Origin of the sequence: Aminobacter sp. P9b, assembly GCF_045345995.1 — a bacterium.
GTDB lineage: Bacteria > Pseudomonadota > Alphaproteobacteria > Rhizobiales > Rhizobiaceae > Aminobacter > Aminobacter niigataensis.
Window position 1 is genome coordinate 860648 of sequence record NZ_CP150082.1, and the last position, 111987, is coordinate 972634.

Below are 111987 nucleotides of genomic sequence, written 5' to 3' on the forward strand. Positions count from 1 at the left end.
GTAGAGCGCGACCGCCTGCCCGGCGATCATCAGCGCTGCGACCAGCAGCCACCAGCCGAGTTTTTCGCGTTGCGCGGCGGCTTCACGGTCCTGCGATATGCTCATGCGTCGAAATCCCCCTCCTCCGCGTCGCGCGCCATCATTTGCGCGGGACCGTAAATCGACGTGCGTGTGTCGAAAGCCACGAACCCTGCCTTTTCGTAGGCCCGGATGGCCCGCTTGTTGGACGGATCCGGATCGATGATCACGCGTGGAACGCCTTCCTCGAACAACTCCTCGACGAACTGTCGCAGGATCGCCGAGCCGTGGCCTTTTCCGACCAGCTCAGACACGCCGATGGTCAGATCGACGCCGAGCGTGCCGAAAGGCTGGTCCTGGTAGGGATGGTCGTCCTCCAGATGCGGGTCGTAGCTCTGGAGGTAGCCGATCGGCTTGCCGTCGAGCTCGACGATCAGCGGCTCGACCGAGATGCTGTCGATATGTTCTTCGATCGAGGCCAGTTCTTCGGCTGCATCGCCCCACCATTCCGCGACATGCGGCGCTGCCAGCCATCTGGCCAGCAGCGGCAGGTCCTTCTTTTCGACGGGCCGGAAGTCGTAGCGCAAGGCTGGCTCAGCCGGCATCGAGCGTTTCGATGACGAAGCTGTGGTTGGTGTAGACGCAGATGTCGGCGGCGATCTGCATCGCCTTGCGGGCGATCTCCTCGGCGTCCTTGTCGGTGTCCATCAGCGCACGGGCCGCGGCCAGCGCGTAATTGCCGCCCGAGCCGATGGCCATCACGCCGAATTCGGGCTCCAGCACGTCGCCGGTGCCGGTCAGCGCCAGCGACACGTTCTTGTCGGCCACCAGCATCATCGCTTCGAGGCGGCGCAGGTAGCGGTCTGTGCGCCAATCCTTGGCGAGTTCGACGCAGGCGCGCGTCAGCTGGTCGGGATATTGCTCGAGCTTCGCCTCGAGCCTTTCGAGCAGGGTGAAGGCGTCGGCCGTGGCGCCGGCAAACCCGGCGATCACATTGCCCTTGCCGAGGCGGCGAACCTTGCGGGCATTACCCTTCATGATGGTCTGGCCGAGGCTGACCTGGCCGTCGCCGGCGATCACTACCTTGTTGCCCTTGCGCACCGTCACGATGGTCGTGGCGTGCATGCTCTGTTCGTTGGACATATGTTGCTCCGATGGCGCACGGCCCCTTCGAGGCGGCTCGGGCGTTACGAGTGGAAGTTCGATCTTATGTATGACGCGGCGCAAGGAATGCAAATCCGCATGCCGCATCACGAAATGCCCTTTCGCGGCGATTGGCAAGCGGTCGCTCATGCTGCTATTAGGCACTCGTTTTTGAGGACAAGGATCCGCCATGGCCCCCCGTTCCGCCGAAGTCAGCCGCAAGACCAAGGAAACCGAGATTTCCATCTCGGTCCATGTCGACGGCACCGGCCGTTCGGAGATGGCGACCGGCGTCGGCTTCTTCGACCACATGCTCGACCAGCTGTCGCGGCATTCGCTGATCGACATGAAGGTCTCCGCCAAGGGCGACCTGCACATCGACGACCACCACACCGTCGAGGATTGTGGCATCGCGCTCGGCCAGGCCTTGTCCAAGGCGCTGGGCGACCGCCGCGGCATCATGCGCTATGCCTCGATCGACCTCGCCATGGACGAGACGCTGACGCGCGCCGCCATCGACGTGTCGGGCCGCCCGTTCCTGGTCTGGAACGTCGCTTTCTCGGCGCCCAAGATCGGCACCTTCGATACCGAGCTGGTGCGCGAGTTCTTCCAGGCGCTGGCCCAGAACGCTGGCATCACCCTGCATGTCACCAACCATTATGGCGCCAACAACCACCATATCGCCGAAACCTGCTTCAAGGCTGTGGCGCGCGCGCTGCGCATGGCACTTGAAAGCGACCCGCGCCAGCCTGACGCAGTACCCTCGACCAAGGGCAGCCTGAAGGGATAGCCATGGCCATCCATGTCGTCATGGAGCCGCCCGCCAAGGCGGGAACTAGCGCTTCGGAAAGCGCCGTCTTCGTTCGCGACGGCTTCCATTTCTTCGGCTTCATTGCGCCGCTGCTGTGGTTGCTGTGGCACCGGCTCTGGCTCGAGGCGGCGATGACCTTTGCCGCCACCCTGGCGCTTGCCGCGGCCAGCGAATGGGCGGGGCTGACCTTTGCCGCTCCGCTGCTGCCGCTGCTCATTTCGCTCTATGTCGGGCTCGAAGGCGGCGCGCTGCGCATCGCAGCCCTTCGCCGTGCCGGCTGGCGCCAGTGGGGCGTGGTCGAGGCGGATTCCATCGAAGACGCCGAAATGCGCTACCTCTTCGCCGCTGAAGCCGACGACGAGCCGACATCGGCTGCCGTCGCCATCTCCCCTGCGACGCCCCGGCCTCAACCTGCTGGCGGAGCGCTTGGCCTCCTGCACTATCCCGGAAGAAACTGACATGCGCGTTGCCATCATCGACTACGGCTCGGGCAATCTGCGCTCGGCGACCAAGGCCTTCGAACGTGCCGCCCGCGAGGCCGGCATAGCGGCCAAGATCGAGCTGACGGCCGATGCCGAGCGCGTGCTTTCCGCCGACCGCGTCGTGCTGCCCGGCGTCGGCGCTTATGCCGATTGTGCCCGTGGCCTGCGCGCCGTCGACGGCATGTGGGACGCAGTCGAGGAGGTGGCCATCCGCAAGGCGCATCCCTTCCTCGGTATCTGCGTCGGCATGCAGCTGATGTCCGAACGCGGGCTGGAGAAGTCGGTCACCAACGGCTTTGGCTGGATATCGGGCGACGTCAAGGAGATCAAGCCTTCCGACCCGTCGCTGAAGATTCCGCAGATCGGCTGGAACACGATTCACGTGAAACATCCGCACCCCGTTTTCGACGGCATTCCGACGGGACCAGGCGGCCTGCACGCCTATTTCGTGCATTCCTACCATCTCGACGCAACCGACGAGAAACAGGTGCTGGCCAGCGCCGACTATGGCGGCCGGGTCACTGCCGCGGTGGCGCGCGACAACCTGGTCGGCACGCAGTTTCATCCTGAAAAGAGCCAGGCGCTTGGCCTTGCCCTCATCGCCAATTTCCTGAGGTGGAAGCCATGATCCTCTTTCCGGCCATCGACCTCAAGGACGGCCAGTGCGTGCGCCTCAAGCTTGGTGATATGGACCAGGCGACCGTCTACAACAACGATCCCGCCGCCCAGGCGAAAGCCTTCGAGGACCAGGGCTTCGAATGGCTGCATGTCGTCGATCTCAACGGCGCCTTTGCCGGCGAGAGCGTCAACGGTGCGGCCGTCGAGGCAATCCTCAAGGCGACGAAGAACCCGGTCCAGCTCGGCGGCGGCATCCGCACGCTCGATCATATCGAAAGCTGGCTTTCCAAGGGTCTCGCCCGCGTCATCCTCGGCACGGTTGCCGTGCGCGATCCTGGGCTGGTCAAGGAAGCCTGCAGGAAGTTCCCCGGCAAGGTTGCCGTCGGCGTCGACGCCAAGGGCGGCAAGGTTGCCGTCGAGGGCTGGGCCGAAGCGTCGAGCCTCGGCGTCGTCGAGTTGGCGAAGAAGTTCGAGGGTGCCGGCGTCGCCGCCATCATCTACACCGATATCGACCGCGACGGGGTGCTTGCCGGCATCAACTGGGATTCGACCATCGACCTCGCCGAGGCCGTGTCGATCCCGGTCATTGCCTCGGGCGGTCTCGCATCGCTCGCCGACATCGTCCGCATGACCATGCCGGATGCGAAAAAGCTCGAAGGTGCGATTTCCGGCCGCGCGCTTTATGACGGTCGCATCGACCCGGCTGAGGCGCTGGCCATCCTGCGCGGCACTCTGAAGCCTGAACCCGGACTGTTCGAGGAACGGAAATGACCCTCAAGGCCCGTGTCATCCCCTGCCTCGACGTTAAGGACGGCCGCGTCGTCAAGGGCGTGCAGTTCGTCGATCTGGTAGACGCCGGCGATCCGGTCGAGGCCGCAAAGGCCTATGATGCCGCCGGTGCCGACGAACTCTGCTTCCTCGACATCACCGCTTCTTCCGACAACCGCGAGACCATCTTCGACGTCATCGCCCGTACCGCCGAGCAGTGCTTCATGCCGCTGACCGTCGGCGGCGGCGTACGCCAGGTTGCCGACATCCGCAAGCTGCTGCTCGCCGGCGCCGACAAGGTGTCTATCAACACGGCTGCCGTGAAGAACCCCGACTTTGTCGCCGAAGCCGCCGACAAGTTCGGCAACCAGTGCATCGTCGTTGCCATCGACGCCAAGAAGGTGTCGGTTGCCAATGAAGCCGATCGCTGGGAGATCTTCACCCATGGCGGCCGCGAGCGCACAGGCATCGATGCGGTCGAGTTCGCCCGCAAGGTCGTCGATCTCGGCGCCGGTGAAATCCTGCTCACGTCGATGGACCGCGACGGCACCAAGATCGGCTACGACATCGCCCTCACCCGTGCGGTGGCGGACGCCGTGCGAGCGCCGGTCATCGCTTCGGGCGGCGTCGGCAACCTCGACCACATGGTCGACGGCATCCGCGAGGGACATGCGACGGCGGTTCTTGCCGCTTCGATCTTCCATTTCGGCACCTACACCATTGCCGAGGCCAAGGCGCACATGGCAAAAGCGGGTTTGCCGATGCGGCTCGACCCGATTGGCTGACTTTGTTGCCGAGGCCAAGATGAGCGGATTTTCCCTTGCCGACCTGGAAAAGATCGTCACCGAGCGGGCACGTTCGGGCGATGCCAATTCATGGACCGCCAAGCTTTACCAGGGCGGCATGGAGCGGGCGGCCAAGAAGCTTGGCGAAGAGGCGGTCGAGACCGTCATCGCCGCGGTCAAGGGCGACGATCGTGCCCTCGTTTCGGAAAGCGCCGATCTCCTTTATCATTGGCTCGTCGTGCTGGCTGTCGCCGGCGTCCCGATGGCCGAGGTGATGACCGAGCTCGAGCGTCGCACCTCGCAGTCGGGTGTCGCCGAGAAGGCAGCGCGGAAGAACGAGGGCTGACCACTGGTCAGGTCCCGCAGGGGAGGTTCGATGGATCAACTCGCGCCGACGGACAAATACTCACCCTATTGGTTCTTCTCGGCCGAGCATTGGGCCGGTTTCGGCGCCGACATGTCGATGACCCTGACCCAGGACGAGGTGGCGCGGCTGAGCTCGATGTACGAGCCCATCGATCTCGTCGAGGTCCGGCGCATCTACCTGTCGCTGTCGCGTCTGCTCTCCGCCCATGTCGAGACCAGCCAGCAGCTGTTTCGCCAGCGCCAGCGCTTCTTCAACTCGGACAAGAAGGGCACCAAGACACCCTTCATCATCGGCATGGCGGGGTCGGTCGCCGTCGGCAAATCGACCACCGCGCGTATCCTCAAGGAATTGCTCACCCGCTGGCCGTCGAGCCCGAAGGTCGATCTCGTCACGACCGACGGCTTCCTCTACCCTAACGACGTACTACGCCGCGACAGCCTGATGGAGCGCAAGGGTTTCCCCGACAGCTACGATGTCGGTGCGCTTCTGCGCTTCCTCTCGGCGATCAAGTCGGGCCAGCCCAATGTGCGCGCGCCCGTCTACTCGCACCTGACCTATGACGTGATGCCTGGCGAGTTTGTCACCGTCGACCGGCCCGACATCCTGATCTTCGAGGGCATCAACGTGCTGCAGCCGCGCGAACTGCCCAAGGACGGCAACTTCGTGCCTTTCGTCTCCGACTTCTTCGACTTCTCGATCTACATCGACGCCGATGAGAGCATCATCCACGAGTGGTACATCGACCGCTTCATGCGGCTGCGCGAAACCGCATTCCGCAATCCGCAGTCCTTCTTCCATCGCTACTCGCAGCTGTCGGAGGATGCGGCCCGCGCCATCGCCGAGGGGCTGTGGGCCAACATCAACCTGAAGAACCTGCGCGAGAACATCCTGCCCACGCGCCCGCGCGCCGACCTCATCCTCAAGAAGGGTGCCGGCCATCTCGTCGAGGAAGTGGCGATCCGCAAGCTCTGAAGGTCTTTTTGTTGGGCCATGATCTTGTCCGAAAACCGGGGCCACTTTTTGGGGTCATGCTCTAGGCCGGCTGCGTCACGCGTCTTAGCGTGAGATTGATCCGCCCGCCCTGCTTCAGCAATGCCGATGTCATCGGGTAGATGCGGTCGACGCCATGGAACGCCAGCCGCCCCTCCCCGCCGAGCACGACGACGTCTCCGCTCTCCAGCCTGAACGACACGGTGCGATCGTCGCGCCTTGTGCCGCCGACGCGGAACAGGCAGGCGTCACCCAGCGACACCGACACCACGGGTGCGGCGAACTCCCGCTCGTCGCGATCCTGGTGCAGGCCCATCTTCGCAGTGTCCGTGTAGAAATTGACGAGGCAGGCTTCCGGAGGATGCGGATAGCCCGAGACCTCGCGCCAAAGCGCAAGCAGCGCCTCGGGGATCGGCGGCCACGGTTCGCCTGTGACGGGATGGGTCGGCTGGTAGCGGTAGCCGCCCTCCTTGTCGGTGACCCAGCCCAGCGAGCCGCAATTGGTCATCCTGACGCTCATTTCCTTGCCGGTCTTCGGCATGGCCGGCGTGTAGAGCGGTGCAGCTTTCACCGCCTCTCGGATGCTCTCGACCAGGCTCTCTTGCACCTCGCGCGAGAGAAAGCCGGGCATGTGGCGGACGCCTTTGGGCAATACGAGCACGGTTCAGGTCCAGTTGGGTTGTTGCAGGCGAGAGTGTCAGCCGAAAAATGCAAAACGGCGACCCGAAAGCCGCCGTCCGCGAAATGATTTGTGCGAGGCGAGGCGGTTACGCCGTCGCGATATCGGGGATGCGCAGCACCTGGCCCGGATAGATCTTGTCGGGGTGCGTCAGCATCGGCTTGTTGGCTTCGAAGATGACGGTGTATTTCGATGCCTTGCCTTTGCCGTACTGGGCTTCGGCGATCTTCGACAGGTTGTCGCCCTTCTTGACGGTGTAGAACACCGGCGCCTTGGCCGGCGTCGCCGCCTTGACCAGCTCGGTCATGTCGACCTTGCTGTCGAGCTTGAGACCGGAATCGGGCGCCACCACCTTCAACTCGTCGGCCTGCACCTTGGAGACGCCGAGCGTGTTGCCGACGGCGATCACCGCCTTTTCGAAGATCGACTGGTCCTTGACCACGCCTGTCAGCACTGCGGTATCGCCCTTGACCACCACCTGAACGTTGTCGGTGCCGAGCTTGTGCGAATCGAGCTCCTTCTTCAGCGTGTCGGCGCTCGGTGCCTCGTCGTCGCCGAAGCCAAGCTTCTTGCCGACATTCTTGACGAAATCGAACATGCCCATTCGTAGTCTCCCTTGCTGTGGCATTCGCCGGAGCTTGGCACCTGCCTTGCCAAAATGGAAGCGGGATTGATTCCCAAGGCTTAATCGCCGTCGACGCGCCCGCGCAGCTTCTTGACCGTCGAGCGGCCGGCCTTGCTTTTCAGCCTTCGCTCGATCGAGCCCTTTGTCGGCCTGGTCTTCTTGCGCGGCGGCGGTGGCGGCTCGGCAGCCTTGGCGACAAGTGCCACCAGCCGCGCCCTGGCGTCGGCCCGGTTCTGCTCCTGGGTGCGGTAGCGCCCCGCCTCGATGACGATCACGCCCTCCTTGGTCGCCTTCTGGCCCGCGAACTTTATGGTGCGCTCGCGCACGCGCTCGGGCAGGCCCGGCGCATTGGCCGCATCGAAGCGCAGCTGCACGGCTGTGGCGACCTTGTTGACGTTCTGGCCGCCCGGCCCCGACGAGCGGATGAAGTTCTCCTCGAGGTCGTCGGGATGGATGACCACGTCATTGGCAATGATGATCTTGTCGTCGGCGCTCATGCGCCAAGTCATGCCGTGGTGCGGCCGAAAAGAAAAGGCCCAGCACTTGGCCGGGCCTTTTCGAGATCGTTACGCCAGGTGCCGTGGTTATTCGGCGGCTTCCTGCGTGCGCGGTGCCGCGCCGCGCACCGAGGCGTCGACATGGCTTTCGAACTTGCCGAAATTGTCGATGAACATCGACACCAGCTTGCTGGCCTGGCGGTCATAGGCAGCGCCGTCGGCCCAGGTCGAACGCGGGTCGAGGATCTTGCCGTCGACGCCGGGAACCGAAACCGGCACGGCGAAGCCGAAATGGGCATCGGTGCGGAATTCGACCTCATTGAGCGAGCCGTCGAGGGCGGCAGTGAGCAGCGCGCGCGTCGCCTTGATCGGCATGCGCGAACCCGTGCCATAGGCGCCGCCGGTCCAGCCTGTGTTGACCAGCCAGCAATTGACGCCGTGGTCGGAAATCAGCTGGCGCAGCAGGTTGCCGTATTCGCTGGGGTGCCTGGGCATGAACGGTGCGCCGAAGCAGGTCGAGAACGTCGCTTCCGGCTCGGTCACGCCGCGCTCGGTGCCGGCGACCTTGGCGGTATAGCCGGACAGGAAGTGGTACATCGCCTGCGCCGGCGTCAGCTTTGCGATGGGCGGCATCACGCCGAAGGCGTCGGCCGTCAGCATGATGATGTTCTTCGGGTGGCTGGCGCGCCCGGTGGCGCTGGCATTCGGGATGAAGTCGAGCGGATAGGCGCAACGGGTGTTTTCGGTACGCGAGCCGTCGTTGAAGTCAGGCACGCGGTTCTCGTCGAGCACGACGTTCTCGAGCACCGTGCCGAAACGCTGGGTCGTCGCAAAGATTTCCGGCTCGGCTTCGGCCGACAGGCGAATGGTCTTGGCGTAGCAGCCGCCTTCGAAGTTGAAGATGCCGTCCGGGCCCCAGCCATGCTCGTCGTCGCCGATCAGCGTGCGCTTGGGATCGGCCGACAGCGTCGTCTTGCCGGTTCCCGACAGGCCGAAGAACACGGCGGCGTCGCCATCGGGCCCTTCATTGGCCGAGCAGTGCATGGGCATCACGCCGCCCGCCGGCAGGATGTAGTTGAGCGCGGTGAAGACCGACTTCTTCATCTCGCCGGCATATTTGGTGCCGCCGATGAGCACGATCATGCGCGTCAGATCGACCGCGATCAGCGTCTCGCTGCGGCCGCCATGGCGCGCCGTGTCGGCCCGGAACGACGGCAGGTCGATGATCGTCATCTTCGGCGCGAAGCCGGCCAGTTCAGCCGTTTCCGGGCGGATCAGCAGGTTGCGGATGAACATCGAGTGCCAGGCGTATTCGGTGATGACGCGCGTCGGCAGGCTGAGCGAGCGGTCGGCGCCGCCGATCAGGTCCTGGACGAACAGGTCCTTGTCGGCCGCATGGGCCAGGAAATCTGCATGCAGCGCGTCGAACTGCGCTCGCGTCATCGCATTGTTGTTTTCCCACCAGACCTGGGGCTCGGTGTTTTCGTCGCGCACGACGAACTTGTCCTTGGGCGAGCGGCCGGTGTACTGCCCCGTGTCGGCAACGAGCGCGCCATGGGCGGTCAGCACGGCCTCGCCGCGGCGGACCGCCTCTTCGACCAGCAGGGCAGCGCCAAGGTTGTAATGCACGGTGCCCGACGTTTTGAGCCCTGCCGTTTCGATCCCGTTGGCGGGATTACGCTTACCGACTTCCGACATTCGGTGAACCCTCGTTCGATTTGACGCCAATGTCCGGTCTTCGGGCCGGACGCCGCTGTCCCCGAGGGACCGAGGCAGCCAGAAACAGAAAAGCCAAGCGATTTCAAATCATTAATCGATTTAAATATTTTAGAATTTATCTAAATCGTTTAAATGACGGGGATTAGTCCTACCTTGCCGGGTAGGCAGGCAGGTTTTTTGTTCGAGCTTTTCTTGAGGCGCCCCATATAGAAAGCGGACTGGTTGTGGTGGTTGCGCTCCCCTTCATCGGGGGGTATGCCACATTTTGTACCTAATTTGTCCTGCACAAGCCCTGCTCTGAAGCAGGAAGGGACACCCGCTCATGAGGGAGCCGCTGGAAATGGCAACGATCGCGCTTGTCGACGACGACCGCAACATTTTGACATCGGTTTCGATTGCGCTCGAGTCCGAAGGATACCGTGTCGAGACCTACACCGACGGTGCCTCGGCACTTGAAGGGCTGGCCGCGCGGCCGCCGAACCTCGCCATCCTCGACATCAAGATGCCGCGCATGGACGGCATGGAACTGCTCCGCCGGCTGCGCCAGAAGACTGACCTGCCGGTGATTTTCCTGACGTCGAAGGACGACGAGATCGATGAGCTCTTCGGCCTCAAGATGGGCGCCGACGATTTCATCCGCAAGCCGTTCTCCCAGCGTCTGCTGGTCGAGCGCGTGCGCGCCGTGCTGCGCCGGGCAAGTGCCCGCGAGGCAGCGGCCAAGACGCCGAGCCCGCAGTCGCGCTCGCTGGAGCGCGGCCAGCTGGTGATGGACCAGGAGCGCCATACCTGCACCTGGAAGGGCGAGCCGGTTATCCTGACCGTCACCGAATTCCTGATCCTGCACTCGCTGGCCCAGCGCCCGGGTGTCGTCAAAAGCCGAGACGCTTTGATGGATTCGGCCTATGATGAGCAGGTCTATGTCGATGACCGCACCATCGACAGCCACATCAAGCGCCTGCGCAAGAAGTTCAAGGCCGTCGACGACGACTTCGAGATGATCGAAACGCTCTATGGTGTCGGCTACAGATTCCGCGAAGCGTGAGATCGGCGGGGGCTGAGATCACATGGCGATGGAAGCAGAGATCAGGAAACCCGCGGCCGCCACGAAGCGGTCGCGCGGTCGCCTGTCGCTGTTCTTCGACCGCTCGAGGATCCGGCTGAGCCGGTTCCTCGGCCACTATTTCTTCTCCAGCCTGACGCGCCGCATTCTGTTCCTCAACCTTGCCGGGTTGGCCGTGCTGGTCGCCGGCATCCTGTATCTCAACACCTTCCGTGATGGCCTGATCGGCGCCCGTGTCGAAAGCCTGATGACGCAGGGCGAGATCATTGCCGGCGCCATTGCCGCCTCGGCAACCGTCGAAACGGATTCGATCAGCATCGACCCCGAGAAGCTGCTCGAGCTGCAGGCCGGCGAGACGCTTGGCCCCGGCTCCGACCAGCTCGACAGCCTTGATTTTCCGATCAATCCGGAGCGCGTGGCGCCAGTGCTGCGCCGGCTGATCTCGCCGACAAGGACGCGCGCCCGTATCTACGACCGCGACGCCAATCTCCTGCTCGATTCGCGGCATCTCTATTCGCGCGGCCAGATCCTGCGCTACGACCTTCCGCCGGTCGAGGAAGACGAGCCGACCGTCTTCGAGCGGGCGCAGAAGTTCGTCTTCGACTTTTTCCGCGACAGCGCGCTTCCGGTCTACAAGGAACAGCCCGGCGGCAATGGCGCGGCCTTCCCCGAGGTCGTGCAGGCATTGACCGGCCGCCCGGCGCCGATTGTCCGGGTCAGCGAACAGGGCGAGCAGATCGTGTCGGTCGCCGTCCCCATCCAGCGCTTCCGTGCCGTGCTCGGCGTGCTGATGCTGTCGACCGAAGGCGGCGACATCGACAAGATTGTCGCTGCCGAGCAGAAGGCCATCCTGCGCGTGTTCGGTGTCGCTGCATTGGTCACGGCCATCCTGTCGATGCTGTTGGCGTCGACCATCGCCAACCCGCTGCGTCGGCTGTCGGCTGCCGCCAACCGCGTCCGTCGTGGCGGCAAGAGCCGCGAGGAAATTCCCGATTTCTCCGACCGCCAGGACGAGATCGGCAACCTGTCGGTTGCCGTGCGTGACATGACCAAGGCGCTTTACGCGCGTATCGAGGCGATCGAGAGTTTCGCCGCCGACGTCAGCCACGAACTCAAGAATCCGCTGACCTCGCTGCGCAGCGCAGTCGAGACTTTGCCGCTTGCCAGGAACGAGAGCTCGCGCGAACGGCTGATGGAGGTCATCCAGCATGACGTGAAGCGCCTCGACCGGCTGATCACCGATATTTCGGACGCATCCCGTCTCGATGCCGAGCTCGCGCGCGAGGACGCCGGCAAGGTGGATCTCAAGAAGTTCATCGGCGATCTGGTTTCGGTGTCGCGCGAGGCCAGCCGCCACAAGAAGGCGGTCGAAATCGCATTCACCGTTGCCAAGCTGCCGGCTGGGGCGAAGAACTACAACGTGGTCGGCCACGACCTGCGCATCGGCCAGGTCATCACCAACCTGATAGAGAACGCCCGCTCCTTCGTGCCCGACGACCATGGCCACATTGCCATTTCGCTGGCGCGCGTCGGCAAGTTCAATGTCATCACGGTCGAGGACAACGGCCCCGGCATCCGCGCCGAAAACATCGACCGCATCTTCGAGCGTTTCTATACCGACCGTCCGGCGGGCGAAGCCTTCGGCCAGAATTCCGGCCTCGGCCTGTCGATCAGCCGCCAGATCGTCGAGGCCCATGGCGGCACGCTGAGCGCCGAAAACATCGCCGGCACCAAGCCTGGCGAACTCAAGGGCGCGCGCTTCGTCGTTGCCCTGCCGGCCGAAAGCTGATCCGTGGCGCCAGCCAACATGCATGCCACGGCGATTGTTCTTGGCGATCGCTGTGTACTGGTTGCAGGGCTGTCCGGGTCGGGCAAGACGGCTCTTGCCCTGGCCCTCGTCGAGAAATTTCGCGCCGCAGGCCGGTTCGCCCGGCTGGTTTCCGACGACCAGGTCTTCCTGTCGGTGCACCACGGCAGGCTTTTGTGCCATGCGCCGGCAGTCATTGCCGGCCTGGCAGAGGTCCGCGGCGTCGGGCCGGTTCCGGTCGAACATGAGGCGGCGGCTGCAGTCGACCTGCTGGCCAGGCTTGTTCCGGCAAGCGAGGTGGAACGGCTGCCCGGACAGGACAGTGAACTGATTCTTGGTTGCATGACGCAGCGATTGTTGCTCGCAGAACGTGAAATTGCCGCAGCCATCCCCACAATTCTGGTCCGACTCGGCATCACCCTCTTCGCCTGAAGCTGCACATTATTTTTGCTGCATTGCGTCAAAATGGCGTGGCGAGCAGCAGATTGGGGCTTGTAAACGCCTTCGCCGTCGACAAGATAGCGCTCCCGCCCTCCGCGAAGGCGGCAAGAGTACTGCGCGGCTGTGAAGAGGCCATGACGGGAGCCAAATCAGAATGATCGGACTCGTGCTTGTGACGCACGGTCAGCTGGCCGAAGAGTTCCGCCATGCCGTGGAACATGTCGTCGGACCGCAGGACAATTTCGAGACTGTTTCGATCGGAGCAGACGATGACATGGCGCAGCGTCGCAGCGACATCATCGACGCCGTCGCCAGCGCCGACACCGGCAATGGTGTGGTCGTGCTCACCGATATGTTCGGCGGCACGCCGTCGAACCTCGCCATCTCGGTGATGGAAGCCGGCCGGGTCGAAGTCATCGCCGGCATGAACCTGCCGATGCTCATCAAGCTGACGAGCGTACGCAAGGCCGACAACATGGCCGCCGCGCTCGACGAGGCACAGGCTGCTGGCCGCAAATATATCAACGTTGCTAGTCAGGTGTTGAGCGGCAAATGAGCGGCATGCCCTACTCGCCCGAGAAGGGCCACATCGTCCGCGATCTCACCATAGTCAATCAGCGTGGCCTGCATGCCCGCGCCTCGGCCAAGTTTGTCCAGATTGCCGGCGAGTTCCAGGCCAATGTCAGCGTAGAGAGGGACGGCATTTCCGTAGGCGGCACGTCGATCATGGGCCTGATGATGCTCGCCGCCAGCCCCGGTTGCACCATCCGCGTTACCGCGAGCGGCCCCGAGGCCGTCGAAGCGATGGATGCGCTTGCGACACTGGTCGCGGCGCGCTTCGGCGAGGAGTCCTGATCGCCGGACTGAGTCTTGTGCGACATGCACGAATAAAGATTTCTTTATGTCCCATTGTCGATAACGGCCTGATCTGGTAGTCAGGCCGATCTTTCGCGCGCCCTCGCAGCCCTCCCGCGGCGGCGCGAAGCAAACAGGAATCGGAGCAAGCCATGACGGGTAGCAAGGATTATCTGGTCGCCGACATTTCGCTCGCCGGCTGGGGTCGCAAGGAAATCGAGATCGCCGAAACCGAAATGCCGGGCCTGATGGCCTGCCGCGAGGAGTTCGGTGAAGCAAAGCCGCTCAAGGGCGCGCGCATTTCCGGCTCGCTGCACATGACCATCCAGACCGCGGTGCTGATCGAGACGCTGAAGGAACTCGGCGCCGACATCCGCTGGGCGTCGTGCAACATCTTCTCGACCCAGGATCATGCCGCGGCCGCCATCGCCGAAGCCGGCATCCCGGTCTTCGCCGTCAAGGGCGAGACGCTCGAGGAATACTGGCAGTACACCGACCAGATCTTCCAGTGGACCGATGGCGGCGCCACCAACATGATCCTCGATGATGGCGGCGACGCCACCATGTACATCCTGATCGGCGCCCGTGCCGAGGCCGGCGAGGACGTACTGTCCAACCCGGGCAGCGAAGAGGAAGAGATCCTGTTCGCCCAGATCAAGAAGCGCATGGCTGAAACGCCGGGCTTCTTCGCCAAGCACAAGGCTGCCATCCGCGGCGTCACCGAAGAGACCACGACCGGTGTCAACCGCCTCTACCAGTTGCAGAAGAAGGGCCTGCTGCCCTTCCCGGCGATCAACGTCAACGACAGTGTCACCAAGTCGAAGTTCGACAACAAGTACGGCTGCAAGGAATCGCTGGTCGACGGCATCCGCCGCGGCACCGACGTCATGATGGCCGGCAAGGTCGCCGTCGTCTGCGGTTACGGCGACGTCGGCAAGGGTTCTGCTGCCTCGCTCCAGGGCGCCGGCGCCCGCGTCAAGGTTACCGAGGTCGACCCGATCTGCGCGCTCCAGGCTGCTATGGACGGCTTCGAGGTCGTCACGCTGGAAGACGCTGCTCCCACCGCCGACATCGTCATCACCACGACCGGCAACAAGGACGTCATCACCCTCGACCACATGCGCCTGATGAAGGACATGGTCATCGTCGGCAACATCGGCCACTTCGACAACGAGATCCAGGTCGCGGCCCTGCGCAACCTCAAGTGGACCAACGTCAAGCCGCAGGTCGACATGATCAGCTTCCCGGATGGCAAGCGCATGCTGCTGCTGTCGGAAGGCCGCCTGCTCAACCTCGGCAATGCGACCGGCCACCCGAGCTTCGTCATGTCGGCGTCTTTCACCAACCAGACGCTGGCCCAGATCGAGCTTTTCACCAAGCCCGGCCAGTACAAGAACGAAGTCTACGTGCTGCCCAAGCACCTCGACGAGAAGGTCGCCCGCCTGCACCTCGACAAGCTCGGCGCCAAGCTGACCACCCTGTCCGATGAACAGGCCAGCTATATCGGCGTGACGCCGAAGGGGCCGTTCAAGCCGGAACACTACCGCTATTAACCATAGCGCAAATACATACAACATATTGAAACCGGGCGATTGACTTTCGCCCGGTTTCTTTTTTGCGCGAACGCCTTCTTCACGGCGATTCGCCTAACGGCTATTGTGGCGTGATTCGCCACGCGCCCGTTCTCGGCGGAACTTTTTGGGGCGCTTCAGGGCGGTCTTGCAGTCAGGCGGCGGAGAGGAACAAGACATGCCGGGGGAATACCCGCTTTCAGCGGGACAGGCCGTTTCCGGCGGCCGACAGGATTCGCAGATGCCCCTTCCAGGCGGTATGTGGCAGGCCGTGCGCCGGCTCGGCAGCCGTTCGGCCGCAGTCATGCTTGGCGCCACTGCGCTCTGCACGCCTGTCGGATATGCCCATGCCCAGCAGGCCGCCGCCGTCGGCCTGCCCGTCAGCACGGCCGAAGTCATCCAGCTCGCCGTGCTCGTCGGCGTCATGGGAGCGGCGCTCATTTCCGCCATTGCGCTGATCCGCGAGAAGGTACGCATCGCCGCCGAGAACGTCGAGCTGCGCGGCCGCGTCGCCGACCTCAATGCATCGCTGCAGCGTTCGGAGGCCCTGCTCAACCTGCGCGACCAGCGCGTCATCATCTGGGCCAACGAGAACAAGAAGCCGGAGCTGATCGGTTCGCTGCCGATCGAAACAGGCGCGCCGGACGAGCGCGCCGCCTTCCTCGGTTTCGGTCGCTGGCTGATGCCGCGTTCGGCCGCAGCGCTCGAAAATGCCATTGCCGCGTTGCGTGACAAAGGCACTGCCTTCGAACTGGTGGCGGAGACCCATGCCGGTGCGGTCCTCGAAGTCCACGGCCGCAAGAGCGGCGCCCACGTCATCGTCCGCTTTGTCTCGATCTCCGAGGCCCAGCGCGGCCAGGCGCGGCTGACGCTCGACAACCAGCGCCTCAGCGCCGAATACGAAACGCTTGTCGGCCTGATGGACGCCGTCGACATGCCGTTCTGGATGCGCGATTCCGATGGCCGGCTGAAATGGGTCAACAAGGCCTTCGCCAGGGCCGTCGAAGCAGCCGATTCCGCCGCAGCCATCCGCGACGGCAAGGAGTTCCTGGGCACGCAATCGCGCGAAGCGATCGTCCAGCAGCACCTGTCGCGTCCCGTATTCCAGCAGACACTGTCGACCGTCATCGACGGCGACCGTCGCATGTTCGCCGTGACCGACGTTGTCGGCAGGGAAGGTTCGGCCGGCATCGCCACCGACATGAGCGCGGCCGATGCCATCCGCGAAGAGTACAGCCGGGTCGTGCGCAGCCACGCCGACACGCTCGACCAGGTGGCGACCGCCGTTGCCACTTTCGACGCCAGCCAGAAGCTGCGTTTCCACAACAATGCTTTCCAGAAGCTCTGGGAACTCGACGCCGGCTATCTCTCCAGCGCACCCGACAATGCGCTTTTGCTCGACCGCCTGCGCAGCGAACGCAAGCTGCCGGAGCAGCCGGAATGGCGGCGCTGGAAGGAGAGCCTGCTCGGCGCATATCGCGCCGTCGAGCCGCAGGAGCATCTTTGGCATCTGCCCGACGGCCGCACCATCCGCGTCGTCGCCAATCCCCAGCCCAAGGGCGGCGTCACCTGGGTGTTCGAAAACCTGACCGAGAAGATCGACCTCGAAAGCCGCTACACCACGGCGGTGCGTGTCCAGGGTGAAACCCTCGACAATCTCGCCGAAGGCGTCGTCGTTTTCGGCCCCGACGGCCGCATCCGCCTGTTCAATCCGGCCTTCGGCCAGCTCTGGGGTGTGTCGCCCGAGGCCCTCCGGCAGAGCACGCATATTTCGGCGATCCGCGCTGAATGCGACATGCGTGCCGAAGAGAGCCCATGGGCCGATTTCGTCGCCGCCGTCACCGGCTTCGACGAGCGTAGCGACCGCCATGGCCAGACCGAACTCAAGAACGGTTCGGTGCTCCAGCACGCCGTAATCCACCTGCCCAACGGCCAGGTGATGCTGACCTTTGTCGACGTCACCGACGGCGTCAACATGGAGCGCGCGCTCAAGGACAAGAACGAGGCGCTTCAGCGTGCCGACCAGATCAAGAACGAGTTCGTCCAGCACGTTTCGTATGAGCTGCGCTCGCCGCTGACCAACATCATCGGCTTCACCGAGCTTTTGTCGCTGCCCGGTACCGGCCCGCTGTCACAGCGCCAGCGCGAATATGTCGAGCACATCGGTTCGTCCTCGGGCGTGCTTTTGACCATCGTCAATGACATCCTCGATCTCGCAACCGTCGATGCCGGCATCATGCAGCTCGAAATCGCCGAGGTGCGTATCGACCGCGCCATCGAGGCTGCCGCCGAACTTATCGCCGACCGCCTGGAAGAGCACTCGATCAGCCTCGCCATAGATACCGCCAGCGCGCCGAAGAGCTTCAATGGCGACGAGACGCGCGTGCGCCAGATCCTCTACAATCTGCTCAGCAACGCCGTGAACTACGCGCCGTCCGCGAGCACCATCACGCTGGCCTGCCGCCAGCTGGCCGAGGGCGTGGAATTCTCCGTCCATGACGATGGTCCGGGCATGCCTTCGGAGGTGCTCGACACGATGTTCCAGCGCTTCGAATCCCGCGTCAACGGCGGCCGCAAGCGTGGTGCCGGCCTTGGCCTGTCCATCGTCAAAAGCTTCGTCGAGCTGCATGGCGGCACCGTCCGCATCGACAGCGGCAAGGACCGTGGCACCACGGTCGTCTGCCTGTTCCCCGATGCGCCAGCCGGCGTGCGGGTGGCGGCGGAGTAGGCTTCATGGCGGCCAGATCGCTGGAGCGATTCCTGCCTGACGAGGCCGCAACCACGCGGCTGGGCGAAGATCTTGCCATGGCGGTCAAGCCGGGCGACGTGTTGCTGCTCGACGGCGACCTCGGCGCCGGCAAGTCGACGCTGGCGCGCGGCCTGATCCGGGCGCTGGCGGGTGATCCCTGGCATGAAGTGCCGAGCCCGACCTTCACCCTGGTCCAGAGCTACGACACGCCTGTCCCCGTTCATCATTTCGACCTCTACCGCCTGTCTTCTTCCGAGGAGCTCCAGGAACTCGGCTTCGATGAAGCCGTCGCCTCGGGTGTGGCTCTGGTGGAGTGGCCGGAGCGCGCCGCCGGCGCGATGCCCGCTGCCAGCCTGCGGCTCGCTATCGAGCACGAGGGCGATGGCCGCCGCATCATCATCTCGGGCGATGGCCAGGCCTTCGACCGCGTCGCCCGATCGCTCGCCATGCGAGATTTCCTCATCTCAGCCGATTTTGGCGAGGCGCGCCGCGCCCGCTTCACCGGCGACGCCTCGGCGCGGGGCTACGAAACCGTCAGCCCGGAAGGCCGGGCATCACTGGTGCTGATGAACTCGCCAAGGCTGGTACTCGGTCCACCCGTCCGCGACGGCAAGCCCTATGCCGAGATCGCGCACACCGCGCAGACGGTTGCTGCCTTCGTCGCCATCGACCGGGCGCTTGCAGCGGGCGGCGTCACCGTGCCCGGCATCGTCGCACAGGATCTCGACCAGGGCTTTCTGCTGCTCGAACATCTCGGCACCGGCGCTTTCCTCGACCCCGAGGGCAAGCCCATCGCCGAGCGCTATGCCGCGGCGGCTGAACTGCTGGCGATGATTCACGGGAAACACTGGGACGCCCGGCTCGAAGCTGCGCCCGGCGTCGTTCACCAGGTTCCGCCCTTTGACCGCGATGCGATGATGATCGAGGTCGACCTGCTGGTCGACTGGTATGTGCCTGCCGTCACCGGAGCGTCCGCTTCCGAAGCGCTGCGCGACGGCTACCAGACAGCCTGGAACGCCGTCTTCGACCGCCTCGCCGACAAGCAATCTGGGCTGGTGCTGCGCGACTATCACTCGCCCAACATCATCTGGCGCGCCGACAAGAAGGGTTTCGACAGGCTCGGCATCGTCGACTTCCAGGACGCGCTGATCGGCCCGGTCGCCTATGACGTCGCCTCGCTCGGCATGGACGCGCGCGTCACCGTGTCGCCCGAGATCGAGCACGACACGGTCAACGCCTATGTCGCCGCCCGCCACGCCGCCGGCAGCTTCGATGAGGCCGCTTTCCGCGAGGCCTATGCCATCATGGCGGCACAGCGGAACTCCAAGATCCTCGGCATCTTCGTCCGCCTCGACCGGCGTGACGGCAAGCCGCAATATCTGAAGCACCTGCCGCGCATTCGCGACTACCTGCACCGGGCGCTGGCGCATCCGGCATTGGCCGAACTGCGCGACTTCTACCGCGACAACCGCCTGCTCGAGGAATTTGACACGTGAGTGGAGCGAAGATCCCGTCAGTCGCCATGGTTCTCGCAGCCGGTCTCGGCAAGCGCATGCGGCCGATCACCGAGACGATGCCGAAACCGCTGGTGGAGATATCTGGCAAGACCCTGCTCGACTGGGGCCTCGACAGCCTGGCTGTAGCAGGCGTCGAACGGGCCGTGGTCAACGTCCACTATCTGCCCGACCAGATCGTCGCGCATGTCGCGAACCGCAAGCAGCCGCATGTGCTCATCTCCGACGAACGCGACGGCCTGCTGGATTCCGCCGGCGGAATCGTCAAGGCGCTGCCCGAGCTGGGCACAGCTCCGTTCTACATCGTCAATGCCGACACCTTCTGGATTGATGAGGGCGCGCCTAACCTTGCCCGCCTCGCCCTTGCCTGGGACGATGCGCGCATGGATATTCTGATCATGCTCGCGGCTCTCCCTCAGGCGACCGGCCATTCCGGCGGCACCGATTTCCTCGTCGCGTCCGACGGCCGGCTGAGCCGTGCCAAGGGTGCGCCCGAGGGGCTGATCTATGCCGGTGCTGCCATCATCCATCCCCGCATCTTTGAAGGCGCGACCGCCACCCCAGCCTCGCTCAACCGCTATTTCGACCAGGCGATATCGGCCGGGCGCCTGTTCGGCATGCAGATGCAGGGCAGCTGGATCACGGTCGGCACCCCCGATGCCATCGCGCCCGCCGAAGCCGTGGTGAAAAGGGCATTGGCGGGAGCGCAATGAGCGGCCGCGCGTCGCCACGCGTCCTTTCCATCCCGCCCGGCGCTCCCTTCCTGCCGACGCTGGCGGCATCCCTGCTCGACGGCACCCTGATCCCCGACTTCCGCTTCGACGGCGACCCGCTGGCACTGGCCGACGTCACCATCTACGTGCCGACGCGCCGTGCCGCGCGGGCGTTGCGTGGGGTCTTCGTCGACGCCGCCGGCGGCCGCTCGGCCATCCTGCCTGTCATCAAGCCGCTTGGCGAGTTCGACGAGGACGAGGCTGCCTTCGAGGCCGAGGGCGGAGCCGCGCTCGACCTGGCACCGCCGATTTCGTCCATTGACCGCCTGCTGACGCTCGCGCCGCTGGTGCGCGCCTGGAAGCGCCGCCTGCCCGCCCATGTCGCCGCCCTGTTCGAGGAGGAGGTTGTGGTGCCGGCTTCCGCCGCCGACGCTATCTGGCTGGCGCGCGATCTCTCTGGCCTGATGGACGAGATCGAGACCGAAGGTTCCGACTGGGCCAAGCTCGCCGGCCTTGTCTCGGGCGAACTCTCCGGCTGGTGGCAGGTCACGCTCGATTTCCTGTCCATCGTCACTTCGGTCTGGCCCGACCTGCTCGCCGAGCGCGACCAGTCCAACCCCGCCGCCCACCGCAGCGCCCTGATCCGGCTCGAGGCCGAGCGCCTCAGGCGCAACCCGCCGGCAGGTCCGGTCATCGCCGCCGGTTCCACAGGCTCGATTCCGGCCACCGCCGAGCTTTTGGCGGCGATTGCGCGCCTGCCGCGCGGTGCCGTCGTGCTTCCGGGGCTCGATGCCGCGCTCGACGAGGTCGCCTACGATGCGATCACCGCGCCCGACCTCCGCGCTTCGGTGCTCGGCCACCCGCAATACGGCCTGGCCAAGCTGATCGGTAAGATCGGCATCCTGCGCCGCGACGTCGAAGAACTGGGTGTCCCGTCGCCGGCGCTGGTGCGCCGCGCTGCAATCGTCGGCGAAGCGCTGCGCCCGGCCGAAACCACCGACGCCTGGGCCGAAAAGCGCGGCAGCGTCAGCGATGCCGAAATCGCCGACGCACTCGCCGGGGTCACTCTGCTCGAAGCAGCCCACGAGCGCGACGAGGCTGCGGCGATTGCCATCGCGTTGCGCGAGGCGGTCGCACAGGAAGGCCATCGCGCCGCCCTCGTCACTTCCGACCGCAACCTCGCTCGCCGCGTTGCCGCCGAACTGCGTCGCTTCGGCATCCAAGCCGACGATTCCGGCGGCGTGCCGCTGGCCAACACCCCGCCGGCCGCCCTGTTGCGTACCATGGTCGAGGCGGCCATCCGCCCCGGCGATCCCGTCGCCGTGCTGTCGCTGCTCAAGCACCCGCTGCTGCGGCTCGGGCTAGAGCGCCACGTCGTCAGGCGGGCCGCCGAGACCATCGAACTGGTGGTGCTGCGTGGCGGCGTCGGCCGACCCGATGTCGCCCGGCTCGCCGAAGATTTCGACGCGCGCCTCACCGGCATCGGCGATGCGTCGCGCAAGCCTTTCTGGTTCGACCGCATCAACGCCCGGCGCATCGAGGAGGCGCGCGACGTTGCGGTCAGGCTGGTCGCCGCAGTTGCGCCGCTCGCCGCCCTTCGTGGCGACGAGGCCATCGAGCTCGGCATGGTCGTGCGCGCCACCGTCGAGGCGTTCGAAAATCTCGGCCGAGACGAGCTTGGCGGACTGGCAACCCTCTATGACGGCGATGCCGGCGCCAAGCTGGCAGAATCGCTGCGCGGGCTGGTCTCGGCCCAGGCGAGCTTCAGCTTCGCCGTAGCCGAATGGCCAGACGTGCTCGACGCGCTCGTCGCCCCCGACGCGGTCAAGCCGTCGCAAGGTGCCGACCGGGCCATATCGATCTGGGGTGCGCTCGAAGCGCGTCTGCAGACGGTCGACACGCTGGTCATCGGCGCGCTCAACGAGGGCAGCTGGCCGCGCAAGGCCGAGGCCGACCGCTTCATGTCACGCGTCATGAAGACGGGCATCGATCTCGAACCGCCGGAGCGCCGCATCGGCCTCGCCGCCCACGATTTCCAGATGGCGATGGGCGCCAGGAACGTGGTGCTGTCGCGCTCGGCCCGCTCGGGCGATGCACCTGCAGTGCCGTCGCGCTGGCTGCAGCGCCTGCTGACCTATGTCGGCCCCGACCACGCCGCCGTGCTGCGCAAGCGTGGTGCTACGCTGCTCGGCTGGGCGCGCCAGCTCGACGCCGGCGAGAAGACCGACTTCGCCGCCCGCCCGGACCCCAAGCCGCCCGTCGCGGTGCGGCCGCGCCGCTTCTCGGTCACCGAGATCGAGACGCTGCGCCGTGATCCCTATGCGGTCTATGCGCGCCGCATCCTGAGGCTGATGCCGGTCGACCCGCTGGTTCGCGATCCCGGTGCCGCCGAGCGCGGCACGCTGTTCCATGACATCTTGCACCTGTTTTCGGCAACGGTGGGCGATCCGCGCGCACCGCAGGCGCTCGACGTGCTCATCGCCGCCGGTCGCCACTGCTTTGCCGAGGCTGCCTTGCCCGCCGATGTCGAGGCGGTCTGGTGGCCGCGCTTCGAGCGCATGGCCGAAGGCATCCTCGAATGGGAGCGCAGCCGCGCGGCCGCCGTCGCCAGCCGCCATGCTGAAGAAAGTGCTTCCGCCACCGAGGTCGGCCGGACCGGCGTCACGCTGTCCGGCCGCGCCGACCGCATCGACCTGCTCGCCGGCGGCATGGCCGACATCATCGACTACAAGACCGGCTCGTCGCCGTCCAAGGCGCAGGCCCACACTCTGATCGCGCCGCAGCTGGCGCTCGAAGGCGCCCTGCTTCGGCGTGGCGCCTTCCGCGAACTCGGCAAGCGCGAACCGTCGCAGCTCGCCTTCGTCCGTCTGAAGCCCAATGGCGAGGTGTTCGAGGAATCGATCCTCGAACACAACCGCAAGCCCAAGTCGGCGGCGGAGCTTTCGGAAGAGGCCTGGACGCGGCTGGAGCAGCTGCTCCAGCATTACGACGATCCCGCCACCGGCTATCTTTCGCGCGCACTGCCCTTCCGCGAGGGCGAAACCGACGGCGACTACGACCATCTCGCCCGTGTCCTCGAATGGTCGGCTGGCGGCGACGGCGGCTCGGAGGGCGAGGAATGAAGAAGAAGTTCTTCGTCCCCCAGGAAACCGCCGACCGGCAGGCCCGCGCCTCCGATCCCGGCAACTCCGTCTGGGTGTCGGCCAATGCCGGCTCGGGCAAGACCCACGTGCTGTCGCAGCGCGTCATGCGGCTGCTGCTGCGCGGCACAGACCCGTCGAAGATCCTGTGTTTGACCTATACGCGCGCCGCCGCCGCCAACATGTCGAACCGCGTCTTCGCCAATCTGTCCGAGTGGACCATGCTGCCCGACGTAGAGCTGGCCGAGCGCATCACGGCCCTCGACGGCGCGCGGCCTGACCGGGCCATGCTGCGCCGGGCGCGCCGCCTCTTCGCCGAGGCGCTGGAAACGCCGGGCGGCCTCAAGATCCAGACCATCCACGCCTTCTGCGAGTCGGTGCTGCACCAGTTCCCGCTCGAGGCCAACATCGCCGCCCATTTCGAGATGCTCGATCCGCAGATGGAGGCGACGCTGTTCGCCACCGCACGGCGCGAGATGGTGACGGGCGGCGCGGCCAATCCCGAACTCGCCGAAGCCTTCGCCATGGTGCTAGAACGCGGCGGCGAGGCCGGCCTCGATGCGCTGCTTTCCGAGATCGTCGCCAAGCGCGACGGCCTGCGCGCCTTTATCGGCCAGATCATGGACTTTGCCTGGCCGTTCGGAGCGCTCTACGAAGAGTTCGGTTTCGCACAGGGCGACAGCGCCGAAGCCATAGCCAGCTCGATCTGGCCGCTGCCCGGCTTCGAGCCCGCCTTCTTCAACGCCTTTGCCGCGGCGGCCGACGCCACCGACGCGCGCAGCGTGCTCAACAACATCCTGCCCTATGCCAGGCTGGCCTATGCCGAACCCGACCCGATCCGGCGCCTTGGGCTGCTGGCCGATGCCTTCCTCAAGGCCGACGGCGATCCCTACACGCAGAGCGCTTTCAAGAAGGCGCTGCTCGACCGTCTGCCCGACCTGCCCGAGCGTTACCAGGCGACTTCGGATGCGATCATGCACGCCTCCGACCGACTCGCCCATTTCCGCATGCTGGAGGCGACGCGCGCCGCACTCACCATCGCCGACTGGCTGATCGCCCGCTACGAGCGGCTGAAGACGGGCCGTGGCTTCCTCGACTTCAACGACCTCATCACCCGCACGGTCAACCTGCTCGCCCGCCCCGATGCCGGACCCTGGGTCCAGTACAAGCTCGACAAGGGCATCGACCATATCCTGCTTGACGAGGCCCAGGACACCAGCCCCGACCAGTGGGAGGTGGTGAAGCGCCTGGCCGAGGAATTCTTCGCCGGCTCCGGCGCGCGCGACCATGTCCACCGCACTGTTTTCGCCGTCGGCGACGAGAAGCAGTCGATCTACTCGTTCCAGGGCGCGGCACCCGAATCCTTCGACGATTCGAAGCACGAATTCGCCACCCGTATCCGGGCCGCCGAGGCACGCTTCGAGGATGTCACGCTGACCTGGTCGTTCCGTTCCACCGACGACGTGCTGTCAGCCGTCGACCGCGTGTTCGAGGATCCGACTGTGCGTCGCGGCGTCACCCGCGCGCCGGCGCCGCCGAGCCACAAGGCCATCCGCGCCGGCGCCCCCGGCTATGTCGAGGTCTGGCCTTCTGTCGGCACCGATGTGGTCGACGAGCCTGACGACTGGCGCAAGCCCATCGACCATGCCCACGCGCCCGCCGTGGTGGTGGCCGAGCAGGTGGCGGCGACGATCCGCAAATGGCTCGACGACGGCGAGATCGTCGAAGGCACCGGCAAGCGGCTGCGCGCCGGCGACGTCATGGTGCTGGTGCGCAAGCGCGACCGCTTCGTCCATGCGCTCTCCCGCGCCCTCAAGCGCCGCGACATCCCCGTCGCCGGTGCCGACCGGCTCAGCCTGCCCGGCCACATCGCGGTCAAGGATCTGATTGCGCTCGGCCGTTTCCTCATCCAGCCCGAGGACGATCTGTCCCTCGCCGCCGTGCTGCGCAGCCCCATCTTTGGCTTCTCCGAGGAGGCGCTGTTTGCGCTCGCTTCGGGCCGCCCCGGCAGCCGTTCGCTGGTTGCCTCGCTGCGCACTGCGGCCGAAACGGATGCGGTGCTGAAATCGGTCGCCGAACAGCTCGATGTCTGGGCCAACGAAGCCGCGTTCCGGCCGGTCTTCGAGTTCTATTCAGGCGTTCTCTCGGGCGGCCGCGATCGCGACGGCGTGCGCAAGAAGATGATCTCGCGCCTCGGCCAGGAAGCCGGCGACATTCTCGACGAGTTCCTCAACTTCTGCCTGGCGGAAGAGCGCACCGGCCTGCCCGGGCTCGAAGCCTTCCTGTCGACGCTGGAAAACGCCGGCCCCGAGATCAAGCGCGAGATGGACCAGACCCGCGACGAGGTCCGCATCATGACGGCGCACGCCGCCAAGGGGCTGGAGGCGACTGTGGTGTTCCTCGTCGACAGCGGCTCGGCGCCGTTCAGTGACCAGCACCTGCCACGGCTCATGCCGTTCCTGCCGAAGGCCAGGCACTGGCACGGCAAGGGTTACCTCTGGCGCGCCGGCGCCGATGTCGCCAACGCCTTCTCCAAGGGTGCTGCCTTGACCGCCCGCGAACTGGCCGACGACGAGTATCGCCGCCTGCTCTATGTCGGCATGACCCGCGCCGAGGATCGCCTCATCGTCTGCGGCTATCATGGCAAGCGCGCGCCGGGCGGCAACACCTGGCATTCGATCGTCTCGCGGGCACTTTCGGCCGCACCCGAGAGCGAGCTGCGCGACCATCCCGTCGTCGCCGATCTCAAGGTCCATCGTTTCCGCGTAACGCCCTTGTCGGGTGCGCCAGAAATAGCGCCTGAGCGCGAGGCAGCCGGGTTGGCCGCCCCGGCGCCGCTGCCGGGCAGCCTGTTCGACCGGCCGCCACCCCTGGAGGACCTGCCGCGGCCGCTGTCGCCGTCAGGTGCCTCAGCGCTGATCGAGGAAATCGAGGAGCCTGTCATCTCGGGCCGTTCGCCGGTGCTGGATGCCGATGGCGAGCCCGCCTTTGCCATCGCCCGCGGCTCGGCGCTGCACCGGCTGCTGCAGATGCTGCCGCGCCTCGATCCTGCGGAGCGGCGCCAGGCCGCCGAACGCTATCTCGCCCGTGCCGGCAGGGGCTGGGATGAAGTGCAGCGAAGCTCGGCTCTCGCCTCGGTGTTCTCCGTTCTCGATGACCGTGATTTCGCGCCGCTGTTTGCGCCTTCGTCGCGTGCCGAGGTGGCGATCATGGGCAGCCTCGACGTTCGCGGCAAACCGCGCTCGGTGTCAGGCAAGATCGACCGGCTGGCGGTCACCGATGACGAGGTTTTGATCGTCGACTACAAGACCAACGCCTCGCCGCCGGCCTCGCTCGACGAGGTGCCCCATGCCTATGTCGTGCAGCTTGCGCTCTACCGGGCGCTGCTCCAGCCGCTCTATCCCGGCAAGGACGTTTCGGCCGCCTTGCTGTTCACCGAGGCGCCGCGGCTGATCCCGTTGCCCCCTGCTGCCATGGACGCCGCCCTTGTTCGACTCACCCAAGCGTGACACAACGGGTGCTTGACCAAGGGTCCGCGCACTACCACATATGGCGCGACAGCTAACCGCAAGAGGATCGGCATCATGGCCACCGTCAAGATCGACAACAGCAATTTCAAGACCGGCGTGCTCGAGGCCAAGGAGCCCGTCGTGGTCGATTTCTGGGCCGAATGGTGCGGTCCCTGCAAGATGATCGGTCCGTCACTGGAAGAGATTTCCAACGAGCTCGCCGGCAAGGTGAAGATCACCAAGGTCAACATCGACGAGAATCCCGAGATCGCCGCCCAGTTTGGCGTGCGCTCGATCCCGACGCTGATGATCTTCAAGGATGGCGAAGTGGCCGACATCAAGGTTGGCGCCGCTCCCAAGACCGCCCTTTCGCACTGGATCGCCGGCAACGTCTGAGCCGAATCAGTCTGGATACGAAAAAGCCCGGCACTGCCGGGCTTTTTTGTTGGGTCGTCTCGACAATATCAGGTCAGGTCAGGTCAGGTCGGCGGCGTGCCGTTCGCGGCCAACACCTCGCCGACGAGATAGAGCGAGCCGCCGATCAGGATGCGTGGCGCCGGCTCGTCCTCGTTCCAGGTATCGCGCAACAGCATCAGCGCGTTGGCGACCGAGCTGACCGGCTCGGCTGAAAGCCCGGCTTCCGTAGCACGCACCGCCAGTTCCTCATTGGGCACGCCGCTCTCGCTCATCGTCACCGGCACGGTGTAGACATGGCGTGCCATGCCGTGGAACGGACGGAAATAGCCGGCCTGGTCCTTGGTGTTGATCATGCCGGAGATCAGGAAAAGCGGCCGCGGGGATTTTTCTTCCTGCTCGGCAAGCGCTTCGGCGATCACGGTGCCGGCGCCGGGATTGTGGCCGCCGTCGATCCAGACTTCAGCACCTTTCGGAGCCAGCTCGGTCAGCGCGCCCTGTGGCATGCGTTGCATCCGCCCCGGCCACGCCACCGACGTCATCGCCTTGTCGATGGCACGTTCGGTGAGGGGGAAGCCTGCTGCCTTGACCGCGGCAATGGCCGCAGCGGCGTTGGCAAACTGGTGGCGCCCCGGCAGCCGTGGCGGCGAAAGGTCCATCAGCCCGCTTTCGTCCTGGTAGACCATGCGGCCGTTTTCCTCGAAGGCGACGAAATCCTGGCCGTAGACCTCGAGCGGGCAGTTCAGCCGCTCGGCGGTGTCGATCAGCACCTGCTGTGCCGCTTCGGTTTCCTGGGCGCCGATGACGACCGGGCAGCCGCGCTTGATGATGCCGGCCTTTTCGGCGGCGATCAGCTCGACCTTGTCGCCGAGATAGGCCTCGTGATCCATAGACACCGGCATGATGACCGAGCACGCCGGCCGCTTGATGACGTTGGTCGCGTCGAAGCGCCCGCCGAGCCCTACCTCGATGATGCAGACGTCGGCCGGATGTTCGGAAAACAGGACGAAGGTGACGGCGGTGAGGATCTCGAAGACGGTGATCTTCTCGCCGCGATTGGCTTCGCCGACGCGTCGGACCGCATCGGCCAGCACGTCGTCGGCGACCAGCTTGCCGCCGCCGGGTGCGGCAAGGCGATAGCGCTCGTGCCAGTTCACCAGATGCGGCGAGGTGTGGACGTGGACCAGCCGGCCGGAGGCCTCGAGCAGCGCGCGTGAAAACGCGGCGGTCGAGCCCTTGCCGTTGGTGCCGGCGATGTGGATCACCGGCGGCATGTGGTCCTGCGGATTGCCGAGGCGTTCGAGCAGCCGCGTGATGCGGTCGAGCGAAAGGTCGAAACCCTTCGGATGCAGCGCCAAAAGGCGCTCGATTTCGAGATCGGCTTCGAGCGTGGTCATGGCAAATTCCCCGGGGCCAAGGGCCGTGTCTGTGTGGTCAGGCCTGCGGGCGTCGTTCCGGAACCGGCACGACAGGCGGCAGGATCTCGGCCTCGGTGGTCTTGGCCGCAACCGGCGCCTTGGTCAGGATCTTGAGCAGGTTGGCGATCGTGGACTTGAGCTCGAGCCGCGACACCACCATGTCGACCATGCCGTGGTCCATCAGGTATTCCGAGCGCTGGAAGCCCTCGGGCAGCTTCTCGCGGATCGTCTGCTCGATGACGCGCGGGCCGGCGAAGCCGATCAGCGCACCGGGTTCTGCGATATGCACGTCGCCCAGCATCGCATAGGACGCGGTCACGCCGCCGGTCGTCGGGTTGGTCAGCACCACGATATAGGGCAGGCCGGCTTCCTTGAGGCGGTCGACCGCCACCGTCGTCCTGGGGAGCTGCATCAAGGACAAAATGCCTTCCTGCATGCGCGCGCCGCCCGAGGCGGCAAACAAGATCAGCGGGCGCTTCTTCTCGAGTGCGACCTCGAAGGCGCGGATGATCGCGTCGCCCGCCGCCATGCCGAGCGAACCGCCCATGAAGGCGAAGTCCTGCACGGTGACGACGACGGGAAGGCCCTCGATCTTGCCGGATCCCGACAGGATCGCGTCTTCCATGCCGGTCTTGGCCTTGGCATCCTTCAGGCGGTCGACATAGCGTTTCTCGTCGCGGAATTTCAGCGGGTCGGTGACGACTTTCGGATTGTCGATCTGTTCATAGCGACCGTCGTCGAAGAAGAAGCGCAGCCGTTCCTTGGCCGAGATCTTCATGTGATGGCCCGACGACGGGATCACATACTGGTTCTCTTCAAGGTCCTTGTGGAACACCATCTCGCCGCTCTCGGGATCCTTGATCCAGAGATTGTCGGGTATCTCGCGGCGGCCCAGCATCGAGTTGATCTTGGGGCGGACGTAGTTGGTAATCCAGTTCATGACAGCGGTCCTCTTCGTCCCGGGGACATGGGGTATTTATTGGGCGGTAGCAAGGCGTGCAGCACGAATGCCCTGGGACAAGCCGTTGACCAGCGTTGCGACAGCCTCGGCCGGATCGGCGGTTTTCTCGCCCTTCGGCCCGATGACATTGGCAACCGCATTGACGATCGCGGTACCGACGACCACGCCGTCGGCCGATGCGCCGATGGTCTTCGCCTGCTCGGCGGTCTTGACGCCAAAGCCGACGCAGACCGGCAGGTCGGTATGGGCCTTGATGCGCTGCACCGCTTCGGCCACCTTGCTCGTGTCGGCCAGCGCCGAACCGGTGATGCCGGTCATCGACACGTAATAGACGAAGCCTGATGTGTTCTCGAGCACCTTGGGCAGGCGCTTGTCGTCGGTCGTCGGGGTCGCCAGGCGGATGAAGTTGATGCCGGCCTTGAGTGCGGGGATGCACAGTTCGGCATCCATCTCCGGCGGCAGGTCGACGACGATCAGCCCGTCGATGCCGGAGGCGATTGCATCCTCGAGAAAGCGGTCGACACCGTAGATGTAGATCGGGTTGTAGTAGCCCATCATGACGATCGGCGTCTCGTTGTCGTCCTGGCGGAACTCGCGCGCCATCTGAAGCGTCTTGCCCAGCGTCTGGCCGGCCTTCAGCGCGCGCAGGCCGGCGGCCTGGATCGCCGGGCCGTCGGCCATCGGGTCGGAAAACGGCATGCCAAGCTCGATGATGTCGCTGCCGGCCTTGGGCAGCGACATCATGATCGACAGCGACGTCTCGTAGTCCGGGTCGCCGCCCATGAAATAGGTCACGAGTGCGGGACGGCCTTCGGCCTTGAGCTTCGCCATGCGGCGGTCGATGCGGGTCGTCATGATCAGATCTCCATGCCCAGCATTTGTGCGACCGTATGCACGTCCTTGTCGCCGCGGCCTGACAGGTTGACGATCATCACCTTGTCCTTGCCCATGGTCGGCGCGACCTTGACGGCATGCGCGATGGCATGGGCCGATTCCAGCGCCGGGATGATGCCTTCCACCTTGGTGGTGAGCTGGAACGCGTCCAGCGCCTCGTCGTCGAGGATCGGCACGTATTCGACGCGGCCGGCGTCGCGTAGCCAGCTATGTTCGGGGCCGACGCCGGGGTAGTCGAGGCCTGCCGAGATCGAATGACCGTCGAGGATCTGGCCGTCGGCGTTCTGCAACAGATAGGTGCGGTTGCCGTGCAGCACGCCCGGGCTGCCGGCGTTCATCGAGGCGCAGTGCTCGATGCCGTCGAGCCCGCGACCGCCGGCTTCGATGCCGACGATCTTGACGCTGCGGTCGTCAAGGAAGGGGTGGAACAGACCAATCGCATTCGAGCCGCCGCCGACGGCGGCCACGATCACGTCGGGCAGGCGTCCCTCTTGCTCGAGGATCTGGGCGCGCGCCTCGGTGCCGATCACCGACTGGAAGTCGCGGACCAGTTCGGGATAGGGATGCGGGCCGGCGGCCGTGCCGATCAGGTAATAGGTGTCGTGCACGTTGGTGACCCAGTCGCGCAGCGCCTCGTTCATGGCGTCCTTGAGCGTGCCGTGCCCGGCGTTGACGGGCCGAACCTCGGCGCCGAGCAATTTCATCCGGAAGACGTTGGGCTTCTGCCGCTCGACGTCGGTGGCGCCCATGTAGACGAAGCACGGGAAGCCGAAGCGGGCAGCGACCGTCGCCGATGCGACGCCATGCTGGCCGGCGCCGGTTTCGGCGATGATGCGGGTCTTGCCCATGCGCTTGGCAAGCAGGATCTGGCCGAGGCAATTGTTGATCTTGTGCGAGCCGGTGTGGTTGAGGTCTTCGCGCTTGAAGTAGATCTTCGCGCCGCCCAAATGCCGGGTCAGGCCTTCGGCATAATAGAGCTTGGAGGGCCGCCCGGCATAATGGGTCGACAGGTCGTTCAGCTCCGCCTTGAAGGCCGGATCGTTCTTGGCCTCGTCCCAGTGACGCTGCAGTTCGAGGATCAGCGGCATCAGCGTTTCGGCAACGAACCGTCCGCCGAAAATGCCGAACATGCCCTGCTCGTCGGGTCCGGTACGGAAAGAATTGGGCTCAGTCGGCTTGTTCACGGCCGATCTCCTTGCGGCTGGAGGCTCGATCAGGCGGCGCTGCGGTCGCTAGCTGCCCTGACGGCCCTGAAGAAATTCTCGATAAGCGCCGCATCCTTGACGCCCGGTGCGCTTTCCACGCCCGAGGAAATGTCGATGCCGGGCGGGTTTGCGAGCTTGATGGCGTCGCCGATGTTGACGGCGTTCAGCCCACCCGAAAGCATGTAATCGACGGAGGCGTCAAGGCCCGCGAGCAGCCGCCAGTCGAACGAGACGCCGTTGCCGCCGGGCAATTCGGAGCCGGCGGGCGGCTTGGCGTCGAAAAGCAGGCGGTCGGCGACACCGGCATAAGGTGCGATCGCCTCGAAATCGGCTGCCTCGCGAATGGAGAAAGCCTTCATCACGGGCAGGCCGTAGCGCGCCTTGACCTCGGCCACCCGCGCCGGGCTTTCCTTGCCGTGCAGCTGGATCATGTCGGGCGCCATGGCGGCGACGATCTCGTCGAGGAAGGCATCGTCGGCATCGACGGTCACGGCGACCGCCTTGGCCCTGCCGCGCGCTGCCTCGCGCAGCCGTCCGGCGTCTTCGGGCGACACGTTGCGCGGGCTCTTGGCGAAGAAGATGAAGCCGACATGGCTCGCGCCATTGTCGAGCGCAGTTGCCAGCGCCTCATCGGTCTTGAGGCCGCAGATTTTGATGTCGAAAGCCATGGCTGGGGAGTGGCACGAAAAGGCGGCGAAGTCGAGGAAAAGAGCGAATGCCTTACCCTCCCCCTAGTGGGGAGGGTCGGACCGCAGGTCCGGGGTGGGGGTAGTGAGGCGTACGGCCGGTTATAAGCAAGTCGTCCTTTGACCCCACCCCGCCGCTTCGCGTCGACCCTCCCCACTAGGGGGAGGGTAAGCCGCTCATTCGAACTGTATCGCCTGCAGCGCACCGCCATTGCGCTTGAGCCAGGCCTTGCAGCGCTCGGTGTCGGGGCAAAGCTCCTCGCACAGCTTCCAGAATTTCGGGCCGTGGTTCATTTCGCGCAGATGCGCCACCTCGTGGGCGACGAGGTAGTTGATCACCGGCGCCGGCGCCATCATGATCCGCCATGAGAACGACAGGGTTCCGTCCGAGGTGCACGAGCCCCAGCGGCTCGACGTGTCGCGGAAGCGGATCGCCTTGGCGCGGCGGCCGGCGGCCTCGCAGTGCTTTGCCACCATCGCCTCGATGTCGCGCTTGGCTTCGCGCTTGAGGAAGTCTGCGACGCGTCGCGCCAGATGCGTGCGGTCGCCATGAACGACAAGCGTCGGTCCGCTTTCGTCCTGCGACTGGCGCACCGTTCCGCGCGTTCCGCCCTCGTGGACGATCAGATGCGGGGTGCCGCGGATCGGGATCTTGATGCCCGGGCGCACCTGCGGCCTGTCAGGCACCTTGGCGAGGCGCTGTTCCAGCCAGCCCTGGTGGCGGTCGAGAAACCGGTCGACCTCGCCCTGGCGCAGGCCGGGCGGCACGGTGATGCGCAGGCCGCGGCCGCCGGCGTCGATGCGCAGCGTCAGCCGCCGCGCCCGGTCGTTCTCGACGATCCTGAGCGGCAGCGTGCGGCCCGCGACGACATGATCCCGCTCCTGGACGGGGGCAGGCGCTGGTTTTGTCAGCTTGCGGAAGAAGCCAAAGGACATGGGGCGAGACTAGATGATTCGAGGGAAATCGGAGCAAAAGAAAACGGCGCCGCATGCACGGCGCCGTTGGCGTTCATCGCGTGGGTGCGGCCTCAGTCGTCAAGCAGGCCTGACTTGCCGCCCTTCTTGGGCGTGACCGTGGGCGCGGTCGGCTTGTTGCGGTTGGCCATGAAGCGGTCGAAGTCGTCCTGGTCCTTGGCCCGGCGCAGTTCGCGGGCATAGGTGTCGAACTCGTCGCGCATCTCGTCCAGCTTGCGGCGCTCTTCGTTGAGGCGCTCGAGTTCCTTCTCGCGCCAGTCGTCGAAGGCGACGTTGCCGGTCTGGGCGCTGGCCCGGTAGGAAGCCCGGCGGCAGCCGGCGAAGACGCCGTCGGTCGCACGGTTTACGTCGCGCTTGAAACCGTCAAGCCGGTCGCCCCAGATGATGTAGGCAAGCATGGCGAGGCCGAGCGGCCAGAACACCATGAAGCCGATCACCATCAATGCGATGGTCGCCGGCGTCCAGGCCGGACGGATCAGTGCAGTCGTGTTCATCTGTCTCCCGTTCCTTCTATCGGTGGCAGCCAGGTCGGCTGCTTGGAATCGAGATGGGAAGACAAAAATGGCGATTCAAGACGGTGCCGGGCAAAACCGGACAAGGCCTTGCGAATCCTAGCCCTTTTTCAAGTTTTCCAGCACCAGAACGACCAATCCGGCAACCAGTCCCCAGAAAGCCGAGCCGACACCGAGCAGCGTCAGCCCCGAGGCGGTGACGACGAAAGCCGTCGTCGCGGCCATGCGATGATGCTCGTCCTTGAGCGCGATCGCCAGCGCATTGGCCAGCGAGGCCATCAGCGCCAGCCCCGCCACCAGCGCGATCAGGCTCGGCGGCAGCACCGCGAAGATCGCCACCAGCGAGGCGCCGAAGGCGGCAAAGACGACATAGGCCAGCGCATAGTACGGCCCCGTCTTCCAGCGCTCCTTCATGTCGGGATGCACGTCCGGGCCGGTGCATATCGCCGCCGAGATCGCCGCGAGATTGGTGGTGGAGGCGCCGAACGGCGCAGACAGCACCGAGAACAGCCCGGTCATCCCGATCAGCGGGCCGGGCTCGGGATGGTAGCCGGCGGCGCGCAGCACGGCGAGGCCGGAAAGGTTCTGCGAAGCCATGGTGACGAGGTAGAGCGGCACGGCCAGGCCGATGATGGCGGTGGCGGTGAACTCGGGCGCGATCAGCGTCAGTGTCGACAGTTCAGGTGCCGGCAGCCCGCCGACGCGGCCGGTGAGGAACGCCGCCAACCCGCCGCCGACCAGCACGACCAGAACCGACAGCGCCGGATTGTAGAGCCTGATCAGGAAAAACGCGGCAATCAGCGGCAGGATCAGCCATGGGTCGGACGGCACGGTCTTTGCCGCATTGATGGCGAAGGTCACGACGATGCCGGCCAGCATGGCAGAAGCAACTGAGGCCGGGATGCGCGAGATCAGCTGCGTCAGCGGCTTGATCAGTCCGGTCAGCACCAGAAGCACGCCGGTGACGAGAAAGGCACCGACCGCCTCGCCGATGGTGAAGCCGCTGCTCGCCGCGATCAGTGCCGCACCCGGCGTCGACCAGGCGGTGATGACAGGCATCTTCGTCCGCCACGACAGCCATGCGGTCTCCAGCGCCATGGCAAGGCAGATGGCGGTCACCCAACTCGCCGTCTGCACCTGCGTCGCGCCGACGGCGTCGGCGGCGGCGATGATGATCGCCAGCGTGCCGCCGAAGCCGACGATTGCCGCAACGAAGGCCGAGATCGGGATCGAGATGCGCATGCGCTCAGCCCACCCGGCTAATCATTTCGCTGACCGCGCGGGTCAACAGATCGAGGTCTTCGGGCCGTGACAGCCGGTGGTCGCCGTTGGGCACCAGCGACAGCGTCGCATCGTCGGCGGGCAGAAGACTCATAAGCTTCAGCGCGTGGCTGTGTGGCACGTCGGGATCGGCAAGGCCCTGAATGATGTGGACGGGGCAATGGGTGTGGATCGGTCCGGTCATGACCAGGTTTTGGCGGCCGTCCTCGATCAGGGCGCGGGTATAGATGTAGGGCTCCGGCGAATACTCCGACGGCTCCTCGAAATAGCCCTTCTCGGCGAGGTCTTTCCGCTGCGCCTCGGTCAGCGCCGGTTCGACCAGCTCTGCGGTGAAGTCGGGCGCCGGTGCCAGAAGCACGAGGCCGGCGACGCGGTCGCCCTCGCCTGCCTTGTTGAGTTCGTCGTTCATCCTGAGCGCAATCCAGGCGCCCATCGACGAGCCGACCAGCACCTGCGGCCCCTTCGTGAATTGGCGGAATACCGCCAGGCTCTCGGCCAGCCATTTCGAGATCGTGCCGTCGGCAAAGGCGCCGCCGCTTTCGCCGTGGCCGGAATAGTCGTGGCGCAGGAAGGCGCGCCCCTCGCCCGCGGCCCAGGTGGCCAGCGTCTCCGCCTTGGTTCCCAGCATGTCCGATTTGTAGCCGCCAAGCCAGACAACGCCGGGTGCTGCGCCGTCCTGATACCTTACGGCGATGCGGGTGCTGTCGACCTCGATGAAGTCCGGTGTGCTGGCAGTCATGTCAAATCCCCTCGGCACGGACTTGTGGCACAGCCGGCCCGATGCGGAAAGTGCCGCAAGAATCGTTCTTTTGGGGCAGTTCGCATGTGCGGAAGCAGGTGATTTGTTGCGAGTGCTGTGTTATTGACTTCGCCCGCGCGCTCCCCACATTGGCGCGTCCGCAAACATGACAACGTCAATGGCTCGAGGAGACAACGACCATTCGCAGACCTTTTAAAGCAGCCGCACCCACCAAGGACGGCCCGCGCGCTAACCGTGACATCCGGGTTCCCCGGGTCCAGCTGATCGACGTCGACGGTTCCAACCGTGGCGATGTTTCCATCAACGACGCACTCCTGGCCGCCGAAGAGGCAGGCCTCGATCTCGTAGAAATTTCCCCCAACGCCCAGCCGCCCGTCGTCAAGATTCTTGACCTCGGCAAGCTGAAATACGCCAACCAGAAGAAGGCGGCCGAGGCGCGCAAGAACCAGAAGGTCATCGAGATCAAAGAGATCAAGATGCGCCCGAACATCGACGACCACGACTACGAGACCAAGATGAAGGCGGTTCGCCGCTTCTTCGAGGAAGGCGACAAGGTCAAGCTGACGCTCAGGTTCCGTGGCCGCGAGATGGCGCATATGGAACTCGGCATGCAGCTCCTCAACAAGGTCCGTGAGGAAACTGCCGCCATCGCCAAGGTCGAGGCCGAGCCCAAGCTCGAAGGCCGCCAGATGATGATGGTGCTCGCGCCGCGCTGACGCCTGGTGCGAGAGCCGCCCGAAAATCGACACAGATTTTCGGGGTTCTCGGCGCGACTGACACTGCCGGAGCGTTTCTGCGCGTCCGAAAGGACGCGCAGCGCTCCGCGGGTTCCGGCAGCCCTGCCGGAACGAGGCCATTTCTCCTGCAAGGCGCCGAGCGACAAACTCGCCACAAGCGAGCGGCTGGCGAGTGGAAAGCAATGAGCGAGCCGGAATACAAGGGCCTGGGCAGCTACCAGCACAGGCGCCGCATCGTGCTTGCCGCGTTGATTGTGGCGCTGTTCGCGGCGTTGCTGTTCGGCCAGTCCTCCTTCCCGCCCGACACGACGATTCATGAAGTCGTCGAAATGGCCGGCATCCTGATGATCTTCCTCGGCATCGTCGGCAGGCTCTGGTGCACGCTCTACATCGGCGGGCGCAAGTCGGGCGAGATCGTTACCGGCGGACCTTATTCGATGACCCGCAATCCGCTCTATGTCTTCTCGACGCTGGCTGCCGCCGGCGTCGGCGCGCAGATGGGCTCGATCGTCGTCAGCATCGGCTTTGCGCTCATGTGTGCCCTTGCCTTCCACGTCGTCATCCTGCGCGAGGAAAAGCACCTCGGACACCTCTTCGGCCCCGAATACGCCGCCTATGTCGCCCGGGTTCCGCGCTTCGTTCCCGACATCTCCCTTTATAAGGAGGGCGACACCGGCCGCTTCAAGCCAAAGCTGTTGCTGAACACGTTACTCGACGGTCTCGTCTTTCTGGTGGCCCTTCCTGTGTTCGAGCTGATCGACCACGCCCAGGTCACCGGCGCTCTGCCGGTGCTGTTCCGCCTCCCCTGAGGCCGCGGATTCATTGCTCTTGCGCCCCTTTCAGGGTGTTGCACTGCGCCAAACTTCCGCGTATATAGCCGCGTCCCAGAACCGCCCGGCAGGGCATGCCGTGGCGGTTTCATTTGCTTTTCGGGCTTTGGTCGGCCTGAAAACAACAACATGAAGGGATTTCGACAGCGCTTTCGGGTGCAACGGGATCCTGAAGAACGGAGTAGCAAAATGCCCAAGATGAAGACCAAATCCGCTGCCAAGAAGCGGTTCAAGATCACCGCGACCGGCAAGGTCCTGGCGGCTGCCGCCGGCAAGCGCCATGGCATGATCAAGCGTTCCAACAAGTTCATTCGCGATGCCCGTGGCACGATGGTTCTGGCTGAACCGGACGGCAAGAAGGTCATCAAGAATTTTCTGCCGAACGGCCTCTGAGCACTCGGCCTGGATAGCGTTTTAAGGAGATCATGACATGGCACGTGTAAAAAGGGGCGTAACCGCCCACGCCAAGCACAAGAAGGTTCTGCAGGCTGCCAAGGGCTTCTACGGCCGCCGCAAGAACACCATCCGCATTGCCAAGCAGGCGGTGGAAAAGTCGAAGCAGTACGCTTACCGCGACCGCAAGAACCGCAAGCGCAACTTCCGCGCCCTGTGGGTCCAGCGCATCAACGCCGCGGTTCGCGAGCACGGCCTGACCTACGGCCGCTTCATCGACGGCCTGAACAAGGCCAACATCGAGATCGATCGCAAGATCCTCTCCGACATGGCCATCCATGAGCCGCAGGCATTCGCCGCGCTCGTGGCCAAGGCCAAGGTTGCTCTTGAGTACCTCAAGAACACCACCCCGAATGCTTTTGAAAGCGCTGTTGCTTAACCAGCGCCTTCCCAAGCATCACTGACTTGATTTGGGAAACCCGCGCTGGCACGGCTGGCGCGGGTTTTTCTTTGCAGCAACGAAGGGCCGTTAGGGCCGCAACGGAACTGGACCATGAGCGATCTTGAAACTCTCGAACAGTCGCTGCTGAGCGACATCGCTTCCGCCGCCGACGAGCAGGCGATCGAGGCGGTGCGCGTCGCAGCCCTCGGCAAGAAGGGCTCGGTCTCGGAGATGCTGAAGACCCTCGGCGCGATGAGCTCCGAAGAGCGCCAGACCAAGGGCCCGGCGATCAACGGCCTCAAGAACCGCGTCACCGATGCGCTGTCCGCCCGCAAGAGCGAGCTGCGCGACGTTGCCATCAATGCACGCCTGATCGCCGAAAAGGTCGACGTCACCTTGCCGGTGCGCCAGTCGCCAGCCGAGCGCGGCCGTATCCACCCGATCAGCCAGGTCATTGACGAGATCGCGGCGATCTTCGGCGATCTCGGCTTCGCCATCGCCGAAGGTCCCGATGTCGAGACCGACCACTACAATTTCACCGCGCTGAACTTCCCCGAGGGGCATCCGGCGCGCGAGATGCACGACACCTTCTTCTTCCCGCCCGACCAGAATGGCGAGCGCAAGCTTCTGCGCACCCACACCTCGCCGGTGCAGATCCGCACCATGGAGACGCAGAAGCCGCCGATCCGCATCGTCATCCCGGGCAAGACCTATCGCCAGGATTCGGACGCCACTCACTCGCCGATGTTCCATCAGGTCGAGGGCCTGGTGATCGACAAGACCGCCAACATCGCCAACATGAAGTGGGTGCTGGAGGAGTTCTGCAAGGCGTTCTTCGAGGTGCCCAGCGTCAAGATGCGCTTCCGCCCGTCCTTCTTCCCGTTCACCGAGCCGAGCCTCGAGGTCGACATCCAGTGCGACCGCTCGCGTCCCGGCGAAGTGCGCTTCGGCGAGGGCAACGACTGGATGGAGATCCTCGGCTGCGGCATGGTCCATCCGAACGTGCTGCGCCATGGCGGCCTTGATCCCGACGAATACCAGGGCTTCGCCTGGGGCATGGGCATCGATCGCATCGCCATGCTGAAATACGGCATGCCCGACCTGCGCGCCTTCTTCGACGCCGATGTCCGCTGGCTGCAGCATTACGGCTTTAGGCCGCTCGACATGCCGACCTTGTTCGGTGGCCTGAGCGCATGATCGACGCCGCCGACCGATATGCCGGTGCGGTGACCTTCGCCTTCGGCGACAGCCCGGAGCTCGCCGACGAGCTTCTGGCGTTGGTGCTGTCGGGCAAGAAGACCGCGACCTGCGGTGCCTTGCGCGATTTTGGCGGCGCCGAGCCGGTGCCCGAGGTCGGCCGCCGCGATGTCGTGCTCGATGGCCAGGGCCGGCGCGCTGCGGTCATCGAGACGATATCGGTCGAGCACAAGCGCTTCGACGAGGTCGATGCCGCCTTTGCCGCCGCGGAAGGCGAGGGCGACCTGTCCTACGACTATTGGCGAGAGGCCCACGAGGCCTATTTCGCCCGCAATGGCGGTTATGCGCCTGACATGATTTTGGTTTGTGAGCGGTTCCGCTTGGTGGAAGTGCTCGACCGCAACGACACGAAACGAGTGAACCCATGAAATTCACCCTCTCCTGGCTCAAGGATCATCTCGACACCGACGCCACGCTTGACCAGATCGTCGAGCGGCTGACCTCGATCGGCCTCGAAGTCGAATCCGTCGACGACAAGGCGGCCCTCAAGCCCTTCGTCATCGCCAAAGTGCTGACGGCTGAGCGTCATCCTGACGCCGACAAGCTGCAAGTGCTGACCGTCGACACCGGCGACGGCAAGCCGGTCCAGGTCGTCTGCGGCGCGCCCAATGCGCGCGCCGGCCTAGTCGGCGCCTTCGCCGCCCCCGGCGCCTACGTGCCGGGCATCGATGTGACGCTTTCGATCGGCAAGATACGAGGCGTCGAAAGCCACGGCATGATGTGTTCCGAGCGCGAACTCGAGCTGTCGGACGAGCACAATGGCATCATCGACCTGCCGGCCGATGCACCCGTGGGTACATCCTTCGCCGCCTATGCCCATCTCGACGATCCGATGATCGAGATCAACCTGACGCCCAACCGCCCCGACGCCACCAGCGTCCACGGCATCGCCCGCGACCTAGCAGCTTCCGGCCTCGGCACGCTCAAGGGCGGCGATGTCGCGCCGGTCGCAGGCGAAGGCGAATGCCCGGTCAAGGTGACGATCGAGGCGCCCGAGCTCTGCCCCGGCTTCGCGCTGCGCCTTGTGCGCGGCGTCAAGAACGGCCCCTCGCCCAAGTGGATGCAGCAGCGCCTGCTCGCCATCGGCCTCCGCCCCATCAACGCGCTGGTCGACATCACCAACTACGTCACCTTCGACCGCGGCCGCCCGCTGCACGTCTTCGACGCCAGGAAGGTCGCCGGCAATCTGGTCGTCCGCCGTGGCCGCGAGGGCGACAAGGTCATGGCGCTCGACGGCCGCGAATATGCCCCGACCACCGAGATGTGTGTCATCGCTGACGACAACGGCGTCGAGTCGATTGCCGGTATCATGGGCGGCGAGCATTCCGGCTGCGATGAGAACACCACCGACGTGCTGATCGAATCGGCGCTTTGGGACCCGATCACCACGGCCCGCACCGGCCGCACGCTCGGCATCATCACCGATGCGCGCTACCGCTTCGAGCGTGGCGTCGACCCTGAATTCATGGTTCCCGGCGTCGAGCTGGCGACGAAGCTGGTGCTGGAGCTCTGCGGCGGCCAGCCGACGAAGACCGATGTTGTCGGCTATGCCGGCCACAAGGCCAAGGTCGTTTCCTTGCCGCTCTCGGAGATCAAGCGCCTGACCGGCATCGAGGTGCCGAAGGCCGAAAGCCTCGATATCCTCACCCGCCTCGGCTTCGGCGTGAACGGCAGCGGCGACGTCGTCGATGTCACCGTGCCGTCCTGGCGCCCCGATGTCGACGGCAAGGCCGACCTCGTCGAAGAGGTCATGCGCATCCACGGCGTCGACAACATCGCGCCGCAGCCGCTGAGCGCCCATGACGCCGTCAACGGCAAGATCCTAACCACGCTGCAGATACGCACCCGTTCGGCGCGGCGCGCGCTCGCCGTGCGCGGCATGATGGAGGCCGTCACCTGGTCGTTCATCCCGGCGAAGCACGCCGAGCTGTTCGGCGGCGGCCAGCAAAGCCTCAAGCTGTCGAACCCGATTGCAGCGGACATGTCCGACATGCGGCCCTCGCTGCTGCCCGGCCTGATCGCGGCTGCCCAGCGCAATGCCGACCGTGGCGTCGGCGACGTCGCGCTCTTCGAAGTCTCGGGCACCTATGAGAGCGACACGGCAGACGGCCAGCGTCGCGTCGCCGCCGGCGTCCGCCGCGGCACCGCCAAGCTCGAGGGTTCGGGCCGTAGCTGGTCGGGCAATGCGGGCAATGTCGGCGTGTTCGACGCCAAGGCCGATGCCATCGCCGCGCTCGAAGCCTGCGGCGCGCCCGTCGACCGGCTGCAGATCGAAACCGGCGCGCCCGAGTGGTATCACCCTGGCCGTTCCGGCGTCATCAAGCTCGGCCCCAAGGTCGTGCTCGGCACCTTCGGCGAGTTCCATCCGAGGACGCTCGAAGGCCTCGACGTGTCGGGTCCGCTCTGCGGCTTCGAGGTCTACGTCGATGCCGTGCCCGAACCGAAGGCAAAGCCGACCAAGACCAAGCCGAGGCTCGATCTGTCGGCCTTCCAGGCGGTCAAGCGCGACTTCGCCTTCGTCGTCGACAAGGCCGTCGAGGCCGGGACCCTGACCCGCGCGGCACTCGCTGCCGACAAGAAGCTGATCACTGCTGTGTCGGTGTTCGACATCTTCGAAGGCGCGTCGCTCGGCGAAGGCAAGAAGTCGGTGGCCATCGAGGTGTCGATCCAGCCGGTCGAAAAGACGCTGACCGACCAGGATTTCGAGGCGCTCGCGGCCCGTATCGTCGAGAACGTCAAGAAGCAGACCGGCGGCGCGCTGCGCAGCTGACCTCCGGGTAGCCAAATACGAACAAAAGGCCGGGCCTCGCGCCCGGCCTTTCTCGTTGCCGGGAAACATTCGCCCGTCCCGCACGTTGAAGCCAGCGATGCTGCGCAACACGACAACCCGCTACGGCTGGGCCGCCATCATCCTTCATTGGCTGATCGGGCTGATCTTCATCGGCCAGTTCGCGCTGGGCTGGACGATGGTCCGCATTGTCAGCCAGCGCACCGCCTTTGAGCTGATCCAGCTGCACAAATCCTTCGGCTTCCTGCTGCTCGGGCTGGTGTTGATCCGCATCGGCTGGCGGCTCGCCAATCTGACTCCGGAACTGCCCGAAGAGGTCGGGCCGCTGGAGCGGCTGGCGGCTCCCTCGGTGCACTTCCTGCTCTATGCGGCGCAGCTTGTGGTGCCGTTGTCGGGTTGGGTGCTGGTTTCCGTCTCGGTGCTCGAAATCCCATCCGTTCCGTTCAATCTCTTCGTCATGCCGCATCTGCCGCTCGGCATCTCCGAGCAGGCCGAGGACTTCTGGATCTTCGGTCACAAATGGCTTGCCTATGCCGCCATCGCATTGGTCGTGTTGCACATTCTCGCGGCGCTGAGACACCATTTCTGGCTGCGCGATGTCGTGTTGGTCAGGATGATTTCGCCCCTTATCGCAAGACGGGCGCGAAAGCCGGAATAGCAGCCGAGGCCGATTCGTTGGTCTCGGTGCGCGGCTCATATGGGCCGTGCCCTCAGGGAGTATGGTGACATGTCTTTGCGTGTTCTTGGCGTAGCAGCCCTCGTTGCCTTCGGCCTGGTCGACAGCACCGCCTCGGCGGTGGCGCTGTCGGATGCCGCCGGCCGGTATGCCATTTCCAACAACGGTTCGAGCATCCGCTTTGCCATCGGCAAGATCGGCGGCGGCGGGCTGAACGGCGCCTTCGGCCAGTTCAAGGGCACGATCCGCATCGATGGCGGCGACATCGGCCGTTCGCGCGTCGACCTGACCATCTTCCCCGACAGCGTCGGCACCGGCCAGGGTCGCATCGATGCCTTCCTGAAGTCGGACGCTGTCTTCGACGTCGCCAATTCGCGCCAGATCACCTTCCGCTCGACGTCGGTGCAGCGCACCGGCGACAATTCGGCCGTCATCACCGGACAACTGACGGCGCGCGGCCACACCTTCTCCGAAAAGTTCGCCGTCGAGCTGCAGGGCATGAAGGGTGGGCAGATCCGCTTTCATGTCAGCGGCAAGGTGTTCCGGTCGCGCTACCAGATGGATGTCGGCACGCCGATCTATTCCAACATCGTCGCCTTCGACATGGAGTTCAGCGGCCGCCGCGGCTGAGCGCCGCCGCCTGAAACCTCTGGCATTTCGCTGCTGCTTCCGCCAAGCTCGGCCACGCGGCCGGGCTGGCGCGCAGTCCATTTCGGGAGAGGTCAGATGTTTCGCTGGGGCGTACTTTCGACAGCCAAGATCGGCCGCGAGCAGCTGCTGCCGGCGATCGCCGATTCCACCAACGGCGTGGTCGCTGCGATCGCCAGCCGTGATGTCGCCAAGGCCCGCGCGCTGGCCGACCGTTTCGGCGCACCCCATGCCTTCGGCTCCTATGACGAGCTGCTCGCTTCGGACGCAGTCGACGGCGTCTACATTCCGCTGCCGACTTCCCAGCATCTCGAATGGGCGGCGAAGGCCGCCGAGGCCGGCAAGCATGTGCTGGTCGAAAAGCCGCTGGCGCTGAACGCGGCCGACATCGCGCCGCTGATCGAGATCCGCAACCGCAACAAGGTCATCGTCTCCGAAGCCTTCATGGTCACCTACCATCCGCAATGGCTCAAGGTGCGCGACCTGATCGCGTCGGGCGCCATCGGCAGGCTGAGGCATGTCCAGGGCGCGTTTTCCTATTTCAACGTCGATCCCAACAACATGCGCAACCAGCTCGACCTCGGCGGCGGCGCCTTGCCCGACATCGGCGTCTATCCGACCGTGTCGACGCGGTTTTCGACCGGCAAGGAGCCGCTGCGCGTCCAGGCCAGCATCGAGCGCGACCCGAATTTCGGCACCGACATCTATTCCAGCGTACGCGCCGACTTTGGCGACTTCGAGCTGTCCTTTTATCTCTCGACCCAGCTTGCCAACCGCCAGCTGATGGTCTTCCACGGCGACAAGGGCTTCATCGAGGTGCGCTCCCCCTTCAATGCCGGGCTCTACGAGCAGGAGCGCGTCGAGTTGCACAATGCCGGCCACAATGAAACGACGGTGTTCCATTTCTCCGGCGCCAAGCAGTACCGGCTCGAGGTCGAGGCCTTCGTGCGCGCAGCACAAGGCGGTTCCGACCATGTCTTTTCGCTGGAGGAGTCGGTGCTCAACCAGAAGGTCATCGACGCCATCTTCCGCGCCGGCGAGCATGACGGATGGGAGGCTGTGTAGTCACCGGATCCGGTATGCTTGTCGAGATGTGACCAAGGGCGGGCCGTGTGCTAGGGAGCCCGGCATGACCTGTTGTTCGACGAGCTTTTGGCGATGATTCCCTGGACCGTACTCGATACCGCGAAGATTCCCGGTGGTGGCGAACTGCGCCTCAAGCAGCGCGGCACCGAGTTCTCGATCATGCTCGGCAGTAACGAGCTGATGAACAGCCGCCTGAGCGGCTCCGAGGAAGCGCTGGCGAAACTGGCCTGCGACCGCATCGGCGGCCGTTCGAAGCCGACGATCCTGATCGGCGGGCTCGGCATGGGCTTCACCCTGCGCGCCGCGCTCGCCTTGCTCGGCAGGGACGCCCGCATCGTCGTCGCCGAACTGGTGCCCGAGGTGATCGCCTGGGCGCGCGGGCCGATGGCCGAGGTATTCGGTGGCTGCCTCGACGACCCGCGCGTCGAGATCCTGGAGGGCGATGTCGGTCGCCTGATCCGCGATGGCGCCGGTGCGTATGATGCCATCCTGCTCGATGTCGACAACGGCCCCGAAGGCCTGTCGCGCGACGCCAATGACAGCCTCTACAACTATGCCGGCCTGCATGCGGCGAAGACCGCGCTGAAGCCGGGCGGCGTGCTGACGGTCTGGTCGCAAGGGCCGGACAAGTCGTTTTCGCGGCGCTTGCACGAGAGCGGTTTCGTCGTCGACGAGGTCAAGGTCCGGGCCAGCACCAGGGGCGGCGGGGCCCGCCATGTCGTCTGGGTCGCCGCTAGCGGCGGAGCTCCCAAGGCGAAGGGCCGGAGGTAGCTCGACATTTCTTCTCCCCTTGTGGGAGAAGGTGCCCCGAAGGGGCGGATGAGGGGTTCTGGACGGAGTGCCACACTTCCGAACCTCCCGACGACATCCATTTCTCCACCCTCTCATTCCTTCCAACACCCCTCATCCGACCTCGCTTCGCTCGGCCACCACCCGGCCCTCCGCTATGGCTCCGGGCGTTCGTCGTTGGAAAAGCCAAATCGTTGGCTTTTCCTGGCCTTCGGCCACCACTCCTCACCCCACAAGGGGAAGGCAGGTGCTCGCCTTGCCACGCCCCGTTGCCGGTCTGGCCATTGTCATCCTTCGACAAGCTCAGGATGAGGTGGTTCGGGAAGCGGGGCGCGAGGCCGTGCCTTCCGATAATTAGTATGTGGCGCGACGTTCGCGCCCCGCCCGGTGTTCTTGCCCCGCTCAGTCGCCTCGGCTTTCACCGCCAGCCGCCGCAAGGCCCGGACTTGGGGGCTCATCACCCAGCAAGAGATCCGACCTCCTGCCAGCCCGGCACCGGCGCTTCCCCCCGCTGCCCGGTGCGCACCGGGGTCCCGTGGAAGATCGCGAGGATGAGGATACGGGAGGTGGATAGGGGTGTGGAAAAGCGGGAGCGGCTATCCACGCGGGTTGCTGACAGATGGTGACAGCCGCTCTTGCCTTACGAAGCAAATCTTCCGCGTCGCGATCCTTCGCACCCCCCTCTGGCCTGCCGGCCATCTCCCCCACAAGGAGGGAGATCACGCCGTCATCGGCGCCGCAGCTAATCGCCAACATCGCAAGGCTTATCCTTGCGACGTTGCAGGACGAGCGCCGCCGGCGACGAGATTAATCTCCCTCCTTGTGGGGGAGATGGCCGGCAGGCCAGAGGGGGGTGCGAAGGATCGCGACTGAGGAGATGTTGCAAGACTTCCCGCGTGGCGATTAATGTTCAAAAAACGCAAAAACGGTGGAATTCTCTCCCCGCCCCCGGCACCAAAATCACCACCACACCCCGCCTCGCGTCACCCGGATGCGCGGGCGCCCGCCATCGGGCGGGTTGATCGATATGTCGCTGGCCGGCCGGGTGTCGTCGGCGAAGTCGCTGTTGGCCGCGTTGATGAAGCCGCGCGCGCCATGCGGCAGGTAAGTGCCGGGATGCGCACGGATCTTCGGGATCATCGAGGGCCGTGGCGCGCGCGGCAGGTCCGGTGCGCCGGCGACGGCAAGTTCATCGGCGACCTCCGCCCCCTTCAGCGCCCGCAGCCGGGCGACGCGGTCGGCGGTCAGCGGGTGGCTGCGCAGAACCGAAGGGTCGGGAATGCGGCCGCTGGGCAGGATGATGTTTTCCCACAGCTTGCCTTGCGCGCGTTCGAGCTTGGTCAGCGCCGAGGCCAGCCCATCGGGATCGCCGGTCAAGGCTGCTGCGCCAAGGTCGGCATCGAATTCGCGGGTGCGCGACAGCGCCATCTGCAGCAGGCCGCCGACGGTGGGGGCTGCCAGCAGCACCAGCACCGCCAGCCACGGCACCTGGGCGCGGAAACCGCCGGCAAAGCCGAACAGGTTGAAGAACAGCGAAAACAGGCCGACCGTCGACATGAACGAGGTGAAGCGCGACACCATGTCGGCAAAGGCCATCACCTTCACGTCCTCATGGGCGATGTGGCTGATTTCGTGGGCCAGGACGCCGGCCAGCTCGCGCGGGGTGAGGTTGCGGGCGAGCGCGTCCGTGACGGCGATGGCCGCATCGTCGCGGCGGCCGACGGCAAACGCGTTCATCATCTTGGACGGGATGACGTAGAGCTTGGGGACTGCCGGTAGCTCGGCCCGTCGGGCGAGCTCCTCGACGATACGGAAGCCGGCGGGAAAGTCGGCCGCGCCGACCTGACGCGCCTTGTACATGGACAGCACCATCTGCGGGCTGATGCGCCGCACCGCCCACATCGAGACGGCACCGAAGATCAGCGCATAAAGCAGGCCCGTGCTGCCGGCGAAGGCCCATGCCGTGATGCCGAGCAGCAACAGGCTGCCGGCCCCGAGCAGCCAGGTTTGCAGCATATTCAGCGTGCGGTTGCGCCGATGCTCGAATAGGTTGATGGAATGCGGTTCGCTCATACCCCAAATATGAGCTTGCCACAGGCTTTTGCCGAGTCCCGCGCATGAAATTTGCAGAACGCTTGCGCTGCCAGAAGCCTGTTCTTATATACGCCGCAACACCGCTTCGGCCCGGAAAACCGGTATCCGGAGCGGCATTCTGAGTGAACAGGGGCTTTCGTCGGAACGCCTTTATGGGTCCAGAGAGCCTGCTTAGCGGAGAGAAGACTTTAAAATGGCAAAAGTTATCGGCATCGACCTGGGAACGACCAATTCCTGCGTCGCCGTCATGGACGGCAAGGACGCGAAAGTCATCGAGAACGCGGAAGGCGCGCGCACGACCCCTTCCATCGTCGCCTTCAGCGGTGACGGCGAGCGTCTCGTCGGCCAGCCGGCGAAGCGCCAGGCGGTCACCAATCCTGAAAACACCGTCTTTGCGGTCAAGCGCCTGATCGGCCGCCGCTATGACGATCCGGTCACTGCGAAGGACAAGAAGCTTGTCCCCTACGAGATCGTCAATGGCGACAATGGCGACGCCTGGGTCGAGGCCGGCGGCAAGAAGCAGTCGCCCAGCCAGATCTCGGCAATGATCCTGCAGAAGATGAAGGAAACGGCGGAAGCCTATCTCGGCGAGAAGGTCGAAAAGGCCGTCATCACCGTTCCGGCCTATTTCAACGACGCCCAGCGCCAGGCCACCAAGGACGCCGGCAAGATCGCCGGCCTCGAAGTGCTGCGCATCATCAACGAGCCGACCGCGGCAGCGCTGGCCTATGGTCTCGACAAGACCGAAGGCAAGACCATTGCGGTCTATGACCTTGGCGGCGGCACCTTCGATATCTCGGTTCTCGAAATCGGCGACGGCGTGTTCGAGGTCAAGTCGACCAACGGCGACACCTTCCTCGGCGGCGAAGACTTCGACATGCGCCTGGTCGAGTACCTGGCGGCCGAGTTCAAGAAGGAACAGGGCATCGACCTGAAGAACGACAAGCTGGCCCTGCAGCGCCTCAAGGAAGCTGCCGAAAAGGCCAAGATCGAGCTGTCGTCGACGACCCAGACCGAAATCAACCTGCCCTTCATCACCGCTGACGCGACCGGTCCGAAGCACCTGACGCTGAAGCTGTCGCGCGCCAAGTTCGAGCAGCTGGTCGACGACCTCGTCCAGCGCACGATCGAGCCGTGCAAGGCTGCGCTCAAGGATGCCGGCCTCAAGGCTGGCGAGATCGACGAAGTGGTCCTGGTCGGCGGCATGACCCGCATGCCCAAGATCCAGGAGATCGTGAAGCAGTTCTTCGGCAAGGAGCCGCACAAGGGCGTCAACCCCGATGAGGTGGTTGCTCTTGGTGCCGCCATCCAGGCCGGTGTGCTGCAGGGCGACGTCAAGGACGTGCTGCTGCTCGACGTGACCCCGCTGTCGCTCGGCATCGAGACGCTGGGTGGCGTGTTCACCCGCCTGATCGAGCGCAACACCACGATCCCGACCAAGAAGAGCCAGGTTTTCTCGACGGCTGAGGATTCTCAGTCGGCGGTGACCATCCGCGTCTTCCAGGGCGAGCGTGAAATGGCGCAGGACAACAAGATGCTCGGCCAGTTCGACCTCGTTGGCATTCCGCCCGCACCGCGCGGCGTGCCGCAGATCGAAGTGACCTTCGACATCGACGCCAACGGCATCGTCAACGTCTCGGCCAAGGACAAGGGCACCGGCAAGGAACACCAGATCCGCATCCAGGCATCTGGCGGCCTGTCGGACGCCGACATCGACAAGATGGTCAAGGACGCCGAGGTGAATGCCGACGCCGACAAGAAGCGCCGTGCGCTGGTCGAGGCACGCAACCAGGCCGAAAGCCTGCTGAACAGCAGCGAAAAGTCGCTCAAGGACTATGGCGACAAGGTCACCGAGGCCGACCGCACCGCGATTTCCGATGCGATCACGGCCCTCAGGACCGCCACCGAAAGCGACGACGTCGAGGCGATCAATGCCAAGTCGCAGACGCTTGCCGAAGCTTCGATGAAGCTCGGCCAGGCGATGTACGAGGCGTCGCAGAAGGAAGCGGCTGAATCCGATGCCGCGGCTGACGCGGCCAAGGACAGCGACGTCGTCGACGCCGATTTCGAGGAAATCGACGACAACGACGACAAGAAGAAGTCGGCTTAAGTGCCCATTTCGAGGCTCTGACAAGAAAGCCCGGCGGTTTGGCCGGGCTTTTTTGCAACCTGAAGCGAAAAAGTGCGGCGAAAGCCGCGCAAACTCTGGCATCGCGGCCTCAGGCTCACTAAATCGAAGCCTGTCGCCAGAACACCGGCAAACAATGCCACAAGACATTGGGCAACCGGCAGCGGGAAGATATGAAAGCTGATTTCTACGAAACGCTGGGCGTCCAGAAGGGCGCTGACGAGAAGGAGCTGAAGTCGGCCTTCCGCAAGCTCGCCATGCAGTTCCATCCCGACCGCAATCCCGGCGACGATGCCTGCGAGCACAAGTTCAAGGAAATCAACGAAGCCTACGAGACGCTGAAGGACCCGCAGAAGCGCGCCGCCTATGACCGCTTCGGCCACGCCGCCTTCGAGAATGGCGGCATGGGCAATGGCGGCGGCGGCGGTTTCGGTTCGGGCGGCTTTGCCGACATCTTCGAGGACATCTTCGGCGACATGATGGGCGGCGGCCGGCGTCGCTCCTCAAACGGTCGCGAGCGCGGCGCCGACCTGCGCTACAACATGGAGATCACGCTCGAGGAGGCCTTTGCCGGCAAGACCGCGCAAATCCGCGTGCCGACGTCGATCCTGTGCACCGAATGCGCCGGCTCCGGCGCCAAGCCGGGCACCCAGCCGGTAACCTGCTCGATGTGCGCCGGCCACGGCAAGGTGCGCGCCAGCCAGGGCTTCTTCTCGATCGAACGCACCTGCCCGCAGTGTCAGGGCCGCGGCCAGACCATCAAGGACCCGTGCGGCAAGTGCGCCGGCCAGGGCCGCGTCACCGAAGAGCGTTCGCTGTCGGTCAATATTCCCTCGGGCATCGAGGACGGCACCCGCATCCGTCTTGCCAATGAGGGCGAAGCCGGCCTGCGCGGCGGCCCGTCGGGCGACCTCTACATCTTCCTGTCGGTCAAGCCGCATGAGTTCTTCCAGCGCGACGGCGCCGACCTCTATTGCAAGGTGCCGATCTCGATGACGACGGCAGCCCTTGGTGGCTCGTTCGAGGTGGCGACGCTCGACGGTACCCAGACGCGGGTGAAGGTGCCTGAAGGCACCCAGAACGGCCGCCAGTTCCGGCTCAAGGGCAAGGGCATGCCGATTTTGCGCCAGCCGCAAATCGGCGATCTCTACATCCAGACAGCGGTCGAGACACCGCAGAGCCTGACGCGGCGCCAGCGCGAACTGCTCGAAGAATTCGAAAAGCTGTCCTCGACCGAGAATTCGCCGCAATCGAGCGGCTTCTTCTCGCGCATGAAGGACTTTTTCGAGTCCTTCGGGGACAAGTGAGAATTGTTTCTGCCGTAACGTAAATTGAGCCAGCTTTCCGCTTGCCTTGAGCCACTTTGCTGTTATTTCTCCGGCAGCAGGGGTGAGGAGATCAAAGTGATGCCACGCGGTTCCGGATTGCGCAAAACCCTTGCGGCCAAGTTCGACGACGAGTTGAAGTTCTTCAAGGGCTGGATCGACAAGCCGAAAGCCGTAGGCTCGATCGTGCCGACGAGCTCGTTCACCGCAAAGCGCATGGCCTCGGTCATCGACACCAAATCAGGCCTGCCGGTCCTCGAAGTCGGTCCCGGCACCGGCGTCATCACCAAGGCGATCCTGGCCCACGGCGTGAAGCCGGAAGACCTCTACACGGTCGAATACTCCGCCGATTTCGTCCAGCACCTGCGCCGCAACTTTCCCGGCGTCAACGTCATCGAGGGCGACGCCTTCGCGCTTGATGCCACGCTCGGCGACAAGAGCGGGCTGGTCTTCGATTCGGTCATCTCGGGCGTGCCGCTGCTCAACTTTCCCGTTGCCAGCCGCGTCGCCTATCTCGAAGGCCTGCTCAAGCGCATTCCCGCCGGCCGTCCGGTGATCCAGCTCACCTACGGGCCGAAGTCGCCGATCCCGCCGGGGCTGGGCAACTACACGGTCGAGCATTTCGACTTCGTCATCCGCAACATCCCGCCGACGCAGCTTTGGGTCTATCGCCGCGGCAAGCACTGACCTTGCCTTTCCGGCGCAAATCCGGGTCGAAAACCGCTTCACGTTTGCCCGATTTGCTCTATACCCGCAGCCATGAGACTGAGCGCGCGCCTGGACACGCGCAGCAGGATGGTTGATGCCGATAATCCCCAGGATCCTCGTCTTCGCCGGTTCGACCAGGACGGGCGCCTATAGCGGCCGGACTGCCGACTGCGCCCAGAAGGAACTGGCGCTGCAGGGCGCCGACGTGACCCGCATCTCGCTGGCCGACTATGAGCTGCCACTGATGAACGAGGATCTCGAGGAGCACGAAGGCGTACCCGAAAACGCCGTGAAGCTCGCCCGCCTGATCGACATGCATGACGCCGTGCTGATCGCCACGCCTGAATATAACGGCTCGATGCCGCCGCTGCTCAAGAACGCCATCGACTGGGTCAGCCGTGTCAGCCGCGACGGCACCACGCGGCTTCGGCCCTACCCCGACAAGCTGGTGGCCATCTGCTCGTCGTCCGACGGCCATTTCGCCGGCATCCGCAGCGCCACCCATCTGCGTTCCGTGCTGTCGCACATCCAGATGGACGTGATCTCGCCGCAGGTTTCGGTGCCGCATGGCGGCCAGGCCTTCGACGAGAACGGCGATTTCCGCGAAGAACGCCTGCGCAAGGGCATGGAGCGGCTGTGCCGCGAACTGATCCAGCGGGCGATACTGCTGTCAACGAGGACCGAGCCATGAAGATCGAAGCAATGCGCGACCGGCTGATCGTCGGGCTCGACGTGCCCAGTGTGAAGGACGCCGAACAGGTGGTCCGCGACCTCGACGGCACCGCCACCTTCTTCAAAATCGGCTACCAGCTGGCCTTTGCCGGCGGTCTCGACTTCGCCCGAGAGCTTGCCAGCGACGGCAAGAAGGTGTTCCTCGACATGAAGCTGCTCGACATCGACAACACGGTGGCCAAGGGCGTCGAGAACATCGTCAAGATGGGCATGGCGATGCTGACGCTGCATGCTTACCCCAAGGCGATGAAGGCAGCGGTGGAAGCGGCCAGGGGCAGCGACCTGCGCCTGCTGGCGGTCACCGTGCTGACCTCGATGGACGAAAAGGACATGATCGACGCGGGCTACGAGTACGACCCGCACACGCTGGTGCTGCGCCGTGCCGAGCAGGCGCTCAAGGCGGGCATGGGCGGCATCGTCTGCTCGGCCAGCGAGGCGTCCGCGGTGCGTCGCATCGTCGGCCCAAACATGGCGGTCGTCACCCCCGGCATCCGCCCGGCGGGCAGCGACCATGGCGACCAGAAGCGCGTCGTTACCCCTGCCGACGCCATCCGCAACGGCTCCAGCCATCTCGTCGTCGCCCGGCCGATCGTCGGCGCGGTTGACAGGCGGGCTGCCGCCCAGGCTATCCTGGAAGAGATGGCACAGGCCTGAGCATTTTCGGGGAGGAATTGATGACCAAGGCTTACTGGATTGCACGCGTCGACGTGCGCGACCCCGAGGGTTACAAGGGCTACGTGGCTGCCGCGAAGCCGGCCTTCGAACGCTTCGGCGCCAAGTTCATCGCGCGCGGCGGCGCTCATGAAGCCGTGGAAGGCCCCGGCCGCGCCCGCAACGTCATCATCGAGTTCGCTTCGATGGAGGACGCGCGCAACTGCTATTTCTCGGCTGAGTACCAGCACGCGAAATCGATCCGCCAGCAATTCGCCGATGGCGAGATCATGCTGGTCGAAGGCGTCTGACCGCTACGCCTGCCGCTATGCCGGAGGCATGCGGCCGGTGCGGACGGAATAGGCGACGGCATTCCGGCCGGCCTGCTCGGCCTGGCGCGGGGCGGCCTCGAAATCATAGGGTACGGCTCGCAGTTCTGCCGCCCACCCGTCGGCAAGGCTTTCGACGATTGCATATCGCGCGTGGGGAGCCCCGGCCTCCATCACATGCGGGACGGGCGTCGTGTCGCGATATCCCGGCATGCCGACACTGCCAGGGTTGACGATTAGGATGCTACCGGCGGAAGCGATGCGTGGAATATGGGTGTGGGCGCACAGGACCAGGCGCGCCTTGGCGATCCCTGCAAGCCTGGGAAGGATGGCTTCCTCCGCATCCAGCATCGGGCGGCCGGAACTGACGTCCTCGAGAAGATATTCCAGATCGCCGCCCGCTGGGCTTCCATGGCAGGCAAAGACCTGTCCATCCGCGAGTTCGAGTGTCCCTGGCAGGCTTGCCATCCATTCGAAATGCGCGCCGGTCAGGCGGGGGCTCGCAAAGGCATCCGACAGGCCCGTGCCGCCTTGGAGCAATTGGCGCTCGTGGTTCCCGGCAATCGTGGGGCATTCGAGGGCAATCTGCATGTCGGCACTGCGGGCCGGATCGAAAGGCCCCGAGACAAGATCGCCGAGATTGACGATGAGGTCGGGTGCGGAGGCCCGTATGTGGGCCAGGACCGCCTCGAGCGCCAGCGCGTTTCCGTGAACATCAGCGATTGCAGCAATTCGCATTGAACCCCCGATTTCCGTGCCGACACCGACGCTAGTGCAAGCCGGCGTCGATCGACAAGCGCTCGGTTGACTGCGTGGTACCCCAACTGCCCGTTCCCACGCCATCTTTCGGCGGTGCACAATGTCAAGGCATGGCATTTGTAAGCCGGCGGCCGCGATGGAAACGCTTTTTCAACAGCTTGGACTAAAGGATGACCCTGTTTCGCACCAAGTCGCATATTGCATCGCAGCAGATGTTTGCTACCTTTCGCTGCATTGCATGACGGGCCTCCGGCCGGCTCGCCTCCCCGAATGGCCGTATGAGGACATCATGTTTTACCAGCTCTATGAATCGACCCACGCCGCGCTGCAGCCGGCGCGCGCCTATGCGGATGCGGTCAAACTGTTCTATTCCAACCCGCTCAATCCATTTTCGCACATGCCGCTCGGCCGCTCCGTGGCGGCGATGGCCGAACTGTTCGAACGCACCACCCGCCGCTATGGCAAGCCGCAGTTCGGCCTCGACAAGACGGTGGTCGACTGGCAGCCGGTGGCGGTGACCGAGAAGGTCGCCTGGTCGCGGCCGTTCTGCAACCTGATCCGTTTCGAACGCGACCTGCCCGCTGGACGCCGGCCCGATCCCAAGCTGCTGATCGTCGCGCCGATGTCGGGCCACTACGCCACGCTGTTGCGCGGCACGGTCGAGGCGATGCTGCCGCATGCCGACGTCTACATCACCGACTGGACTGACGCCCGCATGGTGCCGGTGACCGAGGGCAAGTTCGACCTCGACGACTACATCGATTACGTCATCGACATGTTCCATGCGCTCGGGCCGGACACCCACGTGATGGCGGTATGCCAGCCTTCGGTTCCGGTGCTGGCGGCGGTGGCGGTGATGGAAGCGCGCGGCGATCGCTTCGTGCCTTCGAGCATGACGCTGATGGGCGGGCCGATCGACACCCGGCGCAACCCGACCGCAGTCAACGAACTCGCCGAGAAGAAGAGCATCGAGTGGTTCCGCGACAACGTCATCATGCAGGTGCCATGGCCTGCACCCGGCTTTGCCCGCGACGTCTATCCGGGCTTCCTGCAGCTGTCGGGCTTCATGACCATGAACCTCGACCGCCACATCATCGCCCACAAGGACTTCTTCATGCACCTGGTGAAGAACGACGGCGACAGCGCGGAGAAGCACCGCGACTTCTACGACGAATATCTCGCGGTGATGGACCTGACCGCCGAGTTCTATCTCCAGACGGTCGACACCGTGTTCGTGCGCCACGCCTTGCCCAAGGGCGAGATGACCCACCGCGGCCAGCCGGTCGACACCTCGGCGATCCGCAATGTCGCGCTGTTCACCGTCGAGGGCGAGAATGACGACATTTCCGGCCTCGGCCAGACCCAGGCCGCGCACGACCTGTGCAGCAACATCCCCGCGGACATGAAGGCGCACTACATGCAGCCGGCTGTCGGCCACTACGGTGTCTTCAACGGCTCGCGCTTCCGCGCCGAGATCGTGCCGCGCATCGTCGACTTCATGACCAGCTACGGTGCCTCCGCACGCAAGCCGGCCAAGCCGCAGCTGGTGCGCAAGGCCTGATTTCAGGCCGCCAGTCGCCAACCCGTCTTATCCACAGCAAGGCCCGGCGCCAACCGCCGGGCCTTGCTGCATTGTGGCGCCGCCTGGATAGGCAAGGGACGCCCTAACTCTTTGAATCCGCATAGCGCGCATGCCGAAAGCCGTTTGCCGGCGTGTGCGCCGGCGCGGCGCGTCCTGTTGCACAATAGTCGCGGCGCAGCACCCGCGGTAACCATGTCTGCAATCTGCCGCGAGGTTTCATTGACTCCAGGCCGCCCTCGACCTTAACGTTTTATTAACGATGTAAAGGGGCGAGCGGGGCAGATGATTTCCGCAGCAGGCGTGCGGTGCGCGGCGGGGCGTGCCGGTGTGTTTTTGGGGCTGGTGGCGGGCGTTGTCCTGTCTGCCGGCGCGGCCTTGGCGGCGTCGCAGCCGATGGTCACCGGCGGGCTGACCTCGCAGCCGATCGGTCACTACGATTTCTGCCGCCTCAACCCCAGGGAATGCTCGATCAAGCAGCGCGACACCGGTCCCGAGCAGATGACCGGCGCCCTGTGGCGCAAGATGGTGGCAGTCAACGTCGCCACCAACGCGGCGATCAAGCCGATGAACGATATCGACATCTACGGCCGCGACGAGGTCTGGATCTATCCGGCCAATGGTGAGGGCGACTGCGAGGACTATGTGCTCGAAAAACGCCGCATGCTGAGCCAGGAAGGCGTTTCGCTGGCGAACCTGCTGATCACCGTCGTGCGCAAGCCTGACGGCGAGGGCCATGCGGTGCTGACCGTGCGCACCTCCAAGGGCGACTTCGTGCTCGACAACCTGACGGACACCGTGCGTCAGTGGGACGAGACCGGCTATCGTTATCTCAAGCGCCAGTCGAGCGAGAACACCGGCCGCTGGGTTTCGATCCGCGAAGGCCAGGCGACGATGGTCGGCTCGGTCAAGTAATAGGTCGAATACCCCTTCAGCCGCAGCGTCACCGAACCCGACGCAGCCCAGCGTGCTCTCAGCAACCGAGCCTGTCCTATCCAGGGACGACCCTTGCGCCATGCGCCAGCCGGCGGCGATCGGTGCAGGCCGGCGCCCACCTGCTCCCGCGCACCAAGCAAATCACTTCGGGCGACGGCCCAACTCTACGCCGCCTGCGCCATGCGTTCCGAGCTGATGCGGTAGGAAATCGCCTCGGCGAGATGGATGCGGCCGACCGTCTCGCTGGCGTCGAGATCGGCCAGCGTCCGCGCCACCTTGAGCACCCGGTGATAGGCACGGGCGGAAAAGCCGAGCTTTTCGCTGGCGTCGCGCAGCAGCGCGAGCCCGGCGGCATCGGGTATGGCGATATCCTCGATCAGGCCGGCGGAACATTGCGCATTGGTGGTGGCGCCGGTGACGCCGTGGCGCTCCAGCCGTTCGCGCTGGACCGTGCGAGCCCGGGCGACGCGGGCGGCGACATCGGCGCTCGCCTCCGCTTTGCCGGCGCGGATCAGGTCGGTGGCGGAAACCGAGGGCACCTCGATGCGCAGGTCGATGCGATCGAGCAGCGGGCCGGAGATACGCGCCTGATAGTCGGACTGGCAGCGCGTGCCGCGCAGGCATCGGTAGCCGGGCTCGCCGGCCATGCCGCAGCGGCACGGGTTCATCGCCGCGACCAGCTGGATCCGTGCCGGATAGGTGATGCGGTGGTTGACCCGGGCGATCATGCATTCGCCGGTTTCGAGCGGCTGGCGCAGCGAATCGAGCACCTGCGGCGAAAACTCGGGGAATTCGTCGAGAAACAGCACGCCGTGATGGGCGAGCGACACCTCGCCGGGCCGCGCCCGCAAGCCGCCGCCGACCATCGCCGCCATCGAGGCGGAATGGTGCGGCGCACGGAATGGCCGCCGGTCCGTGAGCTTGCCCTCGGCCAGTTCGCCGGCGACCGAGGCGATCATCGAGACTTCGAGCAGTTCCTTGGGCGAAAGCGGCGGCAGGATGGAGGGCAGGCGCGCCGCCAGCATCGACTTGCCGGCACCGGGAGGACCGACGAACAGCAGGTTGTGGCCGCCGGCCGCTGCCACCTCGAGCGCGCGCCTGGCGCTTTCCTGGCCCTTGACGTCGGCAAGATCCGCGATGCCGGTGGCCGGCGCGCGGATGCCGGCTTCGGGCCGCGAAAGCACCTGCGTGCCGCGAAAATGGTTGGCAATCGCAATCAGGCTGCGCGGCGCCAGGATGTCGATGCTGGCGCCGGCCCAGGCGGCTTCCGGCCCGCTGGCCGCCGGGCAGATCAGCCCCTTGCCCTCGGCATTGGCGCCGATGGCCGCCGGCAGCGCACCCGCAACCGCCGAGATCGTGCCGTCGAGCGACAGTTCGCCGAGCACGACATAGGCGGCGAGCGCGTCGCCCGGCAACGCACCAAGTGCTGCCATCAGGCCGAGCGCGATGGGAAGATCGTAGTGGCTGCCCTCCTTGGGCAGGTCGGCGGGTGCGAGATTGACGGTGACCTTCTTGGCCGGCATCGACAGACCCGAGGCATGCAGCGCCGCCTGCACACGTTCGCGGCTTTCGGCCACCGCCTTGTCGGGCAGGCCGACGATCTGCATGCCGACCTTCCCCGGCGCGACCATCACCTGCACGTCGACGGGAACCGCCTCTATGCCCTGGAATGCAACAGTGCGCACGCGCGAAACCATGCTGCCCCCTCCGCCCGGCTGCCCTAAACGCACGATCAGGTCGCGGACGATTTCTTGAAAGACAAGCATAGATCACATGCTGATGCAAGAACATTTAAAGAACATCGGTGGCAGTTGCTTGCGCTCACTCGAATGCCGGTAAAGCGCGCGGTGCCGGGCGCCGGATAGGGAATCTTAAATGCTTGTGTGCGAATATAAGGCGCATCAAAGAGAAGGTGATCGACCTCGCCATGCGCCACAGGCTGCCTATGCGAAAAGTCGGACGGCCGGGCGCCCTTTCGCGCCGCGGCGCGGCCAGGATCGCGGAACTCGAGGCGCGTCTGGCGGCGCAGGCGACGCTGATCCGCGAGCAGGCCGCCTCGCTTGCACACAGCCAGAAGATCTTCGACAGGTCCTCGGCAGCCGCCCGCATCGGCGTCTGGCAATGCAACCTCGCCGACCAGGCGCTGGTATGGACCGACGTCGTCTACGACATCTTCGATCTACCGCGCGGGTCGGCGCTCGAACGCCAGGAAATCGTCACGTGCTATACGCCGGAGTCGGCGGCGGAGCTCCATGTCAGGCGCAGCCAGGCGATCGCGGAGCGCACCGGCTTCTGCCTGGACGCCGAGATCATCACGGCCAAGGGCAATCGCCGCTGGATCCGCATCACCGCATGCGTCGAGTGCGAGGACGGCGTCGCCGTGCGCATCTTCGGCCTGAAGCAGGACATCACCGAAGAGAAGATACTCGCCGACCAGACGCGCTATCTCGCCGAGATCGACGTCATGACCGGGCTTGCCAATCGCAGCCAGTTCCAGTCGAAGCTGGCGGCATGGACCGAGCTGTGTGCCGAGCACCCCGCCCCCGGCGCGCTGCTTCTGCTCGACCTCGACGGCTTCAAGCAGATCAACGATACCTTCGGCCATGTCGTCGGCGACGAGTGCCTCAGAGAGGTGGGCCGGCGGCTCGAGAGCGCCTGTAGCGGCGCGCAACTCGTTTCGCGCATCGGCGGCGACGAATTTGCCGTGCTGTCGGGGCCGAACCTCGACCTGCAGGCGATTTCGGCGCTTGCGCTTGCAATCATCGAAAGGCTCGGCCAGCCGATAGATCACTGCGGCACCCCGCTCAGGCTCGGCGGGTCCGTCGGTATCGCGCTGTTCGAGGCCTGTACGCCGTCGGAACTGCTGGTCAGGGCGGATACCGCGCTCTATCGGGCCAAGGCGGCCGGGCGCAACACGTTCCGCATCTTCAGGCCGGGCGATACCGCCGGCCTGCGCGGCCATCGCGCCGCGTAGGCGTTGACCGGCATCACAGGCCACCGACCAGGCTTGTTCCGGGCAAGCCATGCTGGTATGGCAACCAAAAGATCAAGGCGAGCATTCGCGACATGAACATGGGCACAGTCGAGTCCGCAGACAGATAAGCCGCAACAACACCGAGACGTTGTTGCGGCGCCCTGCCCTCTCATTTCCCTAGACAAGCGAAGTGGCAGATCGCCGCCAGATGAAATTCATTTGAGCGGATGCATTGTCATGCCCAATCGAAACTTTTCCACGTGGGGCCATTCCCTCCCCGCGGCGCTGCTGCTGATGGCGCCCTTCGACATCCTGGCCTCGCTGGCCATGGACATCTACCTGCCGGTCGTGCCGGAGATGCCGGCCATCCTCGGCACGACGCCGGACATCGTCCAGCTGACGCTGAGCCTCTACATGATCGTGCTCGGCCTCGGCCAGGTCGTCTTCGGCCCGGTCTCCGACCGGATCGGCCGCCGGCCGGTGCTGATCGGTGGCGCGGTCCTGTTTGCGGCAGCCTCGTTCCTGCTCGCCGGCACATCGTCCGCGGCGATCTTTGTCGGCTTGCGCGTGCTCCAGGCGCTGGGTGCGTCGGCTGCCCTTGTCGCCACCTTCGCCACTGTGCGCGACGTCTATGCCGAGCGGCCGGAAGGCACCGTCATCTATGGCCTGTTCAGTGCCATGCTGGCCTGCGTGCCGGCACTCGGCCCGATCGCCGGGGCGCTGATTGCCCATGGCCTGGGCTGGCGGGCGATCTTCTTGAGCCTCGGCATTCTTGCCGTCGGTGCCGTGCTGAATGCGCTGCCGCGCTGGCACGAGACACGGCCCGATACCGTGCGGTCGCGGCCGGTGTTCCGAAAAATCCTGAAAAGTCCGACCTTCTGGGTCTACACGCTTGGCTTCAGCGCGGCGATGGGCGCGTTCTTCGTCTTCTTCTCGACGGCGCCGCGCGTGCTCATCGAGGGGGCCGGCTATTCCCAGCTAGGCTTCAGCATGGCCTTCGCCACGGCGGCGGTGGCGATGATCGTCACCACACGTTTCGCCAGACTGTTCGTGGCGCACTGGGGCATTGCCGGCAGCCTCGCGCGCGGCATGGTCCTGCTTCTGCTTGGGGCAGTGCTGCTCACGGTCGGGCAGCTGTTCGCCGAACCGTCGTTGCTGACCTTCGTCGTCCCGATGTGGGTGATTTCAGTTGGCATCGTCTTCGCCGGCTCGGTGACGGCGAATGGCGCGCTCGAGGCATTCGGCGATGCCGCGGGCACCGCCGTGGCGCTCTACTTCTGCGTCCAGAGCCTGATCGTCGGCCTGATCGGCACGCTGGCGGTGGTCGTGCTCGGCGGCGATACGGCCTGGCCGCTCGTCGCCTACTGCACGATCATGCCGGTAGTCACCCTTGGCGGCCTCTGGCTGCTCGGACGACGTTAGCGAAAAGTGGAGGCGGGCCGCTCAGGCCCGCTTCTTCTCCACTGCGTCCCAGAACAAAGCCGCGATGTCGGCGCCGCCGAATTTCTTGACCTCGCGGATGCCGGTCGGCGAGGTCACGTTGATTTCGGTCATGTAGTCGCCGATGACGTCGATGCCGACGAGGATGAAGCCGCGTTCGCGCAGCGACGGGCCGATGCGGGCGCAGATCTCGCGTTCGCGCTCGGTCAGCTCGGTCTTCTCGGCACGGCCGCCGGCATGCATGTTGGAGCGCGCATCGTGTTCAGCCGGCACGCGGTTGATGGCGCCGACGGGCTCGCCGTCGATCAGGATGATGCGCTTGTCGCCCTTGCGCACGTCCTTGAGGTAGCGCTGGACGATGTAGGGCTCGCGGAACATCTGACCGAACATTTCGAGCAGCGACGACAGGTTGCGGTCGGCCTCGTGCAAATGGAAGATGCCGGCGCCGCCATTGCCGTAGAGCGGCTTGACGATGATGTCGCCGAACTCCTTGCGGAAGGCGGTGACTTCAGCCGGATCCTTGGTGATCAGCGTCTCCGGCATCAGGTCGGCGAATTCAGTGACGAAGATCTTTTCGGGGCTATTGCGCACCCAGGCCGGGTCGTTGACGACCAGCGTCTTCGGGTGGATGCGCTCGAGGATGTGGGTGGTGGTGATGTAGTTCATGTCGAAGGGCGGATCCTGGCGCAGCAGGATCACGTCCATCTCCGACAGGTCGGTACGTACGGGCTCGCCAAGGGCGAAGTGGTCGCCCTTGATGTCGCGCACTTCGAGCTTCTCGATGCGGGCAAAGACCTTGCCGTCGCGCATCGACAGCCGGTCGGGCGTGTAGTGGAAGAGTTCGTGGCCGCGACGCTGCGCCTCCAGCGACAGCGCGAACGACGTGTCGCCGGCGATGTTGACGGTGGAGATATGGTCCATCTGGACGGCGATCTTGAGCGGCATGGAGGTCTCCGGCGCAACTGGTCGATGGTGATGGCGCGGACAAGCGGAACCGGCCGCACGCCTGGTGACGAGGATGTAGCAATTTGGCCGTCTTATGCAATGGCAGGGCGGCGTCTTGGCACTGCGCAATCGCCTGATGCGGCCTTGCAAGCGCTCCGCGCAACTTTGGCGGACCGGGGCAACCGGCAGGGATTGAAACCGGTTTCGCAAATGACGGATTGAATACAATTCCTAAACGCTTTGCTGCCAGTGTCCTGCAACGATTGCAATCATTGGAAGAACAGAGACTAGGTATGTCACTCGGCGCGAGCTATTCGGACAGGGATACGGCGGATCTGGCCTTCACCGACGCCTTGACCGGCCTCGGAAACCAACGCCGTTTCTTCGACAAGGTCGAGCGCCTGATCGGCGACCGCGCCGAGGACCCGGCACCGTTCACCGTCGGCATCCTCGATCTCGACGGCTTCAAGCCGATCAACGACCTGTTCGGCCATCGCGCCGGCGACGAGATCCTGGTCCAGGTGGCGATGCGACTGCGCGCTGCTTGCGATGGCTATTCGGCAGTCGCGCGCATCGGCGCCGACGAATTCGCCTTCCTCTACCCGCTGGTGTTCTCCGAGGATGCCGCGGCCGAAAAGGCCCGCATGCTGATCGAGATCCTGTCGGCGCCCTATGATGTCGGTGAGCGCACCGCGCGCCTGTCGGCCTCGGTCGGCTGCTCGCTGTTCCATTCCAGCGACGACACCACCGAGACGCTGGTGCGCAAGGCCGAGACCGCGCTCTACCACGCCAAGCGCTCGGGCCGAGGCCGCGTCGTCGTCTACACCCGCGAAATGGAAGAGGCGGCCAAGCGCGTCACCCGCATCGAGCAGGCGCTGCGCCGCGCCGTCGCTGCCGGTGAGGTCGCTCCGCATTTCCAGCCGATCGTCGATCTCAACAGCCGTCGCACCATCGGTTTCGAGGCGCTGGCCCGCTGGACCGATCGTGACCTCGGACCGGTGTCGCCGGCAGTTTTCATTCCCATCGCCGAAGAACGCGGCATCATCGGCCCGCTGTCGCAGCTGGTGCTGCGCAAGGCGGCGGAAGCGGCGCGCAGCTGGCCGAAGGACATGTTCCTGTCGTTCAACCTGTCGCCGTCGCAGCTCGTCGACCAGAACACCGGCCTGCACATCTTGTCGATCCTCGAACGCACCGGCTTCGACCCGCGCCGGCTCGAGATCGAGATCACCGAAACGGGCCTGATGACCGATCCGGCCTCGGCCGAAAAGATCGTCGAGGATCTTCGGCGCGTCGGCATCCGCGTCTCGCTCGACGATTTCGGCACCGGCCAGTCGTCGCTCGGCCGCCTGCGCGAATTCCGCTTCGACAAGCTCAAGATCGACCGCGCCTTCGTCGCCTCGATCCTCGAGGACCGGCCGTCCGAACACATCATCCGCGCCATCCTGGCGATGTGCGAGGGCCTCGGCATGGATGTCGTTGCCGAAGGCATCGAGATGGAAGCGCAAGCCGAGCGGCTGGTGCAGTTCGGCTGTGCCGGCGGGCAGGGCTATCTGTTCGGCCGCCCGACAGATGCCGACGCGACGCTCGGCTACCTCCGCGAAGCCCATCGCGGCGCGGCCTACGCGCGGGCGATCTGAGCAAAGGCAAGCGCCAGGACGCAGTTGCTTCCCCTTCGATAGCCGCGTCCGGTCACCTGCGCACCGGGCAGGGCAGTGCCCAGTTTGCCCCCTGTAACCTCGACGTTTCATTACCCCTTCAATCGTTTGAAAAAGACGCTTTCGGCGGCCGAAAAGCGTTTCAACTTTGCCGGTCGATGGGCTAATACAGGCGCGCTGCGCGGCCAGCCATGCCCGGCCCGCACGATGCGGGGGAAAAATCATGATGCCATCGGCACGATTTCCTGATCTCGAGGGGCAGTCGGTGCTCATCACCGGCGGCGGCACCGGCATCGGCGCCGTGCTGACCGAGGCTTTTGCCCGCCAGGGCGCCAAGGTAGCCTTCATCGACATCGCCCTGAAACCGAGCCAGGAACTGTGCGACGAGATCGAGCAGGCGACGGGCAACCGGCCGCTCTACCTGCGCGCCGACCTGCGCGACATCGCCGAGCTGCGCCGTGCGGTGGCCCGCGCGGAGGAGGAGCATGGGCCGGTAACGGTGCTGGTCAACAACGCTGCCAACGATGTGCGCCACGAGGTGGCCGACGTCACCCCCGAAAGCTGGGACGACAACCAGGCCGTCAACATCAGGCCGCACTTCTTCACCATCCAGGCGGTGGCGCCAGGCATGGTCAAGGCCGGGGGCGGCTCGATCGTCAATTTCAGCTCGACCTCCTACATGCTCAATATCGGCGCCATGCCGGCCTACACGGCTGCGAAGGCTGCGATCGTCGGGCTGACCAAGGGGCTCGCCGGCCGCTACGGCCCTGACAACATCAGGGTCAATGCGGTGGCGCCGGGCTGGGTCATCACCGAGCGGCAGCGCGAATTGTGGGTCAGCGAGAAGGCGCTCAAGTCGCACATATCGCGGCAGTGCATCAAGCGCATGATGTTGCCGGAAGACATGGTCGGCACGGTGCTGTTCCTGGCGTCGGACGCATCGAGAATGCTGACGGCGCAAACTTTGATCGTCGATGGAGGTATCCTGTGAGTTCCAAGCCAACAATCGCTGCCGTCGACTGGGGCACCACGCGGCTACGCGTCTGGCTGCTCGACGGAACGGGTGCGGTCGTCGACGAGCGCCGCAGCGACGAAGGCTTGCTTACCGCCCAGCACAAGGGCTTTGCCTCGGTGCTCGACCGTCATCTCAAGGACATGGGTGCAACTGACGGCCTGCCGGCGATCGTCTGCGGCATGGCCGGCGCCCGCCAGGGCTGGATAGAGGCACCCTATGTCGAGGTGCCGTCCTCGCTCAGCGACATCCTGGGTGCCGCAGTGCCGGTCCCCGGTGCCGGCCGCGACGTCCGCATCGTGCCGGGGCTTGCCCAGCGTAATCCGCGCACGCCCGATGTGATGCGTGGCGAGGAAACCCAGCTTGCCGGCATCGCCGGCCTGATCGGTTCGGGCAGCCATTTCGTCTGCATGCCGGGCACCCATTCGAAATGGGTGATCGCCGAAGGCGGGGCAATCTCGGGTTTCGGCACCTGGGCGACCGGCGAGATGTTCTCGGTCCTGGCACAGCATTCGATCCTGCGCCATTCGATCGGCGACAAGCCGGCGAAGGTGACGCCTGACAACCAGGTATTCCGCGACTGGTGCCAGGAGGCGTTGTTCGATGCCGACATCGGCGCACGCCTTTTCGGAATCCGCGCCGCCGGCCTGCTTTCCGGGCTTGGCCAGGAGGATGCGGCCGCTGCCCTTTCGGGCCTGCTGATCGGCGCAGAGATCGCCTCGGCGACCAAGCGCTTCGGCCGACGCGGCGCACCCGTCATTCTCGTTGTCTCCGGTCCGCTGGGCGCGCTCTATGCCGAGGCGCTGCGCCTCGACGGCATTGACGTGACCATGGCCGATGCCGACGAAGCCGTGCTTGCGGGCCTGGTGGCTGCGGCACGGCGCAACAAGATGCTGGCTGAAGGAGTTGCCCGATGAGCATGACCGCACCGTTTCCCGCGCTTGGCCGCGGGCTGGTCGCCATCCTGCGCGGGCTGAAGCCCGAGGAAGCGCTCGATGTCGGCCGCGCCGTTTTCGACGCCGGCATCGAGGCGATCGAGGTGCCGCTCAATTCGCCCGACCCGTTCCGTTCGATCGAGATCTTGGCCAAAGCGCTGCCGACGGCGCTTGTCGGCGGCGGCACCGTGGTGTGGGCCAAGGATGTCGACCGGCTCAACGACGCCGGCGGTCGCCTGCTGGTCAGCCCGAACATCGACGCCGAGGTGATGGGCCGCGCCGGCGTGCACAAGATGGTGACGATGCCGGGCGTCTTCACGCCGACAGACGCGTTCCTGGCGCTGCGCCTCGGCGCTTCGGCGCTGAAGTTCTTCCCGGCCAGCGTGCTCGGCACCGGCGGCATTTCGGCCATTCGCGCCGTGCTGCCCAAGGAAACGCAGGTGGGTGTTGTTGGTGGCGTTTCGGAGGTGGATTTCGACGCCTATGCCAAGGTCGGCGTGCAACTGTTCGGGCTTGGTTCGAGCCTCTACAAGCCTGGCATGACGTCAGCCGAAGTCGGCCAACGCGCCCGCGCCGCCGTCGCCGGCTGGGACGCCATCGGCAAGGGAGCCTGACATGGCAGCCGTGATCCTGTCCGACGAAGCCTGCAGCCTGGGCGAGGGGCCGACCTACGATCCGGCCAGCGATACGCTCTACTGGTTCGACATCCTGGCCAGCCGCATGCTGGAAAGGAAACTGTCGGGCGGGCAAACGCGCATCCACCAGCTCGGCGAGATGGCGAGCGCCATTGCCACGATCGACGGCGAACGCCAGCTGTTGCTGACCGAGACCGGGCTGCATGTCCGCGATGCCGCGACCGGCAAGCTGACGCTTCACATGTCGGTGGAAGCGGCCAACACCGGCACGCGTTCGAACGACGCCCGCGTGCATCCTTGCGGTGCGCTGTGGTTCGGCACTATGGGCAAGAATGCCGAGGCAGGGGCAGGCGCCATCTACTGGTATTTCCGCGGCGAGCTGCGGCTGCTGTTGCCGGCGATCAGCATCCCCAACTCGATCTGCTTCAGCGCCGACGGCAAGACCGCCTATTACGTCGATACGGCCGTCAACCTGCTCTATCGCCTCGACTGCGATGCCGACACCGGCCTGCCGCTGGGCGAGCCGAAGCTGTTCGTCGACCGCCGCGGCGACAAGGGTGGCATCGACGGCTCGGTGGTCGACCGCGATGGCGTCCTGTGGAATGCGTGCTGGGGCGGAGGCCGCATCGACGCCTATGCGCCCGATGGCAACCTGCTGCGCAGCGTGCCGGTGCCGGCGGTCCAGGCCTCCTGTCCGGCCTTTGTCGGGCCCGCGGCTGACCGGCTGGCGGTGACCAGCGCTGCAGTAGGACTGAGCGCCAAGGCGCTGCGGGCCGACCCGCATGCCGGCAAGACCTTCCTGCTCGACGTTGCCGTCAATGGCCGCCACGAGCCGAACGTCCTGATCTGAGTTTCAGACATAAGGGCTGTCGCCCGGACGGCGGCAACAGGTCGGTTTTCCGGCATGTCGGGTGCTTCGGGGATGCCATTGTCGACGGCATCATTGCTTCGCAGCATGACAGCAGGACGCGTGCCAGATGACCGGAACAAGACCGACGCTCATTCTCGTCCATGAGCCGGAGCGCGCCTGCTTCGACCGGCTGCTGGCCGATGGGTTTCCGGCCCAGGCGGCAACGGAGATTTCCTCCTATCTGGCGCAATCGACCGACCTAGCGCCCGAGTTCGAAGCACTTGCCAATGCCTGCGCGGCGCGCGGCCTCGATTTCCGCGCCGTCGAGCTTGACGATGCGGCCGAGGTGCTGGCGGCATGCGACCGCCGCAACAGCCTGGTGTGGACGCTGACCGACGGCATCGCCTATTTCCGTGGCGGCGCGGCGCCGGCGCTGGCAAGGCTGAATGGCCTGCGCACCATCGGCGCCGACGACAGCCTGTTTGCACTGTGCCAGGACAAGTTCAGGGCAGGTGCGGTTCTCGCCGCGCTCGGCTTGCCGGTGCCAGCTGCGGGGCTGGCGCGTGGCGACAAGTGGCTGGTCGAGCCACCGGCGTCATCGTCGGGCTATTTCGTCAAGCCGAACCGGCTCGGCGCCAAGATAGGTATCTGGGAGGATTCGCGCATTGGCAAGGCCGGGGATGCGCTGGCGCTCGGGCGCCGGGTGTTCGACGCCTATCGCGATGACGTCATCGTCCAGCCCTATGTCGCGGGTCGCAATGTGCGTGCGAGCTTTCTGGCCGTCGACCCCGATGCCGGGCCCGAGGTGCTGGGCATCGTCTTTGTTGATTCAGGCGGCGATTTCCAGACCATGGCCGACAGCATGGCGCTGTATGGCGATACCGGCACTGCGGCCAAGGCCGACGGAAGCTACAGCGAGCCGGAGCTGGTTCATGTGGGATCGGTTCAGCCGGTTGCTGCGGCGACGATCCGTCGGATTGCGGCGCGGCTGATGGCGGGGCTCGGCCTGCGTGATGTCTTTTCGCTCGATTTCCGCGTCGAGGCCGACGACACGGTGCACCTGATCGAGTTCGAGGTCTGTCCCGGACTGCCCTGCTTCGATTTCCGAGCCTATTGCCGGGCCGAATGGCACCTCAGCCTCGTCGAGGCGATGGCCGAGACAGCCGCGCGGCGCATCGGCTAGTTCGCGAAGTGCCGCGCCTTCGGCGCGCAAATGTCAGGTGCGCTGCATGCAGACAGATGTGTGGCCCGAGCGGATGAAGCCGATCTGCTGGGCCGCACCCTTGGAAAGATCGAGCACGCGTCCCTTGGCAAACGGGCCACGATCGTTGATGCGCACGACCACGCTCTTGCCGTTCTTCTGGTTGGTCACCCGGATCTTGGTGCCGAAGGGAAGCGAACGGTGAGCTGCGGTCATGGCCGATGGATTCATGCGTTCGCCCGAAGCGGTCTTCGAGGTCAGCGCGTACCAGGAAGCCTTGCCGCATTGGGCCGAGGCGGTACCGGTGAAGGCAATCATCATGCCGGCGGCGAGGGTGGCCGCCGCGATCGCGGGCTTGGCGCTCTTCTTCATCTTCTGGTTAATGCTCCGTTGATGCACACACGGAGCGGTTTCAACCCAAATGTGGCAGCGAATGGGGCAAGCTTCGGGCGGTTCCGTGGCGGCCGCACACGTTTGGAGTCTCAAGGTAACAGTTTGTCAGGCGGATTCTTTGAATCTGTAAGGAATTTATTCACAAAAGCCGATGCCGCGCAGAGGTGAACTTCAGATGTGCCTGAGTCCCCGCTCATGTAGAGCGTGGCGATTATTGCTTGGGTATACTTTGCAGATAGATGCCGGCCAAAGGAAAGATCGATAACGACCAGAAACTGGTTCGGATGATTCAAGTAGGATTGTGCGGGCCCGTAGCGCGGTAAAACGGGCGGATTGCCCCGTGCCCTGGAACCGGCTTCCGGCGGGTGGCCGCCGTGATCTATTTTGTGCGTCGTGCCTCGCCTGTGCCGCGCATCGCCCTGATACCCCGCCGCAGGAAACAGCCCATTGCGCTTGTCATGCCCGGCACCGCACGGAAGAATTCCGGGTCGGAGAACAGGTTTGGGTCGTATTCGACGGTATCGAGCGCCTGGAGCTTCTCCCAGGCCGTCGACCGGTCTCCGGCGACGAGCGTGCGCAGGTTGGCGGTCGTCTTGCGGTCGTGGACGAAGGACAATTGCACGTGCTCGGCCATGCGCCGGCGCTCTGCCGCATCGAAAAGCTTCACCAGCTTGTAGTGGCGCATCGGCAGCAGCAGCGGGCTGCGCCAGGCGTCGGAGCGAACCCTCGGCTGGTCGGAGTAGCCGAGATCGTGGAAGCCGTGATGGACCTTGATGTCCTGGCGGTACCTCACCAGCGGAACCTTGCGCAGCACGTCCACCGTGCCGGCGATGCGATAGCGCGCATCGATGCAATAGCTGGCGCGCCATCGTTTGCCGAAGGCCCAGCGCACCGACTTGTTGGCGCGGTAGGCGGTGCTGTCGCCCCTTCCATCGAGCAGATGGCGATCGAACTCACGCAGGAATGAGGCATGTGCCGGGCCGTTGGCCAGGCCCGAAGCTGCCGGCAGCATGTCGACGAGCACACCCGGCACCCAGGACCGGCCGGCGGCCGATGCGGCCAAGACCACGTCGCCCATGGTGCCGCCGAGCGCAGACGGGACATCGACGAATTCGTCGGCGTCGATGGTGAGTGCCCATCGACCTTGCGGCAGCACGGCCTTCATGGCGGCCATCAGCCACGCGTTCTTGCAGGTTCGATAGTGGCCCACCCTTGGCGCCAGGGTAAGGACGTCGCGATAGGGCAGGGTTTCGGCCACCGGCACCGCCGAGCGGTCGTCGATGATGAAGAACGGTCCGCAGCCGATGCGGCTGTAATGCCTGTACCACTCCTCGAGCACGAACGTGTCGTCCTTCACGCAGGCAAAGACCGGCACCTTGCCGTCGTCGAGTTGGGGAAGGGGCCGGCCCGGCTCCTCGAAAAAGCACCGCAAGGCCTCTGCCGGACCTTGTGCGGCGATGGCCACCTGCGCCGCCTGCATCGCTTCGGCAAAATAGCGCTCCTTGTTGTCGGCCTTGTTGGCATTCCTGGCAAAACTTGAGGCGCGGTTGAAGTGTTGCATGGCGCCGAGAAGCCCGCAGTCGTCGGCATAGCCCTTGTTCCTTGGGTTGAGCGGCTTGGTGGTGCGCAAGTCGTCGACCACAAGGTTTTTCACTGTGATGCCTTCGCCGAGCATGAAGTTGGCAGTGGCCTTCGACTTCTGCAGCGCGCCGCCGGGGAAATGCGAGATGTAGGTGAGGTCGCGGTCGGCCCGCAGCGCGGAGAGGATGAGGTCCATCTCGTCGAACTGGCGCGGCAACGCCCTTTCGTCATATCCAACGGAACGATAAAGATCGGCCGGCAGCGTGACCCTGCCGCAGGTGCCGTCGCCCCAGTTGCCGCTGAAATGATGGATCAGCATCTTGCGGCCATGCTCGGCATGCAGGTCCAGGATTTGCTGCGTCTCTGCCGGCGAGACGAAGTTGTCGGCGTCGAGGCTGGAATAGATCGCGCCCTCGATATGGTCGCGGAACACGTTTTTGGCCCGGCCGAAATGCCATGGATCCAGGTGTCCGACCCGCCTCGGCTTCAGGTACCCGGACGCGATTTCCGCGACAAAGGTCTCGCGCAGCCAGCAATCCAGTTCGTCGTCCGTGTCGAAATTGGCGACGACGAATTCCACCAGCGTTTCGAACTGGCGGTTCTGGTAGAGATTTTGCCGCAGCGTCAGCCTGAGGTCGGCCGCCCGGTCCTGGACGGGGATGCAATAGGACAGGATCGGTCTCATGGAACACTCGCGCGGTTTGCTTCGGCCACTCAAGCCTGCCTGATTAAATCGGGTTGTATCGCATAAAAATTTCTACTTGCAATAGATGTATGATTGTGGGAAACGGGAGCCGCCCCCGCACTTGAGACCTGTTGCCGCTGCCCTGGCGACGCAAATCCGAATGCGGAGCAAGGGCCATGTCCTCGAATTCGATGCCGCGTCTGCGGCTCTGTGTTGCTGCCATCACCCGGCAACGACCAGTCATGCTCAAGCAGCTTCTCGCCTCATGGTCTGCTTGTGAGATGCCTCCCCTCACCGACGTCAGCTTCGTCGTGGTCGAGAATGCGGCTCAGCCCGATTGTCGCGATATCGTGCTTGGCGCTGCCGGGGGTCTGAACCTCGACTATCGGCTCGAGCCGTCCATCGGCATTCCTTTCGCGCGCAATCGTGCGGTCGAGCATGCGCTCGAATCAGGGGCCGATCTTGTCGCCTTCGTTGACGACGACGAGCGCGTCGCCAAGGATTGGCTTGTCGAACTTGTCGCCGAACATCGCCGCAGCCGGGCGCTGCTCATCGGCGGCCCGGTGGAGGCGCAGCCGCCAGCGGTTCCGCTGTCGCGGTGGCGCAAGGCGATCATGCGCGGGGTCCAGCAGCGGTTCCGCCACAAGGCGGTCGTTGCCCGGCGCCAGAACGCGGCGGGCAGGGCAGATCGGATCACCGTCGTCACCAACAACTGGCTCGCCCACCGCGACCTGTTCGTCGCCCACAGGCTGCGGTTCGACGAGCGCGATCCGATGTCGGGCGGCAGCGACGCGGCATTCGACCACGAGGTCACGCGCCTTGGACTGACGAAATCCTGGGCTGACCGGGCCATGGTCTACGAAACGATGCCGCCTTCACGCCTGACCTTTTCCTATCAGTTCAGGCGCGCCCGCGATCAATCGCTGGCGTCGTTCACCCGCAAGCGAAGGGGCGGCGACAGGAGGGCAGCATCGCTCGTGCCGCTGCTCGCCTACAGGCTGCTTGCCACTGCCGCCACTGCACTTGCGGTGCCAGTCCGCGGTGGCCCTGGGGTGCTTGCCCTGGCGCGTGCGTCCGGTTGGTCGGCCGGCCGGATACTCGGCTTGCTCGGGTCGCGGTCGCGGCTCTATGCGAAGGTGACCGGCGAGTAGCTTCGATGTCGCCAGTGTGATCGTCCGCCGGAACCGGATCCATTGAACTTGTTGCACTTTTTTGAGATAATGGCGCCAGTGCGAAGAACGCCCGACTGAGGAGTTCGACAACCACGCACTTGGTCCTCACGGGCGTTTGAGCAGAACTCAAATGTAGCCTGAGAGGATTTTGATCATGGCAACGCTCAATGTAATGGGTCCCCTGGGACTGTCGCAACATCGGCGCTGGGAGGACATCGCTTCGATGATCCTCGGCGCCGCGATCATCGTGTCGCCGATGTGGTTCGGCGAAACCGGCATGCCGACCATGATGGCGGTGACCGCACTCGTCGGCGCCGCGATCGTCGTGCTTTCCGGACTGGAGCAGATCTTCCTGCGGCGCTGGGAGGAAATCCTGTCGCTGTTCTGCGGCGTCTGGATGGTGGTGCAGCCCTTCGTCTTCGGATATGGCGGCGTGCTGCGCAACTGGCATGTCGGCCTCGGCATCGCAGTGGCGGTGCTGGCAGTTCTGGAACTCTGGCAGGACCGCAACCGAAACCTCGAGGCTTGAGCAAGGCAGCTCGACGCGCGAAGGCCCCGTAACTGACAAGGGGCCGAAGCTTACCTATGCAAAGGGCGCCGATGGGTGCCCTTTGCATGAGTTCGCGAGACTGGAGGCCGCGCTGTTCAGCGCCAGCCGATATAGGCGGTGAACTCTGCCATCAGCGTGTCGAAACGCTCGAGGTTTTGCGACAGGTTGCCGGACGAGACGCCGCCGCCGCAATCGATCAGATAGTCGAAATAGGTATTGTCCTTTTCGTTGGAGGCGCGGCCGGCGACCTTCTTGTTGTTCCATTCGAGCGCTTTGTCCTGCATCGCCTTGTCGGTCTTGAAGCTGCTCTGGAACTGCACCCGCCGGCATTTCTGCGGTTCGCCCTCGCAATTGTAGAAATAGACCCAGAAATTCATGCCGGAGGCCTTGGAATCGATGACAGGCAGGTTGTCGCTGTCGGTGCCGACCTTGGCCTGATATCCGGCCTTGGTCATGATCTCCTGGAGTTCCGCGACGGTGACGCCTTCAAGCACGCTCGGCGCGGCTTGGGGTTTGTCTTCAGCCCTGGCTGCAGTACCGGCAGCAAGGGCCAGGGCACCGGCGAAAAGGGCAAAGCGCAGCATCGGCGTGCTCCTCAACAGGTTGTGCGAACGTATTAGCGCAACCTGATATTATCACCGACCATGGGCCGGCTGGAAGCCGACCATTCGACGATGATCGAGGGAGAGACTGCGGGGCGCAGGCCAGTGCCAAATGCGCGTGGCGCTCGATCGGGATGGCTCAAGGCCTGTATTTAGGCCGGGGCGAAAAAGCCGATTGCATGGCTAATAGATGGTTCGGCAGCCCACCGGACGCTCCGGCTGCCAATCAGCAGCTTTCTTGTAAGACGTGTAGATGACGCTTTTCCTGTCCAGGGAGTAGTTGGCGAAAAGGCGCTCGAAGTCCTTGTCCTCCCTGAAGAATTCCAGGATGTCGAAGCCGGGAGATTTCGACAGGCGGAAGTCGTCCACCAAGATGATATCAGGCACATTGCACCGAAGGTCCTCGACGGTCTGGCGCCGAATGTCGTTTGCCAGGGCGGCGAGTTCCGGCGTCAGGCTGCCGTATTTTTTTTCGTGTTCGGACATGGCAAGCACCATCCAGAAGGCGAAATAGCGCGATGGCCATTTGAGTCCGGCCTTCTCCACCGTGGGCCAGAAGTTGGTCGGATGTGCCGTCAGCATCATTGTTGCCGTTCCGGGCCTGCTGTCGCGCAGCAGGTCACGAACGGTGGCCTCGGTGACATTCTTGTAGGGACCGGCGGCGAGGCTGACGATCAAGGGGAGGAGGGTGCAGACGACGAGAGCGGCGTTTGCAGGAAGCGTAACACTCCTCCAGCGGTGCTTCTGCCAGAGAGGGGCGACGGCGAAGAACAACAGCGCAGTCGTCGGAACCGAATGGTACCGCCAGCCTTTCTGCTGCGCGAAATAGGCGAAGCTGAAGGCCAGCGCAGCCAGCGCGGACGCGAATGTCAGCGAAGGCAGCGTGCTCCTTTGCTGCCACAACACAATGCCCGACAGCGCCCAGACGGCTATGAACGGCCGCAGGAACTGCTTGAGAAAAGATACCTCATAGCCGTCATAGGCGATGCTCACCATCGGCACCATGGTCGTCAGGAAATCCGGCGCAAGCAGGACGACGGCGACACCATAGCTGGCGGCGCCGGCCGACAGAATCACGGTTTCGGCACGAACGGGCGTCCAGTTTCGCCGCAGCCTGTAGATGAGCCAGAGCTCGAGCAGCAGCGGCACCAGCACGAAATAGTGTTTCAAGGCAAAGCCAGATGCCGCCAACAGTCCGGTAGCGGCAGCAACCTTCCAGTCCGTGGGGAGGTTGTCGGCGCGCCTAGCAATCAAAGCCAGGTAGGGGATGGCGCCGATAGCTGCCAAGTGCTCGCGTTGTGCAAATTCCTGAATGGGAATTATGACCAGTGCAAGAAATGCGGTGACAAGCAGAGTTGCGCGCGTCGCGGGGGAAGTGTCCGTCAGGAGGATGGACAACAACGCAAGTGCAGCCGCAATGAGGAGAAACACCGCCGCGACACTGGCCTGCACCGACGGGATGTCGAGTGCCTGCGCGGTCCATTCCACTGGAATGGCCATCCAGAACCACAGAGGTGGGTTCAGTTCCAGGATATCCCTGTACAGCACGGCGCCGCCAAGCATTTGGCGGGCGATCCACATCTGCCATACCACGTCGAGGGAAACTGCGATGTTCCGGAGCATCAGATAGGCAGCCAACAAGCCCAGCAAGATGGCTGCTTCCGGCCAACGCTCTGTCGAGAGCGTGTAGTCTCGGCGTTCCTTGCTCTGTAATCCCGAGCGTGGAACGAACACGAAATGTGCGGATCCGAGGTAGAAGGTGATCGAATAGACGCCGGTGCCGGCGAGGTGGGTCAATGGGTTGTCGACAATGCCACCAGCCCGTGCCGCCATCACGACGGCAAGGTTCGCCGCATAGGCGATGGCAAAGCTGATCGCATATCTCCACACCACACCCGGCTGATATCCGGCCGTCCGATCGAATGTCCAAAGGCTGTTGAGGACGAAGCTCAGAAGCAGACCTGCTGCGAAGCCAGTGACATTCGCCATGAAATCGCCGAAGCCAAGCTTCAGCAATGCCAATATGATGCCGAATCCGAGTGCCGTGTTCAGCAGACCAACGGCCCCGTATCTGAGGACACGCTGCAGTTCAAACAGCGGTTTCGATCGGGTGGACACTATGCTGCGCTCCGAAAAGAAGATCTGTGGCGGCGTGCCGGCCGGTCTCAGGCACGGAGCGCTTCCTTGACCAGTTGTTGAAGATTGCGAGCGCCCACGTCCTGTTCATCGGCGACTTCGCCCGAGATGACCTCGTTGACGATGTAGAGCGGCCGCCGCTTCGTCTCCATGTACATCCGGCCGAGATACTCGCCGAAGATGCCGAGCACCAGCAGTTGCACGCTGCCGAGGATGAGCACGATGGCAGCAAGGCTGGTCCAGCCGGGCAGGACGCTGCCCATCAACCACGAATAGAGGGTGTGGCCGAGCATGAGCAGGCCGAGCACGCCGAAGGCCATGCCCAGATGCGACGCAAAGCGCAGGGGTGCGACGGAAAAGCTCGTCATGGCGTCGACTGCCAGCAGGATCATCTTGCGCAGCGGGTAATGGGTGGTGCCGGCAAAGCGGCGTTGGCGCTGGTAGGGGAAGGCGACCTGTTTCAGCCCGATCCAGCTCACCATGCCGCGGATGAAGCGGTAGCGCTCGGGCATCGCATTGAGGTGATCGAGCGCGCGGCGGCTCATCAGCCGGAAATCGCCAGTATCGGCGGCGATGTCGACATCGACCATCCGGCGCAGCAAACGATAGAAGATCGAGGCAGTGGCGAGCTTGAACCAGCCCTCGCCCTCGCGCACCTGGCGCTGGCCGTAGACGACGTCGAAGCCCTCGTCCATCTTAGCCATCAACCCGCCGAGCAGTTCCGGCGGATCCTGGAGATCGGCGTCGAGGATGAGGATGCGCCTGCCGCAGCAGAATTCCAGGCCGGCGCTGAGCGCGATCTGGTGGCCATAGTTGCGGGCAAGGTCTATCCCGACGATGTGACTGTCACGTGCCGCCAAGTTGAAGATCGCGTCACGGGTGCCGTCGGTCGACCCGTCGTTGACGAGTACGATCTCATAGGACTGGCCTGCCTGTGCCTGGCAGGATGCGGAAACGCGCCTGTAGAGCTCTCCAACGCCGTCGATTTCATTGTAACAGGGCACAACCACCGAAAGCGCGACCTGGCGCTGCCCGGACAGGTATTTTGGATCGGCCACCGCGCTACTCCCCCAACTATTCGGTAGCAACGGTAAGTTGAATTGGTAACAAAACAAATAATGGCCGGATGCCAACTTGGCACGCGGTATGTAGTACTAGGCGTATTGAGATGATACCGGCCTGCAACTGGCCTATACCTGCGCATGGGTGCCGCTCATCTGCGGCACGGCTCCAGGTTCTAGACACCCCAGAGGGTGTGTCGACTAGCCGAGCGGTCCGGCGCGGCAGAGCGATTGTGAAGGAAAGATCATTGTCGGTCGACGCATCGACCGACTGGTTCATCCGGTTGGTAGTCCGGATGATGGTGCCCAGAAGAGGACTCGAACCTCCACGCCTCGCGGCACACGGACCTGAACCGTGCGCGTCTACCAATTCCGCCATCTGGGCTGGTGGGCGCTGATGTAAGCGGGCGAAGCGACTGTGTCAACGCGCTTTTTCAGCTTTTGCCGACGAATGCTGCGACAGGCCGGAATTGTCGCGTTTGGCGTGCCGCATGACGTTGCGGCAGGCGGCGCGGTGCAGCCGGCAAAGGGGTGGGAGCCGCGAATCGGCGGCTCCCGTGTCGGCTCAGGTCAGCACTTCCTTGGAAGCGACGGTCGAATCGGCGTTGAGCTTGTAGACGATCGGCACGCCGGTTCCGAGTTCGAGCTTGACGATGTCCGGGCCCGAAATGCCTTCAAGGGCCATGATCAGCGCGCGCAGCGAATTGCCGTGCGCAGCGACCAGCACCGTGCCGCCGGAGAGCACATGCGGCTGCATGTCGTGCATGTAGTAGGGCCAGACGCGCGCGCCGGTGTCCTTCAGGCTCTCACCGCCGGGCGGCGGGGTGTCGTAGGAGCGGCGCCAGACGTGGACCTGCTCCTCGCCCCACTTGGCGCGGGCATCGTCCTTGTTGAGGCCGTTGAGGTCGCCGTAGTCGCGCTCGTTGAGCGCCTGGTTGCGGATCGTCTTGAGGTCGCTCTGGCCGGTGGCGTCGAGGATGTGCTGGCAGGTCTTCTGCGCGCGCATCAGCGCGGAGGTGAATGCGATGTCGAACTTCAGGCCGCGCGCGTTGAGTTTCTGGCCGGCGGCCTTGGCTTCGGCGGTGCCCTGCTCGGTCAGGTCGACGTCGCGCCAGCCGGTGAACAGGTTCTTCAGGTTCCATTCGCTCTGGCCGTGACGGACGAGCACGAGAGTACCGGACATTTTAGCTCCCTTGAGGTGGGTGAGGACGATGGATTGATCTACAAGCCAAGCACGTCGCGCATCGAATACAGGCCGGGCTTGCGGCCATGCGCCCACAGTGCCGCCTTGACCGCGCCGCGGGCGAAGATCGTGCGATCCTCGGCCTGATGCGACATGGTGATGCGTTCGCCGGTGCCGGCGAGGATGACGGAATGGTCGCCGACAACCGAGCCGCCGCGCAGCGTGGCAAAGCCGATGGTACCCGCCTCGCGCACGCCGGTATGGCCGTCACGCACGCGCACGCTCTTCTCGGCCAGCGCGATCTTGCGGCCTTCGGCTGCGGCCTCGCCGAGAAGCAGGGCCGTGCCCGAAGGCGCGTCGACCTTGTGGCGGTGATGCATTTCCAGCACCTCGATGTCGAAGTCGCTGGGCCCGAGCGCCTGCGCCGCCTTCTCGACCAGGACGGCGAGCAGGTTGACGCCGAGGCTCATGTTGCCCGACTTGACGATGGTGGCATGGCGCGCGGCAGCGGCGATCCTGGCATCGTCTTCGGCCGCGCAGCCGGTGGTGCCGATGATGTGGGCGATGCGCGCCTGGGCGGCATAGCCGGCGAATTCGACGGTCGCCGCCGGTGCGGTGAAGTCGAGCACGCCGTCAGCCTTGGCGAAGGCCGCCAGCGGGTCGTCTGATATCGCGACATTGATGGTGCCGATGCCCGCGAGCTCGCCGGCATCCTTGCCGAGATAGGGCGAGCCGCTGCGCTCGATGGCGCCGACGACGCGGACGCCCTCCATCGTGTGTACGGTGCGTAGCAGCACCTGACCCATCCGGCCGGCGGCGCCGACCACAACCAGACCCATGTCGCTCATCGCAAGCTCCCTGCGGCAGCGCTGGCGCGCTGCGGCTCCTCTTTTTTCGTCTCGCCTGTATCGTCCACCAGTCCGAGCCCGGCTTCGTCGTGCAGATTGTGGAACCGGGCATAGACGCTGTTGGGATCGGCCATCAAGCCCGCATGCGTGCCTTGCTCGACCAGCCGGCCCTGATCGAGCACGACGATATGGTCGGCGCTGACCACGGTCGAGAGCCGATGGGCGATGACGATGGTGGTGCGCCCCTGCATGACGGTCGAAAGTGCCGCCTGTACCCGCGCTTCGGATTCATTGTCGAGCGCCGAGGTCGCCTCGTCGAGCAGCAAGATCGGCGCCTTGCGGACGAGCGCCCGTGCGATGGAGATGCGCTGGCGCTGGCCGCCCGAGAGCGAGGCGCCGCTTTCGCCGACCGGCGTGTCGTAGCCATCGGGCTGCTGGCGGATGAACTCGTCGGCGAAGGCCTGCTCGGCCGCCAGACGGATCTCGTCGTCCGTGGCGCCGGCGCGGCCGTAGCGGATATTGTCGGCAATTGTGCCTTCGAACAAATAGGGGTGCTGCGAGACATAGGCGATCGACTGGCGCAGCGAACGCTTGGTGACGTGGGCGATGTCCTGGCCGTCGATCTCGATGCGGCCGCCGTCGACGTCGTAGAAGCGCTGCAGCAGGGCGATCAGCGTCGACTTGCCGGCACCCGAGGCGCCGACGATTGCGGTCGTCTTGCCGCCGGCTGCGGTGAAGCTCAGCTCATGCAGGACCGGCATGTCCGGCCCATAGGAGAAGGAGACGGCTTCGAAGCGGATATCGCCCTTGCCGACCTTGGAGAGCGCCTGCATCGGGAGTGTCTTCCTGGCGCGGCTCAGTGTCGAGGATCTCGTAGATCATGCGGGCATTGACCAGCGCGCGCTCGAGCCCGACTTGGGTGCGGGCAAGGCGGCGCGCCGGGTCGTAGGCGAGCAACAACGCGGTGATGAAGGAAAAGACCGCGCCGGGCGGCTGTGCGCCCATGGTCGAGCGGTAGCCGGCATAGGCGATGACTGTGGCAACGACGACGCCGGCCAGCGTTTCGGAGATCGGCGACAGCCGTTCCGAAACCCGGGCGATCTTGTTGGAGCGCGCCTCGACGTCGCTGACCAGAGCGTCCATCCGCTTTGACAGCTGGTCTTCCATGGTGAAGGCCTTGACGATGGCAACGCCCTGAACAGCTTCCTGCACCGCGCCGAACAGCCTCGAATTGACCAGGATGGCCTCGCGGTTGAGCCTGCGCAGCCGCCGCATCAGATGACCGACGAGGAGCACCAGCGGCGGGCCGATCAGGAAGGCGATCATCGACAGCACCGGATCCTGGTAGACCATGACGCCGACGAGGGCGACCAGCGAAACCGCGTCGCGGGCGATCGAGGTGACGGTGATGTTGAGCAGGTCGCGCACGCCGCCGACATTCTGGTTGATCTGCGCGACGAGCTGGGACGACCGCTGGGCCGAGAAGAAGTCCATGCCGAGCTTCATCAGGTGGTCGAAGATGCGGCGCTGGTAGCGGGCGACGAGATTGTTGCCGATCTTGGCGAGTATGACCGCCTGGCCATAGGTGGCGACGCCGCGCAGCGCGAAGGATGCGAGGATCGCCAGCGAGATCAAGGCGATGAGGTCGGCGCGCTGGCGGTAGAAGATCTCGTCGATGACGTCGCGCATGATCCAGGCGGTAAAGGCCGTGGTGCCGGCGATGACGAGCAGGAACAGCGCGGCGAGCCCGTATTGCCAGGCGTAGGCGCGGCCATTCTCGGCGGCGACGCGCCGGATCACGCCGACGATCTCGCCACGCGAGGCCTTGGCCTTTTCCATCTGGGCTGTGGTCAAACAGGTAGTCCTGTCGCTACGCGAAAACTGCGCCCCTCATAGAGCATGACGCCGGCGGGGGAAACCGCCTTTTGGCCGCGGCTAGGCGCGCCAGCGCCGGTCTCCGGTTTCGATGCCGAACAAGGAGGGGGTGCGGGCGTAGGCCGCAAGCCCGGCCAGCGCTGCGAGCGGGTGGGTGATGACATAGACAGGCATCGAGGCCATCAGTTCGCGATGCGGCGCCTTGTCCTCGAAGGCCTTGCGGAAGTTGCCCTGCTTCAGCGCCGGCACGATCTTCTGGGCGATGCCGCCTGTCAGGAAGACGCCGCCCTTGCTCTTGAACACCAGCGCCAGGTCGCCGGCGGTGCGGCCGAGGCAGGTGACGAATAGCGACAGCGCTTCCTCGGCGATGGGATCGCTGCCGGCGAGAGCCGCCGCCGTGACCTGTGCCGGCTGGGTGAGCGTGGGCGTCTTGCCGTCGGCGAGGGCGACGGCGCGGTAGGTGTTGACCAGCCCGCGGCCGCACAGGATCTGCTCGCCCGAAATGCGGCCTTCGAGCTTTTCGAGATGCGGGAAGACCTCGAAGTCGCGCTGGGAACGCGGGCCGATATCCATGTGACCGCCTTCGCCGGGCACCGGAATCCAGCGTCCCAGGGCATGGATCAGGCCGGCGACGCCAAGGCCTGTGCCCGGCCCGAGCACGACGCGTCCGGCGCCCTCTTCCGGCTCGCCGGGGCCGATCTTTTCCATGTGTTCGTCACCCAGCGCCACGACCGCGAGCGCCTGGGCCTCGAAGTCGTTGAGCACCAGGATGTCGGTCAGCCCGATGGTTGCAAACATCTGCTTGGGACGCACCACCCAGGGGCAATTGGTGAGCGCGATCTCGTCGCCCTCGACCGGGCCGGCGACGGCAAGCACCGCCGAGCGCGGCTTGACCGGCGCGCCGTCGAGCACGGCGAGGATGGCGTCGTCGATGTTGGCATAGCTGGCGGTCTGGACGATGCGCGGCTCGCCGGCATCCTGGTCGGCGCTCTCGACGATGGCGAAGCGCGCATTCGTGCCGCCGATGTCGCCGATCAGGATCGGGAACGGGAGAGCCTGCGCCTGGTCGCTCTGATGTGACATTCCCGGTTCCGTCCCTGCGTCGGCGTTCAGCCGTTCTCTTGATTCTCGAGCATGATCTCGGCCGTCGCCCGGTTCAACGCCATGGGAATGTCGTAGACGATGGCAAGCCGCATTAATGCCTTCACGTCGACGTCATGCGGCATCGGCGTCAGCGGATCAACGAAGAAAATCAACTGGTCGATCTTGCCCTCGCTGATCAGGGCGCCGATCTGCTGGTCGCCGCCGAGCGGCCCGCTCTTCAGCGGCGTCAGGTTGAGCCCCGGGCAGGCCGCGAGGATGCGCTGCCCGGTGGTGCCGGTGGCGACGATGTGGCAGGTCTTCAGGAACTCGACATGGTCGGCTGCGAAAGCGACCAGGTCGTCCTTCTTCTCGTCATGGGCGATCAGGGCGAGACGCGATGCAGGGGTCACACGAGTTCATCCGGGAGAATTAAATCGGTTGAAATCCATAGACCGATTTCCATGCTTTTGGAAGCGACATGGCATCGGCCCGATCGGCAGGTTGCAGTCCGTCCCTACTGCGTCTTCGGGCGTGGACGCGGCAGCGGAATGTCGACCGAAGGCCGGGGTGCGAAGGCGTTTGCCGCAGCCGGCGTGCCGTCATCGGTGATGACGGGCGTGTCCGCGACTTCCGGTTGTTCAGGTGCCGGAGCGGCCACGACCGCGGTCGGTGCGCCACCCTTGCCGTGGAAGGTCACGGCGGCCTCGTTGACGGGCGAGGGTGCGTCGAGTACGGCGCGGCATTCCTTGGGCAGGCTCGCCATCGTCATGATGTCGCGCGCCTTGGGCTTCGCAGGACCGGTGGCCGGGCGCCATGGTTCTTCGGTGAACCACCAGGCCAGCGACTTGTCGCAGCCGTCGCCGCGTGGCGTCGGATCCTGCTCCTTGCAGCCTTTCGAGCCGGGCTGGCAGCCGATGCGGACGTGGAAATGGTAGTCGTGGCCCCAGAACGGCCGCACCTTGCGCAACCACGAACGATCGCCGGTGACTGTTTCGCAGAGCTTTTGCTTGATGCCCGGATTGACCAGGATGCGCTCGACTTCCGGATAGCTGGCGGCGCGTTCGAGCAGGCGCGTATGTGCCGGCGTCCAGCGCTTTTCGATGACGCGGTGGGTCTTTTCGTTGACCATCGAGACCGCACTCATGTTCTCGCGCTCGGTCGGCGACAGCCTGCGGTCCGGCATCGGCGTGAGCCAGATGTCGGCGTCGAGGCCGATCTGGTGCGAGGCGTGACCGGTCAGCATCGGGCCGCCGCGCGGCTGCGAGATATCGCCGATCAGGAGGCCGGGCCAACCGTCGGCGGTGGCCTCGCGCGACAGCTTTTCGATCAGCGCGATCATCTTGGGATGGCCCCAGCGCCGGTTGCGCGACAGGCGCATGGCCTGCCAGGTCGGTCCGTCGGTGGCGATCGCCAGTCCCCCGGAGAAGCAGCCCTTGGAGTAGAAGCCGTAGGAGCGCGCGGCAACCGCCGCCGGCAGCTTCTTGTTGCCGAACAGGTCCTTGGCGAGTTCCGCAGCAGTTGCGGCCTGCATGTCGAGACCGACAAGGCCAAGGGCGGCGAGCGCCATGGCGAGCCGCGCCGCCTTGCCCAGAATTCTACTGAAAAATGCCGTCATGGAGTTTTGTCCTCTCCGCCAGCTTGGGCCGCCACGGTTACCGAATGGTAAATTCCGGCGCCCGCACCCCAGTCATTTCGCTGTGCGACCGACCCCGCTCAGCCTTGCCTTATCGGACTGCGCCTGTCGCTTTCCCCTTCGCCGCGCCAGCTGCCGTCGGCCCACATCCGGTCGAATGCGGCCCGGTAGTCCGGGAAGCGGAACTCATATCCCGTGGCCCGAATCTCGGTGTTGGCGACACGCTTGTTCTCGCCATAGAAGGACCGTGCCATGGGCGAAAGTTGGGCAGTCTCGAAGGGAATTTCCGGTGGCGCATCGACGCCCATCAATTGAGCGGCATAGCTCACCACGTCCTGCGGCGGCGCCGGCTCGTCGTCGGTGACGTTGTAGATGCCGCCACGGTCCGCGTCGAGCAGGTGCCAGAGCGCACCCGAGATGTCGTCGACATGGATGCGGTTGAACACCTGGTCCTTCTTGATCAGGCGCTTGGCGGTGCCATTCTCGAGGTTGACGAAGGCGTTGCGCCCCGGGCCGTAGATGCCCGACAGGCGCAGGATCGCGATCGGCCGGCCAACCTCTTCGCCGAGTTCGTGCCAGGCCTGCTCGGCGTCGAGCCGGGCCTGCGAGCGGCCCGGCTTGGGCCGGCATTCGGCGGTCTCGTCGATCCATTTGCCGCCATGGTCGCCATAGACGCCGACGGTCGAGAGATAGCCGATCCAGCGCAGCGCCGGCATGTGGTGGAGGATGGCGTCGCGGGCGACGTCGAGCACGGGGTCGCCGTCGGCGACGGGTGCTGCCGATACCACCAACTGCGTGGTCTCGGCGAGCCTGGCGCGAATTTCGGACGTCAGATGCCCGTCGAACAACAGCGGCTCGATGGCTGCGGCCTCGAGGCCGGCAACTTTCTCGACCGAGCGGGTCGTGCCGGAGACGCGGACGCCCTGCGGCCGGTCCCGGGCGAAGGCCTTGCCCGAATAACCGGCACCGAAGATGAAGATATTCTGCTGGGTCATGCCGGCGTCCATGCGGGTTCAGACTGCGTGAAGGCCGCCTGCCATTCGGCTATCACGTCGTCTTCGGTTTCGACCTTCAGCGCCTGATGCGCAAGAGCCGAAAATGCTTCCGGCCCGGCAAGCCGCGACAGCGCCCAGACGGCGGCGCCCCTGACCAGCGGCGCAGCGTCGCCGAGCAGAGCCTGGCAAGGCGCGATCAGCGACCTGTCGCCCGAATTGCCCGCGGCGATCAGCACGTTGCGGATAAAGCGGTCGCGGCCGATGCGCTTGACCGGCGATCCGGAGAAGAAGGTTCGGAAGGCGGCATCGTCGAGCTGGAGCAATTCGGCGAGGCGCGGCTGGCGCAGGTCGTCGCGGGCGGCGAGCTTCTGCTCCGAGGCCGCCTGGGCGAATTTGTTCCACGGGCAGGCGGCGAGGCAGTCGTCGCAGCCATAGATGCGGTTGCCGATCTTTTTGCGGAATTCGAGCGGGATCGGACCCTTGTTCTCGATGGTCAGGTAGGAGATGCAGCGCCGGGCATCGAGCCTGTAGGGCGCCGGGAAGGCATCGGTCGGGCAGGCGTCGAGGCAGGCGCGGCATGAACCGCAATGGTCGATCTCGGCCTCGTCGGGTGCAAGTTCTGCGGTGGTGAAGATCGTGCCGAGGAACAGCCAGGAGCCGAATTCGCGGCTGACCAGATTGGTGTGCTTGCCCTGCCAGCCGAGTCCGGCCGCTTCGGCCAGGGGCTTTTCCATGACCGGAGCGGTGTCGACGAACACCTTCACGTCGCCGCCTGCGCGGGCGACGATCTTGCCGGCGATCTCCTTCAGCCGGCCCTTCATGACGTCGTGATAGTCGCGGTTGCGGGCATAGACCGAGATCGCGGCACGGTCGGGCATTTCCTGAAGAGTTCGAGGGTCCGTGTCGGGGCCGTAGTTCATGGCCAGGACGATGATCGAGCGCACCTCGGGCCACAGCACGGAAGGTTCGGCGCGGCGCTCCAGCGTCTCGGCCATCCAGCCCATCGAGCCATGCAGGCCTTCCTCGACGAACTGGGCGAGGCGGGCAGGGGCGAGCGGGATGGCGTCGGGCCGCGTGACGGCGACGGCGGCGAAGCCGGCGCGTTGGGCCTCGCGCTCGATCAGCTGGCGCAGCGCCGTATTAGAAATCGAGGTCCGCATAATGCGATGCCGGGGTCAGGCCGCGTACCCGGTCGGCGAGCAGCGGCCGGAAGGATGGCCGCGACTTGACCCTGGTGTACCATTCGCGCGCCGATGAATGTTCGCGCCAGTCGATTTCGCCGAGATAGTCGAGCACCGACAGCGAGGCCGCCGCGGCAAGGTCGGCATAGGTGATGCGCGTACCGGCGAGCCAGTGGCGCGTGCCGGCCAGCCAGTTGGTGTATTTCATGTGCTGGCGGATATTGGCGCGCGCCGCGCGGATCGCGGCCGAATCGGGCGAACCGCCGCCGGCCGATTCGGGCATATGCGGCTTCAGCACGCGCTCGCGCACCAGGTGACGGGTCACTTCGCTATCGGTCTTGGTCAGGTACCAGTCGGTCAGGCGGCGGATCTCGGCGCGCTCCATCGGGTCTTCGGCGAACAGCCGGCGCTCGCGCTTGAGCACACCGCGGGTCTCGTCGATATATTCGGAGATGATCATCGCGCCGACGATCGGAACGTCGCCTTCGGCCAGCAGCACCGGCAGCGTTCCCGCCGGATTGAGCGACAGGAATTCCTTGCGCCGCGCCCACGGCTTCTCTTCGATCAGGGCCAATTCTTCGCCATATTCGCCGAACGCCAGGCGGACGAAGCGGCATGTGGCGAACATCGGGTGGTGGAAAAGCGTCAGCATGGTCCTGCGAAATTTCGTGATCGGTGGCGCTCTGGCGAATCGCTTGCCGCGCCGCTAGAGCTTCTGGGCCCGGCGCACCGGGCTCTCGGGCGACCCGACCTATAGGGTGAGTTCCGCCCCATGACAAGCAATCGCGAATGAACGATCCCGCGGGGACCGGAATGGAAAGCCAGACAATCATCGACGCGCTGCTGCTCGGACTGCTCGAGGGGCTCACCGAATTCATCCCGGTCTCCTCGACCGGCCACATCCTGCTGGCCGGGCATTTCCTCGGCTTCAACTCGACGGGCAAGACCTTCGAGATCCTGATCCAGCTCGGCGCCATCCTGGCGATCCTGTCGGTCTACTGGGCGCGGTTGTGGCGGATGCTGGTCGACCTGCCGCGCGACCCGCAGACGCAGCGTTTCGTCGCAGGCATCCTGATCGCCTTCCTGCCGGCGGCACTGATCGGCGCGTTGGCGCACGACTTCATCAAGACGGTGCTGTTCGAATCGCCGCGGCTGATCTGCATCATGCTGATCCTCGGCGGCATCGTGCTGCTGTTCCTCGACAAGCTCGATCTCAAGCCGCGCTATGGCGACGTGACCAATTTTCCGCTCTCGGTCTATCTCAAGATCGGCCTGTTCCAGTGCCTGGCGATGATCCCCGGCACCTCGCGCTCGGGTGCCACCATCGTCGGTTCGCTGCTGATGGGGGTGGAGAAGCGCGCCGCCGCCGAATTCTCGTTCTTCCTGGCCATGCCGACCATGGCGGGCGCCTTTGCCTTCGATCTCTACAAGAACCGCGACATCCTTTCGGTAGCCGATCTGCCGATCATCGGCGTCGGCTTCCTTGCTGCCTTCCTGACTGCGCTGTTCGTGGTGCGCCATTTGCTCGATTACGTCTCGCGCAACGGCTACGCGCTGTTCGGCTGGTGGCGGCTGCTGGTCGGCAGCGTCGGGTTGATCGCGCTGATGGTCTGGGGCTGAGAACCCGCCCCCTCAGCCCGCGGCGCAATAGCTCAAGCACCACGACCGTGATGGCGCTCGTGAGCCGCTTGCGCAAATTTTCCTGGAGAAGGCGCTGATGCGCCCTCAGCCGGTCAGGCTTCTGTCCTGCGGGTAAACTGGCCAGCAGCGCGGTAGCGCCAGAGGTAGCTCGGCAGGATCGAGGCCGTGGTCTTGGGTGCGATGCCGACGGCAGCGATGGTGCGGCCTTCGTCCTGCGCTGCCTTGGACACGACGTTGTCGGAGCGCAGCAGCGTGACCTGGTCCTTGGTCAGCAGCGGGTTGGGCAGAAGGCCGAGGATCGATGCCTGCAGATTGGCAGCCCACCACGGTACCGGGACCAGGTTGCGCTTGCGGTCGATGACCTCGAGAATCTGTTCCATGCACTGCTTGAAGCTCAGCACCTGCGGGCCACCGAGCTCATAGATGGTGCCGCCCTTGACCTTGCCGTCGACGGCGCGCGCGATGGCCTCGGCAACGTCGCCGACATAGATCGGCTGGAAGCGGGTTTCACCGCCGCCGATCAGCGGCAGCACCGGTGAGAAACGCGCCATGTTGGCAAAGCGGTTGAAGAAGCCGTCCTCGGGACCGAAGACGATCGACGGCCGGTAGATCACTGCCTCAGGCAGGGTCGCCAGGACCGCCTTTTCGCCGCGCGCCTTGGTCTGGGCGTAGATCGAGTGCGAGTTTTCGTTGGCGCCGAGCGCCGAGACATGTGTCAGCGAAGCGCCGACGGCGCGTGCGGCCTCGGCCACGGCACGGGCGCCGAACTCCTGGACCGTGGAGAAACGCTGGCGGCCGCCTTCATGCAGGATGCCGACGAGATTGACGACATGCGATGCGCCCTGGACGGCGCGGTCGACCGACCAGCGCACGCGCAGGTTGGCCTGGACCGGCTGGATCTGGCCGACATTGCCGAGCGGCTGCAGATGGAAGGCGAGGTCGGGGCGGCGGCAGGCGACACGCACCAGATACCCGCGCTTGGCCAGCGCCCGCACGACATGGCGGCCGAGGAAGCCTGAGCCGCCAAATACGGTCACGAGTTGCGGGGTCTGCAGAATTTCAGTCATCGCTGGCTCCGGTCGCCAAAAGGGGCAGGGATGTCAGCGTTCTTAGCCCGTTTCGCGGAAAAGGCAATCATCGAGGCTCCATGCGGAGCGGCCCGCGCCGATCTGGCGCGGGCTTGCAGTTTGCCTTGGGAGGCAGGGTTCCAGAGCATGATCCCGAAAAGTGGAATCCGGTTATCGGAAAAGATCATGCGCAAACAAAAAAGCTAGAATTCGCGGCCGAGGCGAGCGTCGACCGAGTGGCGGTTGCCGCCGCGGATGGCGAAGAACAGGAAGATCGCCGCCCAGATGATCGACTTCTCGGCGCCCTGGTAGCCCTGGCCCATGGTGATCCAGTGGAACCAGACGGTGACCAGCAGCACGAACATGGCCGCAAAGGATGCCGGGCGGGTGAACAGGCCGATGGCGATTAGGATGCCGCCGAAGAACTCGGTGCATGACAACAGCAGCGACCAGAAGGCGCCGGGGTAGAAGCCGAGGCCCTCGACCATGCCGGCTGCGCCGAACGGGTCGGAAATCTTGCCGAGGCCGTGCGTGACCAGGGCAACGCCGGCAACGACACGCAGGATCGTTTCGGCAGAATCGTGCAGGTTCGAATAAAGGCCGCGGAGCGCGGGGATGAAAAGTCGGCGGCCGGAATTTTCGGTCGTCAGGGTCAAGGACATGTCTCCGATTGCGGGGCTATGTTCGAAAAATGTTGCAATGCACCAACGCCGCAAGGCTGCCGTCACAGTCAAGTCAACAAGGTTTGATGAAAAGATGATTGACACATTCATGTTTTGCAAAATTTGGGAACCCGACCGGCGGCAGGGCGTTGAAACACCAGTGCGGCGGACCTGTCGTGCCAAATCCCAAAAGGAGAACGCGATGAATTGGAACCAGATCGAAGGCAATTGGGAGCAGTTCAAGGGTAAGGTCCAGGCCCAGTGGGGCAAGCTGACCGACGATGATCTCGACGTCATCAAGGGCAAGCGGACCGAACTCGCCGGCAGGCTGCAAGCCCGCTACGGCCAGGCGCAGGAAGAGGCCGAAAAGGACATCGACACCTGGCTTTCGCGCCACTGAACCGTCTCTGAGCAGCACGGCCGCCTTGAGCGGCAGACGAAGCCCCGCCGCGAGCGGGGCTTTTTCGTTGCCTAGGCGCCAACGCAGAAAACCCCGCGATATGCGGGGTTTTCCGGATGGCAGAATGCGGGCGACCGACGCTCGAGCGAGGCCGACGCCTCACGACATCAGGAGGGTTCCCGGCAAGTCTTGCCACCCCAACCCTGCTGGCCCGACATGTTGCCACCTGCGGCCTTGCAGTCCTGGATGAACTTGGTGTTGCAATCCGGGAACTTGCTCGAGCCGTTCTTGCAGTACTTGTCTTCGGTCACGCCGCCATTGCCCGACGAGGCCTTGCCGCTCGGACCAGACGGCTTGTCGTTGTCAGGGGCATCCGAGATGTCGCCGGGACCCGAAGGGCCATTGCCGCCCGGTGCGTCGGAGATATCGCTCGGGCCTGACGGACGGTCGCCGCCGCCCGAGCCGGCCGAGAAACCGCCGGCGGCATTGGCGCTGCCGATGGCGCCGGCAAGCAGCAGAACGGCAGTCAGGATGGTGATCTTGGTTTTCATGGTCATTTTCCCTTTTCGAGGTTGCGTTTCGGGGCCGCGGAAACGCTCTGGTTTCCACGTCGGAACGATCTTTCGGTTTGGGTTCCCCCCGGTTGATCGGGCGAGCTCACCTCGCCCTGGACATGACTGGGTCGCAGCGATCAGGAGAAAGGTTCAAAGGAGGTTCGAATTATTTTCGCGGGGGTTTCGCGGGGTGGTTTCTGGGGCGCTGTGGGTTGTGGTTCTGGGCCACCGGAATAGCGGAGACCCGGGTATCCATGCCGTGACGGTGAAACCACCGCTGCGATCCAGGTTTGCTGTCCCGGTGGCGATGTCCCAAAGCGGAGTCGAAAACGCTCCCGGTTCAGTCAGCCTGCCGCGCGGAATATTCGCCGATACGGGCGTGCAGGGCCACGGGGATCGTGATCCCCTCGACTTCGGAGCGGGCGCGGGCTGCGGCCTTTGCAGGACCGGGGATGTGGACGTGATACTGGCCGGACAGCCGGTCGAGCTGCGTCCGCATGCGCGCCTCGAAGCCGGAATCGAACAGTTTCGGGTCGAGGGCGACGATGAACAGGCCGGTGCCGGGCGACTCGTGGCCCGATGTGATCGACGGGGCGTCGACCGACCAGTTGGCGCCCGAGATGCCGGCAGCAAGCACCTCGACCATCAGCGCGATGTTGGCGCCCCGCGCCCCGCCGAAGGCGAGCAGCACACCCTTCATCGCCTTCCTGGCATCGGTCGTGGGTTTGCCCCTGGCGTCGAGCGCCCAGCCCTCGGGGATCTCCTCGCCGGCTTCGGCCGCCTTGCGCACATTGACGAAGGCGGTCGCGCTCGACGACTGGTCGATGATCAGCGGCGGGCCATCGGCGGCAGGGGCTGCGAGCGAGATCGGGTTGGTGCAAAACACCGGCTTGGTCGAGCCGGAGCCTGCGACCAGAGCCGGGCCGTTGGTGGCAGCGAGCGCAACAAGGCCCGCTTCGGCAAGCCGGCCGGTGAAATAGCCGAGCGAACCGCAGGTATAGGCATTCCTTTGCGAGAAGATGGTGACGCCGAACAGCCTGGCGGCCTTGGCGATGTCGTCGAAGTTGCGGTCGAAGCCGGTGTGGCCCGCGCCGCCCCGGGCGTCGGAGAGGTAGATCGCCAGCGCTGGCCTGGTGACGACCGGTTCGGCCTTGCCGTCGATGCGCCCGGCTTCGAGCGCTTCGAGATAGTCGACATAGTGCGACAGCCCGACGCTCGCCTGGCCGTCTGCTTCGGCGGCAACCGCGGCAAGTGCGATCGACTGCGCCGTCTCTTCGCTGGCGCCGGCCCCGATGGCAGCTGATATGCAGAGCGCACGGGCTTCGTCGAGGCTGAGCGTGACCGTTTCTGTCTTTGTCTGCGGCATAGGCTTATCCCAGTCTGGCCGGTATCTTCGCCTCCAGCTTGCGGAAGGCGAAGACGAGGATGCCCGTGATGATCAGATAAATCAGGGCGAGCAGCAACAGTGGCTCGTAGACGATGAACGTGTCCTGGCGGACGCGCGAAGCCACCGCGTAGATGTCGATGACGGTGATGGTGGCGACCAGCGGCGTGGCCTTGAGCTGGAGTACGGTTTCGCCGGCCAGCGTCGGCAGGGCGCGGTGGATGGCCTGCGGCAGCCAGATGCGACGGAAGCGTTTCCATGGGCTCATGCCGAAGGCGCGGGCGGCCTCCAGTTGCCCTCTCGGCACGCCAGCGAAGGCACCGCGCATCACCTCGCCCTCATAGGCGGCGTAGGACAAGGTCAGCGCCAAGACGGCATAGGGCCAGGCCTGCCTGAGGATCGGCCATAGCTCCGACTGCCTGATCCAGGGAAATTGCGGGAACAGCGAGCCGAGGCCGTAATAGAGCAGCCAGAGCTGCAGCAGCAGCGGCGTGCCGCGGATGACCGTGCAGAAGGCCTTGGCCGGCCAGGCCAGCCAGAACGGCCCGGCGGCCTGGGCGAGGCCGAGTGGAACGGCGAGCATGAAGCCCAGCACCACGGTGACGACGAGAATCCAGATCGTGCGCCAGATGCCGAGCAGCGCCAGGTCGTAATAATTCGGCAGCCAGTCCCAGCGCATGAACAAGATCGCCGATAGCACCAGTGCTGCGGCAATCGCGATCAGCACGATGCGGTGCGGCTGCAGCCATTCCGAGCGGGTGGCGGGCGTTGTAGCGGCAGGAGCGGCAGCACTCATCGGCCGGACTCCGCGACCGGCGGCATGCCGCGCCGCGCCCAGCGCTCGATGCGGCCGATAATGACGTTGGAGAACAGCGTCAGCAGCAGATAGAGCACGCCGCCGGCGACGAAGAAGGTGAAATAGGCTTTTGTCGTGGCGCCGGCCTGGCGCGTTTCCTGCGTCAGCTCGTTGAAGCCGACGACGGCGAGCAGGGCGGTGTCCTTGGTGGCGATGAGCCAGAGATTGGCGAGGCCGGGAATGGCGAAGGGCAGCATCGCCGGCAGCGTGATCCGGCGCAGCATCTTGCCCGGCGGCATGCCGTAGGCGCGCGCCGCCTCGATCTGGCCCTGCGGTATCGCAAGGATGGCGCCGCGGATGACTTCGGTGGCATAGGCGCCCTGGACGATCCCGAGCACGCCGATGCCGGCGGCAAGCCCTGAAATGTCGACGGGAGCGTAGCCGAAGCTGTCGAGCGCACGGTTGATGAGGTCGGTGCCGGCGTAATAGAGCAGCAGGATCAGCACCAGCTCGGGCACGGCACGCACGACGGTGGTGTAGATCTCCATCAGGTCGCGCACCACAGGGCTGCCATAGAGCTTGCCCCAGGCGCCGGCGATGCCGATGGCGAGGCCGAGCCCGAAGGCGCCCAGGGCGATCTGGACGGAGTTTGCGAGCCCGCGCAAAAGATTGGCGCCCCAGCCGGGCGGCGAGATGGCGAGCAGCTCGACAGCGCTTGTCTGCAGCAGCGGGTTCAGCAGGTGCTCGATATCAGTGGTCCTCGGTGCGGGATGGGACGACGTCGTTCCCCTCCCCCTTGTGGGGAGGGGGTTAGGGGTGGGGGTGCAGCGCTCCACCCGGTTGTCCGCCGGATTGCCGAGGAAAAGGACCCCCACCCTTTATCCCTCCCCATTAGGGGTAGGGTGGGCGTCGGCGTCGCGACTGATCCGGTGCCGGCGCAAGGCCGGATCTGCACGCCCCCCCTCACTTGCCGTAGATGTCGAAGTCGAAATATTTCTTGGCGATCTCGGCGTATTTGCCGCTGTCACGCAGCGACTTGATGGCGGCATTGAATTTGTCCTTGAGCTCGGTGTCGCCCTGGCGCAGGCCGACGCCGACGCCCGGCCCGAGGATTTCGACGTCTTCGGCGACATCGCCCTTCATGTCGCAGCAGGCCTTGCCCGCATCGGTGGCGAGGAATGTGGCGAGCGAAAGAGAATCCGCCTGCACCGCGTCGACACGGCCGGCTGCAAGGTCGGCCTGGGCCTCGTCCTGGGTCTGGTAGATCTTGATCTCCGAGGCGCTGTCGGCGAAGTGCTTCTTGGCGTAGGCCTCGTGCACCGTCGACACCTGCACGCCGATGATCTTGCCCTTGAGGCCCTCGGGCGTGGCATCGAACTTGACGTCCTTGGAGCCGATGATGCCGGCCGGGGTGTTGTAATACTTGTCGGAGAAATCGATCGACTTCTTGCGCTCGTCGGTGATCGACATCGAGTTGATGATGGCGTCGATCTTCTTGGAGTTGAGCGCCGGGATCAGGCCGTCCCAGGCGGTCATCGTCACCTCGCATTGCAGCTTCGCCTCGGCGCAAAGAGCGTCGATCATCTCCATTTCCCAGCCGCCCCATTTGCCCGAAGCGTCGGGTGAGGCGAAGGGCGGGTAGGGTTCGGGTGCCATGCCGACCTTGATCGCCTGGGCGCCGGCGCTTCCCGCGCTCAAGCCAAGGACCAGTGCCAAGGCCGCAGTTGCAAGCAGTGCTTTCATGCTGTCTCTCCCGTTTGTCGTTGTTCTTGATGTTCCCGTATTTCGTCCAGGCTAGCCGATGTTGCGGATGAACTGCTTGAGCCGCTCCGATCTCGGCGCCCCGAAAAGCTGTTCCGGCGGGCCTTCCTCCTCGACCACGCCGTTCCAGAGATAGATCACATGGGTTGCCACCTCGCGGGCGAACTTCATCTCGTGGGTGACCAGCACCATGGTGCGGCCTTCGCGGGCGAGGTCGCCGATAACCTTGAGCACCTCGCCGACCAGCTCGGGATCGAGCGCCGAGGTCGGTTCGTCGAACAGCATGACGCGCGGCTGGACGGCGAGCGCACGGGCGATTGCCGCGCGCTGCTGCTGGCCGCCGGAGAGATAGGCCGGGTAGACGTCGCGCTTTTCGGCAAGGCCGACGCGCGCCAGCAGCCGCTCGGCCTCGGCGATGGCGTCTGCGCGCTTGATGCCCAGAACATGCACCGGCACCTCGATGACGTTTTCCAGCAGCGTCATGTGGCTCCACAGGTTGAAGCTCTGGAACACCATGCCGAGGCGCGAGCGGATGCGCTCGATCTGGCGCCGGTCAGCCGGCACGCTGTCGCCAAGGCTGTTCGGCTTGAGGCGGATCTCCTCGCCATTGACGCGGATGATGCCGCTGGTCGGGTTCTCCAGACAGTTGATGCAGCGCAGCAGCGTCGACTTGCCCGATCCAGAGCCGCCTATGATCGCCACCACCTCGCCGTCGCGAGCCGACAGCGACACGCCCTTCAGCACATGCAACTGGCCGAACTTCTTGTGCAGGTTCTCGACATGGATGGCTTCGGCGGCTTGGCCGTCTGATCGTGCAGGGTGCTGGGCTGCATGACCCGCAGCCATCAGCGATGGCTCCGGCGCGTGAACGTCTTCCCGTCAGCTTGCATCAGGCTGCTCATGGTCGCGTCGCGATGTTCCCCTGGGCGGTGAGGATGGACCTTTCGGCCTTGCGGCGTCAACGGCACCAGTTCCCGCTTCTTTTATGCTTCCATTACGGCACTTGCGACGTTGTTATGCAAGTGTATAAATATTCGCGAGGCCGGTTTCGGCCAATTTTTCCAGACGAAGCGAAGGTGGACATGGCAGTCGCCGCGCGGAGAAAATTCCGCCGAGAAGGCGAGGAGCGCCGTCGGCAGGACCTGATCGAGGCCACCCTCGACTGCGTCGCCGAGCACGGGCTGCAGGGCGCGACGGTCAGGGCCATCGCGCTGCGCGCCGGCGTCACCGCTGGGCTGATCCGCCACTATTTCCCTGGCAAGGAAGAGCTTTTGCAGGCGGCTTATGCCGCCGTCATGGGACGCATGACGGACCTCGCCAAGACAGCGCTGGCGACCGTCGAGCAGGAGCCCGGGCGGCGGCTTGCGGCCTTTGTCGCGGCGAACCTCGCGCCGCCGGTGGTCGATGGGCGCAGCTTCTCGCTCTGGGCCAGTTTCATCGGCCGGGCAAGCAGCGATCCGGCGCTGGGGGCGGCCCACCGGGCCGGCTATCTCGGTTTCCGCGACGAAGTCGAGGCGCTGGTCGCCGAGGTTTTTTCCGACGCCGGCCGGCAGGCGAGCCCGTCGGAATTGCGCCGCCTGGCCATCGCCATCAACGCCATCATCGACGGGCTTTGGGTCGAGGGCTGCCTCGCCGGCGATATGTTCGAGGCAGGCGAACTGGCCGAGATCGGCATCGGCTCGGTGGAAGCGATGCTCGGCCTGGGATTGCGCGGCGAAAGGGAGGTGGCATGACGACGATCGGCGAAGCTCTTATCGATCTGCTCGAAGCGCATGGCGTCGATACCGTGTTCGGCATCCCCGGCGTGCATACGATCGAGCTCTATCGCGGGCTGGCGCGATCGAAGATCCGCCACATCACGCCGCGCCACGAGCAGGGCGCCGGCTTCATGGCCGACGGCTATGCCCGCGCCACGGGCCGGCCGGGGGTGGCCTTCGTCATCACCGGGCCGGGGCTCACCAACACCATCACCGCCATGGCCCAGGCACGCGCCGATTCGGTGCCGATGCTGGTGATCTCGGGCGTCAACGCACAGCCCACGCTGGGCAAGGGCCTGGGCTACCTGCACGAACTGCCCGACCAGCGCGGCATGATGGAAAAGGTGGCGCTGTCGTCGCGGCGGGTGACCGAGGCAGCCGAACTGCCCGGCGCGATTGCCAGGGCCTTCGAGATGTTCGCAACGCGGCGGCCGGGGCCGGTGCATATCGAGGTTCCGCTCGATGTCATGGGCAAGCCGGCGGATGGGCTGAAGCCATTGCCGAAGCGTGCGGCTGCGCCTGCTCCGGGCGAACGCGCGCTTGCCGAAGCAAGGCCCTTGGTCAGCGCGACGAAACGGCCGCTGATCCTCGCCGGTGGCGGGGCGCGACGGGCCGAGGCTGAACTCAGGGCCCTGGCGGAAAAACTCGACGCACCAGTCGTCACCACAGCCAACGGACGTGGCCTGATGCACGGCCATGGACTCGGCGTGCCGGCGAGCCCCAGCCTCAAGGCGGTACGGTCGCTGATGGCGGATGCCGATCTGGTGATCGCCGTCGGCACCGAGTTCGGGCCGACCGACTACGACATGTATGGCGACGGTGGCTTCATGCTGCCGAAGAGCTTGATCCGCATCGACATCGACGAGATGCAGCTTGGCCGGCGCCCGGCGGCGGTTTCGATCCTGGCCGATGCGGGTGCCGCACTTGCGAGGCTGGGTGCCGATGTTTCCGAAGCGCGCCAGGCCGGCGGCGCAGCGCGCGCCAAGGCGGCGCGGGAGCGCGCCTGGGCGGAAATCGGCCCGGCGATGCAGGCGCAGGTTCGAGCGGTGGAGGCGATACGCGACGCTTTGCCGGGCGCGATCATCGTCGGCGATTCGACCCAGCCGGTCTATGCCGCCAATCTTTACTATGACCACGACCGGCCGGGCGGCTGGTTCAATGCGGCGACGGGCTACGGTGCGCTTGGCTTCGGCCCGCCGGCGGCGATCGGCGCGGCGCTGGCCGTACCGGATGCGCCGGTGGTCTGCCTCAGTGGCGACGGCGGTTTCCAGTTCACCTTGCCGGAACTGGGGGCGGCGCTGGATGCGAATGCCCCTGTCATCTTCGTCGTCTGGAACAATCGCGGCTATCGCGAGATCGAGACCTCGATGCTCGATGCCGGCGTCGAGCCAGTCGGTGTGTCGCCGGTGCCGCCGGACTTCCTTTTGATCGCCCAGGCCTATGGTCTTCAGGCCGAGCGCCTGCGGGATGTTGGCGCAATCGGCAGCGCATTGAAAAAGGCGTGCTCGACGGGAAAACCCTGTCTGATAGAAATCACCGTCGAATAGGCCGCGCTTGGCGGTCCATCGCGGGAGTTGAGCATGACGAAGAGTTTCGAAGGCCGGCATGTCGTTGTTACCGGCGCCACCGGTGCGCTGGGCGCGGCGGTAGCCAGGCACCTGCTTGGCGAAGGCGCCATCTGCCATTTGCCGATCAGCCGGCCGAAGGCGCCTGACGGTTTCGAATTCGCCGGCAAGGATCGTGTCCACATCGCCACCGGCGTGGACCTGACGGATGCACAGGCCGTCGATGCCTTCTACGACGCCATTCCCGGTCTCTGGGCCTCGATCCATTCGGCAGGGGGCTTCGACATGGGCGCGGTCGAGGCCGTCGATCCCGACCAGTTCAGCCGGATGATGGACCTCAACGCAAAGACCGCCTTTCTCTGCTGCCGTGCAGCGGCCCGCTCGATGCTTGCAGGCAAGGCCGGCGGCCGCATCGTCAACGTTTCCGCACGCGCCGGCATCGAGCCGCGCAAGGGCGGTGGCATGGCAGCCTATGCGGCGAGCAAGGCGGCCGTGGCGGCGCTGACCATGGCGCTGGCGGAGGAACTGAAGGGCGCGGACATCCTGGTCAATGCCGTGGCGCCGTCGACCCTCGACACGCAGGCCAACCGCGATGCCATGCCCAAGGCGGATTTCGGCAAATGGGTCAGCCTCGAAGCAGCGGCGGCCGCGATTGCGCAGCTTGCTTCTCCGGCCAATCTGGTCACCAGCGGCACGGTGGCCGCGATCTACGGCCGAGCATAGGGCTAGCGGCCCTGCCCGATCGAGATCGCTGTCGACCTGTCGCGGGGGCTAGCGCGTCAGGCCGCCATTCGGCACGCCCAGCAGTCTGGCCGGCAGGTAGATGACCAGCGAGGCGGCGCCCTGGATGACCGAAGTGCCGTCGGCAAGGATGGTTTCGGCCGGCGCGCCTTCGCCCCTGTCGGTGATGTCGTTGGTCAGTCCGCCTTTTGCCATCAACGCCATCAGCGTCGGCGAACTGGCGAAGACGCCATGGCTGCCGCCGTCGAGGTTGGATGTGTCGAGCACTGTGATGTTTTCCGCCTGCAGGGCTGCGACATCGGCGCCGGAACCGACGCGCGGGTGGCCGCCGGTCAACCCGCCCGACAGGTTCAGCGCCTTGTCGCGCGTCGACACCAGGATCATGAACGGGTTCGGCAGCTTGTCGATGTCGCGCAACTGGCTCTGGAAGACGTCGATGTCGATGTCCGGTGCCGCAAGCACGAGATCGTTGATGCGGCTGATGTACTTGTCGCGGCCGCTCAGCGACAGGCTGCGCAGCGCCTCCATGACCACATAGCTGCCCATCGAGTGGCCGACGAGCACAACGCGCTTGGCCTGGCTGCGCGCGGCGATCTCGATAGTGTCGGCAAGGCCGTCGCGGCTGTAGGCGGCGCTGTCGCGGTCATAGACGTAGAGCGGCAAAGACCCGCCCGACGGCCAGGCATAGTGCAGCGCCACCGCCTTGATCTTATAGTCGTGGACGATCTGGGCATTGCGGAAGATGCTGTCGGCGAAGTTGTTGTTGTAGCCGTGAACGAAGATGAAGACCTCGCGCTCTTCCGGCGGGCGTCGCATCAGGTCGGCGTCGAGGGCAGCCACGAACTGCGCCTTCTCGTCGAAGGGCTGGAACGAGCGGGCGACGAAGTTGCGCACCGGACTGGGCGCGCGGCTGGCGCTTTCGACCTCTCCGGCAACATGGGTTGCTGGAATGCCGATCTCGAACTTTGCAAAATTGAGCGACTTAGCGCGTTCGGCCGAATAGGGCAGCGCAAGATTGTCCGAGCGTGCCCGCATGGTCGAGACATAGATCGGCACGACAGCTGCCGATTCGCCTTCCTTGCCGTCGCCGAGACCAAGCACGGCCCGCCGGCCGCAACCGGACAGGACTACGAGCACGAGAAAGAAGGTCAGAAAACGCAACTTGATCATTGCCGGGCTCGGGACGCGGGACAGGGCTTGGCGGACTTAAGAGCAGCAAATCCTGGCGGCGGCAACCGCGGAGGTACCGAACGCAGGCTGCCCGGAAGCATTCGGATGCGCCGTGAAGCATTCCGGCATCACTTGCGCCTGTTCGCGCCGTCGCACGTGATCTTCATGCGCCCACGGCCAAGAAAAAACCCCGCCGGATCGCTCCGGCGGGGTTTTTTCAGTTCACGACAATGAGCGAATGGCTCAGTTGCCGCGGTTCTTCAGGGCTGCGCCCAGGATGTCGCCGAGCGAAGCGCCGGAGTCGGTCGAGCCGTACTGAGCGACTGCTTCCTTCTCTTCGGCGATTTCCAGCGCCTTGATCGAGACCTGCAGCTTGCGGGTCTTCTTGTCGAAGGCGATGATGCGGGCGTCAACCTTCTGGCCGACGACGAAGCGCTCGGGGCGCTGTTCGTCACGGTCGCGCGACAGGTCCGAACGCTTGATGAAGGTCTCGATGCCGCTCTCGACGAGACGGACTTCGAGGCCACCATCCTTGATGCCGGTGACTTCGCAGGTGACGACGGCGTTCTTGCGCAGTTCGCCCGAGGTCGCGGCTTCGACGACGGTGTCGCGGCCGAGCTGCTTGATGCCGAGCGAGATGCGTTCCTTGTCGATGTCGACGTCGAGGACCTGAGCCTTGACCATGTCGCCACGGTTGTACTCTTCGATGACCTGCTCGCCCGGACGGTTCCAGTCGAGGTCGGACAGGTGCACCATGCCGTCGACGTCGCCGTCGAGGCCGATGAACAGGCCGAATTCGGTCTTGTTCTTGACTTCGCCTTCGACTTCGCTGCCGGCCGGGTGGTTACGGGCGAAAGCTTCCCACGGGTTCTCGAGCGTCTGCTTGAGGCCGAGCGAGATGCGGCGCTTGGCCGGATCGACCTCGAGCACGACAACGTCGACCTGCTGGGTGGTCGACAGGATCTTGCCGGGGTGCACGTTCTTCTTGGTCCACGACATTTCCGAAACGTGGATGAGGCCTTCGATGCCCGGCTCGAGCTCGACGAACGCACCGTAGTCGGTGATGTTCGTGACGGTGCCGGTGATCTTCTTGCCGATCGGGAACTTGGTGCCGATGTCGGACCACGGATCGCTCTCGAGCTGCTTCATGCCGAGCGAGATGCGGTGGGTTTCCTGGTTGATGCGGATGATCTGCACCTTGACCGACTGACCGATGTTGAGGATTTCGGTCGGGTGGTTGACGCGGCGCCAGGCCATGTCGGTGACATGCAGCAGGCCGTCGATGCCGCCGAGGTCGACGAACGCACCGTAATCGGTGATGTTCTTGACCACGCCTTCGACAACCTGGCCCTCTTCGAGGTTCTGCACGATTTCCGAACGCTGCTCGGCGCGGCTCTCTTCGAGAACGGTGCGGCGCGAAACGACGATGTTGCCGCGACGGCGATCCATCTTGAGGATCTCGAAGGGCTGCGGGTTGTGCATGAGCGGGGTGACGTCGCGGATCGGACGGATGTCGACCTGCGAACGCGGCAGGAAGGCAACGGCGCCGTCGAGATCGACGGTGAAGCCACCCTTGACCTGGTTGAAGATGACGCCTTCGACGCGCTCACCCTTGGTGAACTTCTCTTCGAGCTTGACCCAGCTCTCTTCGCGGCGGGCCTTGTCGCGCGACAGCATGGCTTCGCCAAGCGCGTTTTCGATGCGCTCGACATAGACCTCGACGGTGTCGCCGACCTTGAGCTGGCCGTCCTTGGCCTTGGCGCCGAATTCCTTCAGCGGCACGCGGCCCTCGACCTTCAGGCCGACGTCGATGATGGCCATGTCTTTTTCGATGGCCGTGACGATACCCTTGACGACCTGGCCTTCGCCCGAATGACCGTCCGAGAAGGACTCTTCGAGCAGGCTCGCGAAATCGTCGCGGGAGGGATTAGCTTGTGACATTGGATCTCCTGGTGCGTCCCGGCTTGCGGGAGCGGCGCCGTGGGTTAGCGTTGCGTTGGCCTGCCAACATCCCGGGCAAAAAGCCCTTGGCCGCCCAAAGCGGCAAATCGGCGCAAGAAGAATGCGGACAGGTCGGTTAAGTGACGAAACCCTGAGGCTTCAGCCGTGCCTTCAACTTCCAAGGACTTGATCGACGATATCCCTGGCTGCGGAAAACGCGGCTTCTATATCCATTTCTGACGTATCGAGCAAGTGCGCGTCGTCGGCGGGCCTGAGCGGGGAGTCGGCGCGGCCGGTGTCGCGCTCGTCGCGGCGCACGATATCGGCCAAAATGCCGGCGAAATCGGCGCTGCCGCCATTGGCTTCGATCTCGGACAGGCGCCGCTGGGCCCGCACCTCCGCGCTGGCCGTAACGTAGAGCTTCACGTCGGCGTCGGGGCAGACGACGGTGCCGATGTCGCGGCCGTCGAGCACCGCCCCTTGCGGTATGCGCGCGAACTGGCGCTGCTTCTCGACCAGGATCTTACGCACCTCGGGAATGACCGCCACCTTGGACGCGGCTTCGCCGACGGCATGTGCCGACAGCACCTTGCGGTCGAGATGGCCGAGATCGACAAGCTTCGCCGCCTCGATGGCGTGCGCGACATCGTCGAGCGGCCAGCCCTTTTCGATCAGCATGTGCGCGACGGCACGGTAGGTCAGCCCGGTGTCGAGCAAGGCGAGGTGGTAATAATCTGCCAGGCGCCGCGCGAGCGTGCCCTTGCCCGCGCCTGCGGGGCCGTCGATGGCGATGGTGATGGAGTTAGGCATCGTTCACGCGGGTCCCTCGTCAGATGCTGCGCATCAAACCGCCGTCGACCCGCAGGTTCTGGCCCGTGATGTAGGCGGCACCCTCCGAGGCCAGGAAGGCGATCGTCGCGGCGATCTCTTCGGACGTGCCGTAGCGCTGCATCGGCACGCCGTCGCGGCGCTCGTCGGTCTGCGGCAGGCTGTCGATCCAGCCCGGCAGCACGTTGTTCATGCGGACATTGTGCGGGGCGTACTGATCGGCGAAGAGTTTGGTGTAGGCGGCAAGACCCGCGCGCGCGACCGCCGAAGTCGGGAACATCGCCGCCGGTTCGCCCACCCAGGCGGTCGAGATGTTGACGATGGCGCCGCCCCTCTGTTCAACCATGATCGGCGCGACAAACCGCACCGCGCGCACGACATTCATGAAATAGACATCGAAGCCGGTGTGCCACTGCTCGTCGGTGATCTCCAAGAGCGGCGCGCGTGGCCCATGTCCCGCGCCGTTGACCAACGCATCGATGCGGCCCCATTTGGCCATGGTCAGGTCGACGAAGCGCTTCAGGTCGTTGTTCGACTGGTTGGACCCGGTGAAGCCGAGCCCGCCGAGCTCCTTGGCCAGTGCCTCGCCCTTGCCCGACGAGGACAGGACGGCGACGGCATAGCCGTCGGCTGCCATTTTGCGCGCCGCCGCAGCACCCATGCCACTGCCGCCGCCGACGATCATCGCTACTTTGTTGGTCATAAGCTCGCTCCTCGGTTACGTTGCCGGCGTTAAGCGGCGGTCTGGTCGATCTCCGCTCCCAGATCCGCCATCAGTCCCATAAACTCCGGGAAGCTTGTCGCGATCATCGCCTGGTCGTCGACGGTGACGGGCTTTTCGGAAGCCAAGCCCATGACCAGGAAGCTCATGGCGATGCGGTGGTCGAGATGGGTCTTGACTGTGCCGCCGCCGAGGCCCTTGCCGCCGGGAACGCCACGGACGGACAGCGTGGTCTCGCCTTCGGTGCAGTCGGCGCCATTGGCTTCGAGGCCGCGGGCAACGGCGGCCAGCCTGTCGGATTCCTTGACGCGGAGCTCTTCCAGACCCTGCATCAGGGTTTCGCCCTCGGCAAAGCAGGCCGCGACCGCCAGCACCGGATATTCGTCGATCATCGACGGCGCCCGCTCGGCCGGGACCTTGACGCCCTTGAGTTCGGAGCCGCGCACGCGCAGGTCGGCGACATCCTCGCCGCCGGCATTGCGCGGGTTGAGGATGTCGATCTTGCCGCCCATTTCGATCAGCGTGGTGATCAGGCCGGTACGCGTCGGGTTCATCAGCACGTTTTCGATGGTGATGTCGGAGCCTGGCACGATCAGTGCTGCGACCAGCGGGAAGCCGGCCGAGGACGGATCGCCCGGCACGGCGATGACCTGGCCGGTCAGCTTGCCCTGGCCTTCGATGAAGATGTGGCGCACGCCCTGCTCGTCGGTCTCGACCTCGATGTTGGCGCCGAAGCCCTTCAGCATCTTTTCGGTGTGGTCGCGGGTCATCACCGGCTCGATGACGGTGGTGATTCCCGGTGTGTTGAGGGCGGCGAGCAGCACCGCCGACTTCACCTGCGCCGAGGCCATTGGCACGCGATAGGTGATGGGGGCGGCCTGACGCGGGCCGCGCAGCGTCAGCGGCATGCGGTCGCCGGGCGCGGCGTTGATGACCTGCACGCCCATCTGGCGCAGCGGATCGAGCACGCGGCCCATCGGCCGGCCCGACAGCGAGGCGTCGCCGATGAAGGTGGTTTCCATGTCATAGGTTCCGACAAGGCCCATGGTCAGGCGCGAGCCAGTGCCGGCATTGCCGAAGTCGAGCGGCGCTTCGGCCTGCAGCAGGGCACCGTTGCCGGTACCGGTGATGATCCATTCCGCGCCGCGCCTGTCGATATGCGCGCCCATCGCCTTCATGGCGTCGCCGGTGCGCATCACGTCTTCGCCCTCGAGCAGGCCGGTGATGCGGGTTTCGCCCGATGCGAGGCCGCCGAACATGAAGGAGCGGTGCGAAATCGACTTGTCGCCCGGGATGCGGGCGGTTCCAGACAGCGATTTTGACTTCCGGGCGACGGCCGGCTGTGGCACAGCTTGATGCGACATGGTGGTTCCTCGTGCGGGATGGCCCAGGAAAACGGGCTTTTCCCAATGATTGCGGCGGTGTCGTAGCATCGATTGCGGTAACGGTCATCCCCCATCGCCCCCGCTCGGGGATTTGGCTTTGACAGCGCCACCAACTGCGGCTAAGGGGACGAAAATCTAGAAAACGAGGCCTGACGTGGCAAAATCCGAGCTTGGCACAAAGCGTATCGACCCGGAGACGGGTCGCAAATTCTATGACCTGAACAAGGACCCGATCGTTTCGCCGTACACCGGCAGGGCCTATCCGCGCTCCTACTTCGACGACGGCAAGGCTTCGGCCATCCTGGAAGAGGAAGAGGAAGTCGAAGCCAAGGAGCTCGACCCTGAAGAGGAAGGCGCGGAAGTCGTGTCCCTGGAGGACGCCGACGACGAGGCCAAGGGCGGTGGCGACGATCTGCCGGATCTCGACGACGACGATGATGTCGACCTGGGCGACGACGATGACGATACCTTCCTCGCCGACGAGGAAGAGGAAGACGACGACGTCTCCGACATGATCGGCGTCGGCGACGACGACGACGAGATCTGACACGCCTTTTCGGGAAACCGAAAAAAGGTTTCGATCAAGGCTTGCCAATGGTCGAATGCGGCGCTAGAAGCCGCCAACAAATGCGGCGCGGACGAAAAATTCGCGCCGACTTTCGCCGGAAACGGCGCCGGCTTATGCCGGGTGTGGGGCCATAGCTCAGCTGGGAGAGCGCCTGCATGGCATGCAGGAGGTCAGCGGTTCGATCCCGCTTGGCTCCACCAAATCACCTTCGTCAAATCTGCTATTTCTGAAAGATCGGCTCCTGGCTTGGCCGGGCCTTGAGCGGAATCGGCGAACTTCAGTTCGCTGACCCTGGCGCGTCCGCATGGGCTTCAGGTGCCGTTTCGGGCCAGGCGGTTGACCGCCAGAAGCGTGAGGGCGGCACTTCCGCCCAATCCGACCACGAGCGCCAGCGACCAGGTGATGCCGATGTTGGCCATCCCGAAGGCGAGCGCAAACGGTGCCAGCGCCGAGACGATCAGGCGTGCTGACGTGACGCGTCCCTGGAGCCGGCCATAGCCTTCGCTTCCGAACAGCATCAGCGGCAAGGTGCCGGAGACGATACTGAACAGCCCGTTGCCCAGGCCGAACAGGACGGCAAATGCCATGGCTCCGACGACGCTCGGGGCGGTCAGTACCAGCACCGCGACGGCGCATGGCATGAGCGCTGCTGCGATCAACGCCAGCATCACCGGCGACAGGTTGCGGCCGTACATCATGTTGGTCAGGCGGCTCAGCACCTGGGACGGGCCGAACAGCGTTCCAATGACAGCGGCCGAAGCGCCAAGGCCCAAGCCTGAAAGCAGCGGGACCATGTGGACCAGGACGGCTGCGCCGACCAGGGACTGCAGGGCGAAGGCCGTCACCATCAGGGCGAAGCCCAATGGGCGTGCCGACGCTGCGAGTTGGCCGACGATGGGCGCAGGCAACTGTGAGGCCTTCCGCCGGCTTTGCGCCAGCCCATGCGACAGCCAGGCATGCAGAGGCAGGCAGACACCAACATTGAGGCCGGCGAAGATCAGGTAGACGTGCTGCCATGGCATCATGGCATGCAATGCGTCGGTCATCGGCCAGAAGATCGTGGAAGCAAAGCCTCCGATCAGGGTCAGGTAGGTGATGCTCCGCTGCGCAGTGCGAGGCGAAATCTGGACCAGCAGCGCGAAAGCCGCGCCGTACTGCACCAGGTTGGCAGCGATCTCGACGGCGATCAGGGCAAGGACGAAGGCGGTCTTGGTCGGCGCCATGGCGCATGCGACGAGGCCGGCGGCGGCCAGTCCGGAGCCGAGCGTCATCAGCCGCCCGGCGCCGTAGCGGTCGATCCATGATCCCAGCCAGGGAGCCACGAGGCCGCCGGCCAGCAGGGCGGCCGACAGAGCCCCAAAGACCCATTCCGCGGACCAGTCCAGATCTTTCGCCATGTCGCCGGCGAGGATACTGAAGGCGTAGTAGAGCGTTCCGTAGCCGATGATTTGCGTGATGCCGAGGGCGGCAATTGCTGCGATCGGCGCACGCTCGGCTGTCATAGCGATTTCAGTCGCACGCGCTTTTCAAGCTTGGCGGCATGCTCTTTGCGCTCGCTGTAGCGATCGGTCAGATGTCCGGAGATGCCGCGCGTAAGCAAGGTGAACTTCATCAGCTCTTCCATGACATCGACGACCCGGTCGTAGAAGGATGAAGGCTTCATTCTCCCGCTTTCATCGAACTCCTGCCACACCTTGGCGACCGAAGACTGGTTGGGGATCGTGACCATCCGCATCCAGCGTCCGAGGATCCGCATCTGGTTCACGGCGTTGAAGGACTGCGAACCGCCAGAAACCTGCATGACAGCCAGGGTCCGGCCCTGCGTCGGACGGATGGCCCCGCCCGGCAACGGGATCCAGTCGATCTGCGCCTTCATGACCGCGCTCATGGCGCCATGCCGCTCGGGGCTGGTCCATACCTGGCCCTCCGACCAGAGCATCGCTTCGCGCAGTTCCTGCACCTTGTGATGCTCGGCCGAGGCGTCTTCCGGCAATGGCAGGCCGTTTGGATGATAGACGCGCGTCTCAGCCCCCATCGCATCGAGCAGCCGCTGGGCCTCGAGCGTCAGGAAGCGGCTGTAGGACCGCTCGCGGAGCGAGCCGTAGAGCAACAGGATACGCGGCTTGTGGGCCGGGAAGGCTGCGTTCAGCGCTCCCGGGTCGGGCATGCGGAACGCGTCCGGCTGAAGATTGGGCAAGTCCATGTTCACAGGAGCTTTCGATCGTAGCTCACCACTTCGCCGTCCTCCTTGGTGTAGGACGCCACCGGGTTGTCGAGCAGGTCGAGCACCGCTTCGGATGGACGGCACAGGCGTGTCCCGCGCGGTGTCTCCACGATCGGCCGGTTGATCAGAATCGGGTGGGCGAGCATGAAGTCGAGGATCTGGTCATCGCTCCACTTGGGATCCGACAGCCCGAGTTCGCCGTAGGGCGTTCCCTTTTGCCGCAACAGGTCGCGGGGAGGCATCTTCATCGCGCCGAGAAGCTCGACCAGCCGATCGCGCGACGGCGGGTCCTTGAGGTATTCGATGACGACGGGCTCCTCGCCGCTGGCCCGGATCAATGCGAGCGTATTTCGGGACGTGCCGCAGGCGGGGTTGTGGTAGATCGTGACGGTCATCGGGCGCTCCCGGTTTCGATTGATGTCTTGGTTTCGATGCCGCGCTCGTACCAGCCCTTCGAGCGGTTCACGATCCAGACGACGGACAGCATCACCGGAACCTCGACCAGCACGCCGACGACGGTTGCGAGCGCTGCGCCCGAGCTGAATCCGAACAGGCTGATGGCGGCAGCCACGGCCAGTTCGAAGAAATTGGAAGCACCGATCAGTGCCGACGGTCCGGCAACGCAGTGCTGTTCGCCGGAAATGCGGTTCAGCAGATAGGCAAGTCCGGAGTTGAAATAGACCTGGACCAGGATGGGCACGGCGAGCATCGCAATGACCAGCGGCTGCGCGATGATCTGCTCGCCCTGGAAGCCGAACAGCAGCACCAGCGTGGCCAGAAGCGCGACCAGCGACATCGGCTGCACAATCTTGAGCAGGCCGTCGAGCGCTGCCTGTCCGCCACGAGCCAGCAGGCCACGCCGAACGACCTGGGCGATGAGCACGGGAATGACGATGTAGAGGACGACCGACAGGACGAGCGTGTCCCATGGAACAGTGATGGCGGACAGGCCGAGCAGCAGGCCGACGATCGGCGCGAAGGCAACGACCATGATCGCATCGTTCAATGCGACCTGCGAGAGCGTGAAGTGCGGCTCGCCCTTCGTCAGGTTCGACCAGACGAACACCATGGCCGTGCAAGGCGCTGCGGCCAGGATGATCAGGCCCGCAATGTACGAGTCGATCTGATCTGCCGGCAGATGCGGCCTAAACAGCCAGCCGATGAACAGCCACCCCAGCAGCGCCATGGAAAACGGCTTCACGGCCCAGTTGATGAACAGCGTCACGCCGATGCCGCGCCAGTGCCGGCCGACCTCATGCAATGCCGCGAAATCGATCTTGAGCAGCATCGGGATGATCATCAGCCAGATCAGTACGGCGACCGGGATGTTGACCTTGGCGATCTCGGCGGCGCCGATGCCCTGGAACAGGGCGGGCAGGAAATGGCCGAGGGCAACGCCCACGACAATGCAGAGTGCGACCCAAAGGGTCAGGTAGCGTTCGAATATGGACATCGGTCAGGCCTTCAACGGAGTGCCGCAGGCCGCGGCGGTGATGACGGGCGCGCAGATTTCCGGACGGCCGGAACAGCAGTCCTCCATCAGGAACCGGATGATGCCCCTGATCGCATCGTACTCGGCGTTGTAGATCATCGACCGGGAATCCCTGCGTGCGGCGACCAGGCCTGCCCGCTCCAGTTCCTTGAGATGGAAGCTGACGTTGGAGGCCGAAACGTCGGCCTTGTCGGCAATGGTGCCGGCCGCCATGCCATCGGGACCTGCGACAACCAGCATGCGCAAGATGCGCAGCCTGGTCTCCTGCGACAGGGCTCCGAAGGCGGCGAGGGCTTGGTGCTCTTCCATATTTCAATAATCCTAGAAATATCGAAATGATGAGTAGCCGACCCGAATATTTCTGACAAGGCGAAATGTTCGATTTCGTCACGGAAGCCCTGCGACCTGCCTGGCCTTCTGCCTGGCAGCGAGTTTTCCAGGCTACCAGGTAATGTTCGACAGCTGCAGCCAGGGCGGGTTGTCGGCATACATTTCCCGGATCAGTTCCTTGATCGCCTCTATCCGTCCGGAATTGTCGTTGCGCCGATAGCTCATGATCACCGGCGAGGTTGCCTTTTCATCGGACAAGATGCGGTAGCAGACATCGTCGGGGCGCTGGCGCTGCGAGGCCGCCGGAACGATGCACAAGCCCGCGGCCGCTGCCACCAGGCCGAGCGCGGTCTGTATCTCGCGAACCTCCTCGACGATGCCGGGTTCGACATTGAGCTCGGCAAACAGGCCGAGCACCTCGTCGGCGAAGCTTGGCCGCGGCTTGGAGGGATAGATCACCAAGATCTCGCCCTCTATGTCCTTGAGGGCGATCGGCGAGGTCGAGAGCGATTTGGGATGGTTCTTCGGGAAGGCGACGACCAGTCGCTCCTCGCGCAGCGTGATCCGTTCGACATCCGGGTCGCTGAGCCGCACGCGGCCGAAGCCGAGATCGATGCGCCCGTCCTTGAGGGCGGCGATCTGCTCGACCGACATCATCTCGCGGAACTCGATGCCGAGCTCCGGCCAGCGGACCCGCATGCGGCGGACGAGGTCGGGAATGCCGCTGTAGAGCGTCGAGCCGACGCATCCGATGATGAAGATCTCGCGCCGCGACAGCGCGATGCGGCGCGTCTGCTCGCGAATGTGCTCCATCCGCGTGATCATCTGGCTCGCCTGCTCGTAGAAGAAGCGGCCGGCCTCGGTCAGCGCCAGCGGCCGGCTCGACCGGTCGATCAGTACGGCGCCCAGGCTCTCTTCGAGTTGCTGGATCTGCCGGCTGAGCGGCGGTTGAGCGATATGCAGCACCTCTGCAGCCCTCGAGAAATTGCGCTCGCGTGCGACGGCGACGAAGTAGCGAAGCTGGCGCATGTCCATGGCACTATACCTTCTAGGTATCGATATCGACCGAGATAGTCTTGGACTGTTTGTCGGCTCAAAGCTAGCGTTTGCCATAGGAAGTTCGGAGGAAAGTTCCGTGAATTCTGGCATCCGCATCATCGAAATCGATACCATCCTGCTTGATGTGCCAACCATCCGGCCGCACGCGCTGTCGATGGTGACGATGAGCGGGCAAACGATGATGGTCGTCAGGCTGCGCTGCTCCGACGAGGTCTCGGGACTGGGCGAAGGCACCACGATCGGCGGTCTCGCCTATGGCGCCGAAAGCCCCGAAAGCATGAAGCTTGCGATCGACCAGTACATCGCGCCGCTGCTCATCGGCGCCGACGCGACGCGCGTCGCGCTTGCCATGGACAAGGTCAATGCGGCGGTGAAGGGCAACCACTTCGCCAAATGCGCGGTCGAAACCGCCCTTCTGGACGCACAGGCACGCCGCCTTGGCCTGCCGCTCTCGGAACTGCTCGGCGGTTCCAGGCGTGACAGCCTGCCGGTGGCCTGGACACTGGCTTCGGGCGATACCGCCAAGGATATCGAAGAGGCCCAGCGCATGCTGGAGGCCCGCCGCCACAAGGATTTCAAGCTGAAGATCGGCAAGCGACCGGTTGACCAGGACGTCGCGCATGTGGCGGCGATCCGCAAGGCGCTGCCTGATTTCGCCAGTGTCCGCGTCGACGTCAACATGGCCTGGCGCGAACGCGAGGCGGCCCATGGCATTGCGGCATTGGCCGACGCCGGCTGCGTGCTGGTCGAGCAGCCTGTCGCCGGCGTCGAGCCGCTCGCCCGGCTGCAGGCGAAGTCCCGCATCGCGCTGATGGCCGACGAGATACTGACCGGACCCGAAAGCGCGCTGGCCGCGGCATCGAAGCACGCCGGCGACGTGTTCTCGGTCAAGATCGAGCAGGCCGGCGGCCTGTTCGCCGCATCGAAGGTGATCGCGGTGGCCGAAGCGGCAGGTATCGCCGTCTATGGCGGCACGATGCTTGAAGGACCGATCGGCACGATCGCCGCAGCACACCTGTTTGCCGGGGTTCGCAGTCTCGACTGGGGCACCGAATTGTTCGGCCCGCTGCTCCTGACCGAGGAACTGCTGACCGAGCCGCTCGGCTACGCCGACTTCGAGCTCAGGGTTCCGACAGGGCCTGGCTTGGGAATCGAATTGGATGACGCGGCGGTGAACCGCTTCCGTCGCGACCGGGCCGGTGCGCCCGCGTCCTTGCGCGTGGTGAGGTGAGGTCATGCTGTTTCATGTCGAAATGACCGTCAACCTGCCGCACGATCTGCCCAAGGACCAGGCCGACCGACTGAAGGCAACGGAGAAGGCGCAGGCCCAGGAACTGCAACGCAGCGGCAAGTGGCGCCATCTTTGGCGCGTCGCCGGCCAGTACGCCAATGTCAGCGTCTTCGACGTCAGCGGGCCGGGCGAACTGCATGAAATCCTGTCCGGGCTGCCACTTTTTCCGTTCATGCAGATCGAAGTGAAGGCGCTCTGCCGGCATCCGTCGGCGATCGCCGACGACGGCGCATAGGCGCCGACAGGGGCTCCCTTCCGCGCAGGTAGAGCGGGAGCAAGGGAGCGAGTTTAGTCAACGCGCAGCAATGCGAGCCAGAAAGGGAGGTTCCCATGTCCAGCAAGCTTATCGAAAAGTCCGTCATCGACGATCTCGCCAGCCGTGCCAGCGGTCTCGACCAGCCGGGCGGCGACCAGCGCCTGAAGAGCATCGCCAACCGGCTGCTCGGCGACCTGTTCACCGCCATCGACGATCTCGACATCAGCATGAACGAGGTCTGGAGTGCCGTCGCCTATCTCGGCCAGGCGGCGCGCAACAATGAACTCGGCCTGATCGCCCCGGGCATCGGCCTCGAGCATTTCCTCGACCTGCGCCTCGACGAGGCCGAGCGCCGCGCAGGCCTCGCCGGCGGCACCGCCCGCACCATCGAAGGACCGCTCTACATTGCCGGCGCACCGCTCTCCAAGGGCACTGCGCGGCTCGACGACGGCTCCGACAAGGGCGAGGTCGTGTTCATGCAGGGCCAGGTCCGCGACCAGAATGGCAAGCCTGTCGCCGACGCCATCGTCGACGTCTGGCACGCCAACACGCTGGGCAACTATTCGCATTTCGACCCCCAGCAGCAGGCCTACAACCTGCGCCGCCGCATCCAGACCGATGCCGAGGGGCGCTACAGCTTCCGCTCGATCATGCCGAGCGGCTATGCCACGCCTCCTGGCGGCTCGACCGAACAGCTGATGTTCGCCTTCGGCCGCCATGGCCACCGCCCGGCGCACATCCACTTCTTCGTCTCGGCGCCCGGCTACCGCCACCTGACGACGCAGATCAACATCGAAGGCGACGAATACCTGTTCGAGGATTTCGCTTTCGGTACCCGCAACGACCTCATCCCCCCGGTCGCCCGCATCAGCGACCCCAAGGTGCTGGCCGAACGCCAGGTGCAGGAGCCCTTCG

At 64.9% G+C, this 111987-nt stretch carries 109 protein-coding genes, 2 tRNA genes and 1 pseudogene (2 of these 112 only partly in view); 58 read left to right on the forward strand and 54 right to left on the reverse strand.

Annotation, left to right across the window (positions count from 1 at the left end):
• The 3 genes in view from WHT83_RS04305 to hslV are tightly spaced (each overlapping or abutting the next) and all read right to left on the reverse strand, a layout consistent with a single transcriptional unit that may run on beyond the window.
• Positions 1–105, reverse strand: partial view of a DUF2585 domain-containing protein gene (locus WHT83_RS04305; protein WP_318763136.1) — the 5' portion only. The gene continues 495 nt to the left of window position 1, outside the view; the window shows 105 of its 600 coding nt (coding positions 1–105); the start codon lies at positions 103–105; its stop codon lies beyond the left edge, outside the window.
• Positions 102–623 (reverse strand): GNAT family N-acetyltransferase, encoded by a 522-nt coding sequence (locus WHT83_RS04310; protein WP_406873062.1) that lies wholly within the window; start codon positions 621–623, stop codon positions 102–104. The genes WHT83_RS04305 and WHT83_RS04310 overlap by 4 nt, the downstream gene beginning before the upstream one ends.
• The gene (gene hslV / locus WHT83_RS04315) at positions 613–1161 is read right to left on the reverse strand and encodes an ATP-dependent protease subunit HslV (protein WP_108606144.1); all 549 of its coding nucleotides are present in this window, start codon (positions 1159–1161) and stop codon (positions 613–615) included. Before hslV ends, WHT83_RS04310 begins: the two co-directional genes overlap by 11 nt.
• Before the next feature lie 190 nt (positions 1162–1351).
• On the opposite strand from hslV, the gene hisB reads away from it, so the two are divergent.
• Genes hisB through coaA form a run of 7 tightly spaced genes read left to right on the forward strand, consistent with a single transcriptional unit; the run spans position 1352 to position 5964 of the window.
• On the forward strand, positions 1352–1951 hold the full coding sequence (hisB, locus tag WHT83_RS04320; RefSeq protein WP_406873063.1) for an imidazoleglycerol-phosphate dehydratase HisB: 600 nt from the start codon (positions 1352–1354) through the stop codon (positions 1949–1951).
• Between the two features lie 2 nt (positions 1952–1953).
• Positions 1954–2430 (forward strand): DUF2628 domain-containing protein, encoded by a 477-nt coding sequence (locus tag WHT83_RS04325; RefSeq protein ID WP_406873064.1) that lies wholly within the window; start codon positions 1954–1956, stop codon positions 2428–2430.
• A 1-nt stretch (position 2431) separates the two neighbouring features.
• Positions 2432–3082 carry an imidazole glycerol phosphate synthase subunit HisH gene (gene hisH / locus WHT83_RS04330; protein WP_406873065.1) on the forward strand — a complete coding sequence of 217 codons (651 nt, stop codon included), beginning with the start codon at positions 2432–2434 and terminating at the stop codon, positions 3080–3082.
• Positions 3079–3843: a 1-(5-phosphoribosyl)-5-[(5-phosphoribosylamino)methylideneamino]imidazole-4-carboxamide isomerase gene (gene hisA, locus WHT83_RS04335; protein WP_406873066.1), complete on the forward strand. Its 765-nt coding sequence runs from the start codon at positions 3079–3081 to the stop codon at positions 3841–3843. Before hisH ends, hisA begins: the two co-directional genes overlap by 4 nt.
• On the forward strand, positions 3840–4625 hold the full coding sequence (hisF, locus tag WHT83_RS04340) for an imidazole glycerol phosphate synthase subunit HisF (RefSeq protein WP_406873067.1): 786 nt from the start codon (positions 3840–3842) through the stop codon (positions 4623–4625). The genes hisA and hisF overlap by 4 nt, the downstream gene beginning before the upstream one ends.
• A 19-nt stretch (positions 4626–4644) precedes the next feature.
• Complete coding sequence (locus WHT83_RS04345; RefSeq protein ID WP_108609620.1) at positions 4645–4971, forward strand: phosphoribosyl-ATP diphosphatase; 327 nt, start codon at positions 4645–4647, stop codon at positions 4969–4971.
• Between the two features lie 30 nt (positions 4972–5001).
• Entirely contained in the window at positions 5002–5964 is a 963-nt protein-coding gene (gene coaA / locus WHT83_RS04350) for a type I pantothenate kinase (protein ID WP_108606138.1), read from the forward strand.
• Positions 5965–6025: 61 nt separating this feature from the next.
• On the opposite strand, the gene WHT83_RS04355 is transcribed toward coaA, so the two are convergent.
• The 4 genes from WHT83_RS04355 to WHT83_RS04370 all read right to left on the reverse strand — a co-directional run bounded on the left by WHT83_RS04355 (position 6026) and on the right by WHT83_RS04370 (position 9481).
• Positions 6026–6643: an alpha-ketoglutarate-dependent dioxygenase AlkB family protein gene (locus WHT83_RS04355; protein WP_406873068.1), complete on the reverse strand. Its 618-nt coding sequence runs from the start codon at positions 6641–6643 to the stop codon at positions 6026–6028.
• Positions 6644–6749: 106 nt separating this feature from the next.
• A complete protein-coding gene (gene lysM / locus WHT83_RS04360; protein ID WP_055981896.1) occupies positions 6750–7265 on the reverse strand; it encodes a peptidoglycan-binding protein LysM in 516 nt (171 codons plus the stop codon).
• An 80-nt stretch (positions 7266–7345) separates the two neighbouring features.
• Positions 7346–7783, reverse strand: a complete 438-nt coding sequence (arfB, locus tag WHT83_RS04365) for an alternative ribosome rescue aminoacyl-tRNA hydrolase ArfB (protein WP_406873069.1) — start codon at positions 7781–7783, stop codon at positions 7346–7348.
• A gap of 87 nt (positions 7784–7870) precedes the next feature.
• On the reverse strand, positions 7871–9481 hold the full coding sequence (locus tag WHT83_RS04370) for a phosphoenolpyruvate carboxykinase (protein WP_406873070.1): 1611 nt from the start codon (positions 9479–9481) through the stop codon (positions 7871–7873).
• A 361-nt stretch (positions 9482–9842) separates the two neighbouring features.
• On the opposite strand from WHT83_RS04370, the gene WHT83_RS04375 reads away from it, so the two are divergent.
• The 12 genes from WHT83_RS04375 to trxA all read left to right on the forward strand — a co-directional run bounded on the left by WHT83_RS04375 (position 9843) and on the right by trxA (position 27257).
• Complete coding sequence (locus WHT83_RS04375) at positions 9843–10544, forward strand: response regulator transcription factor (protein ID WP_055982326.1); 702 nt, start codon at positions 9843–9845, stop codon at positions 10542–10544.
• 22 nt (positions 10545–10566) lie between these two features.
• Positions 10567–12351, forward strand: coding sequence for a sensor histidine kinase (locus WHT83_RS04380; RefSeq protein WP_108606134.1), 1785 nt, complete (start codon positions 10567–10569; stop codon positions 12349–12351).
• Positions 12352–12354: 3 nt separating this feature from the next.
• A complete protein-coding gene (locus tag WHT83_RS04385; RefSeq protein WP_406873071.1) occupies positions 12355–12801 on the forward strand; it encodes an HPr kinase/phosphorylase in 447 nt (148 codons plus the stop codon).
• A 163-nt stretch (positions 12802–12964) separates the two neighbouring features.
• Positions 12965–13366: a PTS sugar transporter subunit IIA gene (locus tag WHT83_RS04390; RefSeq protein WP_055981908.1), complete on the forward strand. Its 402-nt coding sequence runs from the start codon at positions 12965–12967 to the stop codon at positions 13364–13366.
• Positions 13363–13665, forward strand: coding sequence for an HPr family phosphocarrier protein (locus WHT83_RS04395; protein ID WP_406873072.1), 303 nt, complete (start codon positions 13363–13365; stop codon positions 13663–13665). Before WHT83_RS04390 ends, WHT83_RS04395 begins: the two co-directional genes overlap by 4 nt.
• A gap of 152 nt (positions 13666–13817) precedes the next feature.
• Positions 13818–15218: an adenosylhomocysteinase gene (ahcY, locus tag WHT83_RS04400; RefSeq protein WP_108606131.1), complete on the forward strand. Its 1401-nt coding sequence runs from the start codon at positions 13818–13820 to the stop codon at positions 15216–15218.
• A gap of 196 nt (positions 15219–15414) precedes the next feature.
• On the forward strand, positions 15415–17964 hold the full coding sequence (locus tag WHT83_RS04405; RefSeq protein ID WP_406873073.1) for an ATP-binding protein: 2550 nt from the start codon (positions 15415–15417) through the stop codon (positions 17962–17964).
• A gap of 5 nt (positions 17965–17969) precedes the next feature.
• On the forward strand, positions 17970–19481 hold the full coding sequence (gene tsaE / locus WHT83_RS04410; RefSeq protein WP_406873074.1) for a tRNA (adenosine(37)-N6)-threonylcarbamoyltransferase complex ATPase subunit type 1 TsaE: 1512 nt from the start codon (positions 17970–17972) through the stop codon (positions 19479–19481).
• Positions 19482–19507: 26 nt separating this feature from the next.
• Complete coding sequence (locus WHT83_RS04415) at positions 19508–20212, forward strand: nucleotidyltransferase family protein (protein WP_406873926.1); 705 nt, start codon at positions 19508–19510, stop codon at positions 20210–20212.
• Positions 20209–23334, forward strand: a complete 3126-nt coding sequence (gene addB, locus WHT83_RS04420; protein ID WP_183263301.1) for a double-strand break repair protein AddB — start codon at positions 20209–20211, stop codon at positions 23332–23334. Before WHT83_RS04415 ends, addB begins: the two co-directional genes overlap by 4 nt.
• Entirely contained in the window at positions 23331–26861 is a 3531-nt protein-coding gene (addA, locus tag WHT83_RS04425) for a double-strand break repair helicase AddA (RefSeq protein ID WP_406873075.1), read from the forward strand. The genes addB and addA overlap by 4 nt, the downstream gene beginning before the upstream one ends.
• 75 nt (positions 26862–26936) lie before the next feature.
• On the forward strand, positions 26937–27257 hold the full coding sequence (gene trxA / locus WHT83_RS04430) for a thioredoxin (RefSeq protein WP_108606125.1): 321 nt from the start codon (positions 26937–26939) through the stop codon (positions 27255–27257).
• Positions 27258–27340: 83 nt separating this feature from the next.
• Here the strand turns inward: trxA and WHT83_RS04435 are convergent, their stop codons facing one another.
• The 9 genes from WHT83_RS04435 to WHT83_RS04475 form a co-directional block, all read right to left on the reverse strand.
• Entirely contained in the window at positions 27341–28672 is a 1332-nt protein-coding gene (locus WHT83_RS04435) for a bifunctional folylpolyglutamate synthase/dihydrofolate synthase (RefSeq protein ID WP_406873076.1), read from the reverse strand.
• A gap of 37 nt (positions 28673–28709) precedes the next feature.
• Positions 28710–29633, reverse strand: coding sequence for an acetyl-CoA carboxylase, carboxyltransferase subunit beta (gene accD, locus WHT83_RS04440; RefSeq protein ID WP_318763120.1), 924 nt, complete (start codon positions 29631–29633; stop codon positions 28710–28712).
• A 36-nt stretch (positions 29634–29669) separates the two neighbouring features.
• Complete coding sequence (gene trpA, locus WHT83_RS04445; protein WP_406873077.1) at positions 29670–30509, reverse strand: tryptophan synthase subunit alpha; 840 nt, start codon at positions 30507–30509, stop codon at positions 29670–29672.
• Positions 30510–30511: 2 nt separating this feature from the next.
• On the reverse strand, positions 30512–31732 hold the full coding sequence (gene trpB, locus WHT83_RS04450) for a tryptophan synthase subunit beta (RefSeq protein WP_406873078.1): 1221 nt from the start codon (positions 31730–31732) through the stop codon (positions 30512–30514).
• A 29-nt stretch (positions 31733–31761) separates the two neighbouring features.
• Positions 31762–32421: a phosphoribosylanthranilate isomerase gene (locus tag WHT83_RS04455; RefSeq protein WP_183263296.1), complete on the reverse strand. Its 660-nt coding sequence runs from the start codon at positions 32419–32421 to the stop codon at positions 31762–31764.
• Positions 32422–32616: 195 nt separating this feature from the next.
• A complete protein-coding gene (locus WHT83_RS04460; protein WP_108606119.1) occupies positions 32617–33375 on the reverse strand; it encodes a M48 family metallopeptidase in 759 nt (252 codons plus the stop codon).
• Positions 33376–33467: 92 nt separating this feature from the next.
• A complete protein-coding gene (locus WHT83_RS04465; RefSeq protein ID WP_108606118.1) occupies positions 33468–33908 on the reverse strand; it encodes a DUF2852 domain-containing protein in 441 nt (146 codons plus the stop codon).
• A 117-nt stretch (positions 33909–34025) separates the two neighbouring features.
• A complete protein-coding gene (locus WHT83_RS04470; RefSeq protein WP_406873079.1) occupies positions 34026–35168 on the reverse strand; it encodes a benzoate/H(+) symporter BenE family transporter in 1143 nt (380 codons plus the stop codon).
• A gap of 4 nt (positions 35169–35172) precedes the next feature.
• A complete protein-coding gene (locus WHT83_RS04475) occupies positions 35173–35946 on the reverse strand; it encodes an alpha/beta hydrolase (protein WP_406873080.1) in 774 nt (257 codons plus the stop codon).
• A gap of 200 nt (positions 35947–36146) precedes the next feature.
• On the opposite strand from WHT83_RS04475, the gene infC reads away from it, so the two are divergent.
• The 11 genes from infC to WHT83_RS04530 all read left to right on the forward strand — a co-directional run bounded on the left by infC (position 36147) and on the right by WHT83_RS04530 (position 45595).
• Complete coding sequence (gene infC, locus WHT83_RS04480) at positions 36147–36683, forward strand: translation initiation factor IF-3 (RefSeq protein ID WP_082496743.1); 537 nt, start codon at positions 36147–36149, stop codon at positions 36681–36683.
• 203 nt (positions 36684–36886) lie between these two features.
• The gene (locus WHT83_RS04485) at positions 36887–37513 is read left to right on the forward strand and encodes an isoprenylcysteine carboxylmethyltransferase family protein (protein WP_108606115.1); all 627 of its coding nucleotides are present in this window, start codon (positions 36887–36889) and stop codon (positions 37511–37513) included.
• Positions 37514–37723: 210 nt separating this feature from the next.
• Positions 37724–37927, forward strand: a complete 204-nt coding sequence (gene rpmI / locus WHT83_RS04490) for a 50S ribosomal protein L35 (protein ID WP_055981974.1) — start codon at positions 37724–37726, stop codon at positions 37925–37927.
• Between the two features lie 37 nt (positions 37928–37964).
• Positions 37965–38366, forward strand: coding sequence for a 50S ribosomal protein L20 (gene rplT / locus WHT83_RS04495; RefSeq protein WP_055981977.1), 402 nt, complete (start codon positions 37965–37967; stop codon positions 38364–38366).
• Positions 38367–38480: 114 nt separating this feature from the next.
• Positions 38481–39566: a phenylalanine--tRNA ligase subunit alpha gene (gene pheS / locus WHT83_RS04500; RefSeq protein WP_406873081.1), complete on the forward strand. Its 1086-nt coding sequence runs from the start codon at positions 38481–38483 to the stop codon at positions 39564–39566.
• On the forward strand, positions 39563–39994 hold the full coding sequence (locus WHT83_RS04505; RefSeq protein ID WP_406873082.1) for an ASCH domain-containing protein: 432 nt from the start codon (positions 39563–39565) through the stop codon (positions 39992–39994). Before pheS ends, WHT83_RS04505 begins: the two co-directional genes overlap by 4 nt.
• Positions 39991–42396, forward strand: coding sequence for a phenylalanine--tRNA ligase subunit beta (gene pheT, locus WHT83_RS04510; RefSeq protein WP_406873083.1), 2406 nt, complete (start codon positions 39991–39993; stop codon positions 42394–42396). The genes WHT83_RS04505 and pheT overlap by 4 nt, the downstream gene beginning before the upstream one ends.
• A gap of 97 nt (positions 42397–42493) precedes the next feature.
• Positions 42494–43072, forward strand: coding sequence for a cytochrome b (locus WHT83_RS04515; RefSeq protein ID WP_406873084.1), 579 nt, complete (start codon positions 42494–42496; stop codon positions 43070–43072).
• A 69-nt stretch (positions 43073–43141) separates the two neighbouring features.
• The gene (locus WHT83_RS04520; RefSeq protein ID WP_108609619.1) at positions 43142–43720 is read left to right on the forward strand and encodes a YceI family protein; all 579 of its coding nucleotides are present in this window, start codon (positions 43142–43144) and stop codon (positions 43718–43720) included.
• A gap of 96 nt (positions 43721–43816) precedes the next feature.
• On the forward strand, positions 43817–44803 hold the full coding sequence (locus WHT83_RS04525) for a Gfo/Idh/MocA family protein (RefSeq protein WP_406873085.1): 987 nt from the start codon (positions 43817–43819) through the stop codon (positions 44801–44803).
• A gap of 93 nt (positions 44804–44896) precedes the next feature.
• A complete protein-coding gene (locus tag WHT83_RS04530) occupies positions 44897–45595 on the forward strand; it encodes a spermidine synthase (protein ID WP_406873927.1) in 699 nt (232 codons plus the stop codon).
• Between the two features lie 978 nt (positions 45596–46573).
• On the opposite strand, the gene WHT83_RS04535 is transcribed toward WHT83_RS04530, so the two are convergent.
• Positions 46574–47686, reverse strand: coding sequence for a zinc metalloprotease HtpX (locus tag WHT83_RS04535; protein WP_406873086.1), 1113 nt, complete (start codon positions 47684–47686; stop codon positions 46574–46576).
• Positions 47687–47900: 214 nt separating this feature from the next.
• Between WHT83_RS04535 and dnaK the strand changes: the two genes are divergently transcribed.
• The 6 genes from dnaK (at position 47901) to WHT83_RS04565 (ending at position 53562) form a co-directional block, all read left to right on the forward strand.
• Complete coding sequence (gene dnaK / locus WHT83_RS04540; protein ID WP_108606106.1) at positions 47901–49817, forward strand: molecular chaperone DnaK; 1917 nt, start codon at positions 47901–47903, stop codon at positions 49815–49817.
• Positions 49818–50008: 191 nt separating this feature from the next.
• Positions 50009–51142 carry a molecular chaperone DnaJ gene (gene dnaJ, locus WHT83_RS04545; RefSeq protein WP_108606105.1) on the forward strand — a complete coding sequence of 378 codons (1134 nt, stop codon included), beginning with the start codon at positions 50009–50011 and terminating at the stop codon, positions 51140–51142.
• A gap of 99 nt (positions 51143–51241) precedes the next feature.
• A complete protein-coding gene (gene pmtA, locus WHT83_RS04550) occupies positions 51242–51847 on the forward strand; it encodes a phospholipid N-methyltransferase PmtA (protein ID WP_108606104.1) in 606 nt (201 codons plus the stop codon).
• 115 nt (positions 51848–51962) lie between these two features.
• Entirely contained in the window at positions 51963–52559 is a 597-nt protein-coding gene (locus tag WHT83_RS04555; protein ID WP_108606103.1) for an NADPH-dependent FMN reductase, read from the forward strand.
• Positions 52556–53254 (forward strand): orotidine-5'-phosphate decarboxylase, encoded by a 699-nt coding sequence (gene pyrF, locus WHT83_RS04560; protein WP_108606102.1) that lies wholly within the window; start codon positions 52556–52558, stop codon positions 53252–53254. The genes WHT83_RS04555 and pyrF overlap by 4 nt, the downstream gene beginning before the upstream one ends.
• Before the next feature lie 20 nt (positions 53255–53274).
• Positions 53275–53562, forward strand: coding sequence for a DUF1330 domain-containing protein (locus WHT83_RS04565; RefSeq protein ID WP_318763108.1), 288 nt, complete (start codon positions 53275–53277; stop codon positions 53560–53562).
• Between the two features lie 15 nt (positions 53563–53577).
• Here WHT83_RS04565 and WHT83_RS04570 read toward each other — a convergent pair whose 3' ends face one another.
• Positions 53578–54318 carry a metallophosphoesterase family protein gene (locus tag WHT83_RS04570; protein WP_406873087.1) on the reverse strand — a complete coding sequence of 247 codons (741 nt, stop codon included), beginning with the start codon at positions 54316–54318 and terminating at the stop codon, positions 53578–53580.
• Positions 54319–54628: 310 nt separating this feature from the next.
• On the opposite strand from WHT83_RS04570, the gene WHT83_RS04575 reads away from it, so the two are divergent.
• Both WHT83_RS04575 and WHT83_RS04580 read left to right on the forward strand, forming a co-directional pair.
• A complete protein-coding gene (locus tag WHT83_RS04575) occupies positions 54629–55900 on the forward strand; it encodes a polyhydroxyalkanoate depolymerase (protein ID WP_406873088.1) in 1272 nt (423 codons plus the stop codon).
• A 303-nt stretch (positions 55901–56203) separates the two neighbouring features.
• Positions 56204–56833, forward strand: a complete 630-nt coding sequence (locus tag WHT83_RS04580) for a transglutaminase-like cysteine peptidase (protein WP_108606099.1) — start codon at positions 56204–56206, stop codon at positions 56831–56833.
• Positions 56834–57018: 185 nt separating this feature from the next.
• Here the strand turns inward: WHT83_RS04580 and WHT83_RS04585 are convergent, their stop codons facing one another.
• On the reverse strand, positions 57019–58551 hold the full coding sequence (locus WHT83_RS04585) for a YifB family Mg chelatase-like AAA ATPase (protein WP_406873089.1): 1533 nt from the start codon (positions 58549–58551) through the stop codon (positions 57019–57021).
• A gap of 215 nt (positions 58552–58766) precedes the next feature.
• Here WHT83_RS04585 and WHT83_RS04590 point away from each other — a divergent pair, with 215 nt between their 5' ends.
• Positions 58767–59828 carry a diguanylate cyclase domain-containing protein gene (locus WHT83_RS04590; RefSeq protein WP_406873090.1) on the forward strand — a complete coding sequence of 354 codons (1062 nt, stop codon included), beginning with the start codon at positions 58767–58769 and terminating at the stop codon, positions 59826–59828.
• A 237-nt stretch (positions 59829–60065) separates the two neighbouring features.
• The gene (gene cml / locus WHT83_RS04595) at positions 60066–61250 is read left to right on the forward strand and encodes a CmlA/FloR family chloramphenicol efflux MFS transporter (protein ID WP_406873091.1); all 1185 of its coding nucleotides are present in this window, start codon (positions 60066–60068) and stop codon (positions 61248–61250) included.
• Positions 61251–61271: 21 nt separating this feature from the next.
• Here cml and gshB read toward each other — a convergent pair whose 3' ends face one another.
• A complete protein-coding gene (gshB, locus tag WHT83_RS04600; protein ID WP_406873092.1) occupies positions 61272–62213 on the reverse strand; it encodes a glutathione synthase in 942 nt (313 codons plus the stop codon).
• A 293-nt stretch (positions 62214–62506) separates the two neighbouring features.
• Here gshB and WHT83_RS04605 point away from each other — a divergent pair, with 293 nt between their 5' ends.
• The 6 genes from WHT83_RS04605 (at position 62507) to WHT83_RS04630 (ending at position 68483) form a co-directional block, all read left to right on the forward strand.
• The gene (locus tag WHT83_RS04605; RefSeq protein WP_406873093.1) at positions 62507–63850 is read left to right on the forward strand and encodes a putative bifunctional diguanylate cyclase/phosphodiesterase; all 1344 of its coding nucleotides are present in this window, start codon (positions 62507–62509) and stop codon (positions 63848–63850) included.
• Between the two features lie 241 nt (positions 63851–64091).
• Positions 64092–64859, forward strand: a complete 768-nt coding sequence (locus tag WHT83_RS04610) for an SDR family NAD(P)-dependent oxidoreductase (RefSeq protein WP_108606055.1) — start codon at positions 64092–64094, stop codon at positions 64857–64859.
• Complete coding sequence (locus tag WHT83_RS04615) at positions 64856–65797, forward strand: 2-dehydro-3-deoxygalactonokinase (RefSeq protein WP_406873094.1); 942 nt, start codon at positions 64856–64858, stop codon at positions 65795–65797. Before WHT83_RS04610 ends, WHT83_RS04615 begins: the two co-directional genes overlap by 4 nt.
• A complete protein-coding gene (locus tag WHT83_RS04620) occupies positions 65794–66429 on the forward strand; it encodes a 2-dehydro-3-deoxy-6-phosphogalactonate aldolase (protein WP_406873095.1) in 636 nt (211 codons plus the stop codon). Before WHT83_RS04615 ends, WHT83_RS04620 begins: the two co-directional genes overlap by 4 nt.
• Before the next feature lies 1 nt (position 66430).
• On the forward strand, positions 66431–67300 hold the full coding sequence (locus tag WHT83_RS04625; protein ID WP_183263276.1) for an SMP-30/gluconolactonase/LRE family protein: 870 nt from the start codon (positions 66431–66433) through the stop codon (positions 67298–67300).
• 127 nt (positions 67301–67427) lie between these two features.
• The gene (locus WHT83_RS04630; protein WP_406873096.1) at positions 67428–68483 is read left to right on the forward strand and encodes a D-alanine:D-lactate ligase-like protein; all 1056 of its coding nucleotides are present in this window, start codon (positions 67428–67430) and stop codon (positions 68481–68483) included.
• 33 nt (positions 68484–68516) lie between these two features.
• Here the strand turns inward: WHT83_RS04630 and WHT83_RS04635 are convergent, their stop codons facing one another.
• Entirely contained in the window at positions 68517–68873 is a 357-nt protein-coding gene (locus WHT83_RS04635) for a septal ring lytic transglycosylase RlpA family protein (RefSeq protein ID WP_108606050.1), read from the reverse strand.
• Between the two features lie 400 nt (positions 68874–69273).
• Positions 69274–71160, reverse strand: coding sequence for a glycosyltransferase family 2 protein (locus WHT83_RS04640; RefSeq protein ID WP_406873097.1), 1887 nt, complete (start codon positions 71158–71160; stop codon positions 69274–69276).
• A gap of 176 nt (positions 71161–71336) precedes the next feature.
• On the opposite strand from WHT83_RS04640, the gene WHT83_RS04645 reads away from it, so the two are divergent.
• Complete coding sequence (locus tag WHT83_RS04645; protein ID WP_406873098.1) at positions 71337–72311, forward strand: glycosyltransferase family 2 protein; 975 nt, start codon at positions 71337–71339, stop codon at positions 72309–72311.
• A 175-nt stretch (positions 72312–72486) separates the two neighbouring features.
• Positions 72487–72861, forward strand: a complete 375-nt coding sequence (locus tag WHT83_RS04650; protein WP_183263272.1) for a hypothetical protein — start codon at positions 72487–72489, stop codon at positions 72859–72861.
• Positions 72862–72977: 116 nt separating this feature from the next.
• Here WHT83_RS04650 and WHT83_RS04655 read toward each other — a convergent pair whose 3' ends face one another.
• From WHT83_RS04655 to WHT83_RS04715, 13 genes and pseudogenes are all read right to left on the reverse strand, one after another.
• Positions 72978–73466, reverse strand: coding sequence for a YbjN domain-containing protein (locus WHT83_RS04655; protein WP_108606046.1), 489 nt, complete (start codon positions 73464–73466; stop codon positions 72978–72980).
• 201 nt (positions 73467–73667) lie between these two features.
• Positions 73668–75602 (reverse strand): GtrA family protein, encoded by a 1935-nt coding sequence (locus WHT83_RS04660; protein WP_406873099.1) that lies wholly within the window; start codon positions 75600–75602, stop codon positions 73668–73670.
• Between the two features lie 47 nt (positions 75603–75649).
• On the reverse strand, positions 75650–76678 hold the full coding sequence (locus WHT83_RS04665) for a glycosyltransferase family 2 protein (RefSeq protein ID WP_406873100.1): 1029 nt from the start codon (positions 76676–76678) through the stop codon (positions 75650–75652).
• A 303-nt stretch (positions 76679–76981) separates the two neighbouring features.
• Positions 76982–77066, reverse strand: a tRNA-Leu gene (locus WHT83_RS04670).
• 180 nt (positions 77067–77246) lie between these two features.
• Positions 77247–77864 (reverse strand): 2,3-bisphosphoglycerate-dependent phosphoglycerate mutase, encoded by a 618-nt coding sequence (locus tag WHT83_RS04675; RefSeq protein WP_406873101.1) that lies wholly within the window; start codon positions 77862–77864, stop codon positions 77247–77249.
• 38 nt (positions 77865–77902) lie between these two features.
• Positions 77903–78712 (reverse strand): 4-hydroxy-tetrahydrodipicolinate reductase, encoded by an 810-nt coding sequence (gene dapB, locus WHT83_RS04680; protein ID WP_406873102.1) that lies wholly within the window; start codon positions 78710–78712, stop codon positions 77903–77905.
• A pseudogene (locus tag WHT83_RS04685) lies at positions 78709–80551 on the reverse strand (ABC transporter ATP-binding protein). Before WHT83_RS04685 ends, dapB begins: the two are co-directional and overlap by 4 nt.
• 96 nt (positions 80552–80647) lie before the next feature.
• Entirely contained in the window at positions 80648–81670 is a 1023-nt protein-coding gene (locus WHT83_RS04690) for a glucokinase (protein ID WP_406873103.1), read from the reverse strand.
• A gap of 26 nt (positions 81671–81696) precedes the next feature.
• Positions 81697–82080, reverse strand: a complete 384-nt coding sequence (locus WHT83_RS04695) for a methylglyoxal synthase (protein ID WP_108606039.1) — start codon at positions 82078–82080, stop codon at positions 81697–81699.
• Positions 82081–82184: 104 nt separating this feature from the next.
• Entirely contained in the window at positions 82185–83285 is a 1101-nt protein-coding gene (mepA, locus tag WHT83_RS04700; RefSeq protein WP_406873104.1) for a penicillin-insensitive murein endopeptidase, read from the reverse strand.
• Between the two features lie 98 nt (positions 83286–83383).
• A complete protein-coding gene (locus tag WHT83_RS04705) occupies positions 83384–84298 on the reverse strand; it encodes an SDR family oxidoreductase (protein ID WP_406873105.1) in 915 nt (304 codons plus the stop codon).
• Positions 84295–85458: a tRNA epoxyqueuosine(34) reductase QueG gene (gene queG, locus WHT83_RS04710; RefSeq protein WP_406873106.1), complete on the reverse strand. Its 1164-nt coding sequence runs from the start codon at positions 85456–85458 to the stop codon at positions 84295–84297. Before queG ends, WHT83_RS04705 begins: the two co-directional genes overlap by 4 nt.
• On the reverse strand, positions 85439–86131 hold the full coding sequence (locus WHT83_RS04715; protein ID WP_108606036.1) for a glutathione S-transferase family protein: 693 nt from the start codon (positions 86129–86131) through the stop codon (positions 85439–85441). The genes queG and WHT83_RS04715 overlap by 20 nt, the downstream gene beginning before the upstream one ends.
• Before the next feature lie 161 nt (positions 86132–86292).
• On the opposite strand from WHT83_RS04715, the gene WHT83_RS04720 reads away from it, so the two are divergent.
• Positions 86293–87099 carry an undecaprenyl-diphosphate phosphatase gene (locus tag WHT83_RS04720; protein WP_406873107.1) on the forward strand — a complete coding sequence of 269 codons (807 nt, stop codon included), beginning with the start codon at positions 86293–86295 and terminating at the stop codon, positions 87097–87099.
• 113 nt (positions 87100–87212) lie between these two features.
• Here WHT83_RS04720 and WHT83_RS04725 read toward each other — a convergent pair whose 3' ends face one another.
• Together WHT83_RS04725 and WHT83_RS04730 are read right to left on the reverse strand one after the other, a co-directional pair.
• Positions 87213–88187, reverse strand: a complete 975-nt coding sequence (locus WHT83_RS04725; RefSeq protein WP_108606034.1) for a complex I NDUFA9 subunit family protein — start codon at positions 88185–88187, stop codon at positions 87213–87215.
• A 203-nt stretch (positions 88188–88390) separates the two neighbouring features.
• The gene (locus tag WHT83_RS04730) at positions 88391–88849 is read right to left on the reverse strand and encodes a DoxX family protein (RefSeq protein WP_199914554.1); all 459 of its coding nucleotides are present in this window, start codon (positions 88847–88849) and stop codon (positions 88391–88393) included.
• Between the two features lie 202 nt (positions 88850–89051).
• On the opposite strand from WHT83_RS04730, the gene WHT83_RS04735 reads away from it, so the two are divergent.
• A complete protein-coding gene (locus tag WHT83_RS04735) occupies positions 89052–89249 on the forward strand; it encodes a CsbD family protein (RefSeq protein ID WP_108606033.1) in 198 nt (65 codons plus the stop codon).
• A 167-nt stretch (positions 89250–89416) separates the two neighbouring features.
• Here WHT83_RS04735 and WHT83_RS04740 read toward each other — a convergent pair whose 3' ends face one another.
• From WHT83_RS04740 to WHT83_RS04765, 6 genes are all read right to left on the reverse strand, one after another.
• The gene (locus WHT83_RS04740; RefSeq protein ID WP_318763084.1) at positions 89417–89800 is read right to left on the reverse strand and encodes a hypothetical protein; all 384 of its coding nucleotides are present in this window, start codon (positions 89798–89800) and stop codon (positions 89417–89419) included.
• A gap of 343 nt (positions 89801–90143) precedes the next feature.
• Complete coding sequence (locus WHT83_RS04745) at positions 90144–91169, reverse strand: Ldh family oxidoreductase (RefSeq protein ID WP_406873108.1); 1026 nt, start codon at positions 91167–91169, stop codon at positions 90144–90146.
• A gap of 4 nt (positions 91170–91173) precedes the next feature.
• The gene (locus WHT83_RS04750; protein WP_406873109.1) at positions 91174–91983 is read right to left on the reverse strand and encodes an ABC transporter permease; all 810 of its coding nucleotides are present in this window, start codon (positions 91981–91983) and stop codon (positions 91174–91176) included.
• On the reverse strand, positions 91980–92732 hold the full coding sequence (locus WHT83_RS04755; RefSeq protein ID WP_406873928.1) for an ABC transporter permease: 753 nt from the start codon (positions 92730–92732) through the stop codon (positions 91980–91982). The genes WHT83_RS04750 and WHT83_RS04755 overlap by 4 nt, the downstream gene beginning before the upstream one ends.
• Positions 92733–92946: 214 nt before the next feature.
• The gene (locus WHT83_RS04760) at positions 92947–93726 is read right to left on the reverse strand and encodes a transporter substrate-binding domain-containing protein (protein WP_318763081.1); all 780 of its coding nucleotides are present in this window, start codon (positions 93724–93726) and stop codon (positions 92947–92949) included.
• A 51-nt stretch (positions 93727–93777) separates the two neighbouring features.
• On the reverse strand, positions 93778–94590 hold the full coding sequence (locus WHT83_RS04765) for an ABC transporter ATP-binding protein (RefSeq protein WP_108606027.1): 813 nt from the start codon (positions 94588–94590) through the stop codon (positions 93778–93780).
• 236 nt (positions 94591–94826) lie between these two features.
• Between WHT83_RS04765 and WHT83_RS04770 the strand changes: the two genes are divergently transcribed.
• Genes WHT83_RS04770 through WHT83_RS04780 form a run of 3 tightly spaced genes read left to right on the forward strand, consistent with a single transcriptional unit; the run spans position 94827 to position 97789 of the window.
• The gene (locus WHT83_RS04770) at positions 94827–95477 is read left to right on the forward strand and encodes a TetR family transcriptional regulator C-terminal domain-containing protein (protein WP_406873110.1); all 651 of its coding nucleotides are present in this window, start codon (positions 94827–94829) and stop codon (positions 95475–95477) included.
• Positions 95474–97048 carry a 5-guanidino-2-oxopentanoate decarboxylase gene (locus tag WHT83_RS04775; protein ID WP_406873111.1) on the forward strand — a complete coding sequence of 525 codons (1575 nt, stop codon included), beginning with the start codon at positions 95474–95476 and terminating at the stop codon, positions 97046–97048. Before WHT83_RS04770 ends, WHT83_RS04775 begins: the two co-directional genes overlap by 4 nt.
• Before the next feature lie 33 nt (positions 97049–97081).
• Entirely contained in the window at positions 97082–97789 is a 708-nt protein-coding gene (locus WHT83_RS04780; RefSeq protein ID WP_406873112.1) for an SDR family NAD(P)-dependent oxidoreductase, read from the forward strand.
• Positions 97790–97837: 48 nt separating this feature from the next.
• Here WHT83_RS04780 and WHT83_RS04785 read toward each other — a convergent pair whose 3' ends face one another.
• The 5 genes from WHT83_RS04785 to aroA form a co-directional block, all read right to left on the reverse strand.
• On the reverse strand, positions 97838–98977 hold the full coding sequence (locus tag WHT83_RS04785) for an alpha/beta hydrolase (RefSeq protein WP_406873113.1): 1140 nt from the start codon (positions 98975–98977) through the stop codon (positions 97838–97840).
• Positions 98978–99220: 243 nt separating this feature from the next.
• Positions 99221–100918, reverse strand: coding sequence for a 30S ribosomal protein S1 (gene rpsA / locus WHT83_RS04790; RefSeq protein WP_108606022.1), 1698 nt, complete (start codon positions 100916–100918; stop codon positions 99221–99223).
• A gap of 171 nt (positions 100919–101089) precedes the next feature.
• Positions 101090–101728, reverse strand: coding sequence for a (d)CMP kinase (gene cmk / locus WHT83_RS04795; protein WP_406873114.1), 639 nt, complete (start codon positions 101726–101728; stop codon positions 101090–101092).
• 19 nt (positions 101729–101747) lie between these two features.
• On the reverse strand, positions 101748–102449 hold the full coding sequence (locus tag WHT83_RS04800) for an SDR family oxidoreductase (RefSeq protein ID WP_406873115.1): 702 nt from the start codon (positions 102447–102449) through the stop codon (positions 101748–101750).
• A gap of 29 nt (positions 102450–102478) precedes the next feature.
• Positions 102479–103831, reverse strand: a complete 1353-nt coding sequence (gene aroA, locus WHT83_RS04805; protein WP_406873116.1) for a 3-phosphoshikimate 1-carboxyvinyltransferase — start codon at positions 103829–103831, stop codon at positions 102479–102481.
• A 175-nt stretch (positions 103832–104006) separates the two neighbouring features.
• On the opposite strand from aroA, the gene WHT83_RS04810 reads away from it, so the two are divergent.
• Together WHT83_RS04810 and WHT83_RS04815 are read left to right on the forward strand one after the other, a co-directional pair.
• Positions 104007–104399, forward strand: coding sequence for a TIGR02300 family protein (locus WHT83_RS04810; protein ID WP_108606018.1), 393 nt, complete (start codon positions 104007–104009; stop codon positions 104397–104399).
• A gap of 145 nt (positions 104400–104544) precedes the next feature.
• Positions 104545–104620: transfer RNA gene (locus WHT83_RS04815), tRNA-Ala, on the forward strand.
• A gap of 111 nt (positions 104621–104731) precedes the next feature.
• On the opposite strand, the gene arsK is transcribed toward WHT83_RS04815, so the two are convergent.
• The 6 genes from arsK to WHT83_RS04845 form a co-directional block, all read right to left on the reverse strand.
• On the reverse strand, positions 104732–105922 hold the full coding sequence (gene arsK / locus WHT83_RS04820) for an arsenite efflux MFS transporter ArsK (protein ID WP_406873117.1): 1191 nt from the start codon (positions 105920–105922) through the stop codon (positions 104732–104734).
• Positions 105919–106623, reverse strand: coding sequence for an arsenical resistance protein ArsH (arsH, locus tag WHT83_RS04825; RefSeq protein ID WP_406873929.1), 705 nt, complete (start codon positions 106621–106623; stop codon positions 105919–105921). Before arsH ends, arsK begins: the two co-directional genes overlap by 4 nt.
• 2 nt (positions 106624–106625) lie before the next feature.
• Entirely contained in the window at positions 106626–107039 is a 414-nt protein-coding gene (gene arsC, locus WHT83_RS04830; RefSeq protein WP_406873118.1) for an arsenate reductase (glutaredoxin), read from the reverse strand.
• Positions 107036–108097 carry an ACR3 family arsenite efflux transporter gene (gene arsB, locus WHT83_RS04835; RefSeq protein ID WP_406873119.1) on the reverse strand — a complete coding sequence of 354 codons (1062 nt, stop codon included), beginning with the start codon at positions 108095–108097 and terminating at the stop codon, positions 107036–107038. Before arsB ends, arsC begins: the two co-directional genes overlap by 4 nt.
• A 3-nt stretch (positions 108098–108100) precedes the next feature.
• Complete coding sequence (locus WHT83_RS04840) at positions 108101–108445, reverse strand: helix-turn-helix transcriptional regulator (protein WP_108605953.1); 345 nt, start codon at positions 108443–108445, stop codon at positions 108101–108103.
• A gap of 132 nt (positions 108446–108577) precedes the next feature.
• Positions 108578–109501 (reverse strand): LysR family transcriptional regulator, encoded by a 924-nt coding sequence (locus WHT83_RS04845; protein ID WP_406873120.1) that lies wholly within the window; start codon positions 109499–109501, stop codon positions 108578–108580.
• Positions 109502–109601: 100 nt separating this feature from the next.
• On the opposite strand from WHT83_RS04845, the gene WHT83_RS04850 reads away from it, so the two are divergent.
• From WHT83_RS04850 to catA, 3 genes are all read left to right on the forward strand, one after another.
• Positions 109602–110756 carry a muconate/chloromuconate family cycloisomerase gene (locus WHT83_RS04850; protein ID WP_406873121.1) on the forward strand — a complete coding sequence of 385 codons (1155 nt, stop codon included), beginning with the start codon at positions 109602–109604 and terminating at the stop codon, positions 110754–110756.
• Between the two features lie 4 nt (positions 110757–110760).
• On the forward strand, positions 110761–111051 hold the full coding sequence (catC, locus tag WHT83_RS04855) for a muconolactone Delta-isomerase (protein ID WP_406873122.1): 291 nt from the start codon (positions 110761–110763) through the stop codon (positions 111049–111051).
• A gap of 95 nt (positions 111052–111146) precedes the next feature.
• Positions 111147–111987 carry the 5' portion of a catechol 1,2-dioxygenase gene (gene catA / locus WHT83_RS04860; RefSeq protein ID WP_406873123.1) on the forward strand. It continues 86 nt past the right edge of the window, so only the first 841 of its 927 coding nucleotides appear in the window; the start codon lies at positions 111147–111149; the stop codon falls past the right edge of the window.

Bases quoted from the DNA above. Each gene is read 5' to 3' on its own strand.
- WHT83_RS04520 (WP_108609619.1), top strand. From the start codon at position 43,142: ATGTCTTTGCGTGTTCTTGGCGTAGCAGCCCTCGTTGCCTTCGGCCTG.
- WHT83_RS04650 (WP_183263272.1), top strand. From the start codon at position 72,487: ATGGCAACGCTCAATGTAATGGGTCCCCTGGGACTGTCGCAACATCGG.
- WHT83_RS04645 (WP_406873098.1), top strand. From the start codon at position 71,337: ATGTCCTCGAATTCGATGCCGCGTCTGCGGCTCTGTGTTGCTGCCATC.
- pyrF (WP_108606102.1), top strand. From the start codon at position 52,556: ATGAAGATCGAAGCAATGCGCGACCGGCTGATCGTCGGGCTCGACGTG.
- WHT83_RS04435 (WP_406873076.1), bottom strand. From the start codon at position 28,672: ATGACCACGCTCGAAGCCGATCTCGAAATCGAGCGCCTTTTGGCGCTG.
- WHT83_RS04370 (WP_406873070.1), bottom strand. From the start codon at position 9,481: ATGTCGGAAGTCGGTAAGCGTAATCCCGCCAACGGGATCGAAACGGCA.
- WHT83_RS04310 (WP_406873062.1), bottom strand. From the start codon at position 623: ATGCCGGCTGAGCCAGCCTTGCGCTACGACTTCCGGCCCGTCGAAAAG.
- WHT83_RS04610 (WP_108606055.1), top strand. From the start codon at position 64,092: ATGATGCCATCGGCACGATTTCCTGATCTCGAGGGGCAGTCGGTGCTC.
- rpmI (WP_055981974.1), top strand. From the start codon at position 37,724: ATGCCCAAGATGAAGACCAAATCCGCTGCCAAGAAGCGGTTCAAGATC.
- hisH (WP_406873065.1), top strand. From the start codon at position 2,432: ATGCGCGTTGCCATCATCGACTACGGCTCGGGCAATCTGCGCTCGGCG.
- addB (WP_183263301.1), top strand. From the start codon at position 20,209: ATGAGCGGCCGCGCGTCGCCACGCGTCCTTTCCATCCCGCCCGGCGCT.
- WHT83_RS04585 (WP_406873089.1), bottom strand. From the start codon at position 58,551: ATGGTTTCGCGCGTGCGCACTGTTGCATTCCAGGGCATAGAGGCGGTT.
- lysM (WP_055981896.1), bottom strand. From the start codon at position 7,265: ATGGGCATGTTCGATTTCGTCAAGAATGTCGGCAAGAAGCTTGGCTTC.
- WHT83_RS04475 (WP_406873080.1), bottom strand. From the start codon at position 35,946: ATGACTGCCAGCACACCGGACTTCATCGAGGTCGACAGCACCCGCATC.
- WHT83_RS04785 (WP_406873113.1), bottom strand. From the start codon at position 98,977: ATGATCAAGTTGCGTTTTCTGACCTTCTTTCTCGTGCTCGTAGTCCTG.
- WHT83_RS04845 (WP_406873120.1), bottom strand. From the start codon at position 109,501: ATGGACATGCGCCAGCTTCGCTACTTCGTCGCCGTCGCACGCGAGCGC.
- WHT83_RS04380 (WP_108606134.1), top strand. From the start codon at position 10,567: ATGGCGATGGAAGCAGAGATCAGGAAACCCGCGGCCGCCACGAAGCGG.
- arfB (WP_406873069.1), bottom strand. From the start codon at position 7,783: ATGAGCGCCGACGACAAGATCATCATTGCCAATGACGTGGTCATCCAT.
- WHT83_RS04730 (WP_199914554.1), bottom strand. From the start codon at position 88,849: ATGTCCTTGACCCTGACGACCGAAAATTCCGGCCGCCGACTTTTCATC.
- dapB (WP_406873102.1), bottom strand. From the start codon at position 78,712: ATGAGCGACATGGGTCTGGTTGTGGTCGGCGCCGCCGGCCGGATGGGT.
- WHT83_RS04760 (WP_318763081.1), bottom strand. From the start codon at position 93,726: ATGAAAGCACTGCTTGCAACTGCGGCCTTGGCACTGGTCCTTGGCTTG.
- hslV (WP_108606144.1), bottom strand. From the start codon at position 1,161: ATGTCCAACGAACAGAGCATGCACGCCACGACCATCGTGACGGTGCGC.
- coaA (WP_108606138.1), top strand. From the start codon at position 5,002: ATGGATCAACTCGCGCCGACGGACAAATACTCACCCTATTGGTTCTTC.
- WHT83_RS04705 (WP_406873105.1), bottom strand. From the start codon at position 84,298: ATGACCCAGCAGAATATCTTCATCTTCGGTGCCGGTTATTCGGGCAAG.
- trpA (WP_406873077.1), bottom strand. From the start codon at position 30,509: ATGACGACCCGCATCGACCGCCGCATGGCGAAGCTCAAGGCCGAAGGC.
- pmtA (WP_108606104.1), top strand. From the start codon at position 51,242: ATGCCACGCGGTTCCGGATTGCGCAAAACCCTTGCGGCCAAGTTCGAC.
- WHT83_RS04455 (WP_183263296.1), bottom strand. From the start codon at position 32,421: ATGGCTTTCGACATCAAAATCTGCGGCCTCAAGACCGATGAGGCGCTG.
- WHT83_RS04555 (WP_108606103.1), top strand. From the start codon at position 51,963: ATGCCGATAATCCCCAGGATCCTCGTCTTCGCCGGTTCGACCAGGACG.
- WHT83_RS04375 (WP_055982326.1), top strand. From the start codon at position 9,843: ATGGCAACGATCGCGCTTGTCGACGACGACCGCAACATTTTGACATCG.
- WHT83_RS04405 (WP_406873073.1), top strand. From the start codon at position 15,415: ATGCCGGGGGAATACCCGCTTTCAGCGGGACAGGCCGTTTCCGGCGGC.
- WHT83_RS04745 (WP_406873108.1), bottom strand. From the start codon at position 91,169: ATGCCGCAGACAAAGACAGAAACGGTCACGCTCAGCCTCGACGAAGCC.
- WHT83_RS04635 (WP_108606050.1), bottom strand. From the start codon at position 68,873: ATGAAGAAGAGCGCCAAGCCCGCGATCGCGGCGGCCACCCTCGCCGCC.
- catC (WP_406873122.1), top strand. From the start codon at position 110,761: ATGCTGTTTCATGTCGAAATGACCGTCAACCTGCCGCACGATCTGCCC.
- WHT83_RS04620 (WP_406873095.1), top strand. From the start codon at position 65,794: ATGAGCATGACCGCACCGTTTCCCGCGCTTGGCCGCGGGCTGGTCGCC.
- WHT83_RS04840 (WP_108605953.1), bottom strand. From the start codon at position 108,445: ATGGAAGAGCACCAAGCCCTCGCCGCCTTCGGAGCCCTGTCGCAGGAG.
- aroA (WP_406873116.1), bottom strand. From the start codon at position 103,831: ATGTCGCATCAAGCTGTGCCACAGCCGGCCGTCGCCCGGAAGTCAAAA.
- WHT83_RS04530 (WP_406873927.1), top strand. From the start codon at position 44,897: ATGATTCCCTGGACCGTACTCGATACCGCGAAGATTCCCGGTGGTGGC.
- WHT83_RS04800 (WP_406873115.1), bottom strand. From the start codon at position 102,449: ATGACCAACAAAGTAGCGATGATCGTCGGCGGCGGCAGTGGCATGGGT.
- WHT83_RS04765 (WP_108606027.1), bottom strand. From the start codon at position 94,590: ATGGCTGCGGGTCATGCAGCCCAGCACCCTGCACGATCAGACGGCCAA.
- WHT83_RS04345 (WP_108609620.1), top strand. From the start codon at position 4,645: ATGAGCGGATTTTCCCTTGCCGACCTGGAAAAGATCGTCACCGAGCGG.
- WHT83_RS04515 (WP_406873084.1), top strand. From the start codon at position 42,494: ATGCTGCGCAACACGACAACCCGCTACGGCTGGGCCGCCATCATCCTT.
- pheT (WP_406873083.1), top strand. From the start codon at position 39,991: ATGAAATTCACCCTCTCCTGGCTCAAGGATCATCTCGACACCGACGCC.
- trxA (WP_108606125.1), top strand. From the start codon at position 26,937: ATGGCCACCGTCAAGATCGACAACAGCAATTTCAAGACCGGCGTGCTC.
- WHT83_RS04535 (WP_406873086.1), bottom strand. From the start codon at position 47,686: ATGAGCGAACCGCATTCCATCAACCTATTCGAGCATCGGCGCAACCGC.
- WHT83_RS04605 (WP_406873093.1), top strand. From the start codon at position 62,507: ATGTCACTCGGCGCGAGCTATTCGGACAGGGATACGGCGGATCTGGCC.
- rplT (WP_055981977.1), top strand. From the start codon at position 37,965: ATGGCACGTGTAAAAAGGGGCGTAACCGCCCACGCCAAGCACAAGAAG.
- WHT83_RS04780 (WP_406873112.1), top strand. From the start codon at position 97,082: ATGACGAAGAGTTTCGAAGGCCGGCATGTCGTTGTTACCGGCGCCACC.
- WHT83_RS04390 (WP_055981908.1), top strand. From the start codon at position 12,965: ATGATCGGACTCGTGCTTGTGACGCACGGTCAGCTGGCCGAAGAGTTC.
- WHT83_RS04720 (WP_406873107.1), top strand. From the start codon at position 86,293: ATGGAAAGCCAGACAATCATCGACGCGCTGCTGCTCGGACTGCTCGAG.
- arsC (WP_406873118.1), bottom strand. From the start codon at position 107,039: ATGACCGTCACGATCTACCACAACCCCGCCTGCGGCACGTCCCGAAAT.
- WHT83_RS04465 (WP_108606118.1), bottom strand. From the start codon at position 33,908: ATGAACACGACTGCACTGATCCGTCCGGCCTGGACGCCGGCGACCATC.
- WHT83_RS04415 (WP_406873926.1), top strand. From the start codon at position 19,508: ATGGTTCTCGCAGCCGGTCTCGGCAAGCGCATGCGGCCGATCACCGAG.
- cml (WP_406873091.1), top strand. From the start codon at position 60,066: ATGCCCAATCGAAACTTTTCCACGTGGGGCCATTCCCTCCCCGCGGCG.
- dnaJ (WP_108606105.1), top strand. From the start codon at position 50,009: ATGAAAGCTGATTTCTACGAAACGCTGGGCGTCCAGAAGGGCGCTGAC.
- cmk (WP_406873114.1), bottom strand. From the start codon at position 101,728: ATGCCTAACTCCATCACCATCGCCATCGACGGCCCCGCAGGCGCGGGC.
- WHT83_RS04625 (WP_183263276.1), top strand. From the start codon at position 66,431: ATGGCAGCCGTGATCCTGTCCGACGAAGCCTGCAGCCTGGGCGAGGGG.
- arsH (WP_406873929.1), bottom strand. From the start codon at position 106,623: ATGGACTTGCCCAATCTTCAGCCGGACGCGTTCCGCATGCCCGACCCG.
- WHT83_RS04575 (WP_406873088.1), top strand. From the start codon at position 54,629: ATGTTTTACCAGCTCTATGAATCGACCCACGCCGCGCTGCAGCCGGCG.
- WHT83_RS04325 (WP_406873064.1), top strand. From the start codon at position 1,954: ATGGCCATCCATGTCGTCATGGAGCCGCCCGCCAAGGCGGGAACTAGC.
- WHT83_RS04725 (WP_108606034.1), bottom strand. From the start codon at position 88,187: ATGACTGAAATTCTGCAGACCCCGCAACTCGTGACCGTATTTGGCGGC.
- hisF (WP_406873067.1), top strand. From the start codon at position 3,840: ATGACCCTCAAGGCCCGTGTCATCCCCTGCCTCGACGTTAAGGACGGC.
- rpsA (WP_108606022.1), bottom strand. From the start codon at position 100,918: ATGTCACAAGCTAATCCCTCCCGCGACGATTTCGCGAGCCTGCTCGAA.
- WHT83_RS04485 (WP_108606115.1), top strand. From the start codon at position 36,887: ATGAGCGAGCCGGAATACAAGGGCCTGGGCAGCTACCAGCACAGGCGC.
- WHT83_RS04460 (WP_108606119.1), bottom strand. From the start codon at position 33,375: ATGTCCTTTGGCTTCTTCCGCAAGCTGACAAAACCAGCGCCTGCCCCC.
- accD (WP_318763120.1), bottom strand. From the start codon at position 29,633: ATGAACTGGATTACCAACTACGTCCGCCCCAAGATCAACTCGATGCTG.
- gshB (WP_406873092.1), bottom strand. From the start codon at position 62,213: ATGCCGCTCAAGATCGCCGTCCAGATGGACCATATCTCCACCGTCAAC.
- arsB (WP_406873119.1), bottom strand. From the start codon at position 108,097: ATGTCCATATTCGAACGCTACCTGACCCTTTGGGTCGCACTCTGCATT.
- dnaK (WP_108606106.1), top strand. From the start codon at position 47,901: ATGGCAAAAGTTATCGGCATCGACCTGGGAACGACCAATTCCTGCGTC.
- WHT83_RS04735 (WP_108606033.1), top strand. From the start codon at position 89,052: ATGAATTGGAACCAGATCGAAGGCAATTGGGAGCAGTTCAAGGGTAAG.
- WHT83_RS04640 (WP_406873097.1), bottom strand. From the start codon at position 71,160: ATGAGACCGATCCTGTCCTATTGCATCCCCGTCCAGGACCGGGCGGCC.
- WHT83_RS04470 (WP_406873079.1), bottom strand. From the start codon at position 35,168: ATGCGCATCTCGATCCCGATCTCGGCCTTCGTTGCGGCAATCGTCGGC.
- hisA (WP_406873066.1), top strand. From the start codon at position 3,079: ATGATCCTCTTTCCGGCCATCGACCTCAAGGACGGCCAGTGCGTGCGC.
- WHT83_RS04630 (WP_406873096.1), top strand. From the start codon at position 67,428: ATGACCGGAACAAGACCGACGCTCATTCTCGTCCATGAGCCGGAGCGC.
- WHT83_RS04740 (WP_318763084.1), bottom strand. From the start codon at position 89,800: ATGAAAACCAAGATCACCATCCTGACTGCCGTTCTGCTGCTTGCCGGC.
- arsK (WP_406873117.1), bottom strand. From the start codon at position 105,922: ATGACAGCCGAGCGTGCGCCGATCGCAGCAATTGCCGCCCTCGGCATC.
- addA (WP_406873075.1), top strand. From the start codon at position 23,331: ATGAAGAAGAAGTTCTTCGTCCCCCAGGAAACCGCCGACCGGCAGGCC.
- WHT83_RS04395 (WP_406873072.1), top strand. From the start codon at position 13,363: ATGAGCGGCATGCCCTACTCGCCCGAGAAGGGCCACATCGTCCGCGAT.
- WHT83_RS04525 (WP_406873085.1), top strand. From the start codon at position 43,817: ATGTTTCGCTGGGGCGTACTTTCGACAGCCAAGATCGGCCGCGAGCAG.
- WHT83_RS04715 (WP_108606036.1), bottom strand. From the start codon at position 86,131: ATGCTGACGCTTTTCCACCACCCGATGTTCGCCACATGCCGCTTCGTC.
- WHT83_RS04675 (WP_406873101.1), bottom strand. From the start codon at position 77,864: ATGTCCGGTACTCTCGTGCTCGTCCGTCACGGCCAGAGCGAATGGAAC.
- WHT83_RS04655 (WP_108606046.1), bottom strand. From the start codon at position 73,466: ATGCTGCGCTTTGCCCTTTTCGCCGGTGCCCTGGCCCTTGCTGCCGGT.
- WHT83_RS04750 (WP_406873109.1), bottom strand. From the start codon at position 91,983: ATGAGTGCTGCCGCTCCTGCCGCTACAACGCCCGCCACCCGCTCGGAA.
- pheS (WP_406873081.1), top strand. From the start codon at position 38,481: ATGAGCGATCTTGAAACTCTCGAACAGTCGCTGCTGAGCGACATCGCT.
- ahcY (WP_108606131.1), top strand. From the start codon at position 13,818: ATGACGGGTAGCAAGGATTATCTGGTCGCCGACATTTCGCTCGCCGGC.
- queG (WP_406873106.1), bottom strand. From the start codon at position 85,458: ATGCGGACCTCGATTTCTAATACGGCGCTGCGCCAGCTGATCGAGCGC.
- mepA (WP_406873104.1), bottom strand. From the start codon at position 83,285: ATGACGGCATTTTTCAGTAGAATTCTGGGCAAGGCGGCGCGGCTCGCC.
- WHT83_RS04570 (WP_406873087.1), bottom strand. From the start codon at position 54,318: ATGCGAATTGCTGCAATCGCTGATGTTCACGGAAACGCGCTGGCGCTC.
- WHT83_RS04770 (WP_406873110.1), top strand. From the start codon at position 94,827: ATGGCAGTCGCCGCGCGGAGAAAATTCCGCCGAGAAGGCGAGGAGCGC.
- WHT83_RS04690 (WP_406873103.1), bottom strand. From the start codon at position 81,670: ATGTCACATCAGAGCGACCAGGCGCAGGCTCTCCCGTTCCCGATCCTG.
- WHT83_RS04775 (WP_406873111.1), top strand. From the start codon at position 95,474: ATGACGACGATCGGCGAAGCTCTTATCGATCTGCTCGAAGCGCATGGC.
- WHT83_RS04505 (WP_406873082.1), top strand. From the start codon at position 39,563: ATGATCGACGCCGCCGACCGATATGCCGGTGCGGTGACCTTCGCCTTC.
- WHT83_RS04565 (WP_318763108.1), top strand. From the start codon at position 53,275: ATGACCAAGGCTTACTGGATTGCACGCGTCGACGTGCGCGACCCCGAG.
- WHT83_RS04580 (WP_108606099.1), top strand. From the start codon at position 56,204: ATGATTTCCGCAGCAGGCGTGCGGTGCGCGGCGGGGCGTGCCGGTGTG.
- hisB (WP_406873063.1), top strand. From the start codon at position 1,352: ATGGCCCCCCGTTCCGCCGAAGTCAGCCGCAAGACCAAGGAAACCGAG.
- tsaE (WP_406873074.1), top strand. From the start codon at position 17,970: ATGGCGGCCAGATCGCTGGAGCGATTCCTGCCTGACGAGGCCGCAACC.